Consider the following 115343-nt stretch of genomic DNA (forward strand, 5'->3'; position numbering starts at 1 on the left):
ACCTAATTCATAACCGTTTAAAACAAGGTCATAGGCTTGCGCTCGTACTGCAGCTGGGTCAGTGTCAAGAAGCGCTAAGTCTTCACGCACAGGCATTGTAAATGGATGGTGAGCTGCATAATAACGACCTTCGTCTTCCGCGTATTCAAGCAGTGGCCAATCTGTCACCCACAGGAAGTTGAACACTGATTTATCAATTAAGCCAAGATCTTTGCCGAGCTTTGAACGCAGAGCACCTAATGCATCTGCTACAACTGATTTTTTATCAGCTACAAATAGCAGTAAGTCACCCGCTTCAGCTTCTGCTGCAGATGTTAAGCTTGCTTGCTCTTCTTCCCCAAAGAATTTTGCGATTGGTCCGTTGAAGCCTTCAGCAGTCACTTTCAGCCACGCCAAGCCTTTTGCTCCGTAGCGTCCAGCAAATTCACCCAGCGCGTCAATGTCTTTACGTGAATAGTTGGCCGCACTTTGTTTGACATTGATCAGTTTTACTTGACCTCCACCTGCGACTGCTCCACTAAAGACTTTAAATCCAGAATTCTCCACGATCGATGATACATCTACAAGCTCCATTTTAAAGCGAGTGTCTGGTTTATCTGAACCAAAACGCTCCATTGCGTCTGTATACGTCATGCGAGGAAGCGGTAATTCAATGTCAATGCCTTTCACATCTTTCATCATTTGTGCCATCATACTCTCGTTCATGTTCATAATGTCTTCTTGGCTCATGAAGCTTGTTTCGATGTCGATTTGTGTGAATTCAGGCTGACGGTCTGCACGAAGATCTTCGTCACGGAAGCAGCGAGCAATTTGATAATATTTATCGAAGCCACCAACCATCAGCATTTGTTTAAATAGCTGAGGTGATTGCGGTAGGGCATAGAACTCACCTTCGTGAACACGACTTGGCACAAGATAATCACGTGCCCCTTCTGGTGTACTTTTCGTTAGCATGGGTGTTTCAACTTCGATAAAACGTTCGTCGTCTAGGAAGCGACGAATGGATTTAGTGACCTCATGTCTCATTTTAAATGTATCACTCATGACTGGTCGACGAAGATCTAGATAGCGATATTTTAATCGAATCTCTTCCGCAACATCTGCTTTGTTTTCAATAGCAAATGGTGGATTTTTCGCTTCACTAATAACAGTTGCGTCTGTAGCGTAAATTTCGATCGTACCAGTCGATATGTTTTTGTTGATCATACCTTCATCGCGTGCTTGAACTGTTCCTTCAACACTTAACACGTATTCGCTACGAATGCTTTCAGCTTGTTTAAGCGCCTCTTCTGAAATAGCAGGATTAAAAACGATTTGTACCATTCCCGTTCTGTCACGAAGATCAATAAAAATTAAACCACCAAGGTCACGGCGTTTTTGTACCCAACCTTTCAGTGTCACTTTTTCTCCAATTGATGCTGTTGGTACTTCTCCACAATAAAATGATCTTCCAAACATATGTTTTCCTCCTTAGGATTGCTTTAAGTGTTCAATGAATTGATCAAGTGAAACCATTTCTTGTGATCCACTTTCCATTTCTTTAACCATAATGTTTCCATCCGCTAATTCATTGTCACCTAATATCGCTACATATTTCGCTTTCAAACGGTCAGCCGATTTAAGTTGTGCTTTCATTTTGCGGTTTTGAAAATCCATTTCGACTTTAAGTCCTTGTTGTCTTGCTTTAAATGTCAGTTCAACAATTTTATCTTTCGCTTCGTCGCCCATTGCGACCATGTAACAAACTAGAGAATCTTCAACTGGTAATTCAATGTTCTCTGCTTCAAGCGCTGCAAGTAAGCGTTCAATACTTAGCGCAAAACCGATACCAGGTGCATTCGGTCCCCCTAGTTCTTCCGTTAGTCCATTGTAACGACCACCACCACATAAAGTTGTGATTGCACCAAATCCTTCAGCACTGCTCATGATTTCGAATGCTGTGTGGTTGTAATAATCAAGACCACGAACCAAGTTAGGATCAAGCTCAAAATCAATGCCCATCACTGTCAAGTAGTGTTGTAACTTATTAAAGTAAGTACTTGATTCCTCATTTAAATAATCTTTAAGTGACGGTGCTGTTGAGATTAGTTCATGATCACGATCTTTTTTACAATCCAATATACGTAATGGATTTTTAGTTAAGCGGGTTTGGCAATCTGAACAAAATTCATCAATTCTTGGTTCAAAGTGTGCGATCAACGCCTCTTTGTGAGCTACACGACTTGCTGTATCACCCAAGCTGTTTAGTACAAGCTTGATTTCTTTTAATCCAAGTCGTTTGTAAAGTTCCATTGCAAGTGAGATGACTTCTGCATCGATGCTTGGATCATCACTGCCAATCGCTTCTATGCCAAATTGAACGAATTGGCGATAGCGTCCTGCTTGTGGTCGTTCATACCGAAACATAGGCCCTTGATAAAAGAGTTTAACTGGTTGATTGGCGTTCCCAAACATTTTGTGTTGAACAAACGATCGTACGACTCCAGCAGTACCTTCAGGACGTAATGTTAAGCTGCGTTTTCCGCGATCTTGAAATGAGTACATTTCCTTTTGTACAACATCGGTTGTATCTCCAACCCCACGTTCGAAGAGCTCTGTATGTTCAAACATAGGTGTTCTAATTTCTTTGTATTGGTATTGTTCACATAAATCTTTTGTCACTTGCTCAATATATTGCCATTTTTCAACTGTCCCTGGCAAGATATCCTGCGTACCGCGTGGAATATTGAATGACATCTTAACTCCTCCTTGTTTTAAATTCATTTTTAATGTGCAAATCGTTATACCCTCCAACGTTTTTGCATACAAAAAACTCCCGTCTCTTGTCCTAAAACAAGGGACGGGAGTTTGATATCCCGTGGTGCCACCCTAATTGAAGCATTATGCTTCCACTTGAGGCAGTTAACGCCTGCATACGTCGATTCCTACTAAGATGATCACTTTTCAGAGTCGAACCTACGGGGTGTTCCTTCAACAAGGCGTCATGTAAATCCACTTTCAGCCTAAGGTGGATTTTCTCTAGTCATGCGTTTCTTATTTACTGTGCCCCATCATCGGTCAATTCAAGTTGTTTTTTTATAATGTAATCAATCATACGAATGAGCGGGGTGAATGTCAAGAAGAATCGAAATGACTTTTCCAATTGATATTTCTTAATGACGATTTGAGTGAAACTATATATAATAGGAGCAGGAATTATATGTGAGGTGATGGTATGAAGGTAAGTGTTCCATTTTTAGTCATTGTTCTTCTTTTTACTTCTTTCTCGATCCCACCAAGAGCCGGACAAGCTGAGGGGATTACAGCAACAATTTCAAGTGATTCAGTAAATATGAGACAAGGTCCAGGGTTGGCGTTTCCAACTGTCGCAACCGCTAATAAAGGGGATACATATGAGGTATTAGATAATGAATATGGTTGGCTCAAATTACAGCTAGCTAGTGGACAAGAAGGCTGGGTGGCCGAGTGGTTAACTATTCAAGAAAGCACACCTACCCCTGAAGTAGACACTGAATCAACGAATACATATTATGTTATTACTGACGAACTCCGAATTCGAGCGGCTGCTGGAACAGACTATGACGTAGTTGGAACACTGAAGAAAGGTGATTCAGTTAATGTCTTATCTGAATCCGGTGAATGGCTAGAAATTAGTATGCCTGATGGAACGTCTGGATGGGCCTATGCAGAATTTATTGATCAGCAACAACAATCATCTCAACAGACAAGTGAAGGTGAATCTCTTGGAACCATTTCTGTCGATCGATTAAATGTTCGTAACGATTTTTCTTCAGAAGGAGCAGTTATCGGTTCATTCAATCAAGGGGACATCGTGTTAATTGATGAAGAGCAATATGGCTGGCTACTCGTTGAAGGAAACGGACTTAAAGGGTGGGTTAGTTCGTCTTATGTTCAATACCAAGCAACAACAAACGACTCAACGGAACCGATTGAAATGAGCTCTTTAGAAGATTCTTCAATCGTCATTATGGTTGATGCATTAACGGTGAGAAATGAACCTTCTCGATCTGGAGATTCGATCGGTAGTGTTAATCAAGGAGATTCTTTTACAGTTGAAGAAATCTCAGGTGATTGGTATAGCATAGAGTATCAATCAGGTGAATTTGGTTGGATCGCAAGCTGGTATACAGAGCAAGGAACCAGATCCAGTCATACTCAATCAAACAGTTCTACTGCAGATTTAGAGAGTGTTACGATTTTGTATAATGGCTCAAACATTCGATCTCAAGCATCTGTTGAGTCCGACGTTGTTACGCTAGCCCAAGCAGGTGAACAGTACCCTGTAGTGTCTCAACAAGGTGACTGGTTTGAAATTAGATTAAGTGATGATACAACTGGTTTTATTGCCAATTGGATTGTTGCTGCAGAAGATTCAACTGTAAAAGAGTTTGAAGAGGAAGAGGAAGAACGAGAACAAGAAGAAAAGGTTATTGATTCAATTGCTGATGCTACCATTGTCATTGATGCTGGTCATGGCGGACGTGATGGTGGTTCTCCAGGCGCGAGTGGTACGCACGAAAAACCATTAACATTGCGCACTGCTGAAATGCTTTATCACAAGCTATCAAGTACTGGTGCAAAAGTGATTATGACAAGACAAGATGATCGATACATTGATTTAAATAGTCGTGTCGCTACTTCTCAGCAATACCAAGCAGATGCATTTATTTCGATTCATTATGATGCACATGATGATCGAAGCATTGGAGGTTACACGACCTACTTCTACGGAGGAATAGACAAAACGCTAGCTAATTCGGTGCACAAAGGTCTCGAAGGGCAAATGACAATCAGTAACCGCGGAGTACAATTTGGTGACTATTTTGTGCTTCGTGAAAATTCCAGCGCGGCTGTATTACTCGAATTGGGTTATATTAGTAATCCATCTGAAGAAGCGTTAGTCAACAATGATCGCTTCCGTGACATTGCAACGACTGGTATTTATAATGGACTAGTTGAGTATTTTGAAAATTATTAGATTACAATCTTGTTAGATTTCCTCGTACACACGAAAAAAACTCGGCATATGCCGAGTTTTTTCTTTATTTACTTTCAACGATCAGTGTAACCGGCCCATCATTCGTTAAAGAAACTTCCATCATCGCACCGAACATCCCCTTTTCCACAACAATCTCTTTTTCGACAAGGAATTCATTAAATTTCTCATAGATTGGTTCTGCAAGATCAGGTTTTGCCGCTTTCATAAAGTTAGGTCTTCTTCCTTTTTTCGTATCCCCATAAAGAGTAAACTGCGAGACTGATAGAACTTGTCCTTTTTGATCGAGTAATGAATGGTTCATTTTTCCTTCTTCATCTTCAAAAATGCGAAGATTGGCGATTTTATCAGCAATGTAACGTGCATCTTCTTCTCCATCTTCGTGCGTAACCCCGACTAACAGTACTAGGCCGTGTTCTATTTTCCCTGTTACTTTGCCTTCCACTGTGACAGAAGCTTCTTTGCTTCTTTGAACAACAACACGCAAAGCCGTCTCCTCCAGTCGTTAATTCACTATCCGCTGTACGGAATAAACATCAGAAATTTGTTTGATCCGTTCCACTACTCGTTGAAGGTGATTGATATTTTGAATCATAATGGACATATTGATTGTCGCTATTTTATTGCGATCTATTCGACCACTAACAACTGAGATATTTGTTTTGGTTTCGTTTACCGCTTGAAGAACTTCATTTAATAAGCCTCTTCGATCGTAACCAGAAATTTCGATATCCACGTTGTATTCCTTTTTATCGTGAGGTGTCCCTTCCCATTCAACTGGGATTAATCGAGCATTGGAATCATTTTGGATATTTGGACAATCCGTGCGGTGGACAGATACTCCTCGGCCCCTCGTAATGAAGCCAATGATGTCGTCACCAGGAACAGGACTGCAGCATTTAGATAGTCGCACGAGCAAATTGTCAATGCCTTTTACCGTAACACCCGCATCTCTTTTCTTGCGTTGTGTCGGTGGTTTAATTTCTGCCATCGCTTTTTCCAGCGTGTCTTCTTCATCACGAAGTTTACGAAGCTTCTCTGTAAGTCGATTGGCAATTTGAACACCTGTGATTCCACCATAGCCAACGGCACAATACATATCTTCTACGTTCATAAAATTAAATTTTTCAGATACACGCTTGATATTTTCCTCTGTCAAAACTTCTTTCGGATTAAATTCAAGCGACCGAATCTCACGTTCAACGATGTCACGACCTTTATCCATGTTTTCATCGCGAAGTTGTTTTTTAAAATACGCTTTAATTTTATGCTTAGCTTGAGATGTTTGTGCAAGCTTTAACCAGTCTTTACTTGGTCCGTATGAATGTTTGGACGTCATAATTTCAATGATGTCACCGGTTTTTAAAGTTGAATCAAGCGGCACCATTTTGCCATTTACCTTCGAACCAATTGTCTTGTTTCCGATCTCCGAGTGGACACGATAAGCAAAATCGATCGGCACAGATCCTGCTGGCAGTTCCATGACGTCGCCTTTTGGAGTAAATACATAGACCATATCTGAAAAAAGATCGAATTTGAGAGCATCCATAAATTCCTCGGCATCAGATGAATCCTGTTGAAACTCTAAAATTTCTCTAAACCACGTTAATTTTTTTTCAACAGTCGCTTTTTTGTCTTCGCCCACAATTGTGCCTTCTTTATAAGCCCAGTGAGCTGCTACCCCATATTCTGCTATACGGTGCATGTCGGAAGTTCGGATTTGTACTTCTAGCGGGTCACCTTTCGGACCAATTACCGTTGTGTGAAGAGATTGATACATATTTGGCTTTGGCATAGCAATGTAATCTTTAAAACGACCAGGCATTGGCTTCCAACACGTATGAATTATACCTAGCACTGCGTAGCAATCTTTAATGCTATCAACAATGACGCGAACTGCAAGCAAGTCATAAATCTCGTTAAATTGCTTGTTTTGCATGGCCATTTTTTTATAAATACTGTAAATATGTTTTGGGCGTCCAACGATATCGGCGTGAATGGAAACATCTCCAACGTGATCCTTTATTTCTTGAATCACCGTCTCAACATACTCTTCTCGCTCGATTCTCTTTTTTTTCATTAAGTTAACGATTCGATAATATTGCTGAGGGTTCAAATAACGTAATGCCGTGTCTTCAAGCTCCCATTTTATCGTCGAGATCCCAAGACGGTGAGCGAGAGGTGCAAAAATTTCGAGCGTTTCATTTGAGATACGGACTTGTTTCTCAACGGGCATGTGCTTGAGTGTTCTCATATTGTGCAAACGGTCTGCAAGCTTAATAAGAATCACCCGAATGTCTTGTGCCATCGCAACAAACATTTTCCTGTGATTCTCTGCTTGTTGCTCTTCTTTTGATTTATATTTAATTTTCCCAAGCTTTGTTACGCCATCAACCAACATGGCCACTTCTTCGTTAAACAGTTCGCTTAAATCCTTACCGGTATAGTCCGTATCCTCCACAACATCATGCAAAAATCCAGCAGCAACGGTTGAGGGATCCATTTGAAGATTCGCCAAAATACCCGCGACTTGAATGGGATGTACTATATAAGGCTCGCCGGATTTTCGAAACTGTTCCTTATGCGCTTCAGAGGAAAAGGCATAAGCTTTCTTTACCAATTCCACTTGATTGCTACTCATGTAGGTTGCTGTAATCCCGAACACTTCTTCCGCGGTAAGCACTCGATCATTCGCCATACGTTATATCACCTTTATCATCTGAAGTTAGTTTTTGTGTATTGTTTCTATTATTAAAAAAAAAAGTACGGATGTAAAGCTATTGTGACATTTTCGTTAAAAAACATCTTAAAAGTCGACACAATTCGAAAGAAAGAGAGCCCCCTTGTGGGACTCTCTTACCAAATTAGTATTCCATAAGTGTAAGTATATCATATCCTTCTAATTTGTCACGTCCATCTAGGTACGTAAGTTCAATTAAAAAGGCAATTCCAGCAACAACGCCACCTAATTCTTCGACAAGCTTGATCGTTGCTTCAATTGTTCCACCTGTAGCGAGTAGATCATCTGTAATCATCACCCGTTGTCCCGGTTTGATTGCATCTCTGTGAATCGTTAATACGTCTTTTCCGTATTCTAACCCGTAATCAACTTTCACCGTTTCACGTGGTAGCTTTCCTTCTTTACGAACAGGTGCAAAACCTACCCCAAGCGCGTATGCTACTGGGCAGCCAATAATAAATCCACGTGCTTCTGGTCCAACAATTAAATCAATATCTTTGTCTTTAGCATATTCAACAATTTGATCAGTGGCATAACGGTAAGCATCTCCGTTATCCATGAGAGTTGTAATGTCTTTAAATCGAATGCCTTCCTTTGGCCAGTTTTCAACGATGGTTATATATTGCTTTAAATCCATACCTTTTCCTCCTCAAGTCGCTCCGACCATTCTGCATGCTGTTCAAACCATGCTTTCAGCTGCTGAAAAGACGAATATAACAAATCCTGCTCCATTTTAACCAATCGTTCTTTCGATTGATAAGTAGGAGAATGGGATAAATCACGTTTTTGAACGTTCTCGTTTACCGTAATCACTCCATCGTTTATTGTAACAAAATTTAGATCAAAAAACACCTTTGACATGAAATTTATCGTTTCTCGTGTCCACCCTTTGTGATTGGCTAACGCATCTCCATTTTTACGGATGTCAAATTCATTGCGTTTTTTTAAAAAACCATAGTACCAGCCGAAATGTTCACGTGATGGCACCGTGTGAAAGAACTGTGGATTTTCCTGATAAAAGTGGGCATAAATTCGACTTGGTTTGCCATTTTTAATCAACGTTACCAACACTTCTTCTTCATTTGGCAAATCTAGCAGAACAATGTGTTTTTCATCTATAGAATAAGTCTGTGCTTGTTCTACGGTTGAAATGAATGTAATCTCATTTGACGCAACGATTTCGTTAAATTTCCGAACCGTTTTTTCATCGAAAGCAATAAGGTGTCGTTCACTTGGTAATGTCGACAACCACCTCTCAGGTTGGACAATTCCCCTCACGTCGAATAACTGCCACTGACTTACTTTTATATCTTGTACAAAAATTTGCGGTTTCCTTGTATTATTCCATTCATTGATCGACAGCTCGCCAATCACATCAACTTTTGCAAGCGGTGACACATGATCTGCAAGCTCTCCTAAGCCAAAAGCAATTCCGTCGATTGCCGACTGGTCTCTTTGAAGAGTCATCTTTAAATGGTTTTGATTGGTACCAATTTTACGGATTGAAGCAACAGATGACTGTTCTATTAAAACTTTTGGTTTTGGATTTTTCATTCCAAATGGAGCAAGAGTCCTTACCTGACTAATCATATTTAAATCAATTTCATCTAAAGATGTAATCGTATCAATCGAAGTAATCGGAATAAAATCTTCTGACGATAGTTTTTTTGCTTGTTCGTTTAAACGAGAGCGTAACTCTTCTACATTTTCAATCAATAACGTCATGCCAGCCGCCATTGGGTGACCGCCAAAATGAGGTAGTAATTCTCGGTTTTGAGAAAGCTCTTCAAACATATTAAAACCCGAAATGCTTCGCGCGGATCCTTTTGCTTTTCCTGTTACTGGATCAAGACAAAGCATGATGACCGGCCGATAATAGCGATCTACTAAACGTGAAGCAACGATTCCAACGACGCCTGGATTCCATCCTTCTTTTGCCACAACAAGAACACGGTTTTCATCTAACGGATAAAAGGATTCCACTAGTTCAATTGCTTCTTCTGTGATCGTACTAACGATGGCTTGCCGTTCTTTATTGATTGCGTCGATTTCCATTGCGAGCGCTTCAGCTTCTTCCGCGTCTTTTGACATCAATAGCTCTACTGCTGGATCGGCGTCAGACAAGCGACCAACTGCATTTAACCTTGGACCAATAACAAAGCCTACTGATTCTTCATCAAGTTCAGCTACATTTGAACCGGCAATTTTGCAAAGAGCTTGGATGCCTTTCCGATTGGATTGTCGCAGTACTTGGAGACCTTTTTTTACAAGAAGACGATTTTCTCCTTGTAGGGCAACGAGATCCGCAATTGTGCCAATAGCCACAAGATCAAGTAAGTGAACAGGCGGTTCCCCTAGCAATGCATGTGCAAGTTTAAAAGCAACACCCACCCCAGCAAGCTCCTTAAATGGATAGTTTCCTTGTGGATGGTTTGGATGAATAATCACGAAAGCGTCAGGTAATAGTGGTCCTGGTTCGTGGTGATCGGTAACGATAAGATCCACTCCAAGTTCCTTTAAAACGGAAGCTTCATGGACCCCTGACACGCCATTATCTACTGTAATAATAAGAGTAGTCCCTTGATCAGCAGCAAAACGGAACGCTGCTTCATTTGGCCCGTATCCTTCCGAGAAGCGATTCGGTATATAAAAATCGACATTCGCACCAAGCTCTTGTAAAGCGCTCAGCATAACGGAAGTACTCGTCACACCATCGGCATCATAATCACCATATACGAGAATCATTTCGTCTTCTTCAATTGCACGTTTGATTCGATCTACAGCTTGTTGCATACCAAGTAACTCAAAAGGATTATGAAACTCCTGATTTTCTATGTGTAAAAAAGAACGCGCTTCCTCTACATCAATTATTCCACGTTGAACAAGTAGCCTTGCTACAACAGTTGGTAGATTGAGTGCATTTGAAAGTAATTGAACGGTATCTTCATTGACCGGCTGGATTTTCCAGCGTGTTTTTGAATGTAACATCTCTTCACCTCTTTTGCGATTCTCATTATACAGGAGCAAATCAATGTATTCAATGACACCGTAAACATAAAAAAGCTATGCACATGTTCTTATCCATCGCAATTTTGTTTATTCAGGTGATGATGGTTTCCCTGTTGAATCAGGAGCTGTTTTTCGTGTTGACAATGGCCTATGCTCACTAACCAGCGATTGGGCTAACTGCTGGTTAAGATTTTCGTTTTCAACTTCAAGATGTTTTATCTTTCGCTGTGTAACAAACAAGCGAAACAGACCTACAGATCCAATAATTAACCCTCCCATTAAAACAGATCCTAAAATAACTAAAATTAGCGGGAGTTCGACCTGTGCAAAAGCAAAATTCACAATTACAGGATTCACATTGATAACAGCAAAAATCGCAACAATAAGAGCAAAAATAATCCCCATAATCAGTGCCCATTGGAATCTCATAGAATCCCCCCTTTTCCTAAAGAAACCTTTATCAAAAACTTAAGTCTATAGTTATTGTTTACCCTTCACTATAATTTAATCCTCTACAAGATGCAGAAAACCGTCATCGTAACGATGACGGTTTTTTCATATTAGACAGTTATACGACTGGTTCGTCTGTCCATTCTTTTTTCTCTTTATACGTTACAATTGATCCTTTTCTTTTCAGTTCACGTTTTTTCAGTATATACCATAGCTGGGCGGCGATAAAGACAGAAGAATACGTTCCCGCAATTAAACCAATCAACAAAGCAATTGAGAAGTTTAATATTGAGGAAGAACCAAAAATGATCATTGCTGCTACTACGAACACAACAGTTAGAACGGTATTCACCGAGCGACCTAACGTTTGGCGCAATGATTTGTTAACAATCAACGCGATTTGTTCTTTCGTTTCAATCAACTTCATCTTACGCATATTCTCTCTAATTCGGTCAAATGTCACGATCGTGTCATTGATCGAATAACCGATAACCGTTAAGACCGCAGCAATAAATGTAATATCAACTTCGAGTCGTAACATACTAAACACTGCAATAATAAAGAACGCATCATGTACGAGGGCAATCACTGACGAAAGTGCCATTGACCACTCAAAGCGAATCGTTACATACAATATAATACCTATGGAAGCAATCGCGACTGCCATCAGTGCATTTTTCGCCAACTCTTCACCTATGATTGGATCCACAGTTGATATGTTTGGCTCAGCTCCATATTTATCAGAGAAATACGTTTTTATTTCAGCGATTTCCTCTTGATTAAGTGACTCCGTGAATCTAGCAACACCAATTTCTTGGCTTTCACCGGAGACAAGAACGTTATTAGCGGACAAACCGATCGATTCTAAATCTTCATGTATGACTTCTTCAGTCAGCGAAGTATCTGCCAACACTTCCATTCGTGTCCCACTTGTAAAGTCAATACCAAGGTTTAAGCGGAAAAGAAGTAAGAATGAAAGTCCAACTACGATTAACGCTGCTGAAAGTACGAAGAATTTCTTACGACTAGACACGAAGTCAAAACGATCAAACTTAGTCGGTAAATCTAATGAATCCACTCCTTCTGAATAATTATTGATTTCAGAAGCTTTTACACCAAACCAACCTTTTCGTTTGTCCAAGAATTTACTTCTAACCCATAGGCTCATAAAGAGTCGTGTACCAAATACAGCTGTGATAAAGCTTACGACAATACTGATTAAGAGCATGGTTGCAAACCCTTTTACAGAGCTTGTACCAAAGATAAATAACACAATCCCTGCAAGCATGGTTGTAATATTCGCATCAAAAATGGTCCATAAAGACGACTTGTTTCCTGCTTCGTATGCTTCACGTACAGGCTTTCCAACCTTTAATTCTTCTTTAATCCGTTCATAGGTAATAATATTGGCATCAACTGCCATACCAACCCCTAGAATCAAGGCTGCTATACCCGGTAATGTCAGCACACCATTTAACCAATCAAATATCAGTAAAACTAAGTAGATGTAAATGGATAATGTTGCAACTCCAATGATACCTGGGAGGCGGTAGATAGCAATCATAAATAAGAAGATCAATGAAATACCAATGATACCTGCTTTAATCGTTTGATCCATTGCCATAAGACCAAATGAAGCCCCTACGGAAGTAGAGTACACTTCTTCGAGTTCAACAGGTAAAGCACCTGCATTTAATAAATCAGCCAGCGTTTGCGCTTCTTCAATCGTAAATCCACCTTCAATAATGGATTCACCTGTCAAAACTTGATGAACGCTTGGAGCTGAAATAAATTTAGGTTCTTCTTTTAGCATTTCTTCTTGATATGAATCACCTTCCTCATAATCAAGCCAGATGACCAACTTATTATTTGGTGGACCCATATCTAAAACTTGTTGAGTAACTTCCCCAAACTTACTACCATCTTTCGACACGAACTTCACGATTGGTTGGTTGGTGTTACCGTCAAAAGTTTGACTAGAACCACCTTCAACAAGATCCGCTCCACTCATAAGTTCGTTATCGTTAACATCACGAAATGTTAACTTCGCTTCAGTCGATAAAATCTCACGAGCTTGATTTTGATCTTCTACCCCCGCAAGTTGAACACGAATTCGATCTTTGTTTTCAACTTGAATGACAGGCTCACTCACACCTAGCACATTGACGCGTCGGTCTAATGCCTGAGCTGTATCCGCTACGACAGCAGGTGTAATTTCCTGTCCTTCTTCAGCAGGTTTTACCTGATATAAAACTTCAAAGCCACCTTGAAGATCGAGTCCAAGTTTAATGTTTCCTAAAATTGATTGGGACGTCATTCCCATTGCACCTGCAATTAAGACAATCAAAAGAAAAAAGGTGACTAACCGACTACGCTTTACCATTATGTATACATCCTCTCTGCTGTTTAAAAGCAACAATGGCTCAAATCAGCCTTAAAAAGCATAAGACATGCTTTATCAGTTGGTGTCTAACCTACTAATTAGCTTATTGATGGTCTAAAAAGAACTGGACACTGATACAATGCTATTTTCCATGTAGTAGCAATTTTAACTCTTCTTCATTCAATTTTAAATTGAGTGGCGCTGCCTTATATTCGATTCGTGTCGTATAGTTCATAAAATCGCCTGGTTTAATTGATAAAATATCATTCACGACAACATGTAATCTGAACTCTCCTTCACTATTTATCCACTTTTTGTGAACTAAATAGTCCCACAATCCTTCGATTGTAACTGTATCATAACCATATAAGTGAAGCTCTTGCTCTTTACTTTTTAAAGCAGGACCTAAATTGTTAATTATTTCTTGAAGAGAGGTGTTTTTGTTCATTTTTTTCCCCCTAGGTTCGGACAAACTTTATATTTCCGTCATAGGTTGTCCAATGACATGCATATGGTTAATTATACCGAAAAAAGTTTGTTTTGAGAAGGTGGAGTGTTAATTGTCTACTTTTATTAAAGGAACCCTTATATTAATCTTCGCCGCAATGCTGACGAAAGTGCTGGGAATGGTGCAACGAATACTCCTTGCACGAATGGTAGGCGAAGAAGGGGTTGGCCTCTATATGATGACTTTTCCAACTTTGATGCTTGTCATCACAATCACCCAACTTGGACTTCCTATCGCAATCTCAAAATATGTATCGGAAGCAACAGCTAAAAAAGAAGAACGAGTTGTGCAGAGGATATTGGCGGTCTCCCTTTTAATAACGGGATCACTTGCATTGACTTTTACTCCAATTATGTTTGCGATCGCTCCTTACTTAACTTCTACTTTATTTGCAGACGATCGTACACTTTGGCCATTCATTGCCATTCTTCCCATTATTCCAATTGCAGCTTTCTCGGCTGTTTTACGTGGTTACTTTCAAGGCAAACAACAGATGGGTGTTACAGCTGTAGGTCAAATTATTGAACAGCTTGTAAGACTTGCCTTACTATACATATTAGTTGGGGCAATGCTGCCCATGGGGATTGAATTTGCAGCTGCAGGAGCGATGTTTGCTACGGTCGGCGGAGAATTATTATCACTCGCCTATCTTTATTTTCACTTTATCCGAGCAAGAAAACGTTTAACCACCCAAACAGTTCTTTCTAAGCCTCTCCCTAGTCGTTCATCAACTGCCAAGCAATTGTTAACAATCGCTTTACCTTCAACAGGCAGTCGAATGATCGGGTCTATCGCATGGTTTTTAGAACCGATTATCGTCATGAAATGTTTAACAATTGTTGGATTAACAGCAGCAATGGCAACGAAGGAGTACGGCATGCTAACTGGATTCGTGTTACCTCTCCTCCTGTTGCCTTCTTTTATAACGGTCTCGTTAAGTACAACATTGGTACCTGCCATTAGTGAAGCAAAAGCAAAAAAGCAGTTTACAACAGTGGAACACCGGATCCAACAAGCTTTACGTATATCACTTGTTACAGGAGGGTTGTTCTCCATCATTTTACTAACGCATGGCTCTTATTTAATGCAAGCACTATACAATTCTTCAAATGGTCAACAGCTTTTAGGTTTCATGTCTGTTTTATCTATTTTTTTCTATTATCAAGGACCGTTACACGCCGTTCTTCAAGCGTACGAAGCAGCTGGGGCAGCAATGATCAACAGTTTAATCGGTACTGCCATAAAGTTGGTTGTCATGACTGTGTTAATGCTTCAGCCTGGCTTTGGTATAAGTGGAGCGGCGATTGGAATAATGGTCGGTTTCATTGTCGTTACACTGCTGCACTTCTTAACGATGCTAAAGCTTGTACCAATCAAGGTACCATATAGTCAATATGGCTTGGTGGCGTTGATTATGGTATCCATGTTTGTTTTACAAAGAACAGTTTTCCCATCACTATTGCCAACATATTTAAACCATCCTCTTGTTACGATGCTGTTACTCACGATCTGCTACGTATTTTTAGGTAGAATTTCCAATGTCATTAAACGTGAAGATTGGGATTTCTTTTCAAAATGGCGTCACTCGTCTTGATGTTTGGTATTACCACTTATAAACCATCGACCATTTTCATATGAACAAAAGAAAATATCAGCTACATCAGAATAACCGTTTTCTACCATCTCATATTTTAGCCATTCTTCATTTTTTTTGATTCTTGCTAAATGATCAAATTGAATTTTACCGTCCATGATAAGAGGCAATGACAACTCTCCTTCATCACGACCCCTTTTAAGTACCGTTAGCGTGCCCGAAGGTTCCAAAATAGCAAATTCAACGTCTTGTAAATCAAAAATATCTTTTTCACGAAGTTGCTGTATTAAATCATCAATGTTGTAGCGATTACGGTTCATTTCTCGTTTCATAAGTTTTCCATGTCGAACTAATACTGATGGGGTACCGTCCATCAAATCTCTAAACGGCTTATATTTAAGTGAAACCCACGATAGGAGTATTTGTAAGCTCATCAAAAGCATCATTGGAATCACAGCTTTAAACAATTCTATATACGGATCTTCAATCGCAAATACTGCTACTTCACCAATCATCATAAAAACAATGAGATCGAGCAAGCTTAATTCACCCACTTCTCGTTTTCCCATCATACGAAAAATGAGCAAGATGAGTCCATATAAGGTCAATGTTCGCAACCCAATCAAGATGTACTCTTCAAGCAATTCACTCATCCCTTTCGATTATTTTATCAGTTGTAGTATGGTCAGTTTCACATAGCACTACACAAAAATCATACGCTAGGAGGAATATTATGACGACCTGGGTACAAATTGGGAAAGGGATTACATATGGGATCGTGGTCATTGCCTCAAGCATTTTAAGCATTTCTATCGTTATAGCGACACTACTTGCTTTTACATCTTTAAAAGAATTAGAAATGGCAACTTGGCTAAATGGTGCAATGTTTGTGGTTGTGCTAGCAGGTGCGATTGTGGGTGGAGCAGTTTCAAAAAAGAAAGGTTTGCTAGTTGGTGCTGCCATTGGACTTTTGATGGTAGGATTGTCACTATATTTAACCGCTCAAGGAACGCTTTGGACTTCCTCACTGATCCAAGGGTCACTGACCTTCTTCATCGCCATTGTTGGAGGAGTTGCTGGAGTTAATCTATTTGGTGAGACACGTGAAGATACTTAAATAAATAATTATATAAAAAGCTGCCGAGAGGATCTCGACAGCTTTTTATGTATGGACAACATGTTCCGGTACTACATTACACCTTGTTGTTTCTCAACCACTTCACGTACTGCGTTGCGGTCGTATGTTTGACGGTTACCATCTCCACACTTCAAGATGACTTGCCCTTCGTCAATTGCATCAATGATTGCATGAAGGCCACCAATGGTTACCACTTTGTCGCCTTTTGCAAGGCTAGATTGCATTTCCACTATTTTCTTTTGACGTTTTTGTTGTGGACGAATCAAAAATAAGTACATCAACCCAAACATCAAGATAAGTGGTAATAAGGTAATTAACGTTTCCATATTGCTCTAACTCCTCCTTCCTGCCGTTCAATCTATTAAAAGTTTTTTGCATTCGGTTGATTGAAACCGTATTGTTCAAAAAACTCTTCCCGGAAATCTCCAAGACGATCTTCTTTAATCGCCTGGCGAACTTGCCCCATTAAGTTTATCAGAAAATGTAGGTTATGATAAGTAGTAAGTCGAATTCCGTACGTTTCTTCACATTTAATTAAATGGCGAATGTACGCGCGACTATAATTCTTACATACGTGGCAATCACAATTCGGATCAATCGGGCCAAAGTCCCGTGCATATTTTGCATTTTTAACGACAAGACGCCCTTGGCTTGTCATCAAGGTACCATTGCGTGCAATACGTGTTGGCAATACACAGTCGAACATATCGATTCCGCGTATCGCTCCATCAATAAGTGAATCCGGTGAGCCTACCCCCATCAAATAGCGTGGCTTGTCAGTCGGCAGCCATGGTGTTGTAAATTCAAGCACACGGTTCATCACATCTTTCGGTTCGCCAACAGACAATCCCCCAACAGCATAGCCCGGGAAATCCATTGACACAAGATCCTCTGCACTTTGTTTACGTAATGCTTCATATTCTCCACCCTGTACAATACCAAATAGCCCTTGATCATGTGGTCGTTCGTGAGCAGTTAAGCATCGCTCTGCCCAACGAGTTGTACGTTCTACAGAATCTCTCATGTACTTCTCTTCCGCTGGATAAGGTGGACATTCATCAAACGCCATCATGATGTCAGACCCAAGCGCATTTTGAATTTCCATTGCTTTTTCAGGACTCAAAAAGAGCTTATCTCCATTAATATGGTTTCTAAAATGGACACCTTCTTCTTTAATATCACGGAATTTACTTAATGAAAAAACTTGGAATCCACCAGAATCGGTTAAAATCGGCTTGTCCCAGTTCATAAATTTGTGTAATCCACCCGCTTCTTTAATAATGTCATGTCCTGGACGTAGCCATAAATGATAGGTGTTACTCAATATAATGCCTGCTCCAAGCTGTGTTAAATCCTCAGGTGACATCGTTTTAACCGTTGCCATCGTCCCAACCGGCATAAATGTTGGTGTTTCAAATGATCCGTGTGGCGTATGGACGATCCCAAGACGCGCACCTGTTTGTTTGCATGTTTTAATATGTTCGTAGCGAATTGCACTCACGTGACTTTCTCCCTTCTATTTGATTAACATCGCATCGCCAAAGCTGAAGAAGCGATAACGTTCTTTCACAGCTTCTTCGTATGCAGCAAGAGTTGCTTCTCTTCCTGCCATTGCGCTTACGAGCATAATCAGTGTTGACTTTGGCAAATGAAAATTTGTAAGTAACGCATCCACTGCTTTAAACGTGTAGCCTGGGTAAATGAAGATATCCGTCCAACCGCTCGCTGGCTGGAACTTCCCTTGATTATCAACAATGGTTTCAAGCGTCCGCGTTGACGTTGTACCGACCGTGATAATTCTCCCACCGCTTGCTTTTACAGCATTTAATTTTTGCGCGGTTTCATCGTTTAATCGGTAAAACTCACGATGCATATCGTGCTCTTCAATTGAGTCAACCGATACTGGTCTAAACGTACCGAGACCGACGTGTAACGTAATAAAAGCAATCTCTACACCTTTTTGGCGCAGTTGATCAAGCAACTCTTTCGTAAAATGAAGACCAGCTGTTGGAGCCGCCGCTGACCCTCGTTCTTTCGCAAAAACGGTTTGATAGCGATCCTGATCATCGAGTTTTTCTTTTATATAAGGTGGTAGCGGCATATCACCAAGTTCATCAAGCAGTTCATAAAAAATGCCACTATACGAAAACTCCATGATTCTTGAACCTTGTTCACCAATCCCCACACACGTTGCTCTTAATAATCCCTCTCCAAAAACGACAGCCGTGCCAACCTTCAACCGCTTTGCTGGCTTAACAAGCGTTTCCCATTGATCTCCCTCAAGCTGCTTCAACAACAAGAGCTCGATCGCTGCACCAGTACCTTCTTTTACTCCAATCAAACGAGCTGGCAATACTTTTGTATCATTTAACACAAGGCAATCGCCTTCGTGCAAATAATCAAGAATACCAAGAAACGATCGATGTGAAAAATCCCCACTTTCTTTATCCAGTACCAACAAACGACTTGATGTTCGATCTTCTAATGGAATTTGTGCGATTAGCTCTTCTGGTAACGCAAAATTAAAATCCTCTATGTTCATTTTTTTCATCCTAACTATTAATTTACAAAAACATGATTAGCGGTAGCGGTTAATTAAGAAAAAAACTCCTGTCAAAATCACGCTAACGATAATCGATGTCACAATCGGAAAGTACATGGTCATATTTTCTCGTTTAATTACAATGTCACCTGGTAATTTACCAAGCTTTATAAACTGCATGACAAATCCTAAGATCACTAGGACCGCTCCTACTAACATAATCGTTTTAGGAAGTGTCATTGTGGCACCTCAAGCTTGAAGTGCTGATATACAAGATCGGTTACGACTCGTCCTCTTGGTGTGCGTTGTAAAAATCCGATTTGAAGCAAATACGGCTCATACACATCTTCAATTGTAGACGATTCTTCTCCAATGCTTGCTGCAATCGTATCGAGGCCCACAGGTCCTCCTCTAAAACGTTCAATAATCCCTGTTAATAATTTATGGTCAATATGATCAAGACCTAATCGATCAACTTGTAAAAGTTCTAGTGATTCTTGTGCGATAGCAAACGTGATTGTACCATCTGCTTTGACCTGTGCATAGTCCCGCACGCGTCTCAACAAGCGATTTGCAATACGAGGCGTACCACGAGAGCGTCTCGCAATCTCGAGTGCTCCTTGGTCATCTATCCCTGTTTGAAAAATATCCGCTGTACGACGAACGATTTCGATTAAATGACCTTCTTCATAGTATTCTAAACGACTTAATACACCAAAGCGATCACGTAAAGGAGCTGAGATCGCACCCGCTCGTGTCGTCGCTCCAACAAGTGTAAATGGAGGTAAATCAAGTCGAACAGACCTTGCACTCGGCCCTTTACCAATAACGATGTCCAAGCAAAAATCTTCCATCGCAGGATACAATACTTCTTCAATTGCTCGAGGCAGGCGATGAATCTCATCGATAAAGAGTACATCTCCAGGTTCAAGCGCTGTTAAAATAGCAGCAAGGTCTCCCGGTCGTTCAATTGCTGGTCCTGAAGTCGTCCTTAAATTCACACCCATCTCATTTGCTATAACAGCAGCAAGCGTCGTTTTCCCTAAACCCGGTGGACCGTATAGGAGCACGTGGTCTAATGTCTCTTGACGATTTCTCGCCGCTTCTATAAAAATGGCTAAATTGTTTTTTACATTATCCTGACCGATGTACGTTTCAAGTAGTTGTGGGCGCAACGACTGCTCAAGTGAGTGTTCTTCTGTGCTTTCTGTGTCACTGGAAACAATTCGTTCTTCCATACGATCCCCCCTTGCTATCTAGCTTTATCATTGAAGCTTAAGCATGAGCTGAAGCCCTTTTTTAATATACTGATCCGTTGTTAGTGATTCCTTGAATAAGCTAGGTTCTACTTTTTTCAGTTCTCGATCCGAATAGCCAAGCGCCTTTAACGCCAACAGGGCCTCTTCTAATTTAGGGTTATCAGTTGATTTAGCACGGTCTGGATCTGCAAAAAGGTTCGGAAAAAAATCTGGTACTACGTCTTGAAGTTTTCCTTTTAAATCTAAGATCATTTGACGTGCGGTTTTCTTCCCTACTCCAGGGAACTTTGTTAGGAACGTGTCGTTTTCATTTTCAATCGCCTGAATAACCTGTTCAGGTGCTCCTGAAGCTAAAATGGCGAGAGCTCCTTTTGGGCCTATCCCGGAAACATTCAACAACTTCATAAACAAAAGCTTTTCCTCCATCGTTGGAAAACCAAAAAGGGTTAGCTGGTCTTCACGCACGTGTTGATACGTAAACACCTGTACATGCTGCCCTTGCTTTGACGTCATAACAAAAGGGTTTGGCATAAAAAGCTGATAACCCAAACCATGATGGTCTACGACAATATATTCTGTTGAAATGAGTGCAACCTCACCTTTTATGTATTCATACATTATGCCTTCTTCCTTTCAAGTCCATTCTTCATTGTATCACATTTTCAACGTAAAAATCGGAACAGTTTATAGGGTCACGAAACGTTTGTTCTTATTTTAGCAGATTTTATCTAGGACTTCAGCAAAAAAGAAAAACAACCGCGGTGAGGTCGGTTGTTATGGTGAGAACTTACTATAGCCACTTAAGGTTGTTAACGGCGACAACTCTTTCACTTGTGAGCGGAAAATGACTTTTCCCTCTGACATATCAACTAGGTGCCACATTTCATACTTTCCCCAAAGGTCTTCCATCGCCACAACTTCCTCAGATCGAACTTCAACCGCTTTTTCACCATCTTCATAAATCGTTTCAAGTGTAATGTCGATCATATGGTAATCACTTGCATTTGAAGTTATCGTGGGACTCAGTATGAAAGTCATCATAAAGAAAGTAATGATCAATTTGCCAGTCATACGGGTCTGTATATTCATATAGCCCACCTCCTTTAAGAGTAGTGTGCTATATGAACCAGTTGTTTATTCTACTTACAATACTTCTTTTGACTGTTTCGTTACTTTTGTCATCATTTCTTTTAAAGACTCCATGTTGTCGTGTTCCCATTTTTCATCATATCCGGATCGCAAACCATTATCTACTCCTTGAGCAATCGATAGGTCGCTTTATCTTTTGACACATAAACATCGTAACCATCATCCACTTGTTCCTGTAGCATGTAAATTATATCTTCTTCGACTGATTCTTCTTTGAATGGGTAACCGCAGCTGCAATGTCTTTTTCATGCACAATGACTTTCACATATTGAACACCTTTTATTTGGGCTATCCCCTCTGCTAAATGATCTGAGAACTTCCCTTGATGTATCTCATTTTTGGCTTCTGATTCATTGATCATTTTGGACCCCTTTATCATCATCCGCTGAACAGCCGTAACATAATGTGATCGTACAGAGTAAGACGGTTATTTTTTCCCTCTAAGCTTTTGTGTTTACCCTGTGAGGAATGATGCTTATTCATTCAGTTGTGTTCAACTAAACATTTCCCATAGACTTTTGCATGGTATTTTACATCACGTGATTTCTTCTCCCATTACAATAAAAAAGAAGACGAGAATCCTCGCCTCCAATAGACCTCATTAAGATTCATCCTCTTCATCATACCTTGGCATTCCTTGACCCATTCCTGGATTTCCTGGATAGCCGTATGGTTGGTTCGTTCCTTGATTCCTAAACATCCCTGGTGGAAATTGGCCCATTCCTTGGTCTCCATACATTCCTGGTGGCATTTGACCCATTCCCTGGTCTCCATACATTCCTGGTGGCATTTGACCCATTCCTTGGTCTCCATACATTCCTGGTGGCATTTGACCCATTCCCTGGTCTCCATACATTCCTGGTGGCATTTGACCCATTCCTTGGTCTCCATACATTCCTGGTGGCATTTGACCCATTCCTTGGTCTCCATACATTCCTGGTGGCATTTGACCCATTCCTTGGTCTCCATACATTCCTGGTGGCATTTGCCACATTCCTTGGTCTCCATACATTCCTTGCGGGTATTGGTTCATATTCGGATATTCTCCCATATATCCGTTTGGCATTCCTGGATATCCCTGTGGTTGCATCATAGGATCCTTGGGAAGATTATTGTCAGGCATCATATGCTCTCCTTGAACTTGTGGCTGTTGCATATGCATTGGATTGGGATACTGACACTGACACTGAAAGCCATCTCCAGGCATAATTGGCGAAATTGGATAGCACATTCCGTGGTGTACCATTTGAGGCATTTCTACTTCTTTTTCAACTTCTTTTTCAACTTCTTTTATTTCTTCTTTAACTTCCTTTACTTCCTCTACTAGTTCTTTAGGAGGCATCACTGGCATCGGGAATTGAGGCACTTGGTATTGCGGCTGCTCTTGCTGTTGCATTTGTGCTTGTAATAGCTGCACATTGTAGGTTTGGTGAATATCTACTTCAGGCTGCATCATAATCGGTTTTTGCTGTGGTATAACTGGCTGATAGTCCATTGGTGGTGCGTGTGGTTTTTTCTCTGAAAAAGGATGCTGAACAACGGATTCCTTAACGATCACTTCTTTTTTCCCTGCACTATGATATGGAATTTTGATTTTCATCCCTGGCATTATCATATCTGGATTCGAAAGCTGTGTATTTATTGCTTTCAACTCCTCAAACGATACATTGTATTTTTTTGCAATATTCCACAACGTATCGCCTTTTTGAACAACATGAATTTTCACTTATTTCCCTCCTCCATAGATCATTCCTTATATCTTATGAATAACAATGATATTTGCCACGATTTTTTGTAACAAAAGCGGAAGCGGCCCTTTCAGGTTCAGCCACAAATGGGAAACAATGTGGTACAATTACGTCAAATCAAATGCAAGAGAGGACGAAACAACACATGTCAAGGGATCGAAAAATCAATGGGGAAAAAAGAAGGCAAAACATTCTACATACGCTTAGAGACTCCCAAAGTCCAATTACGGGCAACGAACTTGCACAACAAATGAATGTAAGTCGTCAAGTAATTGTCAGTGATGTCACGCTGCTAAAAGCTAAGCAAGAGCCTATTTTAGCAACAAGCCAAGGTTACCTCTACATGCCTTCAAACCCAACTACGAAAGTGAGCAGAAAGATTGTCTGTCGCCACACACCGGAACAATCAGAGCAAGAGATGACCATGATCGTTCAAGAAGGCGCAACAATCAAAAACGTATCTATCGAACACCCTGTATATGGAGACTTAACCGCATCTTTGATGGTTCATTCCATAAATGACGTCAATGACTTTATTCAAAAAATTAAGAGTACTGAATCATCATTCTTGTCCGAACTAACAGCTGGCGTTCACCTTCATGAGATTGAAGCTGATAAAGAATCCATTTTACAACGAGTCGAGGAGAAATTATTTCATGCAGGAATATTAGTAAAAGACTAAAAAAAGCATTCGCCGAATCCTAGTGATTTGGGTGAATGCTTTTTTATTTAAAAACTAGAGCGTTGGGACAGAATGCTTTTGATAGCTTCCTAATACCTTTACTGTACAGCCTAGTGCCTCGAGTTCATCAATGGCACCTCTCATCAACACACCGTCCATTGATTGCTCAACATCAATAATAAAGAAATAATTGCCTAAACCTGTTTTAAGCGGTCGAGATTCGATTTTACTTAAGCTCAATTGACGCCAAGAAAAAGCAGATAGCACTTGATGCAACGCACCCGCTCGATCATCAGAAGGTAATGTTACCATTAATGTTGACTTGTGTGATGCGCCTGTTAGTTCAAGATGATCAGTAGCTGCCGTACAAGAAAGTACGACAAAACGAGTATGATTAAAATGAAAATCATGAATGTTCTCTTCCACTATCTTTAATCCATACGTTTTCGCTGCAAGTGAGTTACCGATTGCCGCAACATTTTCTTCAGGATGCTCGTTTACATAATGAGCAGCAGCTGCTGTCGATGTTGATGGTTCCAGTATTCGTCCTCTAAATCGGTAATACAAATATTTGTGACATTGCGCTAGTGCGTGAGAATGGGACATGATTTTTGTCACTTCTTCCCAGCGCGATTCATTTACTGGATGTACCATTAAGTGTTGTTCAATGGGCGACACAAGCTCCGCGGTAATGTATACATCCACATCATGAAATAAATAATCAACTGTGATCGGAACAGAACCCTCAAGCGCATTTTCTAACGGAACTACCGCCCGATCAACCTGCATAGCTGTTAAAGCTTCGAGGCAATCAGGGATCGTCGCAAACGGCACAAGGTCATCTTTCGGAAAAGCTTTTTTCACTGCATGATGAGTAAACGATGCTTCAGGACCTAAATAAGCAATTTTCATCTTATCACCTTTCTTACCTTGACTCTATATTATGCGCCAGAACCGAGTATTTCCACTCTTTCAACAAATTCAAGCCGTTTTAGCTTCGACATCATTTCATCAAGTGGCACACTCATATCCGTTACATTGAGCGACAAGGTCACGTTCGCTCTTCCTTGTAGCGGAATGGTTTGGTGAATCGTTAAGATATTACAATGGCAAGACGCCGTAAGCCCAAGTAACTGGGATAAGGTACCTGAACGATCTTCTAGATAGAAAAAGAGCGTAATGATACTCTCCTTTACCACAGTATGAAATGGAAAAACCGTATCACGATATTTGTAAAAAGCACTTCGACTTAGATCAACTTGTCTTACTGCTTCCCAAACCGAGTCGGCTTTTCCCCGCTCCAACAACTCTTTAGCATCAAGCGTTTTTTTCATGGCTTCAGGAAGTATGTCTTCCCTCACTAAGAAAAATTTTTCATCTAGTCGATTTTTTGTCACCTTACTTCCTCCCATTTGCCTGAACCAATCCGTTAATCAACAAAATCAAATTCAAACTCCACAATTTTAACCGTATCACCATTCTCCGCCCCACGTTCACGAAGTGCGTCATCAACTCCCATAGCGCGCAACTGACGAGCAAACCTGCGAATTGATTCTTCACGGCTGAAGTCCGTCATCTTGAATAGACGTTCAATTGAATCACCTGTAATTACGAAGCTACCATCTGATTCACGTGTGATCTCAAAACTTTCTTGAACACCTTCATGCTTGTATAGAACACGATTGATCGTTTCATCAACTTCATCTTCTTGGAGTGGGAATTCTGGTGTTTTTTCAATTAGGTCAGCGACCGTATATAAAAGATCTTTTAACCCTTGTCTTGAGATGGCTGAGATTGGGAATACACGTACTTCTTCGCCCACTTTTTCACGGAACGTTTTCAAGTTTTCTTCTGACTCGGGCATGTCCATTTTATTTGCAACCACTACTTGTGGTCGCTCTGTTAGGCGTAAGTTATATTCTTTAAGCTCATTGTTGATCGTCACGTAATCCTCATATGGATCGCGTCCTTCAATGGCTGACATATCCACCACATGAACAATCACACGTGTACGTTCGATATGGCGTAAAAACTGATGTCCTAAACCAACTCCGGTATGAGCACCTTCAATTAAACCTGGTAGATCAGCCATAACAAAGCTTCTGCTATCATCTGTTTCAACCATTCCTAAATTCGGTGCAATTGTTGTAAAGTGATATTCAGCAATTTTCGGCTTGGCTGATGACACAACGGATAGTAAGGTTGATTTACCTACACTAGGAAAACCCACTAAACCAACATCAGCTAAAAGCTTAAGCTCCATGACTACTTCACGCTCTTGCCCAGGCTCCCCTTTTTCAGAAAGTTCAGGCGCTGGGTTTGCAGGTGTAGCGAATCGAGAGTTTCCTCTTCCTCCACGGCCACCTTTAGCGATAACCGCCTGCTGTCCATGTTCTGTTAAGTCAGCAATCACTTCACCCGATACCTCATCTTTAACAACTGTGCCCGGTGGAACTTTTACGATCATGTGATCTGCACCACGACCGTGTTGATTTTTCGACATACCATTTTCACCTTTTGGTGCTTTAAAATGGCGTTGGTAACGGAAATCCATAAGGGTTCTTAAACCTTCTTCGACGATAAAAATAACGCTTGCACCTTTACCACCGTCCCCACCAGCCGGACCACCTTTTGGTACATATTTTTCACGACGAAAGGCAACCAAGCCATCCCCGCCGTCGCCACCTTTTACATAAATCTTGACCTGATCAACAAACATGTGTGATCCTCCTAATTTTTCTCTATCAATCCTGCTGTTCAAGCGTAAATGTTGCTACTACTATGAACTCAGTTTTTGATGAAACCTCCCATTCAAGCTCCGGTCCACCTAAATCTGACATTAGATCTTCTGGAGCACTCGATAAAGGGTGACCATCATATTCTAGCGTGATTTGAATAGAAGATTTTTCTTGGTCTACTTTAAAGAATAAGTATAATTCGTTATTCACCTCATCCGGCACAGACTTTTCAATTTTGTCCACTACTTTTTTTGTCCATTCAAAAATTGTTGTGTCCATCTCTTGAGGAATCTGTCCTTCATTCAGTAGTTCATATTTGACAAATAAGCGCGCAGAACGGTTCCAATTATACGTTAAAAGCCATTCTGAAAATCTAGGGACGCCAAGTGAAGAAAGTTGTGCTTCTTGACGCACTTCAATAATAATCTCTTCAATCACTTTTTTCGCACGATCAATATTCGATAATTCTATGTTTCCTTTAATCACTTGCAACCGATTCATCCAGTCGTGTCGACTATGCTGAAGCAGCTCAAGTGATCGAATCGAATTCTTCATCGGCACCCTCCTATTTAACATGACTTATCTTTTACAAATATCATGTAACTTAGTATAGCAAAAACACAAAAATTACGCGCAAAAAAAGACAAAAAAGAAAACTCCAACCGAAAACGGTCAGAGTTTCTTATACCTTACGCTTCCTGTACTACAGGATAGACGCTGACTTTTTTCTTATCACGGCCAACACGCTCGAAACGAACGACGCCGTCTGCTTTAGCGAAAAGAGTGTCATCTCCTCCGCGACCTACGTTAGCACCAGGGTAAATCTTAGTTCCACGCTGACGGTAAAGGATTGAACCACCTGAAACGAACTGTCCATCCGCACGCTTAGCACCTAAACGCTTAGAACGTGAATCACGACCATTCTTAGTAGAACCTACTCCCTTTTTCGATGCGAAAAATTGAAGATCTAATCTCAACATATACTCCACCTCCTACTTATTTGAAGGTTATTTTAATGAATTGCCCATAATCTTGTTCAATCGTTTGCAACGATACAACCATTCCTTCTAGCAACAACTGAGCACGCTGATCTTCAGCTTCTTCAATTGTCTGGGGAAGATCAATTCGTAAAAAACCTCCAGTAGATGCCTGATTAATGACCGGTTCAATCGATGTAAGTGTCATTAAAGCATTCACAGTTCCGAAAGATACCGCTGATGCTCCAGCACAAACTAGATCCTTACCGTGTTCATCATAATCAGCATGTCCATCCATTTGAAAAGCTTGTATACGTTCGTTGCCGTCTCGTTCTATGATCACTCGTATCATATCATCCAACCTTAAGCGTTGATTTTACCAATCACGACTTTCGTGTATGGCTGACGATGACCTAACTTACGGTGGTTATTCTTTTTAGCTTTGTATTTGAAAACAGTAATTTTCTTAGCACGGCCCTGTTTTTCAACAGTACCAGCAACAGTAGCACCTTCCACCAATGGGCTTCCGACTTTCACGTCACTTCCGCCTACGAATAATACTTTATCAAATGTTACATCAGCTCCAGCTTCAGCGTCTAATTTTTCAATATAAACGGTTTGGCCTTCTGTAACCTTGATTTGTTTTCCGCCAGTTTCAATAATTGCGTACATCTCCCTTGCACCTCCTCAATTCACTCAGACTCGCCATGTAACAGGTGACCATTTGGCACTTAAACCTGCAATGCGCGGTTGTAGCACGGGTGCTACAAACAGTAACATAAAAATACTATCATAAATAAAACGATTGTGTCAATGCAATTCAATGATTCTCTTAATAATTAAGCTAAGTGATGGATAGCATAATAAGGATGAGTGTGGTCGACGATTGTCCATTCAATTTTGAATCCCAATGATTGCTCGAGCATTTCCCCAAACGAGCCTTCTTCTCCTTTAAATAATCGAATGACATTTTTCGTTGCTTGTACGTGAACAACTTCTTCAATTGATCGACGTTTTTCAAACAGTTCTCTTTCTAAGCGATACGCCATTGACTCTGGAGATAAAACGATCCCTTTTCCGTCACAAACAGGGCAGCGTATAGACAACGATTCATCTAGTGATGGTCTCGTTTTTTTCCTAGTTAATTGAAACAAGCTAAGGGCTGTGAAACCAATGACTTCAACATGTTTGTGGTCTTTTACAACCCGTTTTTTGATGATCTTTTCAATGTGATTGCGATCATCCAAGAACTCCATATTAATAAAATCAATCACGATAATACCGCTGATGTCACGGAGCTTGAGCTGATGTAGGATTTCAGTAGCGGCACGTTCATTGATCGTTCGAATCGATTGTCTGGCGTCACCTTGATTGGCTTGCTTTCCTGAATTGACATCAATAACTGTAAGCGCTTCTGTCGCTTCGATCACGATGGAAATTCCTCCATCCATCCACACGACTTTTTTCATCGCTTTTTCTTCAGCATTCCAAAATTGATGGAAGTCAAAGATATTTTGATCATTTAAAATGAGTTCACAATCCCACATTAGATCTTTTCTACGAGACAAAAATTGATCAATCTCGCTCTTTGTATCGGGATCATCAACAACTATCTTTCCACTTTCTTTTTCAAGCAATTGCTCAACACTAACCATAAAGGAAGAACGCTCAATTATTGGAAAGGTTGACTTTGTTTGTGATGAAAATTTCTTTTCCCACGCAGAAAATGTGGATCTGAGTTCATTTAGCTCGTATTCAAGTTGATCTGTTGAACAACTCTTTGCCTCGGTTCGAATGATTATTCCTTCACGATCGATTAATTTGTGAGTTGCCCACGATTTTAATTCATCTCGCTTTGCAACCTCGTCAATTTTTTTAGATACAGTTACGATTTCACCATACGGAAAAAACACAAAGTTCGTCGCTGTACATTCAATGTTTGCTGTTAATACAGCTCCTTTTGTACGGGATTCATCCTTTTTCACTTGTACCATGATTCGCTGACCTTGATGTAAGAAGGAACCAATTCCCATTTCATATTTTGATCCTGGTACTTCATTCAATGAAAGGTATCCGTTTTTTCCTTTATCAAATGACACAAACGCTGCGTTTAGCGATGGTTTAATACTTTCAACTACACCACTATAAATATTGCCTACCTTTGATTGATCAGTTGGCTGATGCACTTCAAGCCTCTGTACCTTATTTCCTTCAGAAAACAACCATCTTTTCTCACGTTCCCTGGCATTTATGATCATGATTTTTTCCATATCTTTCTTCACCTTCTCCTGCCGATCTCTTTTTAGTAGTATAGCATGATTAGCTTTTCAGTAAGACCGATACAGGTTGGTTTGGTGATCCATTCGTAAAATAATGATGGATTAGTGCTTGATCTGGAAGCATAGCGATCGTTCTGACATTTTCTTTTATTAAAATCATGTCAGGTTGTCCTTTTTTTAATCCTTTTAAAATCATGTCAATCGTCTCGTTTTTTTGCACGACACTCACTCTCGGATTCGTTTGTGGTACATTGTTTTTCCAGCGTTCAAGCCAAAATTGCCGCTGCAAAATCCTGCGATGTCGCCACTGTGAGTAGCAGGCAATCGAAACGTAAACCAAAAGAAGAATAAGTTGAAGGTTAAAAGAGAAAAACCATAATGCTAAACCGATTGTTAAAATAAGACCTACTGCACTTAATACCAAAGATTGTTTAACCGCTTGAGCAAACGGGCTTATTTTCGCCAAAAGTAAAAACATGAGCCGTCCACCATCAAGAGGCCATAAAGGAAGAAGATTAAAGCATAATAGCTGCAAATTTAGTTGCATAAATAAAGAATAATAAGTCCAATCACGCAAATAAACAAAGGCAAGACCACCCAATACCACATGTTGAAATGGGCCACTTAAAACCACAATGACTTCTTGTGAAAATGGGCGATCAAGAACACCTTTTATTTCTAGTTTCCCTCCAAAAGGTAGCAGGGTGACTTTTTGGATATCCCACTTGAACCAAAGAGCTGCGAGGATATGTCCCCCTTCATGAATCATAATGATCGACATTAAAAGAAAAAAAGACGTAAACTGCCCAGTCATAAATGAGATTCCTGCTAGCACCCATGTCAGTGGATGAATCGCAAAAATTATTTTTTTTCTATTCTTCATGCTCTGAAATTAGCAAGGAAGGATCTAAAAACCCCTGCTCATCGCGCACCGCAAAAACAAATCCTTCATCATTTAATACTTGTCCAATTGCTTCCCCTCGATTGACGCGATCAAATGAACGTAGTGCACCAGGTAATATGTTTTGGTAGATTGATTGTCGTTTGTCAGAGTGTTGAATCACAACGACCTGTTCATCATTTCGTTCACCAACAAACAACACGATACCGGATTCAGCTGAATAAACAAGTTCTCCTTTAGCTGCAGTAATCAAGAGCTGATCACCTTGATTAGTCACTGTAGAATTACCAAGTGACAGAACAGGTGATGCATACAAGACGTCGGATGTATAAACAGTTGATGTGGTGCTTGTCTCTCCAAATCCCACATATTTCCCCCATTCCTCGTACATTGATGCAAATGAGAAAGAAGAATTCACTAATTTCACGAATGGTTCTTTAATACCTTGAGGCAGTGTATCCGGATGGTTCTGTATCCATAAGCAAATGGCAACAATAACAATGGAGACCGCTGATTTAACGATCAGCTTATTGACTATGGAAATAGATTGTGACGTTGGTGGTGACACGGTAGACCCATTAGACCCTCTACCCTTTCGAATTTCTTCGGCTTTTTTTTGGATTAATGAAGGCTCCCTCATCTTGTTCACTCCTATTCCCCACGATTACTTGTTATTAAGGTATGGTCAAAGGTAGGGGAATATGAAAAAACTGACCGCAGCATATGTGCGGTCAGTTTCAAATAATATTAGTTTTTACTTCCTATAAAGCCTAATAGCTTTTGGAAAAAGGTTTTCTTTTCTTCTGTTAAAGACACAAGAGGAATCGATTCCCCAAGGATTCGTTTGGCAATATTCCGGTAAGCAATTGATGCTTTATTGTCCGGATTCATCGCAATCGGCTCTCCTTTGTTCGACGCCGTAATCACTTGATCATCATCAATAACGATCCCTAGTAAATCAATCGATAAATGCGACGTGATCTCGTCAATATCAAGCATATCCCCAGAGATCATCAAAGAGTTGCGAATACGATTGATAACAAGCATAGGCGGTTCAATATCTTCTTGCTCGATAAGACCAACAATACGGTCTGCATCACGTACAGCAGAACGTTCTGGAGTCGTCACGACAATGGCTTTGTTTGCACCTGCAATAGCGTTTTTGTATCCTTGTTCAATGCCAGCAGGACAATCAATCAAGATAAAATCATAATCTTGCTTTAATTGCTCAACAAGCTCTTTCATCTGTTTTGGATTCACAGCTGATTTATCACTCGTTTGTGCAGCTGGAAGCAAATACAGCAAATCATCAAAACGCTTGTCCTTCACAAGAGCCTGATGAACTTTGCAGCGCCCTTCAACAACATCAACCAAATCATAGATAATACGGTTTTCTAAACCTAGTACAACATCAAGGTTTCGCAAACCAATATCTGTATCGATCAAACAAACTTTTTTTCCTTGCATCGCAAGTGCTGTCCCAAGATTGGCAGTTGTAGTTGTTTTTCCTACACCGCCTTTTCCAGAGGTAATAACAATGGCATCTCCCACTTCACCTTCCCCCTTCATACTTAGTAATATTCGGTCTTATGTGACGAAGCACTTGGAGTCGATCGACCACGATTTGTTCAGACTCGTCTATGTATGCACATTCCATTTCGTGTGTCTCTTGCTCGTTCTTATCCATATCGGGCGCACGGTTCAAATGTTGCGCAATACGCAATTGGGATGGAATCATTTGAGAGGCTACAATAACCGCTTCATTATTTCCATAACAACCTGCATGTGCAATACCTTGAAGCTTTCCGATCACATAGATGTTTCCTCCTGCCATAATCGTGCCACCCGGATTAACATCACCAATTAAAAGAAAGTCACCATCTACTTCTATGACTTGTCCAGAACGAACAATCCCAGCCATGGATGACATTTCATGTTGACGAATCAAAATATCCGCCGCATCTACTGTTATCACATTACTAAGAATTTCTTCTACCACGAGACTTTTTTGACTACGAACAATCTCTTTCAACTCATGGCGTTGTTCATTCGTCAGGTAGCGATTCCCCACTTCAATTTGAGCGGAAATCAAGTGATCATCATCAAGTGCTTTATATTGAACAGCCAGCTTTTCAATCAATTCTTCTTTTAACACATCATAACTGCATTGATCGTTTAATTTTAAAATAAAACCATCTTTCGTCCCTTTAATCATTACATTCTGGCGATTACCCATTCTGTTTTCACCTCGATACTCTTGCATTCACTTTCTTCTAATCTTCCAAATGTGTTTGTCGTAAGTTCGTCATCCACATTTTAAATGGATAAGCGAGCAGTAAAATAAATAAGGAATTAAAAATCAATGTTGCATAAAGTCGTTGTGTCAAAAAGGTCGAAAAATCAACAACTGTAACACCAATCAAATGATTGAATTGGTATACAATCCATTCTAAAACAGCGATGAGGATAATGCCGAGAAATCCTACTACAATAACATGATGATGGATTAACTTTAATATCGCAAGAGCAATGTACACAAGTAGCGGGAATAAAACCGTATAGATACCTATAACGCCTGTGAAAAACAAATCATATGAAAAGCCGAAGACAAACCCATATATATAGGCCACTCTTGACTGGTAATACACACTTAAAAATAAGATAAACAAAAATAAAAAGCGAGGAACTAAAAAGCGATTATCACCAAACACTTCAATTGGAGAAAACATAGCAAAAATACCTTCGCTATAAAAAATAAGAATACCAAAGATCGGAAGAATTAGACGCTTCATTCGTCTTCCTCCTCTCCTTCATCTTCCTCTGCTTCTCGTGTTTCTGCATCTTTATCAATATCTTTTTGGCCCGCAGCTATTCTTTCGACCACCATTACATGTTCCATACCATACAAGCTTGAGGCTGGTTCCACATACGCAGTTTGAGTAAGACCGTACTCATCCGGAGAAACTTCTGTTACCACTCCAATCAGTATGCCCTTAGGAAAAACTCCACCCATTCCAGAGGTGATAACCTTAGAGCCCACCTCAACTTGCTCGCCACTATCTATCTTCTTAACCATTAGTTCTTTGCGTTCAGGGTCATATCCTTCTACGGTTCCAGTTACATCATCTGCTTCATCTGTTTCATCTGCTTGAATTAACGCCGATACGCGGTTGTTTGGGTTGCTCGAACTGAGCAGTTCAACGGTTGATGTGAACTGGCTAACATCTTTAACCCGTCCGATCATCCCACTCGCCGTTTGAACAGCCATATTAGGTTCAATGCCATTCACTTGTCCTTTATTGATAGTAATCAATTCTTGCCACTGATCTGGATTTCCATTAATTACAGTAGCATTCACAACGTGAAACTCTCGAAGATCTTCTTCAATGTCAAGGATTGCACGTAGTTCTTCATTATCTCGAGTTAAATTATTGACGTCCGCTTCTATTTGAGCTAATTCGTCTAAACGAGATTTTAGTTTTTGATTTTCTGTATACGCATTCGTTAAATCTTGTACATTTCCGATTAAACCTTGAGCATAGCCTGCTGGTTTAGCTACAATATTTTGTCCAAAACCGATCATATCTTTTGCGAACTGTTCAGGCCAAGATATATTTTCTCGCTCACGTAATGAAAATCCAATCAACGCCACCAGCAGGATGATGCCGAGAAGTAGCACAATGAGTCGCTTATTCATAAAAAATGGGGGCATGGTTTAAAACACCTCAATCGTTTTACCGCGGTTATTTTTGCTTTTTAAAATAATCAATATTATCTAATGCCTTACCAGTACCGATTGCCACACAGTCAAGTGGTTCTTCTGCAATATAAACAGGCATCGCTGTTTCATTTGTAATCATTTGATCTAGTCTACGTAATAATGCTCCTCCGCCAGTCAATACAATTCCTCGGTCCATTATGTCTGCCGATAATTCTGGTGGCGTCATTTCTAGCGTATTTTTAACCGATTCTATGATTGATGAAATCGTATCCGAGAGTGCATGAGTAATTTCAGTTTCAGAAATTTCAATTGTTTTTGGAAGTCCTGTTAACAGATCACGCCCTCTGATTTCGAGTGTTTCCGGTTGATCAGAAACAATGGCTGAACCAATTTCAATTTTAATCATCTCAGCAGTCCGCTCACCGATCATTAAGTTATATTGCTTGCGAATATAAGAAATAATTGCATCGTCCATTTCATTACCTGCAACTCGAATCGATTCACTAGTTACAATTCCACCTAGTGAAATCACAGCAACCTCAGTTGTACCACCGCCAATGTCAACGACCATACTACCAGTTGGTTCCCATACAGGTAAACCCGCTCCAATCGCAGCTGCAAACGGCTCTTCAACTGGAAAAGCATCTCTAGCGCCTGCTTGACGTGAAGCATCAATGACGGCTCTTCGTTCAACAGATGTAATTCCTGATGGAACACAAACCATTACATATGGTTTTCTTGAAAATGAACCCGTGCTTTTGAGCGTTTGGTTCATATAATGTTTAATCATCGTTGATGTCGTTTCAAAATCAGCAATCACACCATCTTTCATTGGGCGTAATGCAACGATATTCCCTGGAGTACGTCCAATCATATTTCGTGCTTCATTTCCTACTGCAACAATTTCTCTAGAATCCTGGCGCAACGCAACTACTGAAGGCTCTCTTACGATAATTCCTTTACCTTTTATGTAAACGAGCGTGTTAGCCGTTCCTAAGTCAATACCAATATCTTTCGATCCAAACATGGTGTATCTCCCTTTCTAATTCCACTACTAGGTACAATTCTTTCGTGACCATTACATCACGAGCAAAAACCATAGCTTTTATTATATCTTACCTAAGATTAAAATAACAGAGTTACATGTAACCTTTTTCCTTTAAACTTACATACTTTTTATCACCAATGATGATGTGATCAAGGACGTCGATCCCAATCATCTTGCCGCATTCTACAAGCCTTCTTGTCACATTAATATCCTCTTTTGAAGGCGCTGGGTCTCCACTTGGATGATTGTGTGCACACACTATGGATGCAGCGGATCTTCTGAAGGCTTCTTTAAATACTTCACGAGGATGCACGATTGAGGCATTTAAACTCCCTATAAATATGGTTTGCTGGTGAATCACTTGGTTCTTGGTGTTGAGGTAAAGAGCCACGAAATGTTCTTGGGTTAGAAAACGCATATCATTCATTAAATAATTCGCACCATCCTCTGGGGAGCGTATGACATAGCGATCTTCAAATGTTAAATTCGAGATGCGACGACCAATCTCAATGGCTGACATCACTTGAACAGCTTTTGCTTCTCCTATTCCTTTTATGCTCATAATTTCTTCAAGAGATGCCTCTTTTAATAGACGTAAACCATCGAACTGATGTAACAAGCGATTTGATAATTTTATGACAGATTCTTCTTTTGTACCCGTTCGCAGTATTATGGCGATTAGCTCTTGGTTGGATAAACTTTGAGGGCCTTGGATCATTAGTCGCTCGCGTGGACGATCTTCTTGTGCGTAATCGCGGATCATTAAATTAGTTTGTGGTTTTGTTTCCACGGGGTTCCTCCTTTAAAAAGGGAAAGAAGGAATGAGGAAAAAGGAGATCACTGTTTTAGAAATGCATTCATTTCTCTATGCAATCTAGCAATTGGCAAGCCCATCACCGCATAATAGTCACCATCGATTTTTTTCACAAACAACGCACCACCGCTTTGTATGCCGTAGCCACCCGCTTTGTCAAAAGGATCATTTGATGCAATATACGTTTGAATGTCTTTTTCAGACAATGACCAAAATGTCACAGCAACACGCTCAACAAAAAGGGTCGAACGACTTTCTTTAATGAGTGATACAGCTGTATAAACCGAATGCGTTCTACCAGAAAGCTTGTGCAACATGAAAGCCGCTTCTTCCTCGTTCCTCGGTTTCCCTAAAATTTCGTCACATACAACAATTGTGTCACAGCCAATGACTAAAGAATGAGGAAAACTAGACGCCACATTTTCTGCTTTTCTTTTAGCAAGTTCAGTTACGACCTTTACAGGATCTTCATTTGGTAAAAAAGTTTCTTCCAATGTACTGGGATAAATCGAAAAAGGGAGATTTAAAAAGGAGAGTAACTCTTTTCTTCTTGGGGAAGCCGAAGCTAATATGATTTCTGTCATGAACCTTGTCCTCTCTTGCAATGGATTTAGATGGGAGATACACCCATTATAGCATATCCCCTTATCAAACCATCATCCATTAATTAATTTTGCGAAAGCTCCCATATCCCTTCGACTACTAGTAGAAAGGCTGTATCCCTCTCAACTCCGGGTTGAACGCCAGCCTTTTGAAGCGTTTCAAGAGATGTAAAGGTCGAATTTAGCTTTTCATTATGTGGTGGATTCGTGATCAATTCTTCTGGAACTGCGAGTGGCTCTGACGTTTCCCACTGCGCTAAAACAAAATCATTCACCTCTTTTATCCATGTTGCATCCTTTTCTGCTAATTCCATGTCAACGGGTGGTCTTGTGACTTGTTTAACGTAAAGTGGTGTTTCTTCCGTACTATTTTGAGTAGCAATTGCTTTTGCAGCTGCTTCGTTTGATGTAACTCCAACCCATATTGCAAACATTCCCTCATGAAGTGTTTGAATGGTTGGCATTTTTGCAGCCAAATCTCGATAAGACATCTCAGCAGATGCTACTTCTTTAAATACACCAGCTTGTACAACCCACATAGAAAGAGCAGGAATTTTTGTTGCTGCGACCGTGTTACCAACTTCTTGCCCACCAGGCTCAGATTGTCCAACAAGAGCTGACTGTTCGGGTACTTCGGTGTCAAACACACTCATCACTACTCTTGCAAAAATGATTGAAATCAATACGGCCAACAAGATTGGCTTCATCTTTTTGAATACACCAGGCCCCTTCATCATCCCCCTTTTAACAGATGATAAAGTGGCTTTTTTAGATTTAGGAAAATGGATCACTGCCTTGTTTTTTGGTTCATCTTTCTTGGACGATGATAGGTCTTTTTTCGGTTGATTGGTCGGACTTTGTTCCACCTGTGATCCTCCTTCACCACTGTTTGTCCAACAGCCTATCATGTTTAAAAAGAAAAAGAACAAGACTTCTGTCGTCTTGCTCTTAAAAGCGTGTGACATTTTTCGATTAGTAAAGAAACCAGTTCATGTAAAGAGCGATCAATTGATTTCCCCAAAAATAAGCAATCAAGGATGCAGTTGCAATATAAGGACCAAAAGGAATCACTTGTTTTCGGCTCCATAAACCAAGCAGTATTCCTATAATTCCAATGAAGGTAGCAAGAAATGTGGCGAAGAAAAAAGACAAGAGTGTGAGTTTTACGCCAAGCACTAAGCCGATCACTGCATATAATTTAATGTCACCACCACCCATACCACCTTTAGACACAATCGCGATAAAAAATAATAAGAAAAATCCTATTGCCCCACCAGCTAACGCATCCCACCATGGTGTTAGAGGCTCAACGAAACGCAATATGAGAATCATTCCCCCAAAAACCAGCAAAATTTTGTCTGGAATAAGCATATAGGCAAAATCAGAGACGACAATGATGACAAGCATAGAAATAAAAATGAGCAAGGTGGCAAGTTCTACACCAAACCCGAGTGTATAATACGCTGCTCCAAACAGTAGACCTGTAATCAATTCCATTGTTGGATAAATCGGTGAGATCCGTGACCTGCATTTTCGACACCTACCCATAAGTGCTACATAAGAAAATACCGGTATAAGTTCAAACCACATTAATTCATAATGACATGTCGCACAATGAGAACTAGGTGAAACAATTGATTCTTTTTTTGGTACACGCAACCCAACAACATTAAAAAAGGAACCCATAACCAATCCAATAATAATAAAAAAAATGGTATAAAAGGCTGCCATTGCTCCATTCCTTTACTGTACATTATGGTTAAATCGTTGCCACTTCTTTCTCAATCAACTGACTAAATGCCAAACCATTTACTCTTGATATACGAACAAGCTTTTAACATTGTAGAGTTGTCTACTTTATGATAGCGAGGCTACGGTGATGGCTAGAGATCAATCCATGTGGAATCCACTCACGAAGTCATTTCAAATGGATCAATCGAGTATGAGTTAAAAAGAATAATCCTACTCATCCATAATACCTGTTTAAATTCGTAGTCACCTCACTACACTAGAACAACTCCATTCCCCATAAAACAGTCACAATATACGAACTACTTTATCAACATTCCCCCTTAAAGTCACCTTTTGTTTTCACTATTTAGAATTTTTTTCATTTCAAAGGAAATAGACGATAAAAAATAGAGTGAACCCGTTAGCACAAATACATCTCCACTTTCCTCATTCACCACCTGGTGGATCCAATGCAAAGGTGTCATCAGTTGCTTGTTTGGATGCCCACTCATGGCCACTAACTCCTCACCTGTAGCGGCTCTAGGTAAATCAAACGTCGTAAACGCGATGGAATAGGCAGCCTGATCAAGCATGTTAATCATCTGGACTAAATCTTTATCCCCAACAGCTGCAAATAAAAAGTGTAGCTTTCTATCTGGGAACTTCCTAGTGAGTGTTTTTAATAAAGCTTCAATGCCTTCCTTGTTATGTGCACCGTCCATGATAACAGTAGGCGAATTACTGATTTTTTCTGTTCGTCCCGGCCAATATGCGTTGGCTATGCCTTCATGAATTGATTTTTCTGAAACGCTAATCGCTAATTTTCCTTTTAAATGTAACGCAGTAAATATCGCTAACGATGCATTTTCAACTTGATGCTCACCTGTCATCATCATGTTGAAAGTATAGTAATAGTTACGATCGTTATAGTGAAAACGTTCACCAGTGGAATTTATCTCTGAAATCTTTGTTGAAAAGTCATTTCCAAACGAATAAATAGGTGCTTGTTTCGTCTTCGATGTTTTTTCAATCATAGATTTTGCTGAGGTCTGTTTTACATTTAGTACAACAGGCACACCTTCTTTAATGATTCCTGCTTTTTCAAATGCAATCTTTTCATACGTTGATCCCAATATCGCTACGTGATCAAGTCCAATGGATGTGATGATCGAGCAAAGAGGTTTCACAATATTAGTTGAATCGAATCGTCCACCTAATCCGACTTCAATAAGCGTCACATCAACTGGATGAATTTCTCCAAAATAAAGAAACATCATCGCTGTAATCACTTCAAATTCCGTTGGGCCGCCCATGTCAGTTTCTTCAAGTTGATTTGCAAGCGGTTCAATTTTCTGAGTAAGTTTTAACCAGTCATCGTCTGAAATAGGAACGCCATTTACAGAAATTCGTTCATTAAACGTTTCAAAATAAGGTGATGTGAACGTACCAACTGTAGCATTTGAAGCCTGATAAATAGATCGTAAATAAGTCACTGTAGACCCTTTCCCGTTCGTTCCACCAATATGAATAGCATTAATATTTCGTTCAGGATGACCAAGTTGCTCCATTATCCATTCCATTCTAGTAAGTCCCGGCTTAATCCCTAATCGTAAACGTCCATGAATCCAATCAATTGCTTCCTTATATGTATGAATCACTCATTAAACTTCCTTTCTTTAAAAAGAATTTCATAAAAAAGAAAGCGAACAGAATGTCATCCGTTCGCTTTTATTCTATCCAACTACAACGGCTAGCTCCTCTCAAACCGTTCACTACTAAAGGCAAAGAACGCCTTTTAGGCAGTGCTCGTCTTGTGCTTACTTTGGCTGAACAAGCCGCTTCCGCTTTTATCTATATCTTTTTAAGTTCTTCAATACGCTGTTTAACGGCTTCTTGCTTCTCTAAATAATCTTGTTGCTTTGCTTTTTCTTCATCTACAATTGCTTGTGGTGCTTTGCTGATAAAGCGTTCGTTTCCGAGCTTGTTTTCAGCGCGCTCGACTTCTTTCGTCCATTTCACCAGTTCTTTTTCTAAACGAGCAATTTCCTCGTCAAGGTTTAAAAGACCTTCTAAGGGTAAAAACAGCTCAGCTCCTGTTACAACAGCTGTCATCGATTTTTCAGGCGCTTGAATGGATGTACCGAGCTGCAGTGTTTCAGGGTGACAGAAGCGCTCAAGATACGCTTCATTTTTTTCTAAACGCTCGAGTACTTTATCACCTTTTGCTCTAATCATCAGCTTGATTGGTTTACTCATTGGCGTATTTACTTCAGCACGGACATTTCGTACGGCACGAATGATTTCGATTAGAAGCTTCATTTCTTCTTCCGCTTCACGGTCTGTCCACTCTTCTTGAACCGTTGGCCATGCAACTTCTGTGATCGATGCTCCTTCATGAGGTAGGTTCTGCCAGATTTCTTCTGTGATAAACGGCATAAATGGGTGAAGTAAACGCATCGTTTGATCGAGCACATAAGCTAGGATCGAACGAGTTGTCTTTTTCGCTTCTTCGTCTTCACCGTTTAACGGAAGTTTCGACATTTCGATGTACCAGTTACAGAAATCATCCCAAATAAAGTTATACAGTGTACGTCCAACTTCACCAAATTCATAGCGGTCTGCTAGGCTTGTCACGTTTTCAATCGTGTCGTTTAGTCGAGTTAAAATCCACTTATCCGCAACAGACTTCTTGCCTGTTAAATCGATTTCCTCATAACGCAAACCATCCATATTCATTAAGGCAAAACGAGATGCGTTCCAAATTTTATTAGCAAAGTTCCAAACAGATTCTACTTTTTCCATCGAGAAACGTAGATCTTGACCAGGTGATGAACCAGTTGATAGAAAATAACGCAGTGAGTCCGCACCATATTGTTCAATTACATCCATTGGATCAACACCGTTTCCAAGTGACTTCGACATTTTACGTCCTTCCGCATCACGTACAAGACCGTGTATTAACACATCATCAAATGGACGTCCCCCTGTGAATTCGATGCCTTGGAAGATCATTCGTGATACCCAGAATGCGATAATGTCATAACCTGTTACAAGCGCTGCAGTAGGGTAATAGCGTTTAAAGTCTGCTGACTCTTCGTTTGGCCAACCCATTGTTGAAAATGGCCATAAAGCAGATGAAAACCATGTGTCAAGAACGTCATTATCTTGATTCCAATTTTCAAGATCTTTAGGAGCATCTTCCCCTACATAAATTTCACCGGTTTCTTTATGATACCAAGCAGGGATTCGATGCCCCCACCATAATTGACGAGAAATACACCAGTCCCGAATGTTTTCCATCCAGCGAACATAGGTATTTTCAAAGCGATTTGGAACAAAATTGATTTTGTCATCACCTTGCTGAAGTTGGATTGCTTGGTCCGCTAGTGGGCCCATTTTAACGAACCATTGCGTTGATAAATAAGGCTCAACAACTGCACCGCTTCGCTCCGAATGACCTACCGAATGGAGATGTTCTTCAATCTTGAAAAGAACATTTTCTTCTTGAAGATCTTTCACGATTTGTTTACGACAATCAAAACGATCCATGCCTTCGTATTTCCCTGCTTTGTCGTTCATTGAGCCATCTTCGTTCATTACTAGAACGCGCTGGAGATTATGTCGATTTCCAATTTCAAAGTCATTTGGGTCATGAGCTGGCGTGATTTTAACGGCACCAGAACCAAATTCCATATCAACATAATCATCCCCAACGATCGGAATTTCACGGTTTACGATTGGTAGCTTCACCATTTTACCGATTAAATGCTTGTAGCGTTCGTCTTTTGGGTGAACGGCAACTGCTGTATCGCCAAGCATTGTTTCTGGACGTGTCGTCGCGATTTCAATATGTCCACTGCCATCTACAAGAGGATATCGCATATGATAAAACGCACCTTGGACATCTTTATGGATTACTTCAATGTCAGAGAGAGCTGTTTTTGTTGAAGGGTCCCAGTTGATAATGTATTCTCCACGGTAGATGAGTTTCTTATTGTAAAGTGTGACAAACACTTCACGAACTGCTTTTGATAAACCTTCATCAAGTGTAAAACGTTCGCGTGAATAATCAAGGCCTAACCCAAGCTTTGACCATTGTGCACGAATATGATCGGCATATTCTTCTTTCCACTTCCACGTTTCCTCTACAAATTCTTCACGGCCTAAGTCATAACGTGACTTACCTTGCTCTTTAAGTTTTTGTTCTACTTTCGCCTGTGTTGCAATGCCAGCGTGGTCCATCCCAGGAAGCCATAGAACGTCGTAACCTTGCATACGCTTCATCCGCGTTAGAATATCTTGTAATGTCGTATCCCAAGCATGTCCTAGGTGAAGTCTGCCCGTTACGTTTGGTGGAGGAATAACGATCGTGTAAGGCTCTTTTTTATTATCGTTTTTCGCTTCAAAAACCTTTTCGTTAAGCCACCAGTCGTAGCGTCCTTTTTCAATTGCACTTGGATCATATTTCGTTGGCATGGTTACTTCGTTCTTTTCCACATCAATTTCCTCCTTTTACCATTTAAAAAAACCAAAAAACTCCTCTCGTCTATAAAAGGACGAAAGGAGCGCATTCGCGGTACCACCTTTTTACACAAGCAAATAGAACTTGTACACTCAATTCCAATAACGGTGTTTAACCGGCTAGTAACTAATAAGGTCAATGCCTGTTCATCCTAGCTGCTCATGGGGGACTTCTACGAGTTCGTTCTGGAGATTCTTTCAGCAAATGAACCTCTTCTCTGAAGAATGAATAGTCATGTACTCTTCCCAATCAACGCATATCATTATGTATTTCTATAGTAGCGGATGACCTGACCATCCGTCAATGCTAAATGCATTTTTAAGGTGGGGCTAATCGGATGATCCTGTCATACAATACAGGAACGATTATTTTGAAAGGAAGAGATCGATGACTAAAATAACTAAACGATTTTCTCCAAAGCCCTTGCCAGCATGGTGGAAAAGATGGCGATTACCATGCCAAGCGGTAATCATACCGATTTGTGCTTTTCAAGCAGTTAGATTATTCATATGGCCATCGACACTTGATGTTCTTCTCCTAGGAATTCTAGTTGGAGTCGCGGTCGCGTTGTATTTTGAATGGATCTAATTCTATGGAATCCAAACGAGTCTGCCACGATCAAATGGCGCACGCGATTCAAACTGGTTAGTTTTCATAAGCTGAATCATTGATACTCCATAGCGCTCAGCGATTTCTTCTGGTGTCTCATCTTGTTGTGTTATATGAACTTTGATCGTCGTCATTTCATCCTCTAACGTAGAAACAAAACTCATTAACGCCTGATCATCCGTCACATCAAAGCGTTCGGCTTCTTGATTGTCAGCTTCTGCCGTTTGTTGTTCTTCTTCAATATGCGTTTGATGATTAACGAGCGATTCTAAAGGAGGAGTCGCTCTCATTTCAACAAGTGGCTCGTCTTGTACTGATGAACCAGCAATCTCAGGTTCAATCGCATCTTCTTTTACGTATGAATCAGCAATCTTAGGTTCAATCGCATCTTCGTTTACGTATGAATCAGCATCAGCAACCTTAGGTTCAATCGCATCTTCTACGTATGAATCATTTTGATAGGAGTTCATTTCTTCAACATCCAGTTCATTTCGTCCCTCAAATGCTTCAATCCCACCACTTGGTTGATTCCATTCCTTTAACGGGTTAGGTAATAAACGAATCGGCAACTCGTGTATTTCCTCTTCAGGTTTAACATCTCTTTCAACTTCCATCTGATAATTAGAATCAGGCGTTACTTCTGCCACTTCAGGTTGTACAACGATAGTCTCTTCTGCTTTTGTCACCCCATCAACCACAATATCCGCATGGATAAATAAAACACGTTCATCCTTCAGTTCGTAATCAATATGGTCAATATAGACGTCTAATAGATGGACATTTGCAACTCGCTCTGATGCCACATTAACCGTAATCGGAAAATAATGTTCAAAATCTAACTGCTCATCACCAGAATGGTTGATCACATGAATTCGTTCATATGATTCATTAGCTTCCTCATCAAACCTCGAACCAACACTCGCAACTCCTTCACCCGCTAAATGTAGAGATCCTTCAATCAACACATGATCCGCATGTTCTGTAATAGACACACTGGGTTCAAATGATAGTGATCTGAGTTCTTTCAACCCAAACTCTCCATCCATTATAATCGTTTCTTTTAAAGTAAGTGGCATCTGGTTATTTTTCATCGTTTCCTCCCTCATTTCTCCTTTTGACAATATCCTTCACTTTCTTTATATGCAAAAGGAGGAATGATTATGACGTTCCACAGATTGATTCAATCACTTTACTAAAAATTCGAAAAAATGGTGGTTGTGCGAACGAAATCCCGATGCAAAATGAGATAAGTACTAAATTCATTAAACAATAATGGTAGTGGTAGATAATAATACCTTCACCTTTCACCTATTCGGAACCAAATGGATTATTTGCCACTACATTAAAAATACTTGCACTTATGATCGCTTCAAGTATATACAGGAGTAGAATAAATTCTATTATTGGATTTATTTAATACAACGTTCCCTAATCAAAAAAAGACTGACCTCAACACGTTGAGATCAGTCCCAGATTACTTTAAAATAGTACTTTTTAACGAAAACAGGAATTTTGTAATAAATTGATACCTATAAGACAGCTCCGCTTACCGGAGAAACCCCCTATTTCCAGGGTTATATCAACCTTTAATTGCTTTAAACGAAGCCTCAACCGCTTGCAATGTTTTGTCCACATCTTCTTTCGTATGAGCAGTTGATAAGAACCAACCTTCGAACTGAGAAGGCGGCAAAAACACACCATTATTCGCCATGTGACGATAAAACTCAGCAAAAAGTTTAAGATCTGAGGATTTTGCATGATCAAAGTTCGTTACTTTTTCATTCGTAAAGAAAAATCCAAGCATCGAGCCTGCACGATTTACTGAATGAGGGATGCCATAATTTTTCGCAAGAAATGTAAAGCCTTCCTCAAGTAAGTCACCTAGCTCAACAAAGTAGTCATACGACTCAGGCGTTAATTGAGACAACGTTTCAAAGCCGGCAGTCATGGCTAGTGGATTCCCTGATAACGTACCAGCTTGATAAATCGGTCCTGCTGGTGCGATTTGATCCATGATTTCTTTGCGACCGCCGAATGCACCTACTGGTAACCCCCCGCCAATTACTTTTCCTAGACAAGTAAGATCTGGTGTTACACCAAGATGACCTTGTGCACAATTGAAACCTACACGAAAGCCAGTCATCACTTCATCAAAGATAAGTAGGGAGCCATGATTAGTTGTTAAGCTGCGAAGCTCTTCTAAAAAGCCTTCAACAGGTGGAACAACGCCCATATTCCCTGCAATTGGTTCAACGATCACAGCTGCGATATCTTCTCCAAACTCTTTAAATACATATTGAATGGATTCAACATCATTGTATGGGACTGTGATCGTGTTTTTCGCAATACTTTCCGGTACACCAGGGCTGTCTGGCAACCCAAGCGTGGCAACACCTGATCCAGCTTTAATAAGTAAACTGTCTCCGTGTCCGTGGTAACAACCTTCAAATTTAACGATTTTATTTCGACCAGTAAAACCACGAGCTAGACGAAGAGCACTCATCGTTGCTTCTGTACCTGACGAAACCATGCGCACTTTTTCGATCGATGGAACGCGTTCAATCACAAGATTCGCTAGCTTGTTTTCAATGGTTGACGGCGCACCAAAGCTTGTCCCACTTAATGCTACTTCTTGAATCGCAGACACAACTCGGTCTTCTGCATGACCTAAAATTAGGGGGCCCCACGAAAGGACAAAATCAATGTATTCATTGCCATCAATATCATGAATTTTTGATCCTTTTCCTTTTTCCATGAAAATTGGATCCATATTAACTGATTTAAAAGCACGCACTGGGCTATTTACGCCACCTGGCATTAACTTAGTTGCTTCACTATATGCTTCTTTTGAACGTCGGTAAGAACGCATTTTATTCTCTCCTCCAATGATCTGTTAGTTGGATAACCACTTTGCCACGTCTTTTGCATGGTACGTAATAATAAGGTCAGCACCCGCTCTTTTCATGCTCGTTAGCTTCTCCATCACTATTTCTTGCTCATTTACCCAACCATTTTGCGCTGCTGCTTTGATCATGGAATATTCTCCACTCACATTGTACGCAACCACCGGTAATGGAAAACGATCTTTAACGTCGCGCATAATATCTAAATACGAGAGGGCAGGCTTAACAATTAAAAAGTCGGCACCTTCATTCACATCTGATTCGGCTTCACGTAACGCTTCCATCCGGTTTGCTGGATCCATTTGATACGTTTTACGATCGCCAAATTGAGGTGAACTGTGAGCTGCATCACGGAACGGTCCGTAAAAGCTTGATGAATATTTCACAGCATAACTCATAATCGGAATATCACCGAACCCTGCTTGATCAAGTCCGTGACGAATCGCTGCAACAAATCCATCCATCATATTTGAAGGAGCGATAATATCGGCACCTGCCTGTGCTTGGCTGACTGCCGTTTTCGCTAGCAAATCTAGCGTTGGATCGTTCAATACTTTGCCATTGTCAATGATACCGCAATGTCCATGGTCTGTATATTGACATAGACATGTGTCAGCAATAATTACTAGCTCAGGGTATTCACTTTTGATCAAACGTGTTGCCTCTTGAACAATCCCGTGATCGTGATAGGCTTGCTTACCGAGTGGATCTTTTTCGGCTGGTACACCGAATAAGATGATCGATTTAATTCCTAGTTCGACAATCTCTTTCATTTCATCCATAACAGCATCTAATGAAATATGAAAAACACCTGGCATAGAAGGTACTTCTTTATAAATTTTTTCTCCTTCTACAACGAATAATGGATAAATTAAATCTTCTTTTCGAAGCCACGTTTCTCGAACCATCGCACGAAGTGAATCAGATGTACGAAGGCGACGGTGACGGGCAAATTCAATTTCATTCATGATAAGTTCCTCCTAGTTTTGTCCCATATAAAACCCTGCAATTTCTTCAACCATCTCAGCCATTGTATGAATACTTGACTCAATATGAACAGGTAAACCATGAATACTTAACTCATCGGATGTTGTTGGACCAATACTCACGATTAACCAGTTTCCATTTCTCACTTGTTGAAAAAGAATAGGTACATCTTTAACTATCTCAACAAAGTTGTTCACTGCAGAGGGACTTGCAAATGTAATCACATCTAGCGCTTCACTTTGTAAAGCATGTAATAGCTTCTTATCACTCGTTTCAGGCTTGATCGTGTGATAAAGAATCCATTGATCACATTCGATCTTCTGCTGCTTGAATGAGTTCATCACCACATTACGCGCGAGGTTTCCTTGAGGAAAAAGAACACGTTGTCCCACCATTTTTTCAAAAGGAAATTCTTTGACGAACTCATCTGCTTTAAAGCTTTGTGGTGTAAAAGCTACTTCAAAACCTTTTTCTTCAATGTAGCTAGAGGTCTTTGTACCAATGGCTGCAATATTAATCTTACGAAGCCAGTTTAATAGGTGTTTTTTTTCTAACACGTTCATTGTATACATTGCTGCATTCTTGCTCGTAAAAATGATCCAAGAATATGCATCGAGGTTCGATAAAATTTCCAACTCTTTATTGTTTTGTATATAAGTCGTGTCTATCAAAGGAACCAAGAGTGTATTGCCTTGATTTTTCTCAACTAACTTCTTATCCAAAAGTGCTTCTTGGTAAGGACGTGTCAATAAAATGGTTCGTCCTAATAGCAAGTTGCTCATCCCTCAATGACCTTCTTGTTCAGCCTTTACCTGGTCCACAAGTGTCTTTGCCCCTTGTGAGGTTAAAACTGCAGCCGCTTCTTCACCAACTTTGATAGGATCTTGTCCAGTCACAACTTCTTTATAGACAACTTTTCCATCTGGAGAAGCAACAAGAGCTGTTAACGAAATTTCTTTCCCTGTTAACGTAGCAAAGCCAGCGATCGGAATCTGGCAGCCACCTTCCATCTTATGTAAGAATGCACGTTCAGCTAATACTGTTTTTTCCGTTTCATTATCAGTGAATTCACCCAGCAATGCTCGAAGCTCTGCATCTTCTTCTCGGCATTCAATTGAAAGTGCACCTTGACCAATTGCAGGTAAACAATCTTCTGGCTCTAAAAATTCAGACACAATATTATTTGACCACCCCATGCGTGCAAGTCCTGCAGCAGCTAAAATGATCGCATCAAAGTTTTCAGTTTTAAGTTTGTTTAAACGTGTATCGATATTTCCGCGAATCCATTGAATTTGAAGATCCGGGCGCTTCGCAAGAACTTGAGCACTCCTTCTTAAGCTACTCGTTCCAATTATCGATCCAGCTGGAAGATCCGCAAGCTTTTGTCCATTTTTAGAAATAAGAGCATCACGTACATCTTCTCGCACTGGAATGCTTCCAATCGTTAAACCTGGTGGAAGTTCAGCTGGCATATCTTTCATACTATGAACGGCCATGTCGATTTCACCGTCGATCATCGCTTGTTCAATTTCTTTCACAAACAAGCCTTTTCCGCCTACTTTTGATAACATAACATTTTGAATTTGATCACCTTTTGTGACAATCTCTTTTATTTCAAATTCTGTTGATGGATCAAGTGCTTTAAGCTGTTCAATGACCCACTTTGATTGAGTCATGGCAAGCTTACTTCTTCTTGAACCTACGATAATTTTTCTCATAACTTATTAGTTCCTCCTATATGAATCCCACATTTTCAGAAAACGTCTAGCTTCAAGAGCCAAACCAGTCGCTTCCGCTTTTATTTCATCCAGCACCAGCGGCTAGCTCCTCGAGGTCATAAGCCTCACTGGCTTGACGGTAAAGAGCTCCATCCTGTCAGTGCGCCTTATGCTTGTCGGAGCCAAACCAGCCACTTCCACTTTTGTGTTTACGAATACCAGAAATGAAATGATGACCATCGACTGCCTAGTAAAAAGTTTATTAGCAAACATAGAAACGCTGCAATATTCAGCATTGCCAATGATTTCCCGGCTAAACCCTTGCCAACTTTCAAATATAAAAACACACCATAAATCCCCAGTATAAAAAACGATCCGACAATCTTCACATCATACCAAATCATAAAAGGAAGCGTTATGATCGCCCATTGCACCCCTAAAATTAAACTTAAAAGCAGCATAGGGAAGCCAATAACATTTAAAATAAACGTTCCTTTTTCAAGCTTTGATAGATCTGTAATTCTCTGAAGTTTTTGTCCCCACTTTTTTTTCTTTAACATGCGATATTGCAAGATATAGAGGATTGAAAAAACAACAGAGAGTGAAAAGGCAGCATAGGACAATAGTGCAATCGTTATGTGAATGAGTATTAGCTCAGACATTAACCGTTCAGCAGCTGCATTTGTTGCAGCTTGAAATGGCGCGAATGTGTGAATTGTCATAAACGTAAATCCTATTACGTTGACAAAAAAAACGGTGAAGTCCACACGCATTAGACGATTGATCGCTAATGACAGTGTGACCAACACCCAAGCATAAAAATAAATCCCTTCGAAAAGAGTTAAAATAGGGAAGCGCCCTGTTCTTGTCATATATAGAAATAAAAAGATTGTTTGAAGAACCCAAACAATTGCTAAAAGCCAGAAGGCAAGTCGGTTTGCCTTCTGGTTCTTTTGTAAATAATCCATAAAATAAAGTAAAACACTTACAGAATAGAGGATAATCATCACTTCATGAAGTCGAGTCATAGAAAGTTCAAACATCTGTTATCCCCCACTTAAGGCTGCAAGGAAAGCTCAGGTTGGCGCTTGGTAGTCCAGTCAATTTCTTCCGTTGACACTTCAGAAGCTTGGAGTGAACCTTTTGCTTGCTCTTCAAGATTGAAGATTTTCATAAATAGCTCAAGCTTTTCTTCTCCATCTGGTAAAGCAGCCAATTCCTTCACCTGCAAGATCGGATCCTTTAGCAGCTGGTTAATAATACTTTTCGTATGCTTATTCAACACTTTACGTTCACGGTCTGACAAGTTCGGCATTTTGCGTTCAATGCTTTGCATCGTCTCAGCTTGTACAGCTAATGCTTTGTCGCGGAGGGATGAGATAATAGGGACAACGCCGAGCATGTTCAACCACTCTTTGAAGTTCACAATCGTTTCTTCTACCATGATTTCAATCACTTCAGCTGCTTGTTTTCGCTCAGCTAAATTCGCCTGAACGATCCCTTCTAGGTCATCAATATCATAAAGAAATACATTATCAAGCTCATTGATCGAAGGATCTAGATCACGTGGAACCGCTATGTCCACCATAAAAAATGGACGACCTTTTCTCATTCCCTCAACGTGAGTCATCATTTCTTTATCGATGAGTGCATCTTTTGAACCAGTAGATGTTATTAAAATATCTGCTTCCACAAGAGCACATTGAAGTTCGCGCATTTGTTTCGCTTTGCCTTCAAATTTTGCTGCAAGTGTTTGTGCTTTTTTAAACGTACGGTTAATGACCGTAATCTTCGTTGCACCGCTACCTTGAAGGTTTTGAATCGCAAGTTCCCCCATCTTCCCTGCTCCGAGAATAAGGACATGCTTTTTATTTAAATCTCCAAAAATCTTTTTCGCAAGCTCAACAGCAGCGTAAGAGACAGAAACCGCATTGGAGGCGATATCCGTTTCTGAATGTGCTTTTTTAGCAAGCGTGATGGATTGCTTAAATAATTCATTGAATACTGTGCCAGTTGCACCGACTTCTTGCGCGGTTAAGAAGCTCTTACGTATTTGTCCAAGGATTTGCGTTTCTCCTACAATCATCGAGTCAAGTCCGCAGCTTACTTTAAATAAGTGTTCCATCGCACCATCTTTTTCATATGCGAATAAATAAGGGCTAAACTCTTCTTTATCTAAACCAAACCAATTGGCTAAAAAATCTTTAATATAATAACGACCTGTATGAAGCTGATCCACGACTGCATAAATTTCCGTGCGATTACACGTTGATACAATCACGTTTTCCAGTATGCTTTTTTTCGTCTGAAGCGACGCCATCGCATGCTTAAGATCTGCTTCCTGGAAAGAAAGACGTTCTCTTATCTCAACAGGGGCCGTTTTGTAATTCAATCCTACCACTAGTATGTGCATGTTTTGAAAGACACCCCCACTAATTCATCATTTACACTATTATACCACGTCATGAAACGTGTCATAACAACAATTGTGAACATCCATTGAACCCCTATTCGACTTCAATGGTCACGTTTTCACATAGTATTCGAGAATCCGCTCGAATCGCACTACGATACGACAATCACATCCTAATCTAGAGTAACAAACTGCTAGTCCTGTTTCAACTGCCTTGCTTGGTTTCCACAAAATGACTCCATGTTGTTATTATTGCCTGTTACAGGAGAAAAGAAACCTTATAAAATCAAATTAAATCAACATATCTGTGTAAACTTCACAAAAGTTATCTAACCAAAAAACCTGTGATCTTCTCTATCTGGATGAGATCACAGGTTCTTTCATTTCTCTATTAGTTAGTCATTCATTTTTTCAGTAATAAACGCCCATGCATCATCTTTCCCAATGCCTGTTTCAGAAGAGAACATAATTAAACCATCCCCATCTTCAATTTGCATCGCTCGACGTGTTATGCTCATGTGCTTTTGCCATTTCCCTTTTGGAATCTTGTCCGCTTTAGTCGCGACAACTAAGCATGGGATGTCAAAATGCTTCAGGAAATCGTACATCATTATGTCATCTTTTGTTGGAGGATGACGCAGGTCTACGATAAGTACAACTGCTTTTAAAGGACCACGATCGGTCATATACGTCTCAATCATTTTGCCCCAAGCAGCTCGTTCAGATTTAGATACTTTAGCATATCCATAACCTGGCACATCAACAAAATAGAGCGCTTCATTTAACAAGTAAAAATTTAATGTCTGCGTTTTACCTGGTTTTGATGAAATTCGTGCCAATGATTTGCGGTTAATCATTTTGTTGATAAACGAAGATTTACCTACATTAGAACGTCCAGCAAGAGCGAACTCAGGGAGTTCACCCTCTGGATATTGTTCAGACTTTACTGCACTAATAATGATTTCTGATTGTGTTATTTTCATGATTTTTCTCCTACTAATGCGCGTTCAAGAACCTCATCTACATGAGAAACTGAAACAAACGTTAATTCATTTCGTACACTTTCTGGTATATCATCAATATCCCGCTCATTATCTTTTGGAATAATAATAGTGGTTAAACCTGCTCGGTGTGCACTTAATGTTTTTTCTTTTAAGCCGCCGATTGGCAAGACTCTTCCACGCAACGTAACCTCACCTGTCATCCCAATTTCTCGTTTGATTGGGCGATTTGTTAAGGCTGATACTAACGCAGTCACGATCGTAATCCCTGCTGAAGGTCCATCTTTCGGCACTGCTCCTTCTGGTACGTGAATATGGATATCATATGATTCGTGGAACTGTTCTTTCAAATCCCACTCGCGCGCTTTTGAACGAACATATGAAAAAGCTGTTTGTGCAGATTCCTTCATCACATCACCAAGCTTACCTGTTAATACGAGTTTTCCTTTACCTGGTGTTAATGAAACTTCTATCTGAAGTGTATCCCCACCAACTGTTGTGTATGCAAGGCCTGTTGCTACACCAATTTGGTCCTCTGATTCTGCTTGACCATAACGGAATTTCCATTTACCTAGAAAGTCTGTCAAGCTGTTGGGTGTTACAATAACACGTTTTTTCTCACCGCTAACAATGATTTTGGCCGTTTTACGGCAAATTTTTGCCAATTGACGTTCTAAGCCACGTACACCTGCTTCACGTGTATGATAACGAACGACCTCTCGAATTGCTTCATCTCTTAATTGAAGTTTACTTTTCGTTAGTCCATGCTCTTTAATCTGTTTTGGAAGCAAATGAGTTTTCGCAATGTTAATCTTTTCTATTTCTGTGTATCCTGGAATCGTGATAATTTCCATGCGGTCAAGCAGAGGTCCAGGAATCGTTGACAAGTTGTTTGCTGTTGCAATAAACAAAACCTTTGATAGGTCGTAAGGTTCCTCAATGTAATGATCGCTAAATGCATTATTTTGCTGAGGATCAAGTACCTCTAGCATAGCTGCAGATGGATCGCCTCGGAAGTCGTTTGACATTTTGTCTATCTCGTCTAAAAGAAAAACTGGGTTGATGGTCGTTGCTTTTTTCATCCCTTGAATTATTCGACCGGGCATTGCCCCTACATAGGTTCTACGGTGACCTCGTATTTCTGATTCATCACGAACACCACCTAGCGAAACACGTACGAACTTACGTCCAATAGATTCTGCGATGGAACGTGCCAAACTTGTTTTACCGACACCCGGAGGACCTGCTAAACATAAAATTGGCCCTTTGAGTGATTGAGTTAGTTGCTGCACAGCTAAGTATTCAATCACGCGTTCTTTCACTGTCTCGAGTCCATAATGATCACGGTTTAAGATTTTTTCCGCTCTTTTAATATCTAAATCATCATCAGTTGCTGTTGTCCAAGGAACAGTAATTAACCACTCTAAATAATTGCGAATAACAGAGCTTTCCGCTGATGTAGAAGGGACTTTCTCGTAACGATCGAGTTCTTTCATGGCAATTTCCAAAATAGATTCTGGCATTCCGACCGCTTTAATTCGTTCGGATAAATCAGTGATTTCGCCAGTTTTTCCATCTTTATCACCAAGCTCTTTTTGGATCGCTTTCATTTGCTCACGAAGATAATATTCTTTTTGCGTACGTTCCATTGATTTTTTTACGCGCTGTCCTATTTTTTTCTCAAGGCTTAGTACTTCTTTTTCATTGTTAATGGTTTCAATGACTTGTATTAAGCGTTGCTTGATGTCTGTTGTATTTAAAATTTCTTGCTTTAATTTAATCTTTAATGGCAAATGAGATGCCACAATATCCGCAAGACGACCTGGTTCTTCTATGTCCGTTACGGTATTTAACGTTTCATTTGAAACTTTTTTAGATAATGAAATGTATTGTTCAAAATAATCGGTAAGCGTTCTCATCAGCGCTTCAAGCTCTGGACTTTTGGTTGGTTGGTCTGGTAAAGATTCAATCTCAACTTTGTAAAAAGAATCACCCTCAACGAAGGATGTCATTTTTGCTCGCTCTAACCCTTCAACAAGTACTCGGATCGTACCATTTGGCAATTTGAGCATTTGCTTAACCTTCGTCAATGTTCCAACAGAATATAAATCTTCCTGTTCTGGTTGATCGACCGTCATATCTTTTTGTGTAGAAAGAAAAATAAGGTGTTCTTCCATCATTGCTTGTTCAAGTGCTTGAACAGAGCGATCACGACCAACATCTAAATGCAATACCATTGTTGGATACACTAACAACCCCCTTAGTGGGAGGAGTGGTACGGTATATTTGTTTTTCTCTTCCATAAAACGACACCTCCATTGCATTCAAGCTCGAACGCATTCGTCAAGCTAACTTACTACACGAATGTAAACCATTCGGTCAAATTACTAAGATGTAGTTACTGTACCCTTTTCCGCTATCCTACATCCATTATCCTGCTCATAATGTCAAAAAAAGCTGACTCGATAGATGGTCTAACGAGTCAGCTTCTTCATTTCCTCTGTTAAGCGGATGTTTTTTGTTCATCGGTTGGGCCAATTTTCGTACCGTCTTCTAACACGAGAACTGGACGTTCGTTACGTTCAACCGTCTCTTGCGTGATGATACATTTTTTAATATCATCACGTGATGGTAAATCAAACATCACATCTAGCATAATGCTTTCGATAATTGAACGAAGACCACGTGCACCAGTTTTTCGCTCAATGGCATTACGAGAAATTTCAAGAAGAGCGCCTTCTTCAAATTCAAGGTCGACATCATCTAATTCAAGCATTTTTTTGTATTGCTTAACTAATGCATTTTTAGGTTCAGTCAAAATTGATACAAGTGCTTCTTCGTCAAGCTGCTCAAGTGTAGCTGTAACAGGAAGACGTCCGATAAATTCTGGAATCAGCCCAAATTTCAATAAGTCTTCTGGTACAAGCTTCGCAAGCAATTCTCTTTCTTTCACGTCTGCTTGGTTCGGGTCAGAACCAAAGCCAATCACTTTTTGTCCTAGGCGACGCTTCACGATTTGTTCCACTCCGTCAAACGCCCCGCCACAAATGAACAGGATATTCGTTGTATCAATTTGAATAAATTCTTGATGTGGGTGCTTACGACCACCTTGAGGCGGCACACTCGCTGTTGTTCCTTCAAGAATTTTTAACAATGCTTGTTGAACACCTTCACCTGAAACATCACGAGTAATCGATGGGTTTTCAGATTTACGTGCCACTTTATCAATTTCATCAATGTAGATAATACCTTTTTCAGCACGTTCTACATCATAATCTGCTGATTGAATGAGCTTTAATAAAATGTTTTCAACATCTTCCCCAACATAACCCGCTTCTGTTAATGAAGTCGCATCTGCTATTGCAAATGGTACGTTCAAAATACGCGCTAATGTCTGAGCCAGAAGTGTTTTCCCCGATCCAGTTGGTCCAATTAAGCAAATATTACTTTTTGAAAGTTCAACATCATCGATCTTGCTGTTCGAGTTGATTCGCTTATAATGGTTATATACCGCAACTGATAAGGACTTTTTCGCACGTTCCTGACCAATAACGTACTCATCCAAAATATTTAGAATTTCTTTTGGTTTTGGAACGTCTTTAAATTCAACTTCTTCTTCTGTACCAAGTTCTTCTTCCACAATTTCTGTGCAAAGCTCGATACACTCGTCACAAATATATACACCAGGTCCAGCGACTAGTTTACGAACTTGTTCCTGGGTCTTACCACAAAAAGAACACTTTAATTGTCCTTTCTCATCATTAAATTTAAACATTACTTTCACCCCTTATTTCAAACTCACATCATACGTGTGATGCACGATTGTGGCAAATATTATGCTCAAATCGAACAAAAAACTACCACTGAATGTCTTTGATACGAATTGTAACACAGCAAATCCACAGGCGGAAGAAACACGGATTGAGCAGTACGCTAGTCACTTTTTCGGCAGTATGTACTATGTATGTACTTCTTTCAGGTAGAAAACAAGGCACGAATGGATTTCGCGCCTTGAACTCCCTTACTTACTATTATGCAACAGGCTTGCTATTTTCCACAAGAAAATCAATTGCTTTTTTGATACGTAAATCATTTCCAAGAACTTCCGTCGATCCGCCAAGGGCTGCTTTGATTTGATCAACTGACATGTTGAATTGTTCAGTCATACTGTTAAGCTCATTTTCAACATCTTCATCTGTAACTGTGATGTTTTCAACTTCTGCAATTGCCTCAAGCGTTAGGTTTGTGCGAACACGCTTTCCTGCATCTTCTTTCATTTGTCCACGAAGAGCTGCCTCATCTTGACCGCTAAACTGGAAGTAAAGCTCTAAGTTCATCCCTTGCGATGATAAACGTTGCTCGAATTCTTGAAGCATACGGTCAACTTCAGTTGTTACCATTGCTTCTGGAACATCAATTTCAGCGTTTGTTGATGCTTGCTCAAGAAGTGAATCGCGAAGTGTGCTTTCCGCTTCCGCTTTCTTTTGTTCCTCAAGACGAGTTTTTGTTTTTTCTTTTAGTTCAGCAAGTGTTTCCACTTCTTCATCTGCATCTTTCGCAAATTCATCATCAAGCTCAGGAAGCTCCTTCACTTTGATTTCGTGGATTTTCACTTTGAATACTGCAGGTTTACCAGCAAGTTCTTCTGCATGGTACTCTTCAGGGAATGAAACCTCAACTTCTTTTTCATCGCCAATTGAAAGACCAACTAGTTGCTCTTCAAAGCCTGGGATGAATGACCCTGAGCCAATTTCCAATGTGTAATTCTCTGCTTGGCCACCCTCAAATGCTTCACCATCAACAAAGCCTTCGAAATCAAGTGTCACTGTGTTGCCATTACCTACAGAACCTTCTTCTTTAACAACAAGCTCAGCTTGACGCTCTTGAAGAGTTGCAAGTTCGTTTGTAACGTCCTCATCAGTAACTTCTGTATCTAGTTTTTCCACTTCTAAGCCTTTGTATTCACCTAATTTTACTTCAGGTTTTACTGTCACTTTTGCAGTGAAAATAAGTTCTTTTCCTTTTTCCATTTGCTCTACATCAATTTCAGGACGATCAACTGGTAAGATCCCAGCTTCATCAATTGCACCTGAATACGCTTCTGGAAGAATAAGATCGATCGCGTCTTGATAAAGAGATTCCACTCCAAAACGCTTTTCAAACATTTGGCGAGGCATTTTTCCTTTACGGAATCCAGGGACGTTAATTTTTTTAACGACCTTTTTAAATGCATCATCTAGTCCTTGCTTTACAGTGTCAGCGTCGACTTCTACAGTCAAGACACCAACATTCCCTTCTTGCTTTTCCCATTTTACTGACATATTCAATTCCCTCCAACACATCTATAGTAATATTTAATGGTTTCACGCTAAGTAGCGATGAAGACGTTGATTCTATGATTTTAGGTATCACGAATCCCATTATGCAACCATTTTATTATAACATAGGTTAACTTTCTTTCAACAGCTATACATTACATCATATCATTGAGACATTTTCAAGTATTTCGATTTCTTTAACAATGCCATTCTTTTCTTTTTCGCTCCATTCAATCGCTTCTCCCATATAGCTCTTTGCTAATTGTAGATAAGCTTCGCCAATGACTTTCACGTCTATTTCATCCCATGAAAATGGGTACAACAAAAAAATATGACGTCTTATCAGATCGATTGCAAGTTCGGAAAGAGTCGGATCCACTTGTCCCCCTTCTTTTTGAATCACCTCAGCGACCTCTCTGAATTTTTCGGATTCAAACGGATCAACTAATTGAGCTGGATTCACAACTTCTCTGTGCGTCCATTTCTCGATCGTTACCGTGTCCTGTACCCCTTGCTCGCGAAGAACATTTAACACCATTGTTTTAATAAAGGGATGAGTGTTTTTATCTTGTATGGAGTCTATTAACGATTGCTTGAATGGGTGTACATTTTGTTTCGCTAAATTAGCCACTTGGATCATTTGTTGTTCTAATTTTTCCCCTAACGAAAATGATTGTGTAGGTTGACCTTCGTCTTGCTGCTCATGGCGTTTACTCATTGCTAAAAGGTGTTCAAAGTGAGCCTGTTTATCAGCAGAAATAATTTGCTCGTCAATCACTGTTTCGATCGTTGTGATGATTTGATCATGTTCCTTCAGCTGAAGTAAATTTAATATGTACAGCTCTAGCATTTCCTCATAGTCTCCAAGCCCTTCGAATAGCAAACGCTCACAGATGGTTTTTGACTGCTCCCACTGGCGATCTTCATACAATGCAACAGCAAGGGAAGTTCCTGTAACCGGATCCTCACCGTCAAGCGCGTAGGCTTCTACTAGTAGTTCAATTGCTTCTTTGTGGAGCTGTGATTGCAGCTTTGCAAGCCCTTTTTCTACAAGTCGGTCCTTTAATCCAGGAAACGGAATGACCTTTTGATCTCGTTTTATGTGTTTGTCAGGACGCTTTGTCACCAACATAACCACCCTTCCGCTTTTAATACGTGACCCTGAGTTTAGCATTGTTACTCCTTAAATTCCAAATTAAAAATCCATTCCCACCCTTTCATAAAGTGATACGAACAGCTTTTTTTGCTTGATTCAGTTCCGCATTACACCTATTTGACCTTCTGTTAAAACGCGTAGGCACCTAAGCTCAATACTTTTCTGACATGCATAACGTGTTTTTGATGCTCATATAGATCATATACGCCTTAACATGTATGAAAAAATATCGGATGAAAGAAAGAAGGGGTGTATCATGAAAAACATTGCGGTATGTTGCTTAGCTTCAGCTTTGGCCATTTTTGCACTTTTTTTATTCCCTATAGGACTAGGAAAGATTGCAACAGGAGTTTTTTCTGTTTCCGTTGTGGTGGGCACTAGTCCAGCCTTAATAGCTACTACATTAATAGTTGCGGATATTGTACTTGTTCTGATAGTTATTTCAGTCTTTGTGATTGCACTTTTATTGATTAAGAGGCACACTGATTTATGCCTTGAAAAGCCTGAAAAATTAGGACTATGTTGTTTAGCATCAGCTTTAGCTATATTCACCTTATTTTTATTCCCAATCGGACTATCCATCTTACTTGACAGTGGTGTTCGGGCACTTGGTCAAATAGACGCCAACCTTTCAGTTTTAGTAAATTCAATCACTTTACTAACCATCATCATTATTTCTCTTCTTATTGTCTTATTCACTTTCATCATTTCTGTTCTGTTATTAAGAAAAAAGAGTACGCATTGAGGGAAATAAAAACACCAAAGAAGTGGACATTTTTCTCCAATTCGTTCATTTGAAACTCAGAAAACACATTCTTACTCATACGGGTTTTCACTTAGAACATATAGAAAACCCGAATAAGGACACTTTTTTATAGTGTCCATTATTTGGGTTTTCGTTCAGGGGACATAGTCTGATCAATTACAAATATTAGGTTTGTTACTATTATCACATTTATTCCCTTTGAAATTGTTTGTATCACCATCAAAGATATCGTCATCCACATTACCGAATGCACGGTTAAAGAAAACATCATTCCCGGTAGAATCTGCCGAAAAGAGAATACCTTCAGCCCCATTCACATTAACGGTATTTCCTTTATACAAGTTTCCGTCTGAATCTTCTGTCTTTATACCTTCATTCTCACTAAGAGTAACGGTATTCCCTTTAAACGTGTTGCCGTTTGAATCCTCTAAGCTAAATCCTTCACGATTCTGAGTAAGGGTATTCCTTATAAAGGTGTTACTATTTGAATCTTCTATTTGGATACCTTCAGCCGCACCAAGAGTAACGGTATTCCCTTTAAACACGTTGGTGTTTGAATTATCTTCCAATTGGATACTTTCAGAAGTATTCTCATTAAGGGTATTCCCTTTAAACACGTTGTTTTCTGCAGTTATTAACTTTATACCTTCACGATTCCCAGTAACGATATTCTTTTTCAACATGTTGCTATTTGAATCCTCTAATTGAATACCTTCATCCTCATTAAGAGCAACGGTATTCCCCTCAAACTTGTTGGTGTCTGAATCAGTTAATTTAATACCTTCAGATTCATTATTAGTAACGCTATTCTTTTTAAACACGTTACTATCTGAACCCTCTATGTTAATGGCTTCTTCAGAAGTAAGAGTAACGGTATTCCCTTTAAACATGGTGGTGTCTGAGTCCACTAAGCTAATACCCTGATCATAGTTTTGAATAATAAAATTCTGTACTAACACGCCAGACTGTCCATCAATATCTATGCCTATACCTGATCCTGCCCCATCTAGTATAGGTTCCACTTTCGTCCCAATCAGCTTGATGTCATCTTTATCAATAATGACGTTCTCCAGATAAGGACTACCACTGGCTTTTACTAATATGATATCTCCTGGTTCTGCCACATCGACTGCATCTTGAATCGTGGGTTTATCATCCGGCACCACAATGGTTTTTTCATTTAAAAAAATGATCCCTGCCACAATGACGACACCAACAAGGAGCACCCCAACAAACGTGAGAAGTATAGCCGTCAGTAAAAATTTTTCTTTGGACGTTTTCAACCCTTCACCTCCCTACAATTCGAAAGAATAGTCATACACTACCTTCCAACAGTATTTTCAGCAGTGATGCTTTTTATCTTTCAAACATTTGCATACAAACTTCGCAATAAGAGCGAGTGTAATCGTCGCAAAAATAATCCCGATAATAAGCACGACAATCGCGGAGATGACAACCGCAGCAGTCCATATTTCCCCGAATCCTAATACCAACAATGCGGCGGCGATAATAATGGCGTTCGATAACGCCAACCAACAAAGGGCCGTGCCAACTCCTAGACATGCACAACAATCTTTTTCTTCTTTAACCGTCATAGTTCTTCACCTCATTTTTAATTTTTACTAACACTTACACTTTATGAGAGCAGGCACAAATATGTTCTAAATGATCATACCCATCCCCCCAGAATGGTCCCCCCTGATCTCTAAAATGTTTAACCAAATTGCGGTTGGATCCCGCACGCTTTTCAGAGTTGAATTTACGACCAACCACCGATGAAAAAGTGCGGAGTTTTTTCACAAAAAATAACGCAACCTCGAAAGGCTACGTTACAAACGTTACTTCTTTTTAAACAGGCGATGAATCGGCGGATATTTCGTGTGCCGCTTTAGCTTTGCGCGTTTATGAAGCGGTGGTCTTTTATATCCGCCGTTGGGCGTCTTTCGTTGATCGATCCCTTCCGTTTTGCCATCGGTTTCCTTGAAGTTCAACGCTGTCTAAAAAACGCGTATCGGTGCGTTCCACGTCCATACGAAAAACGCCATGTTTCCGCATTGTCACCGTAAAGGTAACAAAACGCAAACATGGCGTAACTTAATTCGGTTAGCGTCCCAGGAGAGATTCGAACTCCCGACCGACGCCTTAGAAGGGCGTTGCTCTATCCAGCTGAGCTACTGGGACAAGAAATTATGTAATGTATGTATTGTTTGTAAGACAATTATTATTATAATAGTAGAATAACATAAAGTCAACGTTTTTTTATAAATTAGTTGGACATGCGCGAATTCCACGCCTGATTGAATGAAAACGTACGTAGGTTGTCCGCGCATGTGAGAATCCGTTAATGTCTTCTGTTCAATTAAATAGATCCATTCCAAGAGGTGATTTCTTCATGTTTGTCATCATAAAAACACACGTCAACGTTCGAGTCGATGCGTTCCACAATTGCGTATGTAGCTTCTTTTCTACCACGAGGTAATAAAATGCTTCCTGGATTCACAAACAATCGATTTTCGATCACTTCTGCACCTAATGTGTGTGAATGCCCAAAGAAAATAAGATCCGCACCTACCTCGGCTGCTTTGTAATAAATTCGATCAAGCGAAGATTTTATTCCATAAAGATGACCATGTGTCATAAAAACAGTCGTCCCTAAAACCTTCACTACTTTATCATCAGGATAGCTAGAATCGAAATCGCAGTTTCCCCGTACTTTTATAAAGCCATCCATTTCATCTGAATTAAAAGGAAGCTCAGAGTCACCACAATGAAACATAGCGTCTACTTTCCCTTCATATCTCTTTTTTACACCTACGATTCTTTCGGTATCTCCATGGTTATCACTGATTACTAATACTTTCACCGAATCCCTCATTTCGTAAGAGTAGGAAGTAGTTCTGCAAGCTTTATTATCGCTTTTCCTCTGTGGCTGATTGCGCCTTTTTGTCGTTGAGTCATTTGAGCAAGCGTGCATTGCTTGTCTTCAACCCAAAACACAGGGTCATAGCCGAATCCACCGTCGCCCATTCGTTCAGTCGTAATGTTCCCTTCACACTCTCCTGTAAACGTGACAGTTTCTTTATTTGGGCGTGCAACAGCTAAAGTACAATGAAAGCGAGCAGTTCTGGCAGACTTCTTTACACCCTGTAGGTACTTTAACACTTTATCGATATTCGCCTCGTCATTCTTCTCTTCACCTGCGTAGCGAGCAGAATACACGCCTGGTTCACCACCAAGGGCATCTACAATCAAACCACTATCATCTGCAATCGTCATAACGTTGTATTGCTTAGCAATCGTTTCTGCTTTTAGCTTCGCATTTTCTTCAAATGTTGTTCCGGTTTCGTTCACATCAGGTGCATCAGGATAATCAAGGAGCGTTTTCACTGAATAGCCCAGCGGTGAAAAAAGTGTTTCAAATTCTTTCGCTTTTCCTTGGTTGCTTGTTGCAATGAGCACTTGCTTCATGATGATTTTACCTCATCAATTGTTGGGATAAGATTTGCTATCTCACCTAAAGCACTTTGCTGTTTTTGCATAATCAGTTTCATTCCTTGATCTGCAATAGCAAGCATGTCCAGCAATTGTTTGTGTGAAAATGTTGCTTCTTCTCCTGTTCCTTGCAACTCTACAAATTCTCCATTGCCAGTCATGACCATGTTCATATCAACCATTGCAGTGCTATCTTCAGCATAATTCAGATCTAAAATCACTCCATGTTCTTCACTTATCCCAACAGATGTCGCTGCTAAAAAATCGATAATCGGAAATTTCGTCAACGATTTTTCTTTCATTAGTTTAGCAATTGCAAGCGTCATTGCAACAAATGCGCCTGTGATGGATGCTGTTCTTGTTCCGCCATCTGCTTGAATCACATCACAATCAATCCAAACAGTTCGTTCACCTAATGCAGGCAAGTCAACAACCGAGCGTAGTGATCGTCCAATCAAGCGCTGAATCTCCATTGTGCGGCCTTGCACTTTTCCTTTTGTTGATTCACGGATGGTTCGTTGACCTGTCGCACGCGGAAGCATTGAATATTCTGCGGTAATCCACCCTTTACCCTGTCCTCTCATAAATGGCGGTACTCGTTCATCTATACTTGCAGTACATATCACTTTTGTATCCCCAACCGTGATCAACACGGAGCCTTCTGGGTGTTTTAAATAATCTTTTTCAATTGTCATATGGCGAAGCTCTGAAGCTTGTCGTCCATCTACGCGCATCGAAATATCCTCCTTTAACCGCTCTACTATTATGAAGAAGAAGCGGGATCCCTTTTACACAAATTCTTTATTAGTATAACAAACTCTGTAAGGTCTGAAACATATGTACTTGAATTTCATCCATCGGGAAGAGCCACGCCCTTCTATGGCGTGGCTCATTCAATGAAAAAAACCGAGGAATTAGCCCCTCGGCAGTCGGATCGTGTCTATACATAGCGCTTTGTTTTGCAACCATTCCATAGCAACTTGTCCAAAAATAGTTGGTGAGCCTGTTGTGAAGAAGCGGTGTTGCTGCTCTTTTTCTTTTTCATGTCTTTCATTTAGTTCTTGTCGATAGGATAAAATCGCACTAACTTCTCGGGCTGTTTCATCACCCGAACTGATAACGTTAATGGATGATCCCATGTATTGTTCGATAATTGGCTGTAACAACGGATAATGAGTACAACCAAGTATTAATGTATCAATATTGGTGTTTTTTAACGTGGCAAGTGTTTCAGCTACAATCTTTTTCGCCATCGAACCTGCATACTCTCCACTTTCAACCAATGGAACAAATTTTGGACATGCTAGCGGATATGTTCGAATCGAATGTCTAATTTCCTGTAATGCTTCTTCATACGCTTTGCTTTTGATCGTTCCTGCTGTTCCTAAAATGCCAATTTGGTCATTTTTTGTGTGTTTGATTGCCGATCTAGCTCCTGGTGTAATCACACCAATCACCGGTATGTCAAAAGCGGTTTGAATTTCATCAAGTGTAACTGCGGTCGCCGTATTACAAGCAATCACCAGCATTTTAATATTTTGGTTGTATAAAAAACGGGCCATTTCCCATGTATATTGTTTTACCTCTGAACTGGGTCTAGGTCCATAAGGGCAGCGTGCCGTATCACCAAGATACACAATATTTTCATTTGGCAATTGATGCATAATTTCTTTCGCTACCGTCAAGCCTCCAACGCCGGAATCCATGATGCCTATTGCTCTATTCAAAAAAAGCCCCTCACTCTTATTTCATTTCATTGTATAGACGGTTCAAACCTTTTGACAACATTTCTACTTCTTCTTGTGTGAAGTCGATTAGTACCTCATTTAAGTAATGTTGACGTTTATGAATTACCTCTTCAATGATGCGTTCACCTTCATGCAACAGATGGATTCTCACGACACGACGGTCATTTTCATCCTTCACACGCATGACAAGCTCATTTTTCTCCATACGATCTACCAGATCTGTTGTCGTACTGCACGCCAAATACATTTTATTGGATAGCTCTCCAATAGTCATGTCTCCAACTTCAAATAACCATTGTAAGGCGATAAATTGGGGAGGTGTGATCGTATATTGACTTAAAATTTCACGGCCTTTTTGTTTAATGATTCCGGAAATATAACGAAGATCTCTCTCAATGCCCGCCATAACACCGGCAGCATGAAGTTCTTTCGTTGCTTTCGTTTCCATCGGCATTCGACACTCCTATCGTTTTCATTCTATTTTGATTGTCACCTTTTTTTAAAAAAATAGCAAGAATCTTTTCTCTTTATACCACATATGTATTGTAAAAGGGAGAAAACTCCCCTTTTTACAATGTAAGTTCTCCCAATCTAAGTAATTCAACAATCGCTTGCGCTCTTCCTTTAACACCTAGTTTTTGAATGGCATTTGAAATATGATTACGTACCGTTTTTTCGCTAATAAATAGTTCACTCGCGATATCTTTCGTCGTTTTATCTTGTAGCAGTAATACAAAAACTTCGCGTTCTCGTTTCGTTAAAATGGATGAACGATTGTACTGTGCCCGACTCATTTGGATACTCCTCCTCACTTGCTAAGCTGAAGCCAGTTTATCCAGTTTATGAGTCAGTTCGCTAAGGAGTGCGTTGATTTCGAAATCTATTTCATATATGTTAAATTTCAGCGCAAGAGCCGCTCTTTTTGCCCATCTTCCCAAGGGTGTCCTTTGCCTGTTTTTCTAGACATTTGTACCATTGTACCTCTGCCAACAAAAACGGCTTTCCCCTCTCCATTTACACCACGATAATGAATATCAACCGACGATACACCTACTGTTGCTGCTTTCACATATACACGAAGCGTTTCATCAAAATACACTTGTTGCAGAAAATCACACTGCAGATCTGCAACAACTGGTATAGTGTCTTGATCGACTCGAACCCATTCTTGCATAAATCCAATCGCTTTAAAAAATTCAATTCTAGATTGCTCAAAATAAACAAAAGGTACTGTATTATTTAAATGACCAAACATATCTGTTTCAGAAAAACGAACATTTATTTCATGATAAAAAGAAAAGCCCTCTTCCCATTTTTGAAAATCTTCTATGTATTCTACTTTCATGAACCACATCTTCCTTCCAATTATGAATATCCATTCATTTTCTTAATAATAACGTATAAACACGATACAAGATAGATTTTTCTGGTTTTCATCAGTAACAATAAATTAATCAGTTTTTTCAACTCCAGCATGCAAATAAGAGCTTCCCGAAGAGTACGAACTCTGCCACTGGATGGCAAATGCTTAAAATGATCGTTACTCACATTTATCTCTAGATATCACTTTTATCAATAAAAAAGCTGCGGATGCACAAGACATCCGCAGCTTTCATATTTAAACTTGTTGATCGCTTCCGAAAAAGCTTTTGAACATTTGGAAGCTAGTGTCGCGATTAAGCGCTGCGATCGATGTTGTCAAAGGAATTCCTTTTGGACAAGCTTCAACACAATTTTGAGAGTTACCACAGTTGCCAAGGCCACCGTCACCCATAATTGTTTCTAGACGTTCACTTTTATTCATTGCACCTGTTGGGTGAGCATTGAATAAGCGAACTTGCGAAAGGGGTGCAGGTCCGATAAAGCTTGATTTACTGTTTACATTTGGACACGCTTCAAGACAAACACCACAAGTCATACATTTTGAAAGCTCATATGCCCACTGACGTTTTTTCTCAGGCATACGCGGACCAGGTCCCAGATCGTACGTGCCATCAATTGGAATCCATGCCTTCACTTTTTTCAATGAATCAAACATGCGGCTACGGTCAACCTGTAGGTCACGCACTACTGGAAATGTTTTCATTGGCTCCAAACGAATTGGCTGTTCCAACTGATCCACAAGTGCTGTACATGATTGACGTGGTTTTCCGTTTATGACCATTGAACAAGCTCCACAAACTTCTTCTAGACAGCCCATGTCCCATGATACAGGCGTTGTTTTATCACCTTTTTTGTTAAATGGGTTACGACGAATTTCCATTAGTGCAGAAATCACGTTCATATTTGGGCGATAAGGAATTTCAAATTCTTCCATGTAAGGCGTGGAGTTAAGGTCATCTTGTCTGTAAATTTCGAATCGAATCGTTTTTGATTTTGTCATCGTTTCTGCTGCAGTCATGATTACTTAGCTCCTTTCGCTTTAGAGTAATCACGTTTACGAGGCTCGATTAGTGACACATCAACATCCTCATAATAGATCTCCGGTGAATTTGTTGTGGCATCGAATTTTGCCATTGTTGTTTTAAGGAATTGCTCATCATTACGCTCTGGGAAGTCAGGTTTGTAATGTGCACCACGACTTTCGTCACGCTGAAGTGCTCCGATTGTTACAACGCGTGCTAGATGAAGCATGTTTTTCAATTGACGAGTAAAGACCGCACCTTGATTGCTCCATTTTACCGTGTCATTAATGTTGATATTTTCATAACGCTCAAGCAGCTCTTGAATTTTTTCATCTGTTTCTTTAAGCTTGTCGTTGTAACGAACCACTGTTACGTTGTCCGTCATCCACTCACCCAGTTCTTTATGGATAACATAAGCATTTTCTTCGCCATCCATTGACATGATGTGATCCCATTTTGCTTGTTCTTCTTGAACGTGGCGCTCAAATACATCTGCCGAAATATCTTCTACTGTTTTTTCCAAACCATTAATGTATGACACAGCTTTTGGTCCAGAAACCATTCCACCATAAATAGAAGATAAAAGTGAATTAGCACCAAGTCTGTTTGCTCCGTGAATCGAATAATCACACTCGCCAGCAGCAAATAATCCAGGGATGTTTGTCATTTGATCATAATCAACCCATAATCCACCCATTGAATAGTGAACTGCAGGGAAGATTTTCATCGGTATTTTGCGCGGATCATCACCCATGAATTTCTCATAAATTTCAATAATTCCACCAAGTTTAATATCAAGTTCTTTAGGGTCTTTGTGTGAAAGATCAAGGTAAACCATGTTTTCACCGTTAATTCCAAGCTTTTGACGTACACATACATCAAAAATTTCACGCGTTGCAATATCACGCGGAACAAGGTTACCGTAAGCTGGATATTTCTCTTCAAGGAAGTACCATGGCTTACCATCTTTATACGTCCAAACACGTCCACCTTCGCCACGAGCAGATTCACTCATCAGACGGAGTTTATCGTCTCCAGGAATCGCCGTTGGATGAATTTGAATAAATTCTCCATTCGCATAATGTGCACCTTGCTGATAAACGATTGAAGCTGCTGCACCGGTATTGATCACAGAGTTTGTAGATTTCCCAAAAATGATACCAGGTCCTCCAGTCGCTATAATTACCGCATCACCAGGGAATGATAGAATTTCCATTGATTTAAGGTTTTGTGCAACAACGCCACGACAAACACCCTCGTCATCAAGCACTGAACCAAGAAATTCCCAACCTTCGTATTTTGTGACTAAACCTGACACTTCATAGCGACGAACTTGCTCATCAAGTGCATATAAAAGTTGTTGACCAGTTGTTGCACCAGCGAATGCTGTACGGTGATGCTGTGTACCTCCAAAACGTCTAAAGTCAAGCAAACCTTCAGGTGTACGGTTGAACATTACCCCCATACGATCTAGTAAGTGAATAATGCCAGGCGCAGCATCACACATTGCTTTTACAGGGGGTTGGTTCGCTAAGAAGTCTCCACCATATACACTGTCATCAAAATGTTCCCAAGGTGAATCTCCTTCACCTTTTGTATTTACCGCTCCGTTAATACCACCTTGCGCACAAACAGAGTGAGAACGTTTTACTGGAACAAGTGAAAATAAATCAACTGACATTCCAGCTTCCGCCGCTTTAATCGCTGCCATAAGTCCCGCAAGACCTCCACCGACAACGATGATTTTGCCTTTACTCATTTTGTCATCTCCTTACTTTAATCCGCCGACTGAACGTTACTCAGCGCTTCTAACACTCAAAATGTTCATAACCGATTTACAAGAATGCTAATATTGCTCTAACACCAACGATTGTTAGTGCGATAAATGCACCAAGAGTTATATAAGTTGAAATTAGTTGAGATCGTGGTGAAACCGTAATTCCCCATGTTACAAAGAAAGACCAAAGACCGTTTGCAAAGTGGAAGGTTGTCGAAACAACTCCTGCTATGTAAAATGCTAGCATTAGCGGATCAGCTAAAATCGACTCCATCATTCCAAAATTAACCTCTGCACCCCTAGCAGCCGCAATGCGGGTTTCCCAAATATGCCACGTCACAAAAATAAGCGTGAATACGCCTGTGAACCTTTGAAGGACAAACATCCAGTTACGGAAAGTCCCATAACGTTTTGGATTGTTTTTAGCTGTAAATGCAATATATACTCCATATAAAGCGTGGAAATACAGCGGTAAGAAAATAATAAAGATTTCAAGAAGCAGTCTAAATGGTAAGCTTTCCATAAAATGAGCTGCGTCATTAAAAGCTTGTTCGCCTCGAGTCGCGAAATGATTGACTACTAAATGCTGAAGCAGGAAGATCCCTACAGGAATGACTCCTACTAAAGAATGAAGCCTCCTCCAGTAAAACTCTCGATTTTCTGCCATCGAATGTTACCCCCTCTAAATAAATACAAGCAATGTATATCCGTCAAAGTTTTTAAAGTTTACAAGCTTCGACGTCTACACTAGCTTTTTCGCACAATATAACACTTTTGTGACAAATCAATTGTACTCTCATACGTATGGAGCGTCAAGAAAACGTATACATAAAAAGCAATTCTGATATTTCGCTAAATACCTAGTCATTTAAACATTTCTCCATAGAATAATACGGCATCCATGCAAAAAGTCCCATCAAAAGAATGATACATAACTCACAATCTATTATAGTAGGAAGACTTCTTTCTTTATTATGCCCAACATTTCTACCTTTTCTTAATCTATCTCTTACACTTTCGGACGAGTCCACGTATAATAATAGAGTGGAAAGTGAGGGACATCTTATGTCTGAACAAAACGATATTTCAGCCGGACCGTTTGGCTATTCTCTTATTCGAGATGAATTGCTTCCAGCGCTTCTAGGCAATCATACAAATGAGGTCCTTTATTGGGCTGGTAAAAACCTAGCGCAAAAGCACCCCTGTCAAAATGAAGATGAACTCTTTCATTTTTTTGACAAAGCGGATTGGGGCACACTCCAACCCATCAAACAAAAAGGTGACGAAATCATAGTAGAGCTAAGTGGTCCGCTTTTAGAAAAACGAATCGAATTAAATGACGCCGAACATTTTACACTTGAAGCGGGGTTTATCGCTGAACAGTTTGCCATGATGAAACAATGCCAAGCAGAAGCCACACAACACCGCCAGAAACGCAACAGCATTATTCAGTTCGTTATTAAATGGGATTCTAAAGACCCTTACGGCATGCCTTCTAGGAAAAGTAAATGATTTCACACACAGACAAGACGCCTTAGATTAGGCGTCTTGTTTTTAATTATGATAATTGCGGTGATGTCTGAAGCGACTCCAAAGAAAAACTCTCATGAACAATTTGCGCAGCTTTCAACATGTCGATCCTATTCACAACTGTCGACACTTTGATTTCAGACGTACTTACCATTTTAATTGCAATGCCGTATTCAGATAATGTTTGGAACATTTGGGCGGCGACCCCTGGATTAGATACCATCCCTGACCCGACGATCGATACTTTTGCAAGGCCTGTTTCATGCTCTACCTTTTTAAAACCAAGGCTCGCTTGATTTTGATTCAAGACCTCTGAAGCTTCATCTAGCTCAGATTCTTTTATCGAAAAAGATAAATTGGTTGAATTTAACTCGGTTCTACTATGGATAATGATATCAACATTTATATGATTCGCTGCAAGTGTAGTAAAAACCGATGCCAAGCCTGTAATTTCATCTTCTAACCCAAAAATGGTTACACGAACAATATCTTCTTCAAATGCAACACCGCGCACGACTAAATTTTCTTCCAAGTTGGAACCCTCCTCTATCAATGTACCTTCTTTTTCTTCAATACTTGATCTTACTGTTAATGGAATCGAATGAATTTTAGCAAACTCAACTGCACGAGGATGCAATACACCTGCACCAAGGTTTGCTAATTCTAACATTTCATCATATGAAATCCCTGCTAGCTTACGCGCTCCTTTTATGTAGCGTGGATCAGACGTATATACCCCATCGACATCTGTATAGATATCACAGCGAACAGACTTCAATGAAGCGGCAAGGGCAACAGCTGTAGTATCGGAACCACCTCTGCCAAGGGTAGTAATCTCTTGATTTATATCTATTCCTTGAAATCCTGCAACTACGACAACTTTGCCACGCTCTAATTCTTCACTTATTCTTGCTGTTTCGATATGTGTAATTCGTGCTTTACTGTGAATCGCTTCCGTTTGAATTCCTGCTTGCCATCCCGTCATCGAAACGCTCTCATAACCTTTACTCTGGAGCGCTATTGATAGTAAGGAAATCGTCATTTGTTCACCAGTAGTCAAAAGCATATCCATATCACGTTTATTCGGCTTGTTTGTAATTTCAGTGGCTAAACGAAAAAGTTCATCCGTTGTTTTTCCCATCGCTGACACTACAACTACCACTTGGTTTCCGTTGTCTACTTCTTGAATGACTCTCGTTGCAACATGCTGGATCTTTTCCACAGAACCAACCGATGTGCCACCGAATTTCTGTACGATCAAACTCATTTTCTTCCTCTTTTCTATCTTTATTTCTCGACCAAGCGCAAAAATGAAACGCAAAAAAGCAACGGGAAAGCTCTCCCATTGCTTTTGAACAAATACATTCATCGCTGCACAGGTGAGATAGCTCTCCAAGATGAATGAACATCTTGACAGCTCTACATTTCTTAAATGCAGAACCAGTACTTGGCTGGATGAGCAGCCCCTTACTTCGGCGATTGTCCCTTTCACAATGCTTCACAGGACTCCATCATCCTCAGCAATGGTACTTTTGACTTTCGCACCTCTATCCCCACTTTAAAAAGAAAAGTGAGTTCGTATAAACTTTTTGTCAGTATAACACAGCGTTTTTAACATCTCAATACTATTCTTTCATTTTTCTCACAATTCTTTCTGCCGTAGCAGGTGGCATTCCAGCAGCCACGACTTCTTCAAGCGTTGCTTCACGAAGCTTTTTAACCGATCCAAAGTGACGAAGTAATTTCTTTTTACGCTGTGGACCGATACCCGGAATTTCATCTAAAATGGATTGAATCGAATTTTTACCGCGCAGTTGTCGATGAAACGTAATAGCAAATCGATGCACTTCGTCTTGAATTCGTTGCAGCAGGTAAAATTCTTGGCTTCTTCTACCTAGTGGAATCACTTCTAATGGATTTCCATACAGTAGCTGAGACGTTTGGTGACGATCATCTTTAGCAAGACCTGCTAATGGAATGTCCAACCCAAGTTCATCCGACAAAATTCCACGTGCCGCTTCGATTTGTCCTTTACCGCCATCAATAACAATTAAATCGGGTAATGGCAACTCTTCTTTTAACACACGCGTATAACGGCGACGGATAACTTCACGCATGGAACCGTAATCATCAGGTCCTTGTACTGTGTTAATTTTATATTTGCGGTACTCTTTTTTTTCCGGCTTTCCATCGATAAAAACGACAAGTGCCGATACCGCATCGCTGCCTTGAATATTCGAGTTATCAAATGCTTCAATTCTGAGAGGCGTGTGGATATTCATCGCCATCCCAAGCTGTTCCACCGCTTTAATCGTTCTATTTTCATCCCTCTCAATAATTGAAAATTTTTCTTGAAGAGCAATGACTGCATTTTTTTCAGCTAATTTCAGTAGATCTTTTTTTTGACCTCGAACAGGCTGACGTACCTTTACCTCTAGTAACTCTTCCGCCATTTCCGCGTCAACTTGCAAGGGCACAAGAACTTCCCTCGGTTTAAAGTGGTTTGTCTTCATATAAAATTGACCCAAAAATGTTAAAAACTCTTCTTCCGGTTCATCGTAAATTGGAAACAACGAAACATCACGCTCAATCAACTTTCCTTGACGAATAAAAAAGACCTGCACGCACATCCAGCCTTTATCAACACCATAACCAAAAATGTCACGATTCGTAAAATCATTCATCGCCATTTTCTGCTTTTCCATGGTCGCTTCAATGTGGGTAATTTGATCTCTGAATTCCATCGCACGTTCAAACTCAAGATTTTCTGATGCTGCTGTCATTTTTTTATGAAGCGATTCTTTTACTTCTTTATATCCACCATTTAAAAAACGAGCAATGTCATCTGTCATTTGTCTGTACGTTGATTCATCCACGTTAAATTCACAAGGAGCAAGACATTGACCTAAATCATAATAGAGACAAACTCGATCCGGCAATGTCGTACATTTTCTGAGCGGATACATACGATCAAGCAATTTCTTTGTTTCATTTGCTGCTTGAGCGTTAGGATATGGACCAAAATACCGACCCTTATCTTTTTTTACTTTCCGTGTAATCAGCAACCTTGGATGTCTCTCTGCTGTCACTTTTAAAAATGGATACGTTTTGTCATCCTTCAACATAACGTTGTACTTCGGATCATGCTTTTTGATCAAATTTAACTCTAAAATAAGTGCTTCAATATCAGAAGACGTAACGATGTATTCAAAATCCTCAATTTCAGATACGAGACGTTGTGTTTTGCCATCGTGAGATCCAGTAAAATAAGAACGAACTCTCATTTTCAGCCGTTTTGCTTTGCCAATATATATAATGGTGTTTTGACGATCCTTCATTAAGTAGCAGCCAGGTTGATCGGGTAACACAGCAAGCTTGTGCTTCAGCAAATCATTCATTACAAGCCCTCCTGTATTTAGATAAGTTTCTTTTACTTCATCATAAGTATTTAGGGAAGGAAATGCAAAAATAGAGGGATAAATATGTTTTAAAAAATGGATGCTTGCTCAACTATACTGGTGGGAGATGGGGAAGATGGTAGATTTGAGGAGTGATTCATACGAAACATGATTATTCTTTTAGCTTCACACGGGCTCGAACAACGATGCCATACCCCTAACTAATTCACAAAAAAGAACCGGGCATTATCGCCCGGTCCTTCTCATTTATACATGTTTATTTAGAAGTTCTTCAAGTGATTCTTTTGGTTGGAATCCAACAACTTTATCCACTACTTCGCCGTCTTTTAATACGACAAGTGTAGGAATACTCATAACACCAAATTTGCTTGCTGTTTCTTGGTTTTGATCAACATCAAGCTTAACAATTTTAACTTTCTCGCCCATTTCAGCATCTAGTTCTTCAAGAACAGGTGCAATCATTTTACAAGGGCCACACCAAGGTGCCCAAAAATCCGCAAGAACCAGACCTTCATTCGTGTCAGTTGTAAATGTTTGATCAGTAGCATGTGCAATCGCCATGTGTATTTCCTCCTTAGTAAATCTAATATAGGAAAAGTATAGCACCCTCCAGGTTGATACGCTAATAATTTGCCTACCACAGATTATCACCTGAGCCGACGGGTTTTACAGCTTTGTTGTTCAGTCTAACTGCCGTTAAATTATCGTTGAGCTGGATTGAAGATTACGCATGCTGCAGTTCTTTTGATTCATTGACGTTTTCAGATGATTGTTCTGGTAAAAAGTAATAATCTTTAAATGAGAACCTTACTTTACCTCCAATATCGGGAAGAGCAAAAAACGGATCACTCGTGAAGAATGACAGTTTGACTTTGCCGACTGTCATCACGACTTCTTTATACTCTCCTTCAAACGCCACTTGCTTAATCACACCTTCGTAATCTCCACCTGGTGAAATACCGATGCTGTCTCTTCGAATGACCAAGTACCCCTGTCCTTCACCGTTTGAAGGATCATAGAGCTTACCAAGGGGAGTATGAATATAGTCCCCTATTTTCTCCGCTTCTACCAAATTAGAGCGAGATAAAAATCGAGCGACAAATGGAGTAGCAGGAGAGTGATAGACCTCTTGTGGTGTACCAAACTGCTCCACTCTCCCTTTATTCATCACGATGATCTTATCCGCAATGGCAAGTGCATCTTTTTGATCATGTGTAACAAATACAGTCGTAATTTTGGCTTGTTTTAAAATACGTTTTACTTCAAAACGCATCGTGTATTTCAGTTCTGCATCTAAATTGGAGAATGGTTCATCCATTAACAATACCTTTGGCGAAGGTGCTAATGCACGTGCTAATGCAACCCGTTGTTTTTGCCCTCCAGAAAGTTCATGTGGGAAGCGTTTGTTCATACCCTGTAACCCTACAAGATCGAGCATTGTTTGAATCAGTGTTCCGCATTCCTTCGTTGGTTTCTGGACACCGAAGCGAATATTATCTTCTACGCTTAAATGCGGGAATAAAGCATAGTCTTGAAAAACCATCCCTACTTTACGTTTATTCACCGGAACCCAACTATGTGAAGAATCGATTGGTTGATCACTTAAGCGTAACGTTCCTTCAGATTGCATTTCAAATCCAGCTATCACTCGTAGTGTCGTTGTTTTACCGCAGCCACTCGGACCTAGGATTGCAACAATTTCTCCTTCATTTACATCGAAGTTAACGTTCGATAGTACAGATTCACCTTTTACAAATGATTTGCAGATATTTTGTAGTTGAATAGATGCCACGGGTAACCATCTCCTAATATTTGTTCATAATCCAACGAATAGGAAGTATTGAAATAAGAATGATAAGTAACGCACTTGGCGCCGCCATTGCGTAATACCCTTCTGACGTTTCGATCCATACGCGGACCGCTAATGTATCAAATCCTGCTGGACGCAGTAATAAAGTTGCTGGCAACTCCTTAATCACACTTACAAATACAAGTGAAAAACTTGCGATTATACCTGGTTGAATCAGACGTAAAATAACTTGATTTAAAACTTGTACCGGTTTTTTCCCTAAGCTCAATGCCGCCTCATCAATTTTTGGAGAGATTTGCCCCATCGATGATTCAGTTGATTGTAATGACTGAGGAAGAAAACGCATCACATATGCCATAATCAACATAGCAATGGTTCCATATAAAAATGGGATGTAATTAATAAAGATAAAAATTACCCCTAAAGCAACAATAACACCTGGTAAAGCATAGCTTAAATAACTAATAACGTCCACAATACGTGACATACCACTATTAAACCTTGTTTTCACATAAATAAGTGGTAATGCTAACACTAGGCAAAGTAAAGAGGTTATTGCAGCAGCCATAAAACTATTCATTGTGAACGCAAAAAAGCGAGAATCAATCACTCCTTCTACAACAGCGAGCCCGCTCCAATATAGAAGGACCCCAATAGGAAGTGCAGCAAACAATCCAAACACCGTACTTACGAATATAAGCGCAGGTACTTTCCATTTACCAAGATCAATTAATGTCGGTGCTTTACTCGTACCATCTACCTGATAAAACTTCATTCGACGTTTCGATGCATATTGAATCCCCAGAAAAACAAGTGTGATTACAATCAAGATCATACTAAAAATAGAAGCGCCAACTCGGTCAAAGCTCCCCATTTGAAAATAGATTGCTTGTGTAAAGGTTGGGTACCGAAGCATGGCAACTGAACCAAAATCACTCACTACATAGAGCGCTACTAAAATGGCTCCCGATCCAATAGCCGGCCGAACCATTGGAATGGTTACTTTACGAATGACACCAAAATGTGATAATCCACTTATATATCCAGCCTCTTCAAAAGAAGGGTTAATCTTTTGTAGTGATGCGCTAACAATCAAATAAATATACGGATACGTAAACCCGGTTATAATTAATACGACCATCGGAAATGAGAAAACGTCAATAGTCGTTCCAAACAAGTTATCAACCAAGCCACGAGGTCCAAATAAAATAATGTAAGACACAGCCCCGACGTAAGCAGGAATCGTTAAAGGGACAACAAGTAACCAACGCCATACTCTCCTGCCTGGTAAATTCGTCTTGACGACAAGTATGGCTGATACTACCCCAATTATGAGACCAAGAAACGTTACTGTAAGAGTTAAACTTAAAGTTTTTTCTAATAAAAAAGGAATGCGAGTATCTAATAATTCTAACCAACGTTGACTGCCATTATCAAACGAGCGAATTCCGATATATATAATCGGAATCACCATAAAAATCCCGGTCAAGATCACCATCGCACTTAAAGTAGGACCCGGTGATTTAGACGAACGAAAGAAACGACCAAAAGTTCGCAGGATTGCCCCTCGAACTTTTGATCTATTTTGGTTATTGGACTTCAAGCGGAAGACCTGACTGGTCGATCAATTGTTTAGCGTCGTTCCAAACTGGTCCTAAATCACTTAATGGCATGTCCATGGTTTTATACTCGTTAATTGGCAATGCTTCTGGTACTGCTTCAACATCAGGATGAAGTGGCGTTTCTTTTGAGTTGTATGAGAAATCTCTCATGTTTTCTTCTTCAAGCATAAAGGAGATAAATGCTTCTGCATTTTCTGGGTTTGGTGCTCCTTCAATGAAACCAATTCCAGATGCGTTAACAAATGCGCCCATTTCGTCTTCACCTTGGTCAGGATAAATAAAACCAACGTTATTGTCTTTTGGTTCACCTAGTTGTTGGTGATAATAGTAGTTGTTTACAAGACCAAATTTGAATTCGCCAGCACCAACCGCTTTACGAATGTCACCGTGGCCAGCAAGAATTGCTCCTGCATTTTCTCCTACATTTTTGATCCATTCTGATGTTTTATCGTCACCCCATTGTGTTCGTAGTGCAGCAACTTGAGAAATCATAGAGCCGTTTCCTCCACGAACCATTGCAAATTCATCAGCCCATTTTGGATCTGCAAGTTCTTCCATCGTTTGAGGCATTTCTTCCTCTGAAATCAGGTCCTTATTATAAATAAATCCTCTTGTTCGTGCTGATAGTCCAATCCAAGAATTATCATCCGCACGATACTTATCCTCAATGATCTCAGCATCTTCCCCCGTATATGGTTGCAATGCACCTTCTAACTTAAGGAACTCCATTGCAGCCGTATCGGTTGAAAAGAAAATATCAGCTTGAGGATTTACTTGTTCCTCATGGATACGATTCACAATTGTCTCGTCAGAAGGAAGAAGCTTGACTTCAACACCTGTTTCTTCTTCAAATTTATCTAAAATCGGTTGAACGAATTCTTCTTTTCGAGAAGAATACACAACCAACTTACCTTCTAATTCTGAATTTCCAACTGTTTCTTCGTTCGATCCTGCTTCTTCGTCTTCTGAATCTGAACTGCATGCGACCATGATGACTGCAACTAATGAAAGCAGTGCAACAAGCCAAATTTTTCTTTTATCCATGACCTTACCTCCTATGTAATATGTTTGACTTCAATTTTGTATCTTGAACTGATAATGATTATCGTTGACAAGATTTAGTTTACTCTAATTGATAATCGTCGTCAATAGGATTCAGGGAAATAATTGAGAATGATTATCGTTTTTAAATAGAGGTGATAGCAAACAATATAAAAACCCCTTCAACTCATCAGTTGAAGGGGTTCCCTCATTCACTTATTAAGATACTTTTACTTTTTTAAATTCTTCAATTAATAGTGGAATAACATCAAATAGATCTCCTACGATACCGTAGTCAGCTACTTTAAAGATGTTTGCCTCAGGATCCTTATTGATGGCAACGATAACTTTTGAGTTCGACATCCCAGCCATGTGCTGAATTGCCCCTGAAATTCCGGCTGCAATGTACAGGTCAGGTGTCACAACTTTACCTGTTTGACCGATTTGAAGGGAATAGTCACAGTATTCCGCGTCACATGCGCCACGTGATGCTCCAACTGCTCCTCCAAGAAGGTTCGCTAGTTCTTTTAATGGTTCGAACCCATCTTCACTCTTAACGCCACGTCCACCCGCTACAATAACTTTCGCTTCTGACAAATCAACGCCGTCTGTTGTTTTACGAACAACGTCTTTAATGATCGTGCGAAGATCTTTAATTTCTACATCCATCGAAATAACGTCACCAGAGCGGCCTGATTCTTTTTCCAGTGGAGCAATGTTGTTTGGACGGATGGTTACAAAAACAAGGCCGTCTTTCACAACTTTCTTCTCGAATGCTTTACCACTGTAAATCGGACGAACGAAAACAGCTTCTCCGGCATCTTCTTCGATCGATGTCACATCTGAAATTAATCCGCTTCCTAACTTTCCTGCAATACGTGGAGACAAGTCTTTTCCTAACGCAGTATGTCCAAATACCATTCCGTCTGGGTCTTCTGCTTCTATTACAGCTAATATGGCTTGAGCATAACCATCAGAGGAATACTTCTTTAATTTCTCATCTTCAACTGTTACGACTTTGTCTGCTCCGTATGCAATTAGCTCAGATCCCAATGAGGAAACTGAACCTCCAACTAAAACGCTTACAATTTCGCCACCATCTGAAATTTGTTTTCCAGCTGAGATCGCTTCGAACGATACATTGCGAAGAGCCCCATCCCTTGCTTCTGCTAATACTACAATCTTTTTCATACTCGTTTCCCCCCTGAAAGTTGATAATCAATATTATATGACCTCTAAGTTAGATAACTTTCGCTTCTTTACGGAGTAGGTCTATCAATTCTTTTACTTGCGTATCTATATCACCTTCGAGAACTCGACCCGCTTCTTTTTTCGGCGGAAGATAGATTTCAATTGTTTTTGTTTTAGATTCCACATCGTCTTCTTCAAGCTCTAGATCATCAAGCTCGATTTCATCAAGAGGCTTTTTCTTTGCCTTCATGATACCCGGAAGAGATGGATAACGAGGGTCGTTTAGACCTTGTTGTGCGGTCACAAGTAGTGGAAGAGACGTTTCAATTGTTTCAGAATCACCTTCTACGTCACGTACGATCGTAACCGTTTCACCTTCAATGTTGATACTAGTGATGGTTGTTACATAAGGAATGTTTAGTTGCTCTGCAACACGTGGTCCGACTTGACCAGAACCGCCGTCGATTGCTACATTTCCTCCAATAATTAAATTAGCCTCTTTATCCTTTAAATACTCGGCTAAAATACGAGCAGTTGTAAATTGATCGCTTTCTTCTACATCATCTTCAATGTTGATCAATACTGCTTTATCAGCACCCATAGCAAGTGCGGTACGAAGTTGTTTTTCTGCTTCATCAGAACCTACAGAAACAACAGTTACTTCACCACCGTGTTCATCGCGAAGCTGGATCGCTTCTTCAATGGCATATTCATCATAAGGATTGATAATAAATTCTGCTTCGTCGTCTGCAATTTTCCCACCACTAATTGAAATCTTCTCTTCTGTATCAAACGTTCTTTTCATCAATACGTAAATGTCCATGTTGATTCCCCCCGTTTATAAAATGAATTATTCTCCCTTAAAAACCGGTGTTCTTTTTTGAATAAATGCTTCGATGCCTTCTTTCGCATCATTTGAAGTGAACACTTCCCCAAACCATTCAGCCTCTTTATCAGCACCTTTTTCAAAATCAGCATTTTTTGCGTATTGGAGTAAGTCCAACGCAGCTTTAACAGCTATGGGGCTTTGCTGTGCCATTCTCAATGCAAGCGCTTTTGATTTTTCAAAAACTTCTTCTTCAGAAACAGCTTTATTAGCAAGTCCCCATTGTACAGCTTCAGTTCCTGAAATGGGCTCGCTTGTAAGAAGCATTTCTGCCGCTTTCGCAAACCCTACTAATCTAGGCAAACGCTGAGAGCCTGCAAATCCAGGTACCAGACCAAGCTGAAGCTCAGGTAGCCCAAGCTTAGCCTTATCGCTTACATAACGAATATGACAACCCATGGCAAGCTCTAATCCACCGCCTAATGCCGCACCGTGAATGGAAGCAATGATTGGCTTTGAAAAAGATTCCATACGTTCAAAAACGTGTTGACCTCTTTTCGCTAGCTCACTGAACGCCACGCCATCTTCGATTTGAGTGAACTCTTTAATATCCGCACCGGCAGAAAAGAAGCGCCCTTCACCATGTATCAACAAACAACGCACCTGTTGATCGTGCTCAACCGCTGTCAACCATTGATCGATTTCTTTAATGAGTTGACTAGACAGAGCATTGGCAGGAGGTCGCTGAATCATTGCGATAGAAACGAATTGGTCATTTTCCCATGTTAAAAAGTCCATCTTCTTCTCCTCCTTATTTACTTAATGCCTTCACAAGAAGTGAATGAATTTCTGGCGCAAGTTTCGTAATGTCATATTTTTGCTCATTGATGACCCACGTTGTTACTACCTCATCAATCGTACCAAAGACCATTTGTCTTGCCAATCGTATATCTAATTCTTCTGAAAATATTTGCTTTTTAACGCCATTATGTAGGATTTCATCCACGAGTAAAAGATACTCTTTTAGCACCTCGTTAATTTTAAGACGAATATCTTTGTTTGACTGTCTAAGCTCCAGTTGTGTCACAATGGCAAGATGATAATCTTCTGACAACATATAAAAATGACTCTCGATTAAAACTTCTAGCTGTTCAACTGCATTCTCCTTGCCAGCCATTCTGCTACGAATCGAGCGCACAAACTGTCCCATTTTTTCTTCAAATAAAGAAATCAAAATGTCTTCTTTATTTTTAAAATAAAGATAGATTGTACCGTCTGCTACACCTGCTTGCTTCGCAATTTTTGAAACCTGTGCATGATGATAGCCATTTTCTGCAATAACTACAACAGCTGCATCGATGATTTGTTTGTATTTTGGTTTATCTTTTTTCAATGGTTATCACCTTTCATTCAATCTGATTCATTAAAAACAAAAAGACGAAAATATGAATGAATCATCATTCATATTTTCATCTTACTAACTACTACTGTTTTAGTCAAGTATATTACAACAGTGACAAAAATGGAAAGAGTCAATTGGTAGCACTCTTTCCCGCCATCCTATCCCAGCTTTTGATTGGTCTGCTTTTCTTTTTCTTCCTCAACAAGCTTTCTTCTAAGAATTTTACCTACTGCTGTCTTTGGCAGTTCATCTCTAAATTCATAGAGTCTTGGAACCTTGTATGATGCAAGGTGTTGACGGGCAAATTGATCGAGCTCTTCTTCTGATGCTGTATGACCTTGTTTTAGAACAATAAATACTTTTACCGTTTCGCCGCGGTATGCATCCGGTACACCCACGGTTACAACTTCTTGCACTGCAGGGTGTTCATACATCACTTCTTCAATTTCACGCGGATAAATGTTGAAGCCACCAGCAATAATCGTATCTTTTTTACGATCGACCACGTAGAAGAACCCTTGCTCATCCATGTATCCTAAATCGCCGGTGTGAAACCAACCATCCTTTAAGACTGCTGCTGTTTCTTCAGGTTGATTCCAGTAACCTTTCATGACTTGTGGGCCTTTTACTACGATTTCACCAATTTCACCTTGAGGAGCAGCTTCTGCTGTGTCCATTGATACAATCTTACAATCTGTATCTGGCCACGGTACTCCTACACTGCCTTTAATTCTTTTTTGATCCCAAACAAAGTTTCCATGCGTAACCGGAGATGTTTCGGTTAACCCATACCCTTCAACGAGCTTTCCACCTGTTAGCTTCTCGAATTTTTCTTGTACTTCAATTGGCAGTGGAGCAGATCCACTTAAACATGATTCCACTGAAGTAAGATCATATTTGTGTAAATCTGGATGATTCAATATTCCAATGTAAATCGTTGGTGCTCCTGGGAACATCGTTGGTCGTTGCTTGTGAATGGTTTTTAGTGCTGTCTCTACATCAAACTTTGGTAGTAGCACCATTTTGTCCCCTTGCATTACGGACGTAATCATTACCGTTGTCATGCCATAGACGTGGAAAAATGGGAGGATTCCCAGAGTAACACCTTCACCTTTTTTGTTTTTGTAAAGCCACGCATCGCACATAGATGCATTAGCAACCAAATTTTTATGTGTCAACATAACACCTTTAGGAGAGCCTGTTGTTCCACCAGTATATTGAAGAAGGGCAAGGTCTTCCTCCAAATCAAGGACTTGCTCCACTGGATCTGGTGTAGCGATTTTCAAGATTTCAGTTAACAGGTGATTGTGCCCCCTGTGCTCAACCTTAACCGTTATTCCATGCTGCTTCTTCTGAATAAATGGGTAAATAAGTTTTTTAGGAAATGGCAGAAAATCTTTAATCCCTGTAATGATCATATGCTCTAAGTCTGTGTCATTAAAAACTTTTGACACACGCGGGAATAATATGTCAAGCGTTATAATCGCTTTTGCACCCGAATCTTTCATTTGATATTCAATTTCCCTTTCGGTGTACAATGGGTTCGTTTGTACAACAATGGCGCCTGCATATAAAATTCCGTAATACGCAATAACAGACGCTGGTGTGTTCGGTAACATAATAGCTACACGATCATCTTTTTCGATGCCAATGTCTTGTAAATATTTAGCCATTTTCAATGAACTTTCGTGCATTTCTTTGTAGGTAAACTCCTTGCCCATAAAGTGAACTGCCACCTTGTCAGGATAAAGCTTGGATGCCTCGGTTAAATACGCATGAACCGGTTTCAACTCATAATCGAGTGTTGTAGGTATCTCGTCCGGATACAGCGCATGCCACGGCTTAACTGACATGTAAATCCCTCCTTGTAAATATAATGAAAAATTAGAAAATTCATATTTCTATTTCATTATAATCTATCTAGTAAGCGGTTACAATTTATCAATAAAAAAAGATACAGAAATCGGTTACTGTTCTGTATCTCCTTATTTATATCTATGAAATTTTTTTTATAATATTCTTGTTCTTCATACAGTTGGATGCCGTTACTTTACTCAAATTCATCGAAGCTGAGCAAGCCACGTCTGACTATGATTACATAGACACCAAATAAATAATCCCTATGACCATAAATGCCCCACAGCAAACAAGCAATACTTTCGACAGTGTCTCCATTGCTTTTCCTCCTAAGTAATACTAGCTCCGATTACATACGATAAACCGATCGTAATGACCATTGCAATTAAGCCTACCGCCTTATTATTGTTTTGAATTTCTTCGTCTACACGAAAGCGAGGTGTCAAAAATTCAAACATAAAATAGGCAATAAGCAATAGAACAAAGCCAAAAACACCCCATCCTATCATCTTAATGAGCGTATCGTGTTGATCAATCGAATGACGAAAAATATTCGCAATCCCAAAGATCTTACCGCCAGTTGCCATAGCTACAGAAATATTTCCTTTTTTAATTTCATTCCAATTATTATATTTTGTAACGAGTTCAAAAATTGCTAGAAAAACAATCATACATAGGACAGCAACGCTATAATATCCTGCCGTTTCAATGAGCGGATGTTGCCAAAAATCATCCATGCTTCCGAACCACCTTTATTCGTATTTCCTTTTGTTACTTAAATTCTACCACGGTTACACCACTTCCGCCCTCTCCATTTTCACCAAGTCGAACGCGTTTGACCGAACGGTGGCTTTTAAGCTTTTCTTGAACACCACTTCGAAGAGCGCCTGTCCCTTTCCCATGAATAATTGATACACGTGGATAACCTGCCAGTAAGGCATCATCAATATACTTATCGACTCGTAACAAAGCATTTTCAAAACGCTCTCCCCGCAGATCAAGCTCTAATCCAACGTGATACTCTTTACCTTTAACGGTCGCAAGCGGTTTTGGCTCTACTTTCTTCTCACTCTTTACGAACTCCAAATCCTTTTCTTGGACCTTCATTTTTAAAATACCGATCTGAACGCCCCATTCCGTATCAGACACCTTAGAGATCAAGTTACCTCGTTGACCGAATGTTAATACGTTAACCTCATCTCCAGGTTGAAGAACTCTTTTTGTTGACTGAGTAGATTTGATTTTTTTTATTTTGTTAGATTGCTTAGGAGCAGCGTCATCTAGACGTTTCCTTGCGTCGATTAGCTCATGCTCTTTTACTTCAGCATTTTTTTCTAATCGAAGCTTACGTAAATCGGTTAAAATTTCTTCGGACTCTGCTTTTGCCTGATCAATGACTGCACTCGCTTTTTGGCGAGCTTTTTCATACAAATCATCACGCTTATCGTAAAATTCGATCATTTGTTTTTGAATATCTTTGTGTAGCTTTTCTGCTTCTTTTAAATAATCATGTGCGTCCTCATAGTCTTGCTCTGCACTTTTCCGGCTAGATTCAAGTGATGCAATCATTGCCTCCACGGCTTTACTGTCCGTTCCAACGAATGTTTTCGCATGATCAATAACGCTTTGCTCTAATCCTAGGCGTTTAGATATTTCAAATGCATTACTACGACCTGGTACACCAATTAATAATCGATAGGTCGGGCTTAACGTGTTAACGTCGAACTCTACGCTGGCATTCACTACACCTTGTCGATTGTATCCATATGCTTTTAACTCAGGATAGTGAGTGGTTGCTACGACTCTTGCACCTTTGTTGTGTACTTCATCTAAAATGGAAATGGCAAGCGCTGCACCTTCTTGAGGATCTGTTCCCGCTCCGAGTTCATCAAATAAAACGAGGCTGCCATGGTCAACCTGTTTTAAGATGCTCACGATATTGACCATATGAGAAGAAAACGTGCTGAGACTTTGCTCAATCGACTGCTCGTCTCCAATGTCTGAGTAGACAGAATCAAACACAGCAATTTTCGAACCATCTAACACTGGGAGTGGCAAACCAGCTTGTGCCATTAATGTACATAAACCGATCGTCTTTAACGTGACGGTTTTCCCACCTGTATTCGGTCCTGTAATCACAATTGACGTAAAATCTTCTCCCATAAAAATATCATTCGCGACCGCTTCGTCTATTGGCAATAGTGGATGCCTTGCTTTATTTAAATGGATGATGCCTTGATCATTTACTTCTGGTTTCGTTGCTTTGATCGCACGTCCGTATTTTGCTTTTGAAAACATGAAGTCAATTCCGCCAAGAACATCGACTGTCATCAAAAGATCATAAGCTTCAGCACTAACGGCTAAGCTTAACTCGAGTAAAATACGATCGATCTCTTCTTGCTCCTTTAATCTCTGTTCTCTTAATTGATTGTTAAAGTTTACAATCGCTTCTGGTTCGATAAATAGCGTTTGACCAGACGAAGATTGATCGTGCACGATCCCACCGTAATGACCTCGGTATTCTTGTTTAACAGGAATAACGTAGCGATCATTACGAATCGTAATAATCGCATCAGAAAGCATTGTTTGGGCATTTTTCGAACGTATACTACCTTCAAGCTTTTCACGGATTCTGCTTTCACTTGAACGTATTTTTTGACGAATGCTACGTAGCTCAGCACTTGCTGAATCAAGCACATCCCCGTTTTCATCAATTGCATCAAAGATCATATGTTCTAGTGAAGTTAGGATTGCCATCGCTTCTTTTTTATTTTCTAGTATAGGTAGTTCAATTTCTTCAGAATCTACTAGGTTCTCAACAAATTGACGAATTATTTTACTTGCTCGAATGGTACTTGCGATTTCCACTAATTCCAACGGGCTTAGCGTACCACCGATTTGTGAGCGTTTAACATGAGGTCGGATATCAAAAATCCCGCTTAAAGGCATACCACCTTTTAAACGCAAGACAGTCGATGCTTCATCTGTTTCATCCTGCCATTGAATCACTTCTTCTAAAGAAGTTGAAGGTTCCATGCGATTAATTCGAATGCTTCCAAGCTCGGATGCTGCGTACCCCATAACGAGATTTTTTATTTTATCAAACTCTAACGTTTTGATTGTTTTTGCGTTCAACATTACTCCCCCTTATTTTGATGCCGGTTCAAGAACTGTGAAAAGGAAGACCATGACCTTGCGTTTAAGACATTCTCTTTTGAGAGCCATCCTTTTCTACCTGCTCTAACACCCAACTCCATAAATTCTAGCTGGGAGACATCATGTGCGTCTGTATTGATTATAATTGGTACACCATATGATTGAGCTAATTCTACATATTCAGCACTTAAATCAAAACGATTGGGATTGGCATTAAGCTCTAGCACAGTACCGGTTTTAGATGCTCTTTTAATTAACTCTTCGACATCTACTTTATATCCTTTGCGTTTTCCGATAATTCTTCCTGTTGGATGGGCGATGATATCCACATGAGGATTATCTAGAGCCGTTTGTAGCCTTTCCATAATCTTTTCTTGCGATTGTGAAAAGCTTGAGTGAATCGATGCGATCACGATATCAAGTTCCTGCAACAAGTCATTATCATAATCTAATGAAGCATCTGGTAAAATATCCATTTCTATACCAGCTAAAATTTCAATATCGTCATAGCGCTTATTCAGGGCTTTTATTTCTTTCACTTGTTTACGAAGCCGTTCAGGAGAAAGGCCATTTGCCACTTTCAAATAATGAGAATGGTCTGTGATGGCCATATATTCATATCCTTTTGCACGACAAGCCTCGATCATTTCTTCTAATGAATAAGCACCATCCGACCATGTCGTGTGCATGTGGACATCGCCTTTAATGTCGTTAATTGTTATGAGTGACTCTGTATCCTCATGACGATCCACTTCTGTACCATCTTCTCTTACCTCAGGTGGGATAAAAGATAAACCAAAATGATGATAGAATTCTTTTTCTGATGAAAAATAGGTTACATCACCAGTTTCTACTGATTCTACCCCATACTCACTTATTTTTTCCCCGCGTTCTTTAGCCAACCTTCTCATTCTAACATTATGATCCTTTGATCCTGTAAAATGATGCAGGGTTGTTGCGTATGACTCCTGTTTCACTAACCTAACATCTACTGAAACATCGTATTCTCGTTCTAACACAATGGAAACTTTTGTTTCTCCGTGTGAGAGTATTTCTTTTACACCTTGAATGTTAAGTAATTCTTCACCAACAGTTGCTGGTTCTGCTGTTGAGACAATGTAGTCCAAATCCTTAATTGTTTCACGCGCTCTTCGTAAGCTTCCCGCTCGTGAGAATTGAGCTACCTCTGGAATTCCTGCCAATACACCATCAAGTTCTTCAGCAATTAACAGCATAAATGCAATTGGCAGTCGCTCAGGACGCGTTCCTACTTCACCAATCACAGCAAGAATCTTTTCTTCCGTTTTCGCGCCAAAGCCTGCTAAGCTTTGTACTTGATGTTTTTCGCAAGCACGTTTTAAATCATCCATGCTTTTGATATTAAGCTCATGATACAGCTTGGCAATTTTTTTACCACCAAGTCCAGGTAACTTCAAAAGAGGGACTAATCCATTAGGCACCTCTTCCTTCAATGAATCAAGTACAGAGGACTTTCCAGTTTGGATGAATTCTTCCATAACAGAAGCAGTACCTTTTCCAACGCCTTTTAATGTTTTAAAGTCGCCAATTTGTGTTAAGCTCCGTTCGTCCGTTTCAATCGCCTGCGCAGCTTTCCTAAATGCTGATATTTTAAATGAATTTTCACCTTTTAATTCCATAAATAGTGCAATCATTTCTAACAATTTAATAAGATCTTTTTTATTCACGACAAACCTCCTCCACTCTACACCTTTTATGGTACCAATTTACTCGGAAAAGAAGAAGCCCGGCCTCCATCACATGGGAGATCCAGGCTTCAATGTTCTTTGAAAAAGCGATTAAGAACGTGACTCTAACCACCATTCTTTCACTTGTTCAGAAAAGATCGGCGTTTGCTTTAATATCATTTCTGCAATCCAAGATCCATCAAGCGCTCCTTGGATTGAACTGATCGGCAACATCGCTGCTATATATAATAAAACAAACGATATAATATAAATTTCAAGAAATCCTAAAAATCCCCCACCAATGAGATTTAACGGTCGAAGCAAAGGAAATTGCGAGACCGAATCAAACATCGAACCGATGATCTGCATCACTATTTTTGCTGCAAAGAAAATGATAGCAAATGCAATAATTCGATAATAAGCACCTTCAAAATTAACAGAATCAACAATCATTTGAATTTCAGATAGGCGATCAAACGCAGGGTACGGAATCCATAGCGTTAGTTTTGGTGCAAGCACGTCATAGTATACGTACGCAACGTAAAATGCAATGAAAAATCCGATCATATGAATAAGTTGTAAAATAAAACCTCGGCGCAGACCAACTAAAAAGCCCAACACCAACAAAACGAAAAGTACCAAATCTAACATCAAGCATTCAATCCTTTAGTTTTTTTAATTCGTTCTCTAATTCTTCCATTTCTTCTTTTAACTTTAAATAGTCATGAACAGCATTTACAGCTGTTAGTACGGCAAGTTTTGACGTATCAAGGGAAGCATTCTTACTACCGATCTCCCTCATTTTATCATCCACCATAGAAGCAACAAGCCTGATATGTGACGTGGACTCACCGCCAACAATGGAGTATGATTGTCCATAGATATCAACACTTATTCTATTTTTTTCATTATGAGACAATGTATAAGCCCCCGTTCCCTGAGAATCCTAATCACTATCATAACACGTACTATTTCTCTTTGAAAAGAAAAGTTAAACGTCTTGTCAAAAAATAGTAAATTTTATCGATTAAAGGAGATTACAAGGTGCCAAATACTGTTTTAATGCTATCAAAAGAAACAATTAGTACAATGAAAGACTACTACAAAGCAAATTTAAAAGACTCAACCCCACCTGGTGCCCATTTTGCAGCCAAATCAACCACTTTTTCCATCGCTGCCTACCATTCAGGAAAAGTTCTGTTTCAAGGCAAAGAAGCTGAAAAAGAAGCTGCCAAATGGGGGACTGAAAAGAATATTGTTTCTACTAAAAAAAATGTCCCTAAAAGCTCATCTACCCTTCCTACTGGCATCACAACCATGTCACTTATCGGAACAGATGAAGTAGGAACAGGCGACTATTTCGGACCCATTACTGTTGTCGCAGCCTTCGTACGTCAAGATCAACTCGAACTATTAAAAGAGTATGGTGTAAAAGATTCAAAACATTTAACTGACCCAATAATCATCGAAATCGCAAAAAAGTTGATAAAAACCATCCCATACAGCTTACTAACTTTACCAAATGAAAAATACAACGAGCGACAAGCTAAAGGCTGGACGCAAGGAAAAATCAAAGCGGTCTTACATAACCAAGCCATCCTTCATTTACTCAATAAAATACAACCTGTGCAGCCAGAAGGGATTTTAATCGACCAATTTGCAGAAAGAGCGATCTACTATAAACACATCAAAGACCAACCATCCATTGTGCGTGAAAATGTTTTATTCAGCACCAAAGCAGAAAGCATTCACTTATCAGTTGCCGCCGCATCCATCATCGCACGCTATGCATTCTTACTTGCCATGGACCAACTAAGCGAAGAAGCAGGGATCACACTGTCAAAAGGAGCAGGTGCCAAAGTCGATCTTGCTGCTGCCAAACTCATCAAAAAGCACGGTGTCGATAAACTCGGTCATTTTGTCAAACTACACTTCGCTAATACCGGAAAAGCGAAAAAGTTATCTCTTTAAAGGAATAGCTATGTTAAAGATTATTGTTGCTATTTCATTAAAATAAGGGAACTTCTTTTAATTCAGAAGTTCCCTTTCTTATTTCATTAAAGCCCCTATTATGAAGTAAATTCTATATTGAATTTCGGTAATATATTGCGCCTTTAGAAATGGTCGCCTTTTTTTACTCTGACATAATTATATTAAACATTAATTTCCCTCCTCAGTTTTCAGTTAAAATTACCTTTACTGAAGAAATGTAGATACTGGTGCGGCCTTCAAAACCTGAATCAGTACCAATCACCAACCATACTTCTCCATGTTCATTTGTTCGCACTTTAAATGTATCTTGGTTCTTAAAATTTTTAAGTTCATAAGAATAATCATCTGTATCCTTTGTATTCGCTAAGTCATCTAGAACGATCATATCTTTTCCAACTGTCGATTGGTTACCTTTGTCAATATTCATTTGTAAATATCCATTTTGATTGATCACATCGGGTTCTCCAGTCGTTGCTCCAGCTTTAACAGTAACACCTTCACCAGGAGCTGATCCTATACCGACTAATCCTGCAGGAGTATTCGTAGCAATATCAAAATTAAAATCTAATAAATAGTCTGTATTAGGTTTTAAGTTATAACTTGAGTCTATTTTCTTTTTTATAAACATAAAAAGGTCGGCACTGCCATTTGTTCCACTTAAGAATAAAGCTTTTTGTTGACCAATTTCACTCGGTGTCCTTTTTCTGGAAAATTCTAATTGATAAGATGATTTATCATAATCGACTGGATAATCAGAAAATCCTCCTGACCATCCACTTTCATTATCATTAAAAGTATCTTCTAAAATTAGTTGTGGTTCATTATAACTTTCTTTGCTTTCATCAGTATTTTCTAAAACTGGTTGTGGTTCATTATGACTTTCTTTGATTAGTGTAGCCCAACCTATATAGAGAGCTACCAATAATGAGCCCACTAAAATAACAGAAGCTACTATAGAGCTTGTAGATCCTGATTTTTTAAAAGTTTTTTTTGTCATTGTATTCTCTCCCTAGACTTTTCTCACATTTATTATGACTCACTAATGCTTCCTGATATCAATTAGACGGTCTTATCGGTATTTATGTTTCATAACTATTCGCTTCTCTTTTCTTCTGCAGCCACAGCTAGCTGTTTTCTTATCTCTTGAGACTCTTTCAACGATTACATAATTTGTCTGATGATTATTACAGAATATGGTTTTGGCACAAAAACATCAAGATCCATGCAAGTAAGCTCTAAAACCATCCTTCCAGAAAGCTGTTATGTCTTACGAAACCTTTACCACTCTCTTTTTCAATGATGATATGCTCACACCCGTAACTTTCTAGCTCCTGTATCTGTCTGTCAAGATTTTGGTCTGTCGAATTAACCCTTGCATACAAGATCTGGATATACTCAAGAATGTAATAAAATCGATACGAGAACACCAACTGGGAAATTCTTTTTAACCGTAATAACAGCCTTTAGCGAACTAGATCGAGAAATGATTAAGGAGAAACAACTTTCAGGAAATTAAATAGGATAAGCAAAAATATCGGGGGAAAGTAAAAATATACAGATAAACACCCAGGAATGAATCATGCCCTTGAATTACGTAAAACAACTGACCCTGCTGAGCCGGGTTAACAAACAAAAACCCGCTCCACACAATCTTTTTTGTGTGGAGCGGGTTTTTTCATTTTAACTCTTGGTTGGTTAAGGTTTTTTGTTACCCTCTTAACTCTGCACCCGTTTTTTCTTTAATTTTTAATAATACATTATCGTGTGCCTTTACAACTTCGTCGTCAGTAAGCGTTCTTGTTGGATCCATGTAGATAAGTGAGAATGCGAGTGATTTTTTCCCTTGCTCCATTTTCTCACCTTCATATAGGTCAAACAGTTTCACCGACTTCAGCAACTTTCCTCCCGCTTCTTTTATGATGGATTCTAGCGTTCCACCAAGGACTTCACGATCAACAACAACCGCAATGTCTCTTGTGACGGATGGATAGCGTGGGATAGCTGTGTACTTTAATGGCTCTGGTGCATAGTCGAAGATCGCTTGAAGCTTTACTTCGAATACGTATGTTTCTTTTAAATCAAGTTCTTTTTCTCTAGATGGATGTACTTGACCGACAAATCCGATTTTTTCATCGTTCAAATAAATCACAGCCGTACGTCCTGGGTGAAGATGCTCTTCTGTGCTTTTTTCATAGCGAATCACATCCGCTACACCTAATCGCTCCCAAAGTGCATCTAAAATTCCTTTCACTACATAGAAATCAACTGGTTTCTTTTCACCTTGCCATGCATGATGGTGCCATAGACCTGTGATTGCTCCTGCTACGTGTTCTTCTTCAAGAGGAAGTTCTGATCCTTCCTCTGTTAAAAAGACAGAGCCTGTTTCATAAAAAGCAATGGAATCATGTTGTCTTGCAATGTTGTATGACACACTCTCTAATAGCTGTGGTACGATGCTTAAACGCAAATTACTACGCTCTTCACTCATCGGCATCAGTAACTTCACTGGTTCACGTACGTCTAAAGCAAATTCTTTTGCTTTAGCATCATTCGTAAGTGAATACGTGACAGCTTGCATAAGTCCTGCTCCTTCAAGTGTTTGACGAACGAGACGGCGTTTTTGTTGCTGTGCGGACAATCCACCTGGATTACTCTCATGTACCGGTAAAGTCATCGGAATGTGATCATACCCATAAAGTCTAGCTACCTCTTCGATTAAATCCTCTTCAATCACAAGATCCCCACGACGAGTAGGTGCAGAAACATGGATTACGTTGCTATCATCCACTTTTGCAGTAATTTGCAGACGGCGGAAAAGACCTAACACTTCTTCCGTTGACAAGGTCATGCCTAGCACGCGATTTATTTGTTCAAGTTTAATACTGATTTGCTTTTCAGTTTTATCAAGTTCATCGAATGCAATCGTTCCTTTTAGCACTTCGCCACCTGCATATAAAGATAACAGCTGGGCAGCTCGTTCCGCAGCAAGTACAACGCGATTTGGGTCTACCCCTTTCTCAAAACGAGAGCTTGCTTCACTTCGCAAGCCGTGGTCTTTAGACGTTTGGCGAACGGATGATGGTTTAAAATAGGCAGACTCAAGTAACACTGACGTCGTGCTGTCAATCACTTCACTATTTGCTCCGCCCATTACCCCAGCAATCGCTACAGGTTCTTGGCCATTAGTGATGACAAGTTGATGTGATTGTAACTTTCGAACTGTGTCATCAAGCGTTTTAATTGTTTCTCCCTCTTTAGCTAAACGAACCAGCACTTTGTTTGTCTCTAAACGATCCAAATCAAATGCGTGTAATGGTTGACCGTATTCAAGTAACACATAGTTCGTAATATCAACAACGTTATTATGCGGTCTAATCCCTGCTGCGATTAAACGACTTTGCATCCATTGTGGTGATGGAACAATTTTGACGTTTCGAATTACTTTTGCTAAATAGGCAGGATTTTCATCACTTGCTTCTACTTCTAAAGATAAAACACTTGAAGCTTCTTCACTCGCTACTTTATATTCAAGTTCTGGCATATTTACTTCACGATCAAGAATGGCTCCAACTTCGTACGCTACACCCAGCATGCTCATCGCATCTGCACGGTTTGGTGTTAGACCAAGCTCTAAAATGGAATCATTTAGCGCTAATGCTTCGATCGCGTTTTCACCAACTGCCGCTCCCTCTGGAAAGTTAAAAATACCTTCAGAAAATTCTTTTGGTACAAGCTTGCCTTCTACACCAATCTCTTGTAAAGAACAAATCATACCGTGAGAAGCTTCCCCGCGAAGTTTAGCTTTCTTAATTTTAAAATTACCTGGCAATACTGCGCCAACTTTAGCAACTGCTACTTTTTGACCTTTGCCAACATTCGCTGCACCACAAATAATTTGAACAGGCTCTTCTTCACCAACATCGACACGACATATATTTAATTTATCCGCTTCTGGATGTTTTTCACATGAAAGAACATGCCCTATCACTACGTTTTTAATTCCTTCAGCAGGTACGGCTACACCTTCTACTTCAATTCCTGAACGCGTGATTTTTTCAGCTAGTTCATCAGGTGTGATGCCTGATAAATCAACATAATTTTGAAGCCAATTATAGGATACAAACATGAATAAACCTCCTTTGAATTAGTTAATTTCTTTCTGACCAAATTGCATTAAGAAACGTTCATCATTTGTGTAGAAATGGCGAATATCATCGATACCGTATTTCAACATAGCGATTCGTTCTGGTCCCATACCAAATGCAAATCCTGTATATTTTTTCGAATCAAATCCAGCTTTTTCAAGAACATTTGGATGCACCATGCCCGCTCCCAAAATTTCAATCCATCCTGTTTTTTTGCAAACACTGCACCCTACTCCACCACAAATTTTACAAGAAATGTCCATTTCAACCGATGGCTCTGTAAATGGGAAGAAGCTCGGACGCAGACGGATTTCACGATCTTCTCCGAACATTTTCTTAGCAAATACATTTAATGTTCCTTTTAAATCGCTCATACGAATATTTTCATCCACGACAAGCCCTTCAATTTGCATAAATTGATGCGAGTGTGTGGCATCATCATTATCACGACGATACACTTTACCTGGACAAATAATTTTTACTGGTCCTTTGCCACCGTGGCGTTCCATCGTTCTTGCTTGCACAGGAGATGTGTGTGTGCGTAGTAAAATATCTTCTGTAATATAAAATGAATCCTGCATGTCACGAGCCGGATGTCCTTTAGGCAGATTCAGTGCTTCAAAATTATAATAATCTTTTTCCACTTCTGGACCTTCTTCGACTTTGTAACCCATCGAGATAAATAAATCTTCAATTTCTTCAATCAGGCTTGTTAACGGATGATGAGACCCGACTTGAACCGGTCGCCCTGGTAACGTAACATCGATCGTTTCTTCTTGAAGTTGCTTTTCAATCGCTGCTGTTTCGAGCACTTGTTGCTTTGATTCAATCGCTGAAGCAATCGCGTCACGTACTTCATTTGCCAATGCCCCCATTTTCGGGCGCTCTTCAGCCGATAACTTTCCCATTCCTTTAAGCACTTCTGTAATCGGACCTTTTTTGCCAAGATACGCTACACGAACATCGTTTAATTGTTTTAGTTCTTGAGATTGTTCAATTTTTTCTAGTGCTTCTTGTTGTAACCCTTTCAATCTTTCTTCCATGTTAAAATCCTCCTTTATCATGTGTTCTCTTTACCCTTAGATCAAAATGAACGCAAAAAAGCACTTCTCCCCTAAAAGGTTAGGGACGAAGTGCTTGGAATCCGTGGTACCACCCTAGTTAGCAAAAAAATTTAACTTTGCTCACTCATCATTGGATAACGGCCATTCGTAGCCGGAGCATCTTTACACAAAAATGTGGTCCCGATGTCAACTCAGGAGGTGAACTTCATTTGGCATGCCATGAGTACCCTTACAGTCACGGGTGTACTCTCCCTAAAATGGATCATCCAAATTACTTTTCTCCATCGATGTTTTTGTATTTGATCGTTATTAGTATAAACTACTTTGACTAGGTTTCAAACCCCTTTTGTATCATTTACCCTTTCAAATGGTACAAAAGAACACCGGTTGCTACTGCAACGTTTAACGATTCACTTTCACCAAAGATCGGTACATATAAGTTTTGGTCGGTTTGATTGAGCCATTCTTCTTTCACGCCGGCACCCTCATTTCCCATAATGAGTGCAAAAGGTTCTCCTGAAGAAATTTCTCGGTATGGATTGCCACCCTCAAGTGCTGTACCATACACCGCTATTCCACGTTGTTTCATTTCATCAATGACATCCTGTAAATTCAGTTTAATGATAGGCAAATGAAAATGACTACCTTGAGCAGCCCGTAAAACTTTCGCATTATACGGATCAGCCGACCCTTTTCCCAAAATAACCGCATCAACCCCAACTGCATCAGCCGTACGAATCATTGTACCAACGTTGCCTGGATCTTGTACAGAATCAATCATAAGTATGCGATTGGCATGAAGGTCAGCAAATTCTTGTTTTTCTTGCTTACAAACGGCAAAGATTCCTTGCGTATGTTCAGTTTCAGCAATGGCTTGGGAAATTTCATCTGTTATCGTCGTCAATTCGATTGAATCCACATAGAAATGCTGAGGAAGTTCAACGCCTTCTCGTACAATCATTTCTTGAACACTTTCAGGTGATTTCAACGCTTCCTCTACAAGGTGAAATCCTTCAACTAAAAACAACCCAGATTGATCTCGCCCTTTTTTGGTTGAAAGTTTTTTCCACTCTTTAACGTGTGGATTTTGTAATGACTGCAAAAAATTCATGTGTACAAATCTCTCCTTAAACTCGGGTTCCTTTATTATATAGAAGGTTGGATGGATAAAAAAGAACGTAGCGGGAAAAATAAATAGACTTTACCCCTAAAGGAGGATTTTATATGGATTTAAACATTCGCAAAACCGTCATTCACAATGTAAAAGAAAACTCACCACAAGAGCTTGAATCAACGATTGTTGACTCAATCGAGCGACAGGAAGAGCATTTACTTCCTGGTCTTGGCGTATTATTTGAGCTAATCTGGGAAAAAAGCTCCAAAGAAGACCGTGACCATATGATCAGTACACTCGAAGGTGGTCTGGCGCAATAACAAGTGCTGCCCTGAACTCTCGGGCAGCTGTAAACTTTTCAACAGTATATGATGCCAGGTATTTCCCAAAGTGAGAATTATCTGGCGTCATTTTATTTTATGATAGGTCTCGAACAAAAAAGTCAACGCCCGCTATTGTGGCAATACCAAAGATAAGTGTCCACAGTCCGATACTAATCGTTAACCAAAGAAGCGTCCAAGTTTTTTTTGCACCTAAGCTCATTCCAATAAAAGCAGCAATATGTGTGCCAATTAAAATCGGTCCTAGGAGTGCTAATCCAGGAAGACCATACTTATTCCAAATACGCTTGGCTCGTTGTTGTCTGCTACCTTCCTTTTTTTCCTTTTTCGATTTCTTCGCAAAATATGCCTTCACACGTTCGAACAACGCAATTAATAAAAATACTGTAAGCATGTTTCCAATAAAAGCAACAAACATGATTAAAATCGGTGAATTACCACGCAGTATACCAAGCGGTATAACAAGCGCTATTTCAAACCAAGGTGTAGCCGCTGCGATAAAATACAATAAATACTCTACAAATACCGCCACCTAGAAACCTCCCCCTCTCCCTAAAAAAGACCCAACCTCATCATATCAATTTGAGGTTGAGTCACACAATCATAAATTTTAATCAAATGTAATAGCATTCACCTGATCACGATCAAGTTTTTTAATCACTTCAATAATCAATTTAACAGCATTTTCGTAGTCATCTTTATGAATCATCGCTGCGTGTGAGTGAATGTAGCGAGATGCCACTGTAATAGCAATGGATGGTGCACCATTGGCCGCTAAGTGGATTGATCCTGCGTCTGTTCCACCGCCAGCAATCGCATCGAATTGATATGGAATACCATGCTCGTCCGCAACACTTGTAACAAAATCACGCAATCCTTTATGACCAACCATGGATGCATCATATAGAATGATTTGGGGTCCGTCTCCCATTTTACAACTTGCTTCTTTTGATGTTACACCCGGTGTATCTCCCGCAATACCAACATCAACAGAAATACCGATATCTGGCTTTATTTTTGTCGCAGCCGTTCTTGCTCCACGTAAGCCAACTTCTTCTTGAACCGTTCCAACGCCATACACTTCATTTGGATGTTCAGCGCCTTTTAGTCCACGCAATACATCAATTGCGATCGCACAACCAATGCGGTTATCCCACGCTTTAGCTAAAAGCATTTTATCGTTGTTCATCACGGTAAATTCAAAATAAGGTACCGCCATGTCACCAGGTGTTACGCCCCACTCCACTGCTTCTTCACGTGAAGATGCGCCGATGTCGATAAACATATTTTTAATGTCTACAGGTTTTTTACGAGCTTCTGGAGGTAGAATATGTGGGGGCTTTGAGCCAATTACACCTGTAATATCACCTTTTTTTGTCACGATCGTCACACGTTGAGCAAGCATCACTTGCGACCACCAGCCGCCAACTGTTTGAAAACGTAAAAAACCTTTGTCGTCAATTTGTGTGATCATGAAACCAACTTCATCAAGGTGACCTGCGACCATCACGCGCGGCCCACCATTTCCACCTGTTTTTTTCGCAATCAAACTACCGATTCCATCTGTTGTTATTCCGTCTGCAAATGGAGCTATGTATTTTTTCATTACCTCTCTAGGTTCACGCTCGTTACCTGGAATTCCCTTTGCATCCGTTAAATCCTTAAGCATTTGTAACTGTTCGTTGAGCTTTGTCAAAATTTCGCCTCCCTAAAATTCTTTCTAATGTGAATTATACCATTCCGTCTAACTATTCACAAAAATGTATATGGATATTCTCGTTTTCTGAAGTGATTTCAATACAATTTCTAATTGACCCGAAAAAGGGATGGGCGACTATGAACTGTACCCCATATTAGACAGTTTAATAAAAGGGACTAGGCTGCTAAAAGATGACCTCGGTATTGTCATATTACCCCCTTATGAACCAGTTAAGTAATGCTGAGAAGGTTCAAGGGTTAGAGCTGAGAATGAATATCTGTAGAGTATTTATCGAAGTCTAGCAGCGGATATCCGCGGATGTGGCATCGCTATCGAAGTCTGCTCAACACTTATCCGCGCTTCATGACAAATTTCCTACCTCACATGAAATGGATGTACATAATTCACTTGAAGTTACTTTTTTTGGATGATCAAGTTTGTTATCGGAGCTTTATCCGCGGCTGTGGTGCCGATATCGAAGTCTGGGCGGCGGGTATCCGTGGATGCGGCATCGTTATCGAAGCCTGCTCGGCACGGCACTTATCCGCGCTTCATGACAAACGCCCTACCGTACATGAAATGCATTTCAACAGTAGTACGAAAACAGCCTACTCCTAGAATCCTCCGTCCTGATAATTCCTTATATAAACGGGTCTTCGCTCAGAACATACAGAAAACCCGAATAAAGGCACTTTTTTATTTAGCGTCCGATTATTCGGGTTTTCTGTATGTTAAGCTGATTTGCCTTAATGATTAATAGCCTTCTTTTTGGCGATTTACATTCACTTCATTCTTTTCTAAATAAGCATTCATTATGTCCATTTCACTAAATTCAAGTGATTCACCAAGACACAAATACACATCCCACATTTGATCATAATTCGATTGTGAAGGGTGCTCTGCAAAACGATGAATACAACCAAATAATTTTTGAAATTGTTCGGTAAGGTTAGTGATTGGTTGTTCGTTATGATTTGATGAGTAACGAAGGTTCGTTTCAAGTCCGAGTGATAGCAAGAAATGGATGCCATCCACATACTCCTCTAAAATAACGGAGCGTTCTGAAGGGCCTTTATCACTCCAAAATTTAAAACAACGAGTTTCGTTAGCAAGCTCGCCCACTTCTACTAATAAAGCGACGATTTTTTTAGCAACGAGAGATTCTTCTCCCAATTTTTTTTCTCTTTCAATAAATGTATCGAGTTCATATTGCATCGAATATAACTTATCCCATTGAAGCAAAATGGTCACGTCCTTTCGACATTAGTTTACCAAAGAAGACTTAATGAAGCATACTCCTAAGGAAAAACTTTTTGAATTGGTTTATAGATCGATAAAAAATATTTTTTTCAATAAATAGTGAAACTTTTTTCACTTCTATCCGTATTGAGAGAAAGGACTGACTATTGCTAGGGGGTATTAATGATGATTTTGATCATCCTTCGTTTTGTGATTGCCGCACTTATTATTTACTTACTATACCGTGGAATTAAATATTTATTTGATCCGAAGCGAAAGCTCGAACTTGCACATGAAAAAGAAGACTACTATTTTCATGATGATGCTAAAAATGTGAGAAAGAATTTTTTCATGACATACAAGGGCGTGATGTTTCAAGGGGAAAAGTATTTAGGTGAATCTGATCGATCGTTTGAGGTTTTATCTATTTTTGTTTGGACAAAAGATCCATCCAAACTCCATGGATTTACAGTAGAAGATTTTCTGTTTTTAGAAACAGACATCAAAAGTAGTTACCCTCGTGCGAAAATTGATTGGAAAAGTCCCATTAATGAACTCATGGAAAAAGCTAAAAGAGAGGAAGATGCACACTAACATTGTGCATCTTCTTTATTTATTGAACAAAATAACGGAAGCAATAACCAGATATAAGAAAGAAAAAAATGGCAATCCTATTCGAAATGATATGTGCTTCGTTTTATGACGAAATTGCTTCATTCCACAGTATGTACCCAATGCGCCACCCATCATCGTAACGGTCCACAGCGTTTTTTCAGCAATTCTATATTCATTATTTTTGGCACGTTCTTTATCGGCACGCATCATATAAAAGCCGATTATGGACATCATTCCAATATAAGTGAAAAAAAGTACGTCTAAGCTTAGCCAGTTCATCTTATTCCTCCTTTTAAAAGAAAACAGACTGCCCGATAAGGGCAGCCTGTTTTGTGTTTTGCTTACTTGTTAAGTTGACTTTTTGCAGCATCAGCTAGTTGAGCGAATGCTTTGTCATCAGCAACTGCAAGGTCTGCAAGCATTTTGCGGTTTACTTCGATACCAGCAAGCTTAAGTCCGTGCATTAAACGGCTGTATGAAAGACCGTTAATACGAGCAGCTGCGTTGATACGAGTGATCCATAGCTTACGGAAATCACGTTTCTTTTGACGACGGTCACGGAAAGCATAGTTTCCTGACTTCATTACTTGTTGGTTCGCTACCTTGTAAAGAGTATGTTTTGAACCATAATAACCTTTTGCGAGTTTAAGAACTCTTTTTCTACGTTTACGTGAAACGATTCCACCTTTAACACGTGGCATATTCATTACCTCCTAATAAATCGTTGTTCTTTATAGTTTTTTTAAGTTAGATCATGTTTTTGATGCGTTTGTAATCGCTCGCTGAAACCGTTGAGCCTTTACGTAGTTTACGTTTAGCTTTTGTAGATTTGTTAGCGAAAAGGTGGCTTGTGTACGCGCTTGAACGTTTAAGCTTTCCAGAGCCTGTCTTTTTGACACGCTTTGCTAATCCACGGTGAGTTTTCATTTTTGGCATGGGTATTATCCTCCTTAAAAACGTTACTTTTCGTTCGTTGGTGATAGCATGAGAAACATGCTACGTCCATCCATCTTCGGTCTCGTTTCAACAGTGGAAACTTCTTTGCATGCTTCAGCAAAACGCTCAAGCACACGCTGTCCGATTTCTTTATGTGTAATTGCACGTCCGCGGAAGCGGATTGATGCTTTCACTTTGTCTCCCTTTTCAAGGAACTTTATCGCATTACGAAGCTTTGTATTGAAATCATGTTCTTCGATGGTCGGGCTTAATCGCACTTCCTTCAAATTGATGATTTTTTGATTCTTACGCGCTTCTTTGTCCTTCTTTTGCTGTTCGAATTTAAACTTACCATAGTCCATAATACGTGCGACTGGTGGTTTTGCATTCGGAGCAACAAGAACTACATCAAGGTTTACACGACCTGCGATCTCTAACGCTTCATTCTTGGATTTGATTCCAAGTTGTTCACCGTTTTGATCGATCAGGCGAACTTCACGTGCACGAATACCTTCATTTAATAATACGTCTTTGCTAATAGTAATCCACCTCCGGATTGATGTAGCGAATACGCTGTTTGGGTAGAATCGGACACCCTCAACTAAATGATCACACAAAAAAAGCCGGAAACTATTTTGTCTCCCGCACTCCAGTGTCACTATACATACTTGTATAATACGATCACGTGTTACCTACAAGCAACGAATGCGCCAGTCAGGTGAGAAGCGGGCTGCCTCTACTTTTACCACAAACTTGTATTCAATTCACTCTTGCTATTTTATATGAACGGCAAGTGTATGTCAATCCCTATTGGTTAATCAACATGTTTGATCATAACAGAACGATTAAAATGTTGCAAGATGATTTTGTTTAAAACTGTCGAAAAGAGATATAAATATTTATCCATTAGGAGAAACAAGGATGAAAAATGGTCAGAAACCCTCTCTTACGATCAGTGATGATTATAGCAATATCCTTTTATTGCCGTAAAACCCTTATTTCTGAACCCTGCATACATATTTCAGGTGAAAACTCACAAACCAACCCCCATCGAAAAAAAGCGACCGAATCGCTCCGGCCGCTTTTTACTTTAATCGATTATTTTTTATACGCTTCTCGCTTCAACATCGACGAGAACGATTCAAATGAGAGTGTTTCAGAATTTTGTTCTCCATATTTACGAACATTTACTTCTTCATTTTCAACCTCTTGGTCACCCACTACAAGCATGTATGGGATTTTCTTCATTTGTGCTTCTCGAATTTTATAGCCCATCTTTTCATCTCGAAGATCAAGTTCAACACGTGCACCGCTTAAGCGCAATTCATCTTGAACTTTTTTCGCATACTCAAGATGAACATTAGGTGAAACTGGAATGACTTGTACTTGAACAGGTGCAAGCCACGTCGGCAATGCCCCTTTGTATTCTTCAATTAAGAAGGCCACAAAACGTTCCATTGTTGACACAACCCCGCGATGAATCACGACTGGACGATGTTGCTTGCCATCTTCACCAATGTAGTTCAAATCAAAGCGTTCAGGTAGTAAGAAGTCAAGCTGTACAGTCGACAGTGTCTCTTCTTTGCCCAGCGCCGTTTTCACTTGAACGTCTAGCTTCGGTCCGTAAAATGCTGCTTCACCGTCTGCCTCAAAATAGTCATGACCCATTTCATCCATTGCTTCTTTTAACATACTTTGTGCTTTATTCCACATTTCATCATCGTCAAAATATTTCTCAGTATCTTCTGGATCGCGATAGGATACACGGAATTTGTAGTCATTTAAACCGAAATCTTTATAGACTTCTTCTACAAGACGTACTACACGTTTGAACTCTTCTTTAATTTGATCTGGGCGAACAAAGATGTGTGCATCGTTTAGCGTCATTCCTCGTACACGTTGAAGGCCAGATAGTGCTCCAGACATTTCGTAGCGGTGCATTAAGCCTAGCTCTGCAATACGAATAGGTAGCTCACGATAGCTATGAATATCTTGTTTGTACACCATCATATGGTGAGGACAGTTCATTGGGCGAAGAACGAGTGATTCATTGTCCATTTCCATTGGAGGAAACATGTCATCTTGGTAGTGCTCCCAATGTCCGCTTGTTTTGTATAAATCAACGCTACCCATTGCAGGTGTGTATACGTGGTCATACCCCATTGAAATTTCCTTATCAACAATGTAACGTTCGATTGTACGTCGGATTGTTGCACCTTTAGGCAACCAAAGCGGCAATCCTTGACCAACAAGCTGTGAGTTTGTAAATAGATCAAGCTCTTTCCCAATTTTACGATGGTCACGTTCTTTTGCTTCTTCAATCATTTGCAAGTGGTGTGCAAGGTCTTCTTTTTTAAAGAAGGCCGTTCCGTAAATGCGTTGCAGCATTTTGTTGTCACTGTTCCCTCTCCAATAAGCTCCTGCCACACTTAAAAGCTTGAACTCTTTTATATGTTTTGTTGAAGGAACGTGAATTCCACGGCAAAGGTCGAAAAATTCACTTTGCTTATAAATTGTTACCTTTTCATCAGCTGGAATAGCGTCAATCAACTCAAGTTTATACTCATCGTCGATTTCTTTAAAACGAGAAATCGCTCCATCACGACTAACCACTTGACGTTCAACATCAATATTAGCCTCAACAATTTTTTTCATTTCTTTTTCGATTCTAGGAAAATCTTCAGTCGAAATTGAAGATGCAGTATCGATATCGTAGTAAAAACCGCCTTCAATAACTGGACCAACACCAAGCTTTGCATCTGGATAAATACGCTTAATAGCTTGAGCTAAAAGGTGAGCCGTGCTGTGACGCATGATTTCAAGCGATTCTTCGTTGTCTGGTGTTAGAATTTCAATCGCACCATCTTGTTCGATCGGTGTGCGAAGATCAATGATTTCACCATCCAATTTACCGGCAATCGCTTTTTTCTTTAAACCGGAAGAAATTGATGAAGCGATTTTTTCGATTGATGTTCCTTTTGGATACTCTTTCGAATGACCATCAGGAAAAGTAATGTGAATAACGTCTGACATAGCTCTCACTCCTCATAATATGGGCAAATCGTCAATACGATCAGCCAAAAATTAATACAAAAAAGCCCCGCCCCTGGAAAGGGACGAGGCTTGGTAAGCAATCTCGTGGTTCCACCCTTTTTTCTGATCAGCAAAAACGATCAGAATCTCTGGTTCAGCTAACGGGCTGCATCCGGTGTGAGCTATTCAAGATTCACTCACACAGTTCCAAGGGGGTAAATCGATTATCCGTGATAAAAGGCTTTCAGCCTAAGGCCCTTCTCTCTAAGATCCGTAATAATGATTGTTATCCTTATCATAACTGATGTTCGTTATGGGATTAAAAGTATTTCGTTAAAAGTCATTTTAGAGGATCTAAATCGCAAAAGCAAGCTTATTTTCTAAAAAACTAATTTCTCCGATTTTTCCCTTCCATTTTGACTGGGATAGTTAGGTATTTGATGCGTTCCATAATTCTAGCTGCTTTAACTGGTTCTTCTTCCCCGCGCTGAGAGTACGTTAAATGGTGCTCTAACTCTTTGTAATCAAAATTCGAGGTAAAGAAAGTTGGAAGTTCTTCAGCCATACGAAACTGTAAAATCGTACCTAGTACTTCATCACGCGCCCAGCTTGAAAGAGACTCAGCACCGATATCATCTAGCATTAAGATAGATGATTTCTTTACCGCTTCCATTTTACTATTGAATGACTGATCCCCGATAGCCTGCTTCATTTCTCGTAAGAACTCTGGGAAATACAAGATAAAGCTAGCTTTATTTTTTTTCTTTAATTCATTGGCAATGGCACCAAGCACAAAACTCTTACCAACACCGAATGTACCATGAATAAACATTCCTTTGTAATGATCTTTATCATGAACTAGACGATCCACAATGTCGTCAGCCATTTCACTCACCATCATCCGGTCTGACGAGTCAAGATCAATATCATCAAGTGTTGCACGAAGGACATCTTTTGGTACATACATACTTTGAATAAGCGATTCTGTTTGACGTTGTTCATCATGAGCGGTTTTTCGAGGGCAACGATAATATTCTAAATCAATCAGGGAACCTTGAATGATAATTTTTGGTTCGTGCCCGCCCATTGTGTTAATACACCCTTCTAAACTTGGGCAATTTCTACATGAACTTGAACGGTTAATGTATTCGTATAGCTTGATCATTCCTTGCTCCATCGCATTAGGTGCAAGTTCATCTTTGTGAGATTCAAAGAATTGCTGCACTTCTTTATTCGCCATAATTTCATTCTTCATCGCCACATACCGTTCTTGAAACCGTTCAGATCCAGCCAGCTGCTTTAGTGTACGGTTAATTGGCTCCATTATTCTTCACCTGCCTCAAGCTTCTTTTGTCGACGCTTTTCTAAAAATTTCCGCTTTCTTTCTTCAAATTCAAGGTCAGTGTCACCGTTGGTTGAAGAAGGGATTGATGGTTCTTCTACAGAATCTTGTCTATCTTTAAACCAATCAGGTAGCTTTTCTTTTCGTATTGTTTTATTACTCTTACGCTTCTTTGTCCCATTGTTTGTTTCTTCTTTCCACTCCATGTATTGCTTATGCTCCATTTTCGCGAGCTCCATAGCTGCTTTGACCGTCGTAATGTTCTTGCGAGCCCAATGTGTTGCAATTTTTTCAACGTACCCTTTCGTTAGCTTCATGTCTGTCCGAATGAGTACAAATTGAAGAAGTACATTCACAACACCAACAGGAAGTTTTTGGACATACAAAAGATCTTCAATCATCGCCAATTCTGTTTTGGTTGCCCCCGTTCCGTTTGGTGATGCATCCTTTAACACTTGGACCGGCGAAGCGTGATCAAGATAATAAACTAAATCATCTTCAGCAGAGATGTCATTAGGTGTTTCAATTTCTTTTTCTATGTTCCCTACTGATTGAAGCTTTGGAAACGTTGGACTACGATGCACCTGATAATAATCCCTAGCTGCTTTGCGCAACAATTCTATATCAATTTCATTATCCTCAGTAACAGCTTCGATAACAATATTTTTCATATCGAGTACACCTAATCCATATAAAGTTGACAGCTTTGCAATCATATTTTTCACATGATAGGTTAACGCTTTTCTAGGCACCATCATTTCAGAAAGTCCAGCAAGCAATAAATGAAAATCAAAATTCGCGAAATCCGTTTGAATTCCTTCATTTTTTGTTTCAAAAAGAAGGGTTTCATTTTCACGCTCCTGTTCAAATGATAAAGGAGTAGCTTGGGTCAACGCTTCAGATGAGAACACATCTTGAAACGTTCTCGTCACTTCTCTGTATGTAAGTCGATCTTCAAAGCGAACAATAAAGCGCTGTTTTAACCGTAAAAATTGTGCATTTCCAACTTGGCGATATAAAAAAACACTTAACATCGGGTCATCAAAAAATTCATTTGGATGTAATGGTGGCTGCAGTTGATAAATAAACTGGCGATTATCTCCACCTTTTGTATACGTTTTAAGCAATCCCATGCCCTCAAGTCTTATACGTGCCTCAAACAATTGATCGATACTTGTAGAAAGCATTCCCATTAACGATGCATGGATGGACGGTTCGCTTTCAAGCTGATGACGCTCGACTTCGCCCCACAGCATGGAGTATAAACTCGTTGAAGAAGCACCAACAAGAGGTTGATAGAGAAACTGAAGAATATCTCGGTCACTCTCGTGTAACATGCCATTTAACTGAACACGATACTCATCTGTTGGTTGAACTTCCTTCCACATGTTCGTCATAGCTACATCGATCCCTCCCATTTTGAAACAATAGACAAAAAAGAGCTAAGGAATCCCTCAAGCTCCCTTATGCTCATCCTTTACTTATAAGTTCTTTTAGTTCTTCGATAAAAACGTTGATATCTTTAAATTGGCGATAAACAGAAGCAAAACGCACATATGCCACTTCGTCAACAGCAGATAGGCGATCCATTACCATTTCACCAATGTCGACAGAAGGTGTCTCTGATTTGCCTTGATTCCTAAGTTCCCGTTCAATAGATGAAGCGATTTTCTCTAGCTCTTCAAACGGTACAGGACGTTTTTCACAAGCTCTGATTAAGCCTCTCAATATCTTCTCTCGACTAAATTCTTCACGAATTCCATCTTTTTTAACAACAATTAACGGAATTTCTTCAACTTTTTCAAAGGTAGTGAAACGGTACTGACACGATTCGCACTCTCTGCGTCGGCGAATCGACTTTCCATCATCAATTTGTCTGGAATCAATGACTCTTGTCGTACTTTCGTGACACGACGGGCATTTCATGTAACCAGCTCCACAACAAGATTATTTCCTTCTATCATATAAAAAATAGGAGTAAAGTACAAGGTAGTCACCCTAGAAATCCTAATAAGACAGCTATCGTTATCTCCAGTTAACACTACGTATACGGAGTGGTCGATAGGTGAAGGTAATTGAACATCCGTAATTCAACATAACTAATAGTGACTCTAAAAAACTCCTAACAGCACCCCTTACTTATCAGCCAAGTGCAATTGTTGACCTAACATGTGATAACAAGATTCAATCTCCTTCTTTAAAAGAGGATAAGCACCGCTTACGATCATTTGTTCAGGTGAGGCTTTTATATCCACAGCTGTCTGAAAAGGACGAACGCTGACAACAGTCACGATTAAAAACATCGAAGGCTTACTTTTTTTCTGTACCATAATTTCACCATGCTCTTTTGAGACAGATGTAATGGAATAAGCTGGTGAAGAATAAAAGCGCTTAACTTCTTCAAAGACCTTATCAAATGTTGCTTTATAATAATGTGTTTGAAGGGCCTCTTCTTGATGTTGGTCTGCCGTTTCACACTCTTGGCTAAACCGTTTAAACATTGAACGTAATCCTGCCAACCCTATCTCCTCCTGCAACCCTTTTCTCTATTCTATCAATATTTGCTCAAAAGAAAAAGAGATGCTAGTTGCACCTCTATTTACGATCATCATTAAATTGCACTTACAGTTGATTGGCCGACTCGTACTGGACCCATACCACGAGGAACTTCGATCGTTTCACGTTTTTTAGATCCTAAAGATTCAGCAATATAATTAGCTGCGATTGTTGGATCTAAATCACCACACGTATAAACATCTATGCTTGCATATCCATGTTCCGGAAAGCTATGAATCGTTAAGTGTGATTCTGAAATAATCACCACTCCACTCACACCTTGTGGCGCAAATTTGTGGAAGGCAACTTCTCTTACTTCCGCACCTGATTTTAAAGCTGCATCTACGAATACTTCTTCAATTAATTCCAAGCTGTTTAACTTATCAAAGTCACAGTCCCATAATTCTGCTATTACATGACGACCCATTGTTTCCATTGATCGTTCCCCCTTAAAAGTAAATTTGATTAGATTTGGTTGTTCATACGATCTCTACCACGGGGGAAAGTTAGTCCAATGAGGTCCTAACCCTTAAGTAGAAAAATGATTTGTCTGTAACCAAATAAGATCACGAGAAATAGTATACGATTTTCAAAGAGATAATGCAATAAATAAATGAACAAAAAACAGCGAAACAAAAGCGCCAATGGCTCGCTCAGCTCAGACAAGTATAAGACGTCTCGCACAGCTATGTGTTGTTTGCCTATTGGGCAAGACGTTACAGAGGGGCTAGGTGTTTTAGGTGGGTGAATTATTCCAAGTTCAACAGCCGACCACATTTATTTCATCATATAGTTTCTAAAACAGTAAAAAAACGACCACGTGATTACACGAGGTCGTTTTGAGTAAAACGTATTATGATACTGTCACTCTTGAAGATGATTTCTCCATTTCGTGTGCAACGTGCTGAACAAGATCTACAACGCGGCAAGAATATCCCCATTCGTTGTCATACCATGCAAGTACTTTTACTTTTGTCGCTCCTATAACCATTGTAGAAAGTCCATCAATAATGGCTGAATGTTGATTTGTATTAAAGTCGATTGAAACAAGTGGCTCTGTTGTAAATGACACGATGCCATTCAGTGAATCATTTGCTGCTCGTTTAAAAGCATCATTGATTTCACCGACTGTCACTTCGCGTTTCACGTCCACGACAAGGTCAACAAGTGATACGTTTGGTGTAGGCACTCGTAGCGCCATACCGTGTAATTTCCCTTGAAGATTCGGCAAGACTTTTCCTAGCGCTTTTGCAGCGCCAGTGGAAGTCGGAATAACCGATTGACCACAAGAACGGGCTCTGCGTAAATCTTTATGTGGGTTGTCAATATTTTTTTGGTCGTTTGTATAAGCATGAACGGTTGTCATTAAACCGTTTTCAATACCAAATGCTTCATCAAGTACTTTCGCAACAGGTGCAAGACAGTTTGTAGTACAAGAAGCGTTTGAAATAACATCGTGCTTATCGACTTCTAAAACGCTTTCATTTACACCCATAACAATCATAACATCTTCTTGTTTGCCTGGTGCTGTTAAGACGACTTTTTTTGCTCCTGCGTCTAAATGAAGTGCCGCTTTATCACGCGAATTGAATTTACCTGTTGCTTCAATCACGATGTCAACGTTCATTGACTTCCATGGTAGTTGGCTTGGGTCACGTTCGCTAATAAGGGCAATCCGTCGTCCATTTACAATTAAAGCATTCTCTTCCGTTTGTACATCGCCCTGAAAAATACCATGGGTTGTATCATATTTCAACAGATGAGCAAGCGTTTCAACAGGATAGCTAGCATTTACAGCAACGATAGTAAGGTTGTCTTCCATTACCGCTTTTCTAAATACCATTCTACCTATACGTCCAAAACCGTTAATTGCAATGTTCGTTCTTTTCATGCAGATCCCCCTAATAATGTTATACTGTTAATAAAATAACTAATATTAGTATAACATATTAAACGCTTTTGGGAAGAAGTTAACGATCTAAAATAAAAATTGATGAAACTGACCAAATAAAATGGTCAATTCCATCAATTCAAATTGGGTCCCAATCTACTTATTGGGTCACCATTGCACTGTTTGTCGAAGAAATTCCTCAAACTTTCAATTGCCAGGTTTCCAGCAGTTCTTTTATTTGGTGAATTGATTCATCAACTGTTCCATTGTTATCAATGACTGCATCCGCTTGGTCTTTCTTTTCATCTAGCGGAATTTGAGAAGAAATACGTGCATTTGCTTCTTCTTCTGTGTAATCATTTCGCTTCATCAGTCTATTTCGCTGCGTTTCTTCCTCCACATAAACAACGACGATTTTATCGACCATCCATTGCAATTTGCTTTCAAATAAGAGCGGGATGTCTAATATAATTGTTTGTTTGCCATTCGCTATTGCTTCATCTTTTTGAGTAAGCATATCTTGACGCACGGCCGGATGAATAATTGCATTTAACTTCTTACGTTCAGTTTCATCACCAAAAATGAGCGCACCTAACTTTGCACGATCAATCGTCCCATCTTCTGCGATAACATCTTTACCAAATTGATCAACAATCTTAAAGTAAGCCTCTTCACCTGGTTCCACTACCTTACGCGCTGATTTGTCCGCATCAATAACGGTATAATCATTTTTAATGAACCAATTAGCAATCGTGCTTTTTCCGCTAGCAATGCCTCCTGTTAAACCTATAATCATAATCGTTCACCATCCTTTTAACGCTGGCATTTTACACAGTAATGCGAATTTCGTCCACCAATCACAGCTTGTTTTACAATAGATCCACATGCTGGACAAGTTTTTCTTCCATACATACGAAGGCGATGCTGCATGCCACCTGCCTCGCCGTTAACATTGCGGTAATCAGAAATACTACTGCCACCGGCATCAATTCCTTCTTGCAGCACGTCAACAATGTGATGAAATAATTCAGTCTTTTTTTTCATACTCATCCTCACAACGCTTCTTTTCGGGTGCACCTTGCATCGAAATAGCGCTTCTGTCGCGTAAATATTTCCACAACCTGCGATCACTTGATGGTTCATAATCACTTCTTTAATTGGTTTTCGGTGGAATTTCGGCACATTCAATCCTGCTAAGAAACGTTCTTCTGCATTTTCATCAAATGGTTCCGGCCCTATTCCATTTAGTGGAGAATGATCGGTTAACTCATTTAAAAAACGCAATTCACCAAATCTGCGAATATCGGAATAAACAAGCATCCTCCCGCTCTCAAACTCAAAAATAACATGGACATGAGAGCGAAATTTACTTTCTGTTATGCCATCAAGTGAGTCAATGACAAACCAAGCTCCTGTCATTCCTAAATGAGACAAGAGGAAACTTGATTCGCTTTCTTTTTCTATTTCAAATAACAGGTATTTACTTCTACGTTCAATACCTTTAATCGTATAGTCAATAATGAGTAGAGTAAACTGCTCAATACTCATTCCTTTGAGTATTGCTTGTTTGCCGAGAGAATGAGATTGATGAACCTTTTCTGAGAAAATAACTGCGACAATTTTCTCTCCAATTATATATGGTTCTAGCCCTCGTTTGACGTGTTCAACTTCTGGTAACTCTGGCATTTATGACACTTCCTTTTTGACTCACTTCGCATCGTACCATGTCTTTCCATAAGAATAATCGACTTTAAGCGGTACAACAAGCTCAACCGCTTGTTCCATGACTTCTGGCACAATTTCTTGCAGTCGTTCCACTTCCTCTTTTGGGCATTCAAAGATTAATTCATCATGGACTTGTAACAGCATTCTCGTTTCTAAACCTTCTTCTTCTAATCGAATGGCCATATTGATCATAGCTTTTTTAATAATATCTGCAGCTGTCCCTTGAATCGGGGTATTCATCGCTGTACGTTCAGCAAATCCTCGCAGGTTGAAATTACGACTTGTGATTTCCGGAATGTATCTGCGACGGTGAAGCAACGTCTCAACATATCCTTTTTGTTTCGCATCTTTCACAATGTCATCCATGTATTCCTTCACTTTTGGATAGCTAGCAAGGTAGCGCTTGATAAATTCAGCTGCTTCTTTCCGAGGAATATCTAAGCTTTGCGAGAGTCCATAATCACTTATGCCATACACGATACCAAAGTTGACAGCCTTAGCATGTCTGCGCATGGCAGATGTTACTTCCATCTCTTTAACCCCGAACACATCCATCGCAGTATTTGTATGAATATCAAGGTCATTATTAAAAGCAGTAATCAGTCCCTCATCACCTGAAATATGGGCAAGTACACGTAACTCAATTTGAGAGTAATCCGCTGCGAACATAATCCAGTCTTTATTAGAAGGAATGAAAGCTTGACGAATTTTGCGTCCTTCTTCCAAACGAATGGGGATGTTTTGAAGGTTTGGATCAATCGAGCTTAATCTTCCCGTTTGCGTTAACACTTGATTATAACGTGTGTGAATTTTGTTTGTTTCTTTATTTACCACCTTTAACAATCCTTCAATGTAGGTGGACTGTAATTTACCAAGCTGGCGAAAATGAAGAATATATTCAATAATTTCATGGTCTGGTTGTAATTTTTCAAGTACATCTGCTGATGTTGAATAGCCAGTCTTCGTTTTCTTGACTACTGGCAATCCTAACTTTTCAAATAAAATGACGCCAAGTTGTTTCGGTGAATTTATATTAAATTTCTCACCAGCAATACGATGAATGCTTTCTTCAATATCAGCAAGCTTTGATTTTAATTCTTCGCCCATTTCTTTTAAACGATCAACGTCAACTAAAACACCTTTACCTTCCATATCTGCAAGGACTTGCGCTAGAGGAAATTCAAGCTCTTCAAACAAGGTAAACTGTTCGTTTTTCTCAAGCTCTGTTATACAAATGGATTGTATGGTGCCTATCGCAGCTGCTTTACGCGCGATGTGTTCTCCAATAATCTCATCACTCGGCACGCTTTTTTTCGCACCTTTTCCATAAATGGATTCATCGGATTGGACCGTGTCTGCACCATGACGTTTGGCAATAGAAGCAAAATCGTCTGCTACTTCGGATGCGTCAATGACATATGACGCGACAAGCAAATCAAAGTCAACACCTCGTAAGTCCATTCCGAGCCGTCCAAATGCTACGATCGATTGCTTAGCATCATACACTGATTTCTTTATAGAGTCATCTTCAATCCATGTTTTAAATAAAGATGACTGCTCGGCAACATCCACTGGAATAAAATAAGTACCCTCGTCATGATGAAGTCCGATTCCTAAAATATCTGCCGTATGATAATTAACACCAAACAGTTCTATATGAAGTTCTGCTTGAGCAGGGAGCATGGATTTGTCGATATCCGTTACATGATGCCATTTCACATCTTTCAGTTCGACCGCATCTTCTGCCTTACCGCCTCCTAACTTATCTAATAACGAGTTAAATGCGAGCTCTTTATAAAGTGAGCGAAGCTTTTCTTCATCTGGCTCTCTTCTTTCAAGATCTTCAAGCGCCACTTCAACAGGTGCAACACGTGTGATTGTTACAAGTTCTTTACTCAATTTTGCTTGATCTTTAAATTCTGTGAGCTTCTCTTTTAACTTCGCACCTCTTACTTCGTCTACAGAATCCAAAATGGTTTCGAGTGTACCAAACTGCTTTAACAATTTGATCGCTGTTTTTTCCCCAACACCAGGTACGCCTGGAATGTTATCGGAGGAGTCTCCCATTAAGCCCTTCATATCAATGATCTGATCGGGTGTTAGTCCATATTTTTCTTTTATATGATCAGGTGTATACGATTCCATATCCGTAATGCCTCTGCGCGTAATTTCAATACGGGTTTTATCGGAAGAAAGCTGTGTCATATCTTTATCACCGGAAATGACGACCACATCAAATCCTTTTT

At 39.8% G+C, this 115343-nt stretch carries 112 protein-coding genes, 1 tRNA gene, 1 pseudogene, 1 riboswitch and 5 other annotated features (2 of these 120 cut by a window edge); of the genes and pseudogenes, 11 read left to right on the plus strand and 103 right to left on the minus strand.

Annotated elements, in window-relative coordinates:
• Together aspS and hisS are read right to left on the minus strand one after the other, a co-directional pair.
• Nucleotides 1-1458, minus strand: partial view of an aspartate--tRNA ligase gene (aspS, locus tag AB1471_RS01830; RefSeq protein WP_367777832.1) — the 5' portion only. Its footprint begins 315 nt before the window's first position; the window shows 1458 of its 1773 coding nt (coding positions 1-1458); the start codon lies at nucleotides 1456-1458; the stop codon falls past the left edge of the window.
• Nucleotides 1459-1470: 12 nt separating this feature from the next.
• Complete coding sequence (hisS, locus tag AB1471_RS01835; protein ID WP_367777834.1) at nucleotides 1471-2736, minus strand: histidine--tRNA ligase; 1266 nt, start codon at nucleotides 2734-2736, stop codon at nucleotides 1471-1473.
• A gap of 96 nt (nucleotides 2737-2832) precedes the next feature.
• Nucleotides 2833-3063 (minus strand) — a binding site (T-box leader).
• Nucleotides 3064-3214: 151 nt separating this feature from the next.
• Here hisS and AB1471_RS01840 point away from each other — a divergent pair.
• Nucleotides 3215-4999, plus strand: coding sequence for an N-acetylmuramoyl-L-alanine amidase family protein (locus tag AB1471_RS01840; protein WP_367777835.1), 1785 nt, complete (start codon nucleotides 3215-3217; stop codon nucleotides 4997-4999).
• A 64-nt stretch (nucleotides 5000-5063) separates the two neighbouring features.
• On the opposite strand, the gene dtd is transcribed toward AB1471_RS01840, so the two are convergent.
• From dtd to AB1471_RS01875, 7 genes are all read right to left on the minus strand, one after another.
• Nucleotides 5064-5504: a D-aminoacyl-tRNA deacylase gene (dtd, locus tag AB1471_RS01845; RefSeq protein WP_367777836.1), complete on the minus strand. Its 441-nt coding sequence runs from the start codon at nucleotides 5502-5504 to the stop codon at nucleotides 5064-5066.
• An 18-nt stretch (nucleotides 5505-5522) separates the two neighbouring features.
• Complete coding sequence (locus AB1471_RS01850; RefSeq protein ID WP_367777837.1) at nucleotides 5523-7715, minus strand: RelA/SpoT family protein; 2193 nt, start codon at nucleotides 7713-7715, stop codon at nucleotides 5523-5525.
• Nucleotides 7716-7881: 166 nt separating this feature from the next.
• A complete protein-coding gene (locus tag AB1471_RS01855) occupies nucleotides 7882-8394 on the minus strand; it encodes an adenine phosphoribosyltransferase (RefSeq protein WP_367777838.1) in 513 nt (170 codons plus the stop codon).
• Nucleotides 8385-10745 (minus strand): single-stranded-DNA-specific exonuclease RecJ, encoded by a 2361-nt coding sequence (recJ, locus tag AB1471_RS01860; RefSeq protein WP_367777839.1) that lies wholly within the window; start codon nucleotides 10743-10745, stop codon nucleotides 8385-8387. Before recJ ends, AB1471_RS01855 begins: the two co-directional genes overlap by 10 nt.
• Before the next feature lie 108 nt (nucleotides 10746-10853).
• Nucleotides 10854-11195, minus strand: a complete 342-nt coding sequence (locus AB1471_RS01865) for a LapA family protein (protein WP_367777840.1) — start codon at nucleotides 11193-11195, stop codon at nucleotides 10854-10856.
• 139 nt (nucleotides 11196-11334) lie between these two features.
• On the minus strand, nucleotides 11335-13599 hold the full coding sequence (gene secDF, locus AB1471_RS01870; RefSeq protein ID WP_367777841.1) for a protein translocase subunit SecDF: 2265 nt from the start codon (nucleotides 13597-13599) through the stop codon (nucleotides 11335-11337).
• Nucleotides 13600-13741: 142 nt separating this feature from the next.
• On the minus strand, nucleotides 13742-14047 hold the full coding sequence (locus AB1471_RS01875) for a post-transcriptional regulator (protein WP_367777842.1): 306 nt from the start codon (nucleotides 14045-14047) through the stop codon (nucleotides 13742-13744).
• A 112-nt stretch (nucleotides 14048-14159) separates the two neighbouring features.
• Between AB1471_RS01875 and spoVB the strand changes: the two genes are divergently transcribed.
• Nucleotides 14160-15701 (plus strand): stage V sporulation protein B, encoded by a 1542-nt coding sequence (gene spoVB / locus AB1471_RS01880; protein WP_367777843.1) that lies wholly within the window; start codon nucleotides 14160-14162, stop codon nucleotides 15699-15701.
• Here the strand turns inward: spoVB and AB1471_RS01885 are convergent.
• On the minus strand, nucleotides 15689-16345 hold the full coding sequence (locus AB1471_RS01885) for a DUF421 domain-containing protein (protein WP_367777844.1): 657 nt from the start codon (nucleotides 16343-16345) through the stop codon (nucleotides 15689-15691). The genes spoVB and AB1471_RS01885 overlap by 13 nt on opposite strands.
• 89 nt (nucleotides 16346-16434) lie before the next feature.
• Between AB1471_RS01885 and AB1471_RS01890 the strand changes: the two genes are divergently transcribed.
• Complete coding sequence (locus AB1471_RS01890) at nucleotides 16435-16818, plus strand: TIGR04086 family membrane protein (protein WP_367777846.1); 384 nt, start codon at nucleotides 16435-16437, stop codon at nucleotides 16816-16818.
• Between the two features lie 71 nt (nucleotides 16819-16889).
• Here AB1471_RS01890 and yajC read toward each other — a convergent pair whose 3' ends face one another.
• The 9 genes from yajC to safA form a co-directional block, all read right to left on the minus strand.
• Entirely contained in the window at nucleotides 16890-17165 is a 276-nt protein-coding gene (gene yajC / locus AB1471_RS01895) for a preprotein translocase subunit YajC (protein ID WP_367777847.1), read from the minus strand.
• Nucleotides 17166-17200: 35 nt separating this feature from the next.
• Nucleotides 17201-18340 carry a tRNA guanosine(34) transglycosylase Tgt gene (tgt, locus tag AB1471_RS01900; RefSeq protein ID WP_367777848.1) on the minus strand — a complete coding sequence of 380 codons (1140 nt, stop codon included), beginning with the start codon at nucleotides 18338-18340 and terminating at the stop codon, nucleotides 17201-17203.
• Nucleotides 18341-18355: 15 nt separating this feature from the next.
• Nucleotides 18356-19381: a tRNA preQ1(34) S-adenosylmethionine ribosyltransferase-isomerase QueA gene (queA, locus tag AB1471_RS01905; RefSeq protein ID WP_367777849.1), complete on the minus strand. Its 1026-nt coding sequence runs from the start codon at nucleotides 19379-19381 to the stop codon at nucleotides 18356-18358.
• A 36-nt stretch (nucleotides 19382-19417) separates the two neighbouring features.
• The gene (locus AB1471_RS01910; RefSeq protein ID WP_367777850.1) at nucleotides 19418-19621 is read right to left on the minus strand and encodes a DUF2905 domain-containing protein; all 204 of its coding nucleotides are present in this window, start codon (nucleotides 19619-19621) and stop codon (nucleotides 19418-19420) included.
• Nucleotides 19618-20619, minus strand: coding sequence for a Holliday junction branch migration DNA helicase RuvB (gene ruvB / locus AB1471_RS01915; protein WP_367777851.1), 1002 nt, complete (start codon nucleotides 20617-20619; stop codon nucleotides 19618-19620). Before ruvB ends, AB1471_RS01910 begins: the two co-directional genes overlap by 4 nt.
• 27 nt (nucleotides 20620-20646) lie before the next feature.
• Nucleotides 20647-21258: a Holliday junction branch migration protein RuvA gene (gene ruvA / locus AB1471_RS01920; RefSeq protein WP_367777852.1), complete on the minus strand. Its 612-nt coding sequence runs from the start codon at nucleotides 21256-21258 to the stop codon at nucleotides 20647-20649.
• A 156-nt stretch (nucleotides 21259-21414) separates the two neighbouring features.
• A complete protein-coding gene (locus tag AB1471_RS01925) occupies nucleotides 21415-21729 on the minus strand; it encodes a BofC N-terminal domain-containing protein (RefSeq protein WP_367777853.1) in 315 nt (104 codons plus the stop codon).
• Nucleotides 21730-21976: 247 nt separating this feature from the next.
• A complete protein-coding gene (locus tag AB1471_RS01930; RefSeq protein WP_367777855.1) occupies nucleotides 21977-22150 on the minus strand; it encodes a hypothetical protein in 174 nt (57 codons plus the stop codon).
• 240 nt (nucleotides 22151-22390) lie between these two features.
• A complete protein-coding gene (gene safA / locus AB1471_RS01935; protein ID WP_367777856.1) occupies nucleotides 22391-23515 on the minus strand; it encodes a SafA/ExsA family spore coat assembly protein in 1125 nt (374 codons plus the stop codon).
• Between the two features lie 167 nt (nucleotides 23516-23682).
• On the opposite strand from safA, the gene AB1471_RS01940 reads away from it, so the two are divergent.
• On the plus strand, nucleotides 23683-24219 hold the full coding sequence (locus AB1471_RS01940; protein ID WP_367777857.1) for a transcription repressor NadR: 537 nt from the start codon (nucleotides 23683-23685) through the stop codon (nucleotides 24217-24219).
• A 54-nt stretch (nucleotides 24220-24273) separates the two neighbouring features.
• On the opposite strand, the gene pheA is transcribed toward AB1471_RS01940, so the two are convergent.
• The 21 genes from pheA to AB1471_RS02045 form a co-directional block, all read right to left on the minus strand.
• Nucleotides 24274-25131: a prephenate dehydratase gene (gene pheA, locus AB1471_RS01945; RefSeq protein ID WP_367777858.1), complete on the minus strand. Its 858-nt coding sequence runs from the start codon at nucleotides 25129-25131 to the stop codon at nucleotides 24274-24276.
• Nucleotides 25132-25160: 29 nt separating this feature from the next.
• Entirely contained in the window at nucleotides 25161-25616 is a 456-nt protein-coding gene (locus AB1471_RS01950) for an ACT domain-containing protein (RefSeq protein ID WP_367777859.1), read from the minus strand.
• 32 nt (nucleotides 25617-25648) lie between these two features.
• The gene (obgE, locus tag AB1471_RS01955) at nucleotides 25649-26938 is read right to left on the minus strand and encodes a GTPase ObgE (protein ID WP_367777861.1); all 1290 of its coding nucleotides are present in this window, start codon (nucleotides 26936-26938) and stop codon (nucleotides 25649-25651) included.
• Nucleotides 26939-26963: 25 nt separating this feature from the next.
• Nucleotides 26964-27512, minus strand: a complete 549-nt coding sequence (locus AB1471_RS01960; RefSeq protein ID WP_367777862.1) for a Spo0B domain-containing protein — start codon at nucleotides 27510-27512, stop codon at nucleotides 26964-26966.
• Nucleotides 27513-27646: 134 nt separating this feature from the next.
• A complete protein-coding gene (gene rpmA / locus AB1471_RS01965) occupies nucleotides 27647-27937 on the minus strand; it encodes a 50S ribosomal protein L27 (RefSeq protein WP_367777863.1) in 291 nt (96 codons plus the stop codon).
• A gap of 16 nt (nucleotides 27938-27953) precedes the next feature.
• Nucleotides 27954-28286, minus strand: a complete 333-nt coding sequence (locus AB1471_RS01970) for a ribosomal-processing cysteine protease Prp (protein ID WP_367777864.1) — start codon at nucleotides 28284-28286, stop codon at nucleotides 27954-27956.
• A gap of 11 nt (nucleotides 28287-28297) precedes the next feature.
• The gene (rplU, locus tag AB1471_RS01975; protein WP_367777865.1) at nucleotides 28298-28606 is read right to left on the minus strand and encodes a 50S ribosomal protein L21; all 309 of its coding nucleotides are present in this window, start codon (nucleotides 28604-28606) and stop codon (nucleotides 28298-28300) included.
• A gap of 16 nt (nucleotides 28607-28622) precedes the next feature.
• Nucleotides 28623-28696: a sequence feature (ribosomal protein L21 leader region), on the minus strand.
• A 77-nt stretch (nucleotides 28697-28773) separates the two neighbouring features.
• Nucleotides 28774-30204, minus strand: a complete 1431-nt coding sequence (locus AB1471_RS01980; RefSeq protein WP_367777866.1) for a ribonuclease E/G — start codon at nucleotides 30202-30204, stop codon at nucleotides 28774-28776.
• A 49-nt stretch (nucleotides 30205-30253) separates the two neighbouring features.
• Complete coding sequence (locus tag AB1471_RS01985) at nucleotides 30254-31096, minus strand: site-2 protease family protein (RefSeq protein WP_367777867.1); 843 nt, start codon at nucleotides 31094-31096, stop codon at nucleotides 30254-30256.
• The gene (locus tag AB1471_RS01990; protein WP_367777868.1) at nucleotides 31086-31754 is read right to left on the minus strand and encodes a peptidoglycan DD-metalloendopeptidase family protein; all 669 of its coding nucleotides are present in this window, start codon (nucleotides 31752-31754) and stop codon (nucleotides 31086-31088) included. Before AB1471_RS01990 ends, AB1471_RS01985 begins: the two co-directional genes overlap by 11 nt.
• 107 nt (nucleotides 31755-31861) lie before the next feature.
• Nucleotides 31862-32665 carry a septum site-determining protein MinD gene (gene minD, locus AB1471_RS01995; RefSeq protein ID WP_367777870.1) on the minus strand — a complete coding sequence of 268 codons (804 nt, stop codon included), beginning with the start codon at nucleotides 32663-32665 and terminating at the stop codon, nucleotides 31862-31864.
• A gap of 1 nt (nucleotide 32666) precedes the next feature.
• Nucleotides 32667-33350 carry a septum site-determining protein MinC gene (gene minC / locus AB1471_RS02000; RefSeq protein WP_367777871.1) on the minus strand — a complete coding sequence of 228 codons (684 nt, stop codon included), beginning with the start codon at nucleotides 33348-33350 and terminating at the stop codon, nucleotides 32667-32669.
• 37 nt (nucleotides 33351-33387) lie between these two features.
• Nucleotides 33388-33906, minus strand: a complete 519-nt coding sequence (gene mreD / locus AB1471_RS02005; protein WP_367777872.1) for a rod shape-determining protein MreD — start codon at nucleotides 33904-33906, stop codon at nucleotides 33388-33390.
• Nucleotides 33903-34826, minus strand: coding sequence for a rod shape-determining protein MreC (gene mreC, locus AB1471_RS02010; RefSeq protein WP_367777873.1), 924 nt, complete (start codon nucleotides 34824-34826; stop codon nucleotides 33903-33905). Before mreC ends, mreD begins: the two co-directional genes overlap by 4 nt.
• 31 nt (nucleotides 34827-34857) lie before the next feature.
• Nucleotides 34858-35862: a rod shape-determining protein gene (locus AB1471_RS02015; protein ID WP_367777874.1), complete on the minus strand. Its 1005-nt coding sequence runs from the start codon at nucleotides 35860-35862 to the stop codon at nucleotides 34858-34860.
• 112 nt (nucleotides 35863-35974) lie between these two features.
• Nucleotides 35975-36646: a RadC family protein gene (radC, locus tag AB1471_RS02020; RefSeq protein WP_367778109.1), complete on the minus strand. Its 672-nt coding sequence runs from the start codon at nucleotides 36644-36646 to the stop codon at nucleotides 35975-35977.
• Nucleotides 36647-36720: 74 nt separating this feature from the next.
• The gene (locus tag AB1471_RS02025; RefSeq protein ID WP_367777875.1) at nucleotides 36721-37281 is read right to left on the minus strand and encodes a Maf family protein; all 561 of its coding nucleotides are present in this window, start codon (nucleotides 37279-37281) and stop codon (nucleotides 36721-36723) included.
• Between the two features lie 83 nt (nucleotides 37282-37364).
• A complete protein-coding gene (locus AB1471_RS02030; RefSeq protein ID WP_367777877.1) occupies nucleotides 37365-38165 on the minus strand; it encodes a hypothetical protein in 801 nt (266 codons plus the stop codon).
• Nucleotides 38166-38271: 106 nt separating this feature from the next.
• Complete coding sequence (locus tag AB1471_RS02035; protein ID WP_367777879.1) at nucleotides 38272-39030, minus strand: prepilin peptidase; 759 nt, start codon at nucleotides 39028-39030, stop codon at nucleotides 38272-38274.
• 347 nt (nucleotides 39031-39377) lie between these two features.
• The gene (locus AB1471_RS02040; RefSeq protein WP_367777880.1) at nucleotides 39378-40688 is read right to left on the minus strand and encodes a bifunctional folylpolyglutamate synthase/dihydrofolate synthase; all 1311 of its coding nucleotides are present in this window, start codon (nucleotides 40686-40688) and stop codon (nucleotides 39378-39380) included.
• 193 nt (nucleotides 40689-40881) lie between these two features.
• Nucleotides 40882-43506, minus strand: a complete 2625-nt coding sequence (locus AB1471_RS02045) for a valine--tRNA ligase (RefSeq protein ID WP_437342322.1) — start codon at nucleotides 43504-43506, stop codon at nucleotides 40882-40884.
• A 73-nt stretch (nucleotides 43507-43579) separates the two neighbouring features.
• Nucleotides 43580-43814, minus strand: a binding site (T-box leader).
• A gap of 125 nt (nucleotides 43815-43939) precedes the next feature.
• On the opposite strand from AB1471_RS02045, the gene AB1471_RS02050 reads away from it, so the two are divergent.
• A complete protein-coding gene (locus AB1471_RS02050) occupies nucleotides 43940-44140 on the plus strand; it encodes a YszA family small membrane protein (RefSeq protein ID WP_437342314.1) in 201 nt (66 codons plus the stop codon).
• A gap of 2 nt (nucleotides 44141-44142) precedes the next feature.
• On the opposite strand, the gene AB1471_RS02055 is transcribed toward AB1471_RS02050, so the two are convergent.
• From AB1471_RS02055 to AB1471_RS02110, 12 genes are all read right to left on the minus strand, one after another.
• Nucleotides 44143-45252 carry a hypothetical protein gene (locus AB1471_RS02055; protein ID WP_367777883.1) on the minus strand — a complete coding sequence of 370 codons (1110 nt, stop codon included), beginning with the start codon at nucleotides 45250-45252 and terminating at the stop codon, nucleotides 44143-44145.
• Between the two features lie 488 nt (nucleotides 45253-45740).
• Nucleotides 45741-47030 carry a glutamate-1-semialdehyde 2,1-aminomutase gene (gene hemL / locus AB1471_RS02060; protein ID WP_367777885.1) on the minus strand — a complete coding sequence of 430 codons (1290 nt, stop codon included), beginning with the start codon at nucleotides 47028-47030 and terminating at the stop codon, nucleotides 45741-45743.
• A gap of 24 nt (nucleotides 47031-47054) precedes the next feature.
• Nucleotides 47055-48032: a porphobilinogen synthase gene (gene hemB / locus AB1471_RS02065; RefSeq protein ID WP_367777887.1), complete on the minus strand. Its 978-nt coding sequence runs from the start codon at nucleotides 48030-48032 to the stop codon at nucleotides 47055-47057.
• Between the two features lie 12 nt (nucleotides 48033-48044).
• A complete protein-coding gene (locus tag AB1471_RS02070; protein WP_367777888.1) occupies nucleotides 48045-48833 on the minus strand; it encodes a uroporphyrinogen-III synthase in 789 nt (262 codons plus the stop codon).
• Between the two features lie 3 nt (nucleotides 48834-48836).
• Nucleotides 48837-49769 (minus strand): hydroxymethylbilane synthase, encoded by a 933-nt coding sequence (gene hemC / locus AB1471_RS02075; protein WP_367777889.1) that lies wholly within the window; start codon nucleotides 49767-49769, stop codon nucleotides 48837-48839.
• Nucleotides 49770-49978: 209 nt separating this feature from the next.
• Nucleotides 49979-50812, minus strand: a complete 834-nt coding sequence (locus AB1471_RS02080) for a cytochrome C assembly family protein (RefSeq protein ID WP_367777890.1) — start codon at nucleotides 50810-50812, stop codon at nucleotides 49979-49981.
• A 14-nt stretch (nucleotides 50813-50826) separates the two neighbouring features.
• Nucleotides 50827-52182 carry a glutamyl-tRNA reductase gene (gene hemA / locus AB1471_RS02085; protein ID WP_367777891.1) on the minus strand — a complete coding sequence of 452 codons (1356 nt, stop codon included), beginning with the start codon at nucleotides 52180-52182 and terminating at the stop codon, nucleotides 50827-50829.
• A gap of 395 nt (nucleotides 52183-52577) precedes the next feature.
• Complete coding sequence (yihA, locus tag AB1471_RS02090; RefSeq protein WP_367777893.1) at nucleotides 52578-53165, minus strand: ribosome biogenesis GTP-binding protein YihA/YsxC; 588 nt, start codon at nucleotides 53163-53165, stop codon at nucleotides 52578-52580.
• The gene (gene lon / locus AB1471_RS02095) at nucleotides 53162-55486 is read right to left on the minus strand and encodes an endopeptidase La (RefSeq protein WP_367777894.1); all 2325 of its coding nucleotides are present in this window, start codon (nucleotides 55484-55486) and stop codon (nucleotides 53162-53164) included. The genes yihA and lon overlap by 4 nt, the downstream gene beginning before the upstream one ends.
• A 200-nt stretch (nucleotides 55487-55686) precedes the next feature.
• Nucleotides 55687-56958: an ATP-dependent protease ATP-binding subunit ClpX gene (gene clpX / locus AB1471_RS02100; protein ID WP_367777895.1), complete on the minus strand. Its 1272-nt coding sequence runs from the start codon at nucleotides 56956-56958 to the stop codon at nucleotides 55687-55689.
• Nucleotides 56959-57214: 256 nt separating this feature from the next.
• Nucleotides 57215-58504 (minus strand): trigger factor, encoded by a 1290-nt coding sequence (gene tig / locus AB1471_RS02105; RefSeq protein WP_367777896.1) that lies wholly within the window; start codon nucleotides 58502-58504, stop codon nucleotides 57215-57217.
• A gap of 157 nt (nucleotides 58505-58661) precedes the next feature.
• Nucleotides 58662-59627, minus strand: coding sequence for a tetratricopeptide repeat protein (locus AB1471_RS02110; RefSeq protein ID WP_367777897.1), 966 nt, complete (start codon nucleotides 59625-59627; stop codon nucleotides 58662-58664).
• A gap of 286 nt (nucleotides 59628-59913) precedes the next feature.
• On the opposite strand from AB1471_RS02110, the gene AB1471_RS02115 reads away from it, so the two are divergent.
• Nucleotides 59914-60402: a hypothetical protein gene (locus AB1471_RS02115; protein ID WP_367777898.1), complete on the plus strand. Its 489-nt coding sequence runs from the start codon at nucleotides 59914-59916 to the stop codon at nucleotides 60400-60402.
• Nucleotides 60403-60575: 173 nt separating this feature from the next.
• Here AB1471_RS02115 and AB1471_RS02120 read toward each other — a convergent pair whose 3' ends face one another.
• The 13 genes from AB1471_RS02120 to AB1471_RS02180 all read right to left on the minus strand — a co-directional run bounded on the left by AB1471_RS02120 (nucleotide 60576) and on the right by AB1471_RS02180 (nucleotide 70512).
• Complete coding sequence (locus tag AB1471_RS02120) at nucleotides 60576-61706, minus strand: right-handed parallel beta-helix repeat-containing protein (protein WP_367777899.1); 1131 nt, start codon at nucleotides 61704-61706, stop codon at nucleotides 60576-60578.
• A gap of 57 nt (nucleotides 61707-61763) precedes the next feature.
• Complete coding sequence (locus AB1471_RS02125; protein ID WP_367777900.1) at nucleotides 61764-62018, minus strand: hypothetical protein; 255 nt, start codon at nucleotides 62016-62018, stop codon at nucleotides 61764-61766.
• A gap of 512 nt (nucleotides 62019-62530) precedes the next feature.
• Nucleotides 62531-62604 (minus strand) — tRNA-Arg (locus AB1471_RS02130).
• Nucleotides 62605-62782: 178 nt separating this feature from the next.
• A complete protein-coding gene (locus AB1471_RS02135) occupies nucleotides 62783-63286 on the minus strand; it encodes a metallophosphoesterase (RefSeq protein WP_367777901.1) in 504 nt (167 codons plus the stop codon).
• An 8-nt stretch (nucleotides 63287-63294) separates the two neighbouring features.
• Complete coding sequence (locus AB1471_RS02140) at nucleotides 63295-63891, minus strand: XTP/dITP diphosphatase (RefSeq protein WP_367777903.1); 597 nt, start codon at nucleotides 63889-63891, stop codon at nucleotides 63295-63297.
• Nucleotides 63888-64649, minus strand: coding sequence for a ribonuclease PH (gene rph, locus AB1471_RS02145; RefSeq protein ID WP_367777904.1), 762 nt, complete (start codon nucleotides 64647-64649; stop codon nucleotides 63888-63890). The genes AB1471_RS02140 and rph overlap by 4 nt, the downstream gene beginning before the upstream one ends.
• A 180-nt stretch (nucleotides 64650-64829) precedes the next feature.
• A complete protein-coding gene (gene racE / locus AB1471_RS02150; RefSeq protein ID WP_367777905.1) occupies nucleotides 64830-65642 on the minus strand; it encodes a glutamate racemase in 813 nt (270 codons plus the stop codon).
• Nucleotides 65643-65658: 16 nt separating this feature from the next.
• Nucleotides 65659-66111, minus strand: a complete 453-nt coding sequence (locus AB1471_RS02155) for a MarR family winged helix-turn-helix transcriptional regulator (protein ID WP_367778111.1) — start codon at nucleotides 66109-66111, stop codon at nucleotides 65659-65661.
• 121 nt (nucleotides 66112-66232) lie between these two features.
• The gene (locus AB1471_RS02160; RefSeq protein ID WP_367777906.1) at nucleotides 66233-66457 is read right to left on the minus strand and encodes a helix-turn-helix domain-containing protein; all 225 of its coding nucleotides are present in this window, start codon (nucleotides 66455-66457) and stop codon (nucleotides 66233-66235) included.
• 107 nt (nucleotides 66458-66564) lie between these two features.
• Nucleotides 66565-67008, minus strand: coding sequence for an acyl-CoA thioesterase (locus AB1471_RS02165; protein WP_367777908.1), 444 nt, complete (start codon nucleotides 67006-67008; stop codon nucleotides 66565-66567).
• A gap of 273 nt (nucleotides 67009-67281) precedes the next feature.
• The gene (sdhB, locus tag AB1471_RS02170) at nucleotides 67282-68046 is read right to left on the minus strand and encodes a succinate dehydrogenase iron-sulfur subunit (RefSeq protein WP_367778112.1); all 765 of its coding nucleotides are present in this window, start codon (nucleotides 68044-68046) and stop codon (nucleotides 67282-67284) included.
• A gap of 20 nt (nucleotides 68047-68066) precedes the next feature.
• Complete coding sequence (gene sdhA, locus AB1471_RS02175) at nucleotides 68067-69827, minus strand: succinate dehydrogenase flavoprotein subunit (RefSeq protein WP_367777909.1); 1761 nt, start codon at nucleotides 69825-69827, stop codon at nucleotides 68067-68069.
• Nucleotides 69828-69903: 76 nt separating this feature from the next.
• The gene (locus AB1471_RS02180) at nucleotides 69904-70512 is read right to left on the minus strand and encodes a succinate dehydrogenase cytochrome b558 subunit (protein ID WP_367777910.1); all 609 of its coding nucleotides are present in this window, start codon (nucleotides 70510-70512) and stop codon (nucleotides 69904-69906) included.
• A 398-nt stretch (nucleotides 70513-70910) separates the two neighbouring features.
• Here AB1471_RS02180 and AB1471_RS02185 point away from each other — a divergent pair, with 398 nt between their 5' ends.
• Nucleotides 70911-71357, plus strand: a complete 447-nt coding sequence (locus AB1471_RS02185; protein ID WP_367777911.1) for a YslB family protein — start codon at nucleotides 70911-70913, stop codon at nucleotides 71355-71357.
• A gap of 46 nt (nucleotides 71358-71403) precedes the next feature.
• On the opposite strand, the gene AB1471_RS02190 is transcribed toward AB1471_RS02185, so the two are convergent.
• From AB1471_RS02190 to zapA, 16 genes are all read right to left on the minus strand, one after another.
• A complete protein-coding gene (locus AB1471_RS02190) occupies nucleotides 71404-72642 on the minus strand; it encodes an aspartate kinase (RefSeq protein ID WP_367778113.1) in 1239 nt (412 codons plus the stop codon).
• A 110-nt stretch (nucleotides 72643-72752) separates the two neighbouring features.
• Nucleotides 72753-72933: riboswitch (Lysine riboswitch) on the minus strand.
• Between the two features lie 67 nt (nucleotides 72934-73000).
• Nucleotides 73001-74773: an excinuclease ABC subunit UvrC gene (gene uvrC, locus AB1471_RS02195; protein ID WP_367777912.1), complete on the minus strand. Its 1773-nt coding sequence runs from the start codon at nucleotides 74771-74773 to the stop codon at nucleotides 73001-73003.
• A gap of 267 nt (nucleotides 74774-75040) precedes the next feature.
• Nucleotides 75041-75355, minus strand: a complete 315-nt coding sequence (gene trxA / locus AB1471_RS02200) for a thioredoxin (protein ID WP_367777913.1) — start codon at nucleotides 75353-75355, stop codon at nucleotides 75041-75043.
• Between the two features lie 163 nt (nucleotides 75356-75518).
• A complete protein-coding gene (locus AB1471_RS02205; protein ID WP_367777915.1) occupies nucleotides 75519-76586 on the minus strand; it encodes an ABC transporter ATP-binding protein in 1068 nt (355 codons plus the stop codon).
• 13 nt (nucleotides 76587-76599) lie between these two features.
• Nucleotides 76600-78078: an ABC transporter permease gene (locus AB1471_RS02210; protein WP_367778114.1), complete on the minus strand. Its 1479-nt coding sequence runs from the start codon at nucleotides 78076-78078 to the stop codon at nucleotides 76600-76602.
• A 115-nt stretch (nucleotides 78079-78193) separates the two neighbouring features.
• Nucleotides 78194-79270 (minus strand): extracellular solute-binding protein, encoded by a 1077-nt coding sequence (locus tag AB1471_RS02215; protein ID WP_367777917.1) that lies wholly within the window; start codon nucleotides 79268-79270, stop codon nucleotides 78194-78196.
• 216 nt (nucleotides 79271-79486) lie between these two features.
• On the minus strand, nucleotides 79487-80458 hold the full coding sequence (locus AB1471_RS02220; protein ID WP_367777918.1) for an electron transfer flavoprotein subunit alpha/FixB family protein: 972 nt from the start codon (nucleotides 80456-80458) through the stop codon (nucleotides 79487-79489).
• A 49-nt stretch (nucleotides 80459-80507) separates the two neighbouring features.
• Nucleotides 80508-81281: an electron transfer flavoprotein subunit beta/FixA family protein gene (locus AB1471_RS02225; RefSeq protein ID WP_367777919.1), complete on the minus strand. Its 774-nt coding sequence runs from the start codon at nucleotides 81279-81281 to the stop codon at nucleotides 80508-80510.
• A gap of 27 nt (nucleotides 81282-81308) precedes the next feature.
• On the minus strand, nucleotides 81309-82082 hold the full coding sequence (locus AB1471_RS02230; protein WP_367777920.1) for an enoyl-CoA hydratase: 774 nt from the start codon (nucleotides 82080-82082) through the stop codon (nucleotides 81309-81311).
• Between the two features lie 13 nt (nucleotides 82083-82095).
• Nucleotides 82096-82677, minus strand: coding sequence for a fatty acid metabolism transcriptional regulator FadR (gene fadR / locus AB1471_RS02235; protein WP_367777922.1), 582 nt, complete (start codon nucleotides 82675-82677; stop codon nucleotides 82096-82098).
• A 167-nt stretch (nucleotides 82678-82844) separates the two neighbouring features.
• Complete coding sequence (locus AB1471_RS02240) at nucleotides 82845-84539, minus strand: long-chain-fatty-acid--CoA ligase (protein WP_367777924.1); 1695 nt, start codon at nucleotides 84537-84539, stop codon at nucleotides 82845-82847.
• A 333-nt stretch (nucleotides 84540-84872) separates the two neighbouring features.
• Nucleotides 84873-85280, minus strand: a complete 408-nt coding sequence (locus tag AB1471_RS02245) for a DUF350 domain-containing protein (RefSeq protein ID WP_367777925.1) — start codon at nucleotides 85278-85280, stop codon at nucleotides 84873-84875.
• Between the two features lie 34 nt (nucleotides 85281-85314).
• The gene (locus AB1471_RS02250) at nucleotides 85315-87678 is read right to left on the minus strand and encodes an endonuclease MutS2 (RefSeq protein WP_367777926.1); all 2364 of its coding nucleotides are present in this window, start codon (nucleotides 87676-87678) and stop codon (nucleotides 85315-85317) included.
• Between the two features lie 2 nt (nucleotides 87679-87680).
• Entirely contained in the window at nucleotides 87681-89405 is a 1725-nt protein-coding gene (gene polX / locus AB1471_RS02255) for a DNA polymerase/3'-5' exonuclease PolX (protein ID WP_367777927.1), read from the minus strand.
• A gap of 111 nt (nucleotides 89406-89516) precedes the next feature.
• Entirely contained in the window at nucleotides 89517-90056 is a 540-nt protein-coding gene (locus tag AB1471_RS02260) for a CvpA family protein (RefSeq protein WP_367777928.1), read from the minus strand.
• A gap of 7 nt (nucleotides 90057-90063) precedes the next feature.
• Nucleotides 90064-90324 carry a cell division protein ZapA gene (zapA, locus tag AB1471_RS02265; protein WP_367777929.1) on the minus strand — a complete coding sequence of 87 codons (261 nt, stop codon included), beginning with the start codon at nucleotides 90322-90324 and terminating at the stop codon, nucleotides 90064-90066.
• A gap of 125 nt (nucleotides 90325-90449) precedes the next feature.
• Here zapA and rnhC point away from each other — a divergent pair, with 125 nt between their 5' ends.
• Nucleotides 90450-91376 carry a ribonuclease HIII gene (gene rnhC, locus AB1471_RS02270; protein WP_437342315.1) on the plus strand — a complete coding sequence of 309 codons (927 nt, stop codon included), beginning with the start codon at nucleotides 90450-90452 and terminating at the stop codon, nucleotides 91374-91376.
• 202 nt (nucleotides 91377-91578) lie between these two features.
• Here rnhC and AB1471_RS02275 read toward each other — a convergent pair whose 3' ends face one another.
• Both AB1471_RS02275 and AB1471_RS02280 read right to left on the minus strand, forming a co-directional pair.
• Nucleotides 91579-92394, minus strand: coding sequence for a hypothetical protein (locus AB1471_RS02275; RefSeq protein ID WP_367777930.1), 816 nt, complete (start codon nucleotides 92392-92394; stop codon nucleotides 91579-91581).
• Between the two features lie 238 nt (nucleotides 92395-92632).
• The gene (locus AB1471_RS02280) at nucleotides 92633-92824 is read right to left on the minus strand and encodes a recombinase family protein (protein WP_367777932.1); all 192 of its coding nucleotides are present in this window, start codon (nucleotides 92822-92824) and stop codon (nucleotides 92633-92635) included.
• Here AB1471_RS02280 and AB1471_RS02285 point away from each other — a divergent pair.
• Nucleotides 92809-93002 (plus strand): annotated as a pseudogene (locus tag AB1471_RS02285) (recombinase family protein); the annotation flags it as partial. The gene AB1471_RS02280 and the pseudogene AB1471_RS02285 sit on opposite strands and share 16 nt — an antisense overlap.
• A gap of 103 nt (nucleotides 93003-93105) precedes the next feature.
• Here the strand turns inward: AB1471_RS02285 and pheT are convergent.
• The 3 genes from pheT to AB1471_RS02300 form a co-directional block, all read right to left on the minus strand.
• The gene (gene pheT / locus AB1471_RS02290) at nucleotides 93106-95523 is read right to left on the minus strand and encodes a phenylalanine--tRNA ligase subunit beta (RefSeq protein WP_367777933.1); all 2418 of its coding nucleotides are present in this window, start codon (nucleotides 95521-95523) and stop codon (nucleotides 93106-93108) included.
• Nucleotides 95524-95541: 18 nt separating this feature from the next.
• Nucleotides 95542-96585, minus strand: coding sequence for a phenylalanine--tRNA ligase subunit alpha (gene pheS, locus AB1471_RS02295; protein ID WP_367777935.1), 1044 nt, complete (start codon nucleotides 96583-96585; stop codon nucleotides 95542-95544).
• Nucleotides 96586-96663: 78 nt separating this feature from the next.
• Nucleotides 96664-96903: a binding site (T-box leader), on the minus strand.
• Nucleotides 96904-96961: 58 nt separating this feature from the next.
• A complete protein-coding gene (locus tag AB1471_RS02300; RefSeq protein WP_367777937.1) occupies nucleotides 96962-97717 on the minus strand; it encodes a TrmH family RNA methyltransferase in 756 nt (251 codons plus the stop codon).
• A 113-nt stretch (nucleotides 97718-97830) separates the two neighbouring features.
• On the opposite strand from AB1471_RS02300, the gene sspI reads away from it, so the two are divergent.
• Entirely contained in the window at nucleotides 97831-98040 is a 210-nt protein-coding gene (gene sspI / locus AB1471_RS02305) for a small acid-soluble spore protein SspI (RefSeq protein ID WP_367777938.1), read from the plus strand.
• A 97-nt stretch (nucleotides 98041-98137) separates the two neighbouring features.
• On the opposite strand, the gene AB1471_RS02310 is transcribed toward sspI, so the two are convergent.
• From AB1471_RS02310 to AB1471_RS02320, 3 genes are all read right to left on the minus strand, one after another.
• Nucleotides 98138-98593: a small multi-drug export protein gene (locus tag AB1471_RS02310; RefSeq protein ID WP_367777939.1), complete on the minus strand. Its 456-nt coding sequence runs from the start codon at nucleotides 98591-98593 to the stop codon at nucleotides 98138-98140.
• 78 nt (nucleotides 98594-98671) lie between these two features.
• On the minus strand, nucleotides 98672-99757 hold the full coding sequence (locus tag AB1471_RS02315; protein WP_367777940.1) for a M42 family metallopeptidase: 1086 nt from the start codon (nucleotides 99755-99757) through the stop codon (nucleotides 98672-98674).
• Between the two features lie 756 nt (nucleotides 99758-100513).
• Nucleotides 100514-101002 carry a dUTP diphosphatase gene (locus AB1471_RS02320; RefSeq protein ID WP_367777942.1) on the minus strand — a complete coding sequence of 163 codons (489 nt, stop codon included), beginning with the start codon at nucleotides 101000-101002 and terminating at the stop codon, nucleotides 100514-100516.
• A gap of 183 nt (nucleotides 101003-101185) precedes the next feature.
• On the opposite strand from AB1471_RS02320, the gene AB1471_RS02325 reads away from it, so the two are divergent.
• The gene (locus AB1471_RS02325; RefSeq protein ID WP_367777944.1) at nucleotides 101186-101593 is read left to right on the plus strand and encodes a sigma-w pathway protein ysdB; all 408 of its coding nucleotides are present in this window, start codon (nucleotides 101186-101188) and stop codon (nucleotides 101591-101593) included.
• 15 nt (nucleotides 101594-101608) lie between these two features.
• On the opposite strand, the gene AB1471_RS02330 is transcribed toward AB1471_RS02325, so the two are convergent.
• The 14 genes from AB1471_RS02330 to polA all read right to left on the minus strand — a co-directional run.
• Nucleotides 101609-101893 carry a DUF1294 domain-containing protein gene (locus tag AB1471_RS02330; RefSeq protein ID WP_367777945.1) on the minus strand — a complete coding sequence of 95 codons (285 nt, stop codon included), beginning with the start codon at nucleotides 101891-101893 and terminating at the stop codon, nucleotides 101609-101611.
• 62 nt (nucleotides 101894-101955) lie between these two features.
• On the minus strand, nucleotides 101956-102315 hold the full coding sequence (gene rplT / locus AB1471_RS02335; protein WP_367777946.1) for a 50S ribosomal protein L20: 360 nt from the start codon (nucleotides 102313-102315) through the stop codon (nucleotides 101956-101958).
• A 46-nt stretch (nucleotides 102316-102361) separates the two neighbouring features.
• Nucleotides 102362-102550, minus strand: coding sequence for a 50S ribosomal protein L35 (rpmI, locus tag AB1471_RS02340; RefSeq protein ID WP_367777947.1), 189 nt, complete (start codon nucleotides 102548-102550; stop codon nucleotides 102362-102364).
• A gap of 23 nt (nucleotides 102551-102573) precedes the next feature.
• The gene (gene infC / locus AB1471_RS02345) at nucleotides 102574-103089 is read right to left on the minus strand and encodes a translation initiation factor IF-3 (RefSeq protein WP_367778116.1); all 516 of its coding nucleotides are present in this window, start codon (nucleotides 103087-103089) and stop codon (nucleotides 102574-102576) included.
• A gap of 559 nt (nucleotides 103090-103648) precedes the next feature.
• Complete coding sequence (gene thrS / locus AB1471_RS02350) at nucleotides 103649-105583, minus strand: threonine--tRNA ligase (RefSeq protein ID WP_367777948.1); 1935 nt, start codon at nucleotides 105581-105583, stop codon at nucleotides 103649-103651.
• A gap of 76 nt (nucleotides 105584-105659) precedes the next feature.
• Nucleotides 105660-105891, minus strand: a binding site (T-box leader).
• Nucleotides 105892-105971: 80 nt separating this feature from the next.
• Nucleotides 105972-106907 (minus strand): primosomal protein DnaI, encoded by a 936-nt coding sequence (gene dnaI / locus AB1471_RS02355; protein ID WP_367777949.1) that lies wholly within the window; start codon nucleotides 106905-106907, stop codon nucleotides 105972-105974.
• Nucleotides 106907-108322, minus strand: coding sequence for a replication initiation and membrane attachment family protein (locus AB1471_RS02360; protein ID WP_367777950.1), 1416 nt, complete (start codon nucleotides 108320-108322; stop codon nucleotides 106907-106909). The genes dnaI and AB1471_RS02360 overlap by 1 nt, the downstream gene beginning before the upstream one ends.
• Nucleotides 108323-108395: 73 nt before the next feature.
• Complete coding sequence (gene nrdR / locus AB1471_RS02365) at nucleotides 108396-108851, minus strand: transcriptional regulator NrdR (protein ID WP_367777951.1); 456 nt, start codon at nucleotides 108849-108851, stop codon at nucleotides 108396-108398.
• Between the two features lie 209 nt (nucleotides 108852-109060).
• On the minus strand, nucleotides 109061-109444 hold the full coding sequence (locus AB1471_RS02370; protein WP_367777952.1) for a hypothetical protein: 384 nt from the start codon (nucleotides 109442-109444) through the stop codon (nucleotides 109061-109063).
• A gap of 92 nt (nucleotides 109445-109536) precedes the next feature.
• The gene (gene speD / locus AB1471_RS02375; protein WP_367777954.1) at nucleotides 109537-109917 is read right to left on the minus strand and encodes an adenosylmethionine decarboxylase; all 381 of its coding nucleotides are present in this window, start codon (nucleotides 109915-109917) and stop codon (nucleotides 109537-109539) included.
• 417 nt (nucleotides 109918-110334) lie between these two features.
• Entirely contained in the window at nucleotides 110335-111372 is a 1038-nt protein-coding gene (locus tag AB1471_RS02380) for a glyceraldehyde-3-phosphate dehydrogenase (RefSeq protein ID WP_367777955.1), read from the minus strand.
• 199 nt (nucleotides 111373-111571) lie between these two features.
• A complete protein-coding gene (gene coaE / locus AB1471_RS02385; protein WP_367777957.1) occupies nucleotides 111572-112168 on the minus strand; it encodes a dephospho-CoA kinase in 597 nt (198 codons plus the stop codon).
• Nucleotides 112169-112185: 17 nt separating this feature from the next.
• A complete protein-coding gene (mutM, locus tag AB1471_RS02390) occupies nucleotides 112186-113058 on the minus strand; it encodes a bifunctional DNA-formamidopyrimidine glycosylase/DNA-(apurinic or apyrimidinic site) lyase (RefSeq protein WP_367777958.1) in 873 nt (290 codons plus the stop codon).
• 21 nt (nucleotides 113059-113079) lie between these two features.
• Nucleotides 113080-115343, minus strand: partial view of a DNA polymerase I gene (gene polA, locus AB1471_RS02395; protein ID WP_367778117.1) — the 3' portion only. It continues 352 nt past the right edge of the window; the window shows 2264 of its 2616 coding nt (coding positions 353-2616); its start codon lies off the right edge, out of view; the stop codon is at nucleotides 113080-113082.

The organism is Jeotgalibacillus marinus (genome assembly GCF_040801915.1).
GTDB lineage: Bacteria > Bacillota > Bacilli > Bacillales > Jeotgalibacillaceae > Jeotgalibacillus > Jeotgalibacillus marinus.

Bases quoted from the DNA above. Each gene is read 5' to 3' on its own strand.
- radC (WP_367778109.1), bottom strand. From the start codon at position 36,646: ATGATCCGCGATTACGCACAAGAAGATCGTCCACGCGAGCGACTAATG.
- AB1471_RS02035 (WP_367777879.1), bottom strand. From the start codon at position 39,030: ATGGCAGCCTTTTATACCATTTTTTTTATTATTATTGGATTGGTTATG.
- AB1471_RS01840 (WP_367777835.1), top strand. From the start codon at position 3,215: ATGAAGGTAAGTGTTCCATTTTTAGTCATTGTTCTTCTTTTTACTTCT.
- AB1471_RS01890 (WP_367777846.1), top strand. From the start codon at position 16,435: ATGACGACCTGGGTACAAATTGGGAAAGGGATTACATATGGGATCGTG.
- AB1471_RS02240 (WP_367777924.1), bottom strand. From the start codon at position 84,539: ATGTCAGTTAAGCCGTGGCATGCGCTGTATCCGGACGAGATACCTACA.
- speD (WP_367777954.1), bottom strand. From the start codon at position 109,917: ATGGAAACAATGGGTCGTCATGTAATAGCAGAATTATGGGACTGTGAC.
- AB1471_RS02300 (WP_367777937.1), bottom strand. From the start codon at position 97,717: ATGAATTTTTTGCAGTCATTACAAAATCCACACGTTAAAGAGTGGAAA.
- AB1471_RS02015 (WP_367777874.1), bottom strand. From the start codon at position 35,862: ATGTTTGGATCGAAAGATATTGGTATTGACTTAGGAACGGCTAACACG.
- hemC (WP_367777889.1), bottom strand. From the start codon at position 49,769: ATGAGAAAAATTATCGTAGGTTCAAGAAGAAGTAAGCTTGCCATGACT.
- hemL (WP_367777885.1), bottom strand. From the start codon at position 47,030: ATGCGTTCTTACCGACGTTCAAAAGAAGCATATAGTGAAGCAACTAAG.
- ruvA (WP_367777852.1), bottom strand. From the start codon at position 21,258: ATGTATGAATACATAAAAGGTGAGGTTGCACTCATTTCAACAGAATAT.
- sdhB (WP_367778112.1), bottom strand. From the start codon at position 68,046: ATGACAAAATCAAAAACGATTCGATTCGAAATTTACAGACAAGATGAC.
- pheS (WP_367777935.1), bottom strand. From the start codon at position 96,585: ATGGAAGAAAGATTGAAAGGGTTACAACAAGAAGCACTAGAAAAAATT.
- yajC (WP_367777847.1), bottom strand. From the start codon at position 17,165: ATGGAAACGTTAATTACCTTATTACCACTTATCTTGATGTTTGGGTTG.
- AB1471_RS02380 (WP_367777955.1), bottom strand. From the start codon at position 111,372: ATGAAAAGAACGAACATTGCAATTAACGGTTTTGGACGTATAGGTAGA.
- mreD (WP_367777872.1), bottom strand. From the start codon at position 33,906: ATGAAGCGTCTAATTCTTCCGATCTTTGGTATTCTTATTTTTTATAGC.
- AB1471_RS02070 (WP_367777888.1), bottom strand. From the start codon at position 48,833: ATGAGCAACTTGCTATTAGGACGAACCATTTTATTGACACGTCCTTAC.
- AB1471_RS01910 (WP_367777850.1), bottom strand. From the start codon at position 19,621: ATGACACTTCCTAAAACGATTATGTTAGTAGGAGCGGTCCTAGTGATC.
- AB1471_RS02045 (WP_437342322.1), bottom strand. From the start codon at position 43,506: ATGCCAACGAAATATGATCCAAGTGCAATTGAAAAAGGACGCTACGAC.
- AB1471_RS02055 (WP_367777883.1), bottom strand. From the start codon at position 45,252: ATGAAAAATAACCAGATGCCACTTACTTTAAAAGAAACGATTATAATG.
- nrdR (WP_367777951.1), bottom strand. From the start codon at position 108,851: ATGAAATGCCCGTCGTGTCACGAAAGTACGACAAGAGTCATTGATTCC.
- thrS (WP_367777948.1), bottom strand. From the start codon at position 105,583: ATGTCAGACGTTATTCACATTACTTTTCCTGATGGTCATTCGAAAGAG.
- AB1471_RS01940 (WP_367777857.1), top strand. From the start codon at position 23,683: ATGTCAAGGGATCGAAAAATCAATGGGGAAAAAAGAAGGCAAAACATT.
- AB1471_RS02125 (WP_367777900.1), bottom strand. From the start codon at position 62,018: ATGACGGTTAAAGAAGAAAAAGATTGTTGTGCATGTCTAGGAGTTGGC.
- AB1471_RS01850 (WP_367777837.1), bottom strand. From the start codon at position 7,715: ATGGCGAATGATCGAGTGCTTACCGCGGAAGAAGTGTTCGGGATTACA.
- AB1471_RS01930 (WP_367777855.1), bottom strand. From the start codon at position 22,150: ATGATCAATGAATCAGAAGCCAAAAATGAGATACATCAAGGGAAGTTC.
- AB1471_RS02185 (WP_367777911.1), top strand. From the start codon at position 70,911: ATGTCTGAACAAAACGATATTTCAGCCGGACCGTTTGGCTATTCTCTT.
- AB1471_RS01865 (WP_367777840.1), bottom strand. From the start codon at position 11,195: ATGAGATTCCAATGGGCACTGATTATGGGGATTATTTTTGCTCTTATT.
- hemA (WP_367777891.1), bottom strand. From the start codon at position 52,182: ATGCACATACTAGTGGTAGGATTGAATTACAAAACGGCCCCTGTTGAG.
- minC (WP_367777871.1), bottom strand. From the start codon at position 33,350: ATGGGTAATCGCCAGAATGTAATGATTAAAGGGACGAAAGATGGTTTT.
- AB1471_RS02245 (WP_367777925.1), bottom strand. From the start codon at position 85,280: ATGGATGATTTTTGGCAACATCCGCTCATTGAAACGGCAGGATATTAT.
- pheT (WP_367777933.1), bottom strand. From the start codon at position 95,523: ATGTTTGTATCCTATAATTGGCTTCAAAATTATGTTGATTTATCAGGC.
- AB1471_RS02225 (WP_367777919.1), bottom strand. From the start codon at position 81,281: ATGGACATTTACGTATTGATGAAAAGAACGTTTGATACAGAAGAGAAG.
- AB1471_RS02360 (WP_367777950.1), bottom strand. From the start codon at position 108,322: ATGACGAACATGTGGAAGGAAGTTCAACCAACAGATGAGTATCGTGTT.
- AB1471_RS01990 (WP_367777868.1), bottom strand. From the start codon at position 31,754: ATGAGGGAGCCTTCATTAATCCAAAAAAAAGCCGAAGAAATTCGAAAG.
- yihA (WP_367777893.1), bottom strand. From the start codon at position 53,165: ATGAAAATAACACAATCAGAAATCATTATTAGTGCAGTAAAGTCTGAA.
- coaE (WP_367777957.1), bottom strand. From the start codon at position 112,168: ATGATTATAGGTTTAACAGGAGGCATTGCTAGCGGAAAAAGCACGATT.
- dnaI (WP_367777949.1), bottom strand. From the start codon at position 106,907: ATGGAGCCAATTAACCGTACACTAAAGCAGCTGGCTGGATCTGAACGG.
- AB1471_RS01970 (WP_367777864.1), bottom strand. From the start codon at position 28,286: ATGATACGAGTGATCATAGAACGAGACGGCAACGAACGTATACAAGCT.
- AB1471_RS02140 (WP_367777903.1), bottom strand. From the start codon at position 63,891: ATGAAGCAAGTGCTCATTGCAACAAGCAACCAAGGAAAAGCGAAAGAA.
- tig (WP_367777896.1), bottom strand. From the start codon at position 58,504: ATGTCAGTAAAATGGGAAAAGCAAGAAGGGAATGTTGGTGTCTTGACT.
- AB1471_RS01985 (WP_367777867.1), bottom strand. From the start codon at position 31,096: ATGAAGAATAGAAAAAAAATAATTTTTGCGATTCATCCACTGACATGG.
- AB1471_RS02325 (WP_367777944.1), top strand. From the start codon at position 101,186: ATGATTTTGATCATCCTTCGTTTTGTGATTGCCGCACTTATTATTTAC.
- AB1471_RS02190 (WP_367778113.1), bottom strand. From the start codon at position 72,642: ATGAGTTTGATCGTACAGAAATTCGGTGGCACATCGGTTGGTTCTGTG.
- hisS (WP_367777834.1), bottom strand. From the start codon at position 2,736: ATGTCATTCAATATTCCACGCGGTACGCAGGATATCTTGCCAGGGACA.
- sspI (WP_367777938.1), top strand. From the start codon at position 97,831: ATGGATTTAAACATTCGCAAAACCGTCATTCACAATGTAAAAGAAAAC.
- AB1471_RS02330 (WP_367777945.1), bottom strand. From the start codon at position 101,893: ATGAACTGGCTAAGCTTAGACGTACTTTTTTTCACTTATATTGGAATG.
- AB1471_RS02210 (WP_367778114.1), bottom strand. From the start codon at position 78,078: ATGGTGATTCCGATTATATATATCGGAATTCGCTCGTTTGATAATGGC.
- AB1471_RS01980 (WP_367777866.1), bottom strand. From the start codon at position 30,204: ATGGAAAAAATCATGATCATAAATGCCAGGGAACGTGAGAAAAGATGG.
- AB1471_RS02180 (WP_367777910.1), bottom strand. From the start codon at position 70,512: ATGGCAGAAAATCGAGAGTTTTACTGGAGGAGGCTTCATTCTTTAGTA.
- ruvB (WP_367777851.1), bottom strand. From the start codon at position 20,619: ATGGAAGAACGAATTGTTTCCAGTGACACAGAAAGCACAGAAGAACAC.
- AB1471_RS01855 (WP_367777838.1), bottom strand. From the start codon at position 8,394: ATGGATTTAAAGCAATATATAACCATCGTTGAAAACTGGCCAAAGGAA.
- queA (WP_367777849.1), bottom strand. From the start codon at position 19,381: ATGAACATAGAGGATTTTAATTTTGCGTTACCAGAAGAGCTAATCGCA.
- AB1471_RS02215 (WP_367777917.1), bottom strand. From the start codon at position 79,270: ATGGATAAAAGAAAAATTTGGCTTGTTGCACTGCTTTCATTAGTTGCA.
- AB1471_RS01925 (WP_367777853.1), bottom strand. From the start codon at position 21,729: ATGAATATACAGACCCGTATGACTGGCAAATTGATCATTACTTTCTTT.
- trxA (WP_367777913.1), bottom strand. From the start codon at position 75,355: ATGGCGATTGCACATGCTACTGATCAAACATTTACAACTGACACGAAT.
- AB1471_RS02155 (WP_367778111.1), bottom strand. From the start codon at position 66,111: ATGGAAACGAAAGCAACGAAAGAACTTCATGCTGCCGGTGTTATGGCG.
- rpmI (WP_367777947.1), bottom strand. From the start codon at position 102,550: ATGCCAAAAATGAAAACTCACCGTGGATTAGCAAAGCGTGTCAAAAAG.
- AB1471_RS02220 (WP_367777918.1), bottom strand. From the start codon at position 80,458: ATGAAAAAGATTGTAGTATTAGCAGAAGCAAGGGATGGGGCTCTTCGC.
- AB1471_RS02230 (WP_367777920.1), bottom strand. From the start codon at position 82,082: ATGGACTTTTTAACATGGGAAAATGACCAATTCGTTTCTATCGCAATG.
- sdhA (WP_367777909.1), bottom strand. From the start codon at position 69,827: ATGAGTAAAGGCAAAATCATCGTTGTCGGTGGAGGTCTTGCGGGACTT.
- lon (WP_367777894.1), bottom strand. From the start codon at position 55,486: ATGGAAGAGAAAAACAAATATACCGTACCACTCCTCCCACTAAGGGGG.
- obgE (WP_367777861.1), bottom strand. From the start codon at position 26,938: ATGTTTGTTGATCAGGTCAAGATTTATGTAAAAGGTGGCGACGGCGGG.
- secDF (WP_367777841.1), bottom strand. From the start codon at position 13,599: ATGGTAAAGCGTAGTCGGTTAGTCACCTTTTTTCTTTTGATTGTCTTA.
- recJ (WP_367777839.1), bottom strand. From the start codon at position 10,745: ATGTTACATTCAAAAACACGCTGGAAAATCCAGCCGGTCAATGAAGAT.
- rplU (WP_367777865.1), bottom strand. From the start codon at position 28,606: ATGTACGCAATTATTGAAACTGGCGGAAAACAAATCAAGGTTACAGAA.
- AB1471_RS02160 (WP_367777906.1), bottom strand. From the start codon at position 66,457: ATGAGTCGGGCACAGTACAATCGTTCATCCATTTTAACGAAACGAGAA.
- AB1471_RS02080 (WP_367777890.1), bottom strand. From the start codon at position 50,812: ATGTTTGAACTTTCTATGACTCGACTTCATGAAGTGATGATTATCCTC.
- hemB (WP_367777887.1), bottom strand. From the start codon at position 48,032: ATGAATGAAATTGAATTTGCCCGTCACCGTCGCCTTCGTACATCTGAT.
- AB1471_RS02260 (WP_367777928.1), bottom strand. From the start codon at position 90,056: ATGTTAGATTTGGTACTTTTCGTTTTGTTGGTGTTGGGCTTTTTAGTT.
- AB1471_RS01875 (WP_367777842.1), bottom strand. From the start codon at position 14,047: ATGAACAAAAACACCTCTCTTCAAGAAATAATTAACAATTTAGGTCCT.
- AB1471_RS02165 (WP_367777908.1), bottom strand. From the start codon at position 67,008: ATGAAAGTAGAATACATAGAAGATTTTCAAAAATGGGAAGAGGGCTTT.
- AB1471_RS02115 (WP_367777898.1), top strand. From the start codon at position 59,914: ATGAAAAACATTGCGGTATGTTGCTTAGCTTCAGCTTTGGCCATTTTT.
- pheA (WP_367777858.1), bottom strand. From the start codon at position 25,131: ATGAAAATTGCTTATTTAGGTCCTGAAGCATCGTTTACTCATCATGCA.
- AB1471_RS02025 (WP_367777875.1), bottom strand. From the start codon at position 37,281: ATGACAGAAATCATATTAGCTTCGGCTTCCCCAAGAAGAAAAGAGTTA.
- mutM (WP_367777958.1), bottom strand. From the start codon at position 113,058: ATGCCAGAGTTACCAGAAGTTGAACACGTCAAACGAGGGCTAGAACCA.
- rplT (WP_367777946.1), bottom strand. From the start codon at position 102,315: ATGCCACGTGTTAAAGGTGGAATCGTTTCACGTAAACGTAGAAAAAGA.
- AB1471_RS02275 (WP_367777930.1), bottom strand. From the start codon at position 92,394: ATGACAAAAAAAACTTTTAAAAAATCAGGATCTACAAGCTCTATAGTA.
- rph (WP_367777904.1), bottom strand. From the start codon at position 64,649: ATGCGCGTAGATGGACGACAAGCTTCAGAGCTTCGCCATATGACAATT.
- AB1471_RS01960 (WP_367777862.1), bottom strand. From the start codon at position 27,512: ATGAAGAATTCGATTCGATCACTTGAGCTGCTTCAGCATAGTCGACAC.
- clpX (WP_367777895.1), bottom strand. From the start codon at position 56,958: ATGTTTAAATTTAATGATGAGAAAGGACAATTAAAGTGTTCTTTTTGT.
- uvrC (WP_367777912.1), bottom strand. From the start codon at position 74,773: ATGAATGATTTGCTGAAGCACAAGCTTGCTGTGTTACCCGATCAACCT.
- mreC (WP_367777873.1), bottom strand. From the start codon at position 34,826: ATGCCCCCATTTTTTATGAATAAGCGACTCATTGTGCTACTTCTCGGC.
- AB1471_RS02050 (WP_437342314.1), top strand. From the start codon at position 43,940: ATGACTAAAATAACTAAACGATTTTCTCCAAAGCCCTTGCCAGCATGG.
- rpmA (WP_367777863.1), bottom strand. From the start codon at position 27,937: ATGTTGAGATTAGATCTTCAATTTTTCGCATCGAAAAAGGGAGTAGGT.